The organism is Terrisporobacter mayombei (assembly GCF_020748465.1).
GTDB classification, from domain to species: domain Bacteria; phylum Bacillota; class Clostridia; order Peptostreptococcales; family Peptostreptococcaceae; genus Terrisporobacter; species Terrisporobacter mayombei.
In genome coordinates, this window is the sequence record NZ_JAHZMP010000002.1 from 690,668 (window position 1) to 806,010 (window position 115,343).

At 28.8% G+C, this 115,343-nt stretch carries 114 protein-coding genes and 1 other annotated feature (2 of these 115 running past the window's edge); of the genes, 54 read left to right on the forward strand and 60 right to left on the reverse strand.

Annotation, left to right across the window (positions count from 1 at the left end; genetic code table 11):
- From K0039_RS09890 to K0039_RS09995, 22 genes are all read left to right on the forward strand, one after another.
- Positions 1-113: the 3' end of a hypothetical protein gene (locus K0039_RS09890; RefSeq protein WP_228104888.1), read on the forward strand. 133 nt of this gene lie to the left of the window's left edge; 113 of the gene's 246 nt are visible here — the last part of the coding sequence; the start codon falls outside the window, past its left edge; it ends in the stop codon at positions 111-113.
- Between the two features lie 208 nt (positions 114-321).
- Positions 322-987, forward strand: a complete 666-nt coding sequence (locus K0039_RS09895; protein WP_228104889.1) for a phage scaffolding protein — start codon at positions 322-324, stop codon at positions 985-987.
- Between the two features lie 15 nt (positions 988-1,002).
- The gene (locus tag K0039_RS09900; protein ID WP_228104890.1) at positions 1,003-1,404 is read left to right on the forward strand and encodes a hypothetical protein; all 402 of its coding nucleotides are present in this window, start codon (positions 1,003-1,005) and stop codon (positions 1,402-1,404) included.
- A gap of 17 nt (positions 1,405-1,421) precedes the next feature.
- Positions 1,422-2,519: a major capsid protein gene (locus tag K0039_RS09905; protein WP_228104891.1), complete on the forward strand. Its 1,098-nt coding sequence runs from the start codon at positions 1,422-1,424 to the stop codon at positions 2,517-2,519.
- A 78-nt stretch (positions 2,520-2,597) separates the two neighbouring features.
- Positions 2,598-2,897, forward strand: coding sequence for a hypothetical protein (locus K0039_RS09910; RefSeq protein WP_228104892.1), 300 nt, complete (start codon positions 2,598-2,600; stop codon positions 2,895-2,897).
- Positions 2,887-3,276, forward strand: a complete 390-nt coding sequence (locus K0039_RS09915; RefSeq protein ID WP_228104893.1) for a hypothetical protein — start codon at positions 2,887-2,889, stop codon at positions 3,274-3,276. The genes K0039_RS09910 and K0039_RS09915 overlap by 11 nt, the downstream gene beginning before the upstream one ends.
- Positions 3,269-3,619, forward strand: coding sequence for a hypothetical protein (locus K0039_RS09920; protein ID WP_228104894.1), 351 nt, complete (start codon positions 3,269-3,271; stop codon positions 3,617-3,619). Before K0039_RS09915 ends, K0039_RS09920 begins: the two co-directional genes overlap by 8 nt.
- Before the next feature lie 12 nt (positions 3,620-3,631).
- A complete protein-coding gene (locus tag K0039_RS09925) occupies positions 3,632-3,976 on the forward strand; it encodes a hypothetical protein (RefSeq protein WP_228104895.1) in 345 nt (114 codons plus the stop codon).
- A gap of 15 nt (positions 3,977-3,991) precedes the next feature.
- Positions 3,992-4,567, forward strand: coding sequence for a hypothetical protein (locus tag K0039_RS09930; protein ID WP_228104896.1), 576 nt, complete (start codon positions 3,992-3,994; stop codon positions 4,565-4,567).
- 16 nt (positions 4,568-4,583) lie between these two features.
- Positions 4,584-4,985 (forward strand): hypothetical protein, encoded by a 402-nt coding sequence (locus tag K0039_RS09935; RefSeq protein ID WP_228104897.1) that lies wholly within the window; start codon positions 4,584-4,586, stop codon positions 4,983-4,985.
- 287 nt (positions 4,986-5,272) lie between these two features.
- Positions 5,273-7,852 carry a phage tail tape measure protein gene (locus K0039_RS09940; RefSeq protein WP_228104898.1) on the forward strand — a complete coding sequence of 860 codons (2,580 nt, stop codon included), beginning with the start codon at positions 5,273-5,275 and terminating at the stop codon, positions 7,850-7,852.
- Positions 7,852-9,987: a distal tail protein Dit gene (locus tag K0039_RS09945; protein ID WP_228104899.1), complete on the forward strand. Its 2,136-nt coding sequence runs from the start codon at positions 7,852-7,854 to the stop codon at positions 9,985-9,987. Before K0039_RS09940 ends, K0039_RS09945 begins: the two co-directional genes overlap by 1 nt.
- Positions 9,987-14,330 (forward strand): phage tail spike protein, encoded by a 4,344-nt coding sequence (locus tag K0039_RS09950; RefSeq protein WP_228104900.1) that lies wholly within the window; start codon positions 9,987-9,989, stop codon positions 14,328-14,330. The genes K0039_RS09945 and K0039_RS09950 overlap by 1 nt, the downstream gene beginning before the upstream one ends.
- A 15-nt stretch (positions 14,331-14,345) precedes the next feature.
- Positions 14,346-18,632: a hypothetical protein gene (locus K0039_RS09955; RefSeq protein ID WP_228104901.1), complete on the forward strand. Its 4,287-nt coding sequence runs from the start codon at positions 14,346-14,348 to the stop codon at positions 18,630-18,632.
- Between the two features lie 105 nt (positions 18,633-18,737).
- A complete protein-coding gene (locus tag K0039_RS09960) occupies positions 18,738-18,971 on the forward strand; it encodes a hypothetical protein (protein WP_228104902.1) in 234 nt (77 codons plus the stop codon).
- On the forward strand, positions 18,956-19,297 hold the full coding sequence (locus K0039_RS09965) for a hypothetical protein (protein ID WP_228104903.1): 342 nt from the start codon (positions 18,956-18,958) through the stop codon (positions 19,295-19,297). The genes K0039_RS09960 and K0039_RS09965 overlap by 16 nt, the downstream gene beginning before the upstream one ends.
- Positions 19,298-19,343: 46 nt before the next feature.
- Positions 19,344-19,475 (forward strand): CD1375 family protein, encoded by a 132-nt coding sequence (locus tag K0039_RS09970; protein ID WP_306665646.1) that lies wholly within the window; start codon positions 19,344-19,346, stop codon positions 19,473-19,475.
- A gap of 87 nt (positions 19,476-19,562) precedes the next feature.
- On the forward strand, positions 19,563-19,994 hold the full coding sequence (locus K0039_RS09975) for a DUF4829 domain-containing protein (RefSeq protein WP_228104905.1): 432 nt from the start codon (positions 19,563-19,565) through the stop codon (positions 19,992-19,994).
- A gap of 270 nt (positions 19,995-20,264) precedes the next feature.
- Complete coding sequence (locus tag K0039_RS09980; RefSeq protein WP_228104906.1) at positions 20,265-20,471, forward strand: hypothetical protein; 207 nt, start codon at positions 20,265-20,267, stop codon at positions 20,469-20,471.
- Between the two features lie 61 nt (positions 20,472-20,532).
- A complete protein-coding gene (locus tag K0039_RS09985) occupies positions 20,533-20,763 on the forward strand; it encodes a hypothetical protein (RefSeq protein WP_228104907.1) in 231 nt (76 codons plus the stop codon).
- Positions 20,764-20,774: 11 nt separating this feature from the next.
- Positions 20,775-21,038, forward strand: a complete 264-nt coding sequence (locus K0039_RS09990) for a phage holin family protein (protein WP_228104908.1) — start codon at positions 20,775-20,777, stop codon at positions 21,036-21,038.
- A 2-nt stretch (positions 21,039-21,040) separates the two neighbouring features.
- A complete protein-coding gene (locus K0039_RS09995) occupies positions 21,041-21,964 on the forward strand; it encodes a GH25 family lysozyme (protein ID WP_228104909.1) in 924 nt (307 codons plus the stop codon).
- 175 nt (positions 21,965-22,139) lie between these two features.
- Here the strand turns inward: K0039_RS09995 and K0039_RS10000 are convergent, their stop codons facing one another.
- Complete coding sequence (locus tag K0039_RS10000) at positions 22,140-22,739, reverse strand: hypothetical protein (protein WP_228104910.1); 600 nt, start codon at positions 22,737-22,739, stop codon at positions 22,140-22,142.
- 165 nt (positions 22,740-22,904) lie between these two features.
- Between K0039_RS10000 and K0039_RS10005 the strand changes: the two genes are divergently transcribed.
- On the forward strand, positions 22,905-23,093 hold the full coding sequence (locus tag K0039_RS10005; protein ID WP_228104911.1) for a hypothetical protein: 189 nt from the start codon (positions 22,905-22,907) through the stop codon (positions 23,091-23,093).
- 490 nt (positions 23,094-23,583) lie between these two features.
- Here the strand turns inward: K0039_RS10005 and K0039_RS10010 are convergent, their stop codons facing one another.
- Entirely contained in the window at positions 23,584-24,435 is an 852-nt protein-coding gene (locus K0039_RS10010; RefSeq protein ID WP_228104912.1) for a hypothetical protein, read from the reverse strand.
- 345 nt (positions 24,436-24,780) lie between these two features.
- On the opposite strand from K0039_RS10010, the gene K0039_RS10015 reads away from it, so the two are divergent.
- From K0039_RS10015 to K0039_RS22230, 5 genes are all read left to right on the forward strand, one after another.
- Positions 24,781-24,948, forward strand: coding sequence for a hypothetical protein (locus K0039_RS10015; RefSeq protein WP_228104913.1), 168 nt, complete (start codon positions 24,781-24,783; stop codon positions 24,946-24,948).
- Positions 24,949-25,180: 232 nt separating this feature from the next.
- Entirely contained in the window at positions 25,181-25,576 is a 396-nt protein-coding gene (locus K0039_RS10020) for a hypothetical protein (RefSeq protein WP_228104914.1), read from the forward strand.
- 12 nt (positions 25,577-25,588) lie between these two features.
- Positions 25,589-25,762 (forward strand): hypothetical protein, encoded by a 174-nt coding sequence (locus tag K0039_RS10025; protein WP_228104915.1) that lies wholly within the window; start codon positions 25,589-25,591, stop codon positions 25,760-25,762.
- Positions 25,759-28,062 carry a hypothetical protein gene (locus tag K0039_RS10030; RefSeq protein ID WP_228104916.1) on the forward strand — a complete coding sequence of 768 codons (2,304 nt, stop codon included), beginning with the start codon at positions 25,759-25,761 and terminating at the stop codon, positions 28,060-28,062. The genes K0039_RS10025 and K0039_RS10030 overlap by 4 nt, the downstream gene beginning before the upstream one ends.
- Positions 28,063-28,396: 334 nt before the next feature.
- Positions 28,397-29,623: an RES domain-containing protein gene (locus tag K0039_RS22230; protein WP_228104917.1), complete on the forward strand. Its 1,227-nt coding sequence runs from the start codon at positions 28,397-28,399 to the stop codon at positions 29,621-29,623.
- Positions 29,624-29,964: 341 nt separating this feature from the next.
- Here the strand turns inward: K0039_RS22230 and K0039_RS10040 are convergent, their stop codons facing one another.
- From K0039_RS10040 to K0039_RS10050, 3 genes are all read right to left on the reverse strand, one after another.
- A complete protein-coding gene (locus tag K0039_RS10040) occupies positions 29,965-30,513 on the reverse strand; it encodes an ABC transporter substrate-binding protein (protein WP_331476738.1) in 549 nt (182 codons plus the stop codon).
- Positions 30,514-30,613: 100 nt separating this feature from the next.
- Complete coding sequence (locus tag K0039_RS10045; RefSeq protein ID WP_228104918.1) at positions 30,614-31,591, reverse strand: LCP family protein; 978 nt, start codon at positions 31,589-31,591, stop codon at positions 30,614-30,616.
- Between the two features lie 53 nt (positions 31,592-31,644).
- The gene (locus K0039_RS10050) at positions 31,645-32,652 is read right to left on the reverse strand and encodes an LCP family protein (RefSeq protein ID WP_228104919.1); all 1,008 of its coding nucleotides are present in this window, start codon (positions 32,650-32,652) and stop codon (positions 31,645-31,647) included.
- A gap of 235 nt (positions 32,653-32,887) precedes the next feature.
- Here K0039_RS10050 and K0039_RS10055 point away from each other — a divergent pair, with 235 nt between their 5' ends.
- From K0039_RS10055 to K0039_RS10070, 4 genes are all read left to right on the forward strand, one after another.
- Positions 32,888-33,967, forward strand: coding sequence for a BMP family lipoprotein (locus tag K0039_RS10055; RefSeq protein WP_228104920.1), 1,080 nt, complete (start codon positions 32,888-32,890; stop codon positions 33,965-33,967).
- A gap of 132 nt (positions 33,968-34,099) precedes the next feature.
- The gene (locus K0039_RS10060) at positions 34,100-35,644 is read left to right on the forward strand and encodes an ABC transporter ATP-binding protein (protein ID WP_228104921.1); all 1,545 of its coding nucleotides are present in this window, start codon (positions 34,100-34,102) and stop codon (positions 35,642-35,644) included.
- Positions 35,637-36,785, forward strand: a complete 1,149-nt coding sequence (locus tag K0039_RS10065) for an ABC transporter permease (RefSeq protein WP_228104922.1) — start codon at positions 35,637-35,639, stop codon at positions 36,783-36,785. The genes K0039_RS10060 and K0039_RS10065 overlap by 8 nt, the downstream gene beginning before the upstream one ends.
- Positions 36,785-37,744, forward strand: a complete 960-nt coding sequence (locus tag K0039_RS10070) for an ABC transporter permease (protein ID WP_228104923.1) — start codon at positions 36,785-36,787, stop codon at positions 37,742-37,744. The genes K0039_RS10065 and K0039_RS10070 overlap by 1 nt, the downstream gene beginning before the upstream one ends.
- Positions 37,745-37,782: 38 nt before the next feature.
- Here the strand turns inward: K0039_RS10070 and K0039_RS10075 are convergent, their stop codons facing one another.
- From K0039_RS10075 to K0039_RS10085, 3 genes are all read right to left on the reverse strand, one after another.
- Positions 37,783-38,601 (reverse strand): ABC transporter permease, encoded by an 819-nt coding sequence (locus K0039_RS10075; protein ID WP_228104924.1) that lies wholly within the window; start codon positions 38,599-38,601, stop codon positions 37,783-37,785.
- The gene (locus K0039_RS10080; RefSeq protein WP_228104925.1) at positions 38,591-39,340 is read right to left on the reverse strand and encodes an ABC transporter ATP-binding protein; all 750 of its coding nucleotides are present in this window, start codon (positions 39,338-39,340) and stop codon (positions 38,591-38,593) included. Before K0039_RS10080 ends, K0039_RS10075 begins: the two co-directional genes overlap by 11 nt.
- A gap of 346 nt (positions 39,341-39,686) precedes the next feature.
- Positions 39,687-39,980 (reverse strand): DUF1540 domain-containing protein, encoded by a 294-nt coding sequence (locus K0039_RS10085; protein WP_228104926.1) that lies wholly within the window; start codon positions 39,978-39,980, stop codon positions 39,687-39,689.
- 197 nt (positions 39,981-40,177) lie between these two features.
- On the opposite strand from K0039_RS10085, the gene K0039_RS10090 reads away from it, so the two are divergent.
- Together K0039_RS10090 and K0039_RS10095 are read left to right on the forward strand one after the other, a co-directional pair.
- A complete protein-coding gene (locus K0039_RS10090; RefSeq protein ID WP_228104927.1) occupies positions 40,178-40,480 on the forward strand; it encodes a phage holin family protein in 303 nt (100 codons plus the stop codon).
- A 141-nt stretch (positions 40,481-40,621) separates the two neighbouring features.
- The gene (locus tag K0039_RS10095; protein ID WP_228104928.1) at positions 40,622-41,527 is read left to right on the forward strand and encodes an alpha/beta hydrolase; all 906 of its coding nucleotides are present in this window, start codon (positions 40,622-40,624) and stop codon (positions 41,525-41,527) included.
- Positions 41,528-41,592: 65 nt separating this feature from the next.
- On the opposite strand, the gene K0039_RS10100 is transcribed toward K0039_RS10095, so the two are convergent.
- A complete protein-coding gene (locus K0039_RS10100) occupies positions 41,593-42,546 on the reverse strand; it encodes a glycosyltransferase family 2 protein (protein WP_228104929.1) in 954 nt (317 codons plus the stop codon).
- A 149-nt stretch (positions 42,547-42,695) separates the two neighbouring features.
- On the opposite strand from K0039_RS10100, the gene K0039_RS10105 reads away from it, so the two are divergent.
- Both K0039_RS10105 and deoD read left to right on the forward strand, forming a co-directional pair.
- Positions 42,696-43,328, forward strand: coding sequence for a hypothetical protein (locus K0039_RS10105; protein ID WP_228104930.1), 633 nt, complete (start codon positions 42,696-42,698; stop codon positions 43,326-43,328).
- A 151-nt stretch (positions 43,329-43,479) separates the two neighbouring features.
- Positions 43,480-44,199 (forward strand): purine-nucleoside phosphorylase, encoded by a 720-nt coding sequence (gene deoD, locus K0039_RS10110; protein ID WP_228104931.1) that lies wholly within the window; start codon positions 43,480-43,482, stop codon positions 44,197-44,199.
- A 38-nt stretch (positions 44,200-44,237) separates the two neighbouring features.
- Here deoD and lexA read toward each other — a convergent pair whose 3' ends face one another.
- The 3 genes from lexA to K0039_RS10125 all read right to left on the reverse strand — a co-directional run bounded on the left by lexA (position 44,238) and on the right by K0039_RS10125 (position 46,870).
- Positions 44,238-44,870: a transcriptional repressor LexA gene (gene lexA / locus K0039_RS10115; protein ID WP_228105058.1), complete on the reverse strand. Its 633-nt coding sequence runs from the start codon at positions 44,868-44,870 to the stop codon at positions 44,238-44,240.
- A gap of 111 nt (positions 44,871-44,981) precedes the next feature.
- Positions 44,982-46,145 (reverse strand): tyrosine-type recombinase/integrase, encoded by a 1,164-nt coding sequence (locus tag K0039_RS10120; protein ID WP_228104932.1) that lies wholly within the window; start codon positions 46,143-46,145, stop codon positions 44,982-44,984.
- 464 nt (positions 46,146-46,609) lie between these two features.
- On the reverse strand, positions 46,610-46,870 hold the full coding sequence (locus K0039_RS10125; protein ID WP_148488892.1) for a stage V sporulation protein S: 261 nt from the start codon (positions 46,868-46,870) through the stop codon (positions 46,610-46,612).
- Positions 46,871-47,130: 260 nt separating this feature from the next.
- On the opposite strand from K0039_RS10125, the gene K0039_RS10130 reads away from it, so the two are divergent.
- Positions 47,131-47,487: a PH domain-containing protein gene (locus K0039_RS10130; RefSeq protein ID WP_228104933.1), complete on the forward strand. Its 357-nt coding sequence runs from the start codon at positions 47,131-47,133 to the stop codon at positions 47,485-47,487.
- A gap of 60 nt (positions 47,488-47,547) precedes the next feature.
- On the opposite strand, the gene K0039_RS10135 is transcribed toward K0039_RS10130, so the two are convergent.
- Positions 47,548-48,144: a hypothetical protein gene (locus K0039_RS10135; protein ID WP_228104934.1), complete on the reverse strand. Its 597-nt coding sequence runs from the start codon at positions 48,142-48,144 to the stop codon at positions 47,548-47,550.
- Positions 48,145-48,352: 208 nt separating this feature from the next.
- On the opposite strand from K0039_RS10135, the gene K0039_RS10140 reads away from it, so the two are divergent.
- Positions 48,353-48,619 carry a hypothetical protein gene (locus tag K0039_RS10140; protein ID WP_228104935.1) on the forward strand — a complete coding sequence of 89 codons (267 nt, stop codon included), beginning with the start codon at positions 48,353-48,355 and terminating at the stop codon, positions 48,617-48,619.
- A 22-nt stretch (positions 48,620-48,641) separates the two neighbouring features.
- Here K0039_RS10140 and K0039_RS10145 read toward each other — a convergent pair whose 3' ends face one another.
- The 3 genes from K0039_RS10145 to K0039_RS10155 form a co-directional block, all read right to left on the reverse strand.
- Entirely contained in the window at positions 48,642-49,379 is a 738-nt protein-coding gene (locus K0039_RS10145) for a cadherin repeat domain-containing protein (protein ID WP_228104936.1), read from the reverse strand.
- A gap of 133 nt (positions 49,380-49,512) precedes the next feature.
- Positions 49,513-50,169 (reverse strand): tRNA (guanosine(46)-N7)-methyltransferase TrmB, encoded by a 657-nt coding sequence (trmB, locus tag K0039_RS10150; RefSeq protein WP_228104937.1) that lies wholly within the window; start codon positions 50,167-50,169, stop codon positions 49,513-49,515.
- Between the two features lie 67 nt (positions 50,170-50,236).
- Entirely contained in the window at positions 50,237-50,569 is a 333-nt protein-coding gene (locus K0039_RS10155; protein ID WP_228104938.1) for a Fe-S cluster assembly protein HesB, read from the reverse strand.
- A 584-nt stretch (positions 50,570-51,153) separates the two neighbouring features.
- Between K0039_RS10155 and K0039_RS10160 the strand changes: the two genes are divergently transcribed.
- Positions 51,154-52,278: a tyrosine-type recombinase/integrase gene (locus K0039_RS10160; protein WP_228104939.1), complete on the forward strand. Its 1,125-nt coding sequence runs from the start codon at positions 51,154-51,156 to the stop codon at positions 52,276-52,278.
- Between the two features lie 564 nt (positions 52,279-52,842).
- Here K0039_RS10160 and K0039_RS10165 read toward each other — a convergent pair.
- Positions 52,843-53,811: a magnesium transporter CorA family protein gene (locus K0039_RS10165; RefSeq protein WP_228104940.1), complete on the reverse strand. Its 969-nt coding sequence runs from the start codon at positions 53,809-53,811 to the stop codon at positions 52,843-52,845.
- A gap of 293 nt (positions 53,812-54,104) precedes the next feature.
- Here K0039_RS10165 and K0039_RS10170 point away from each other — a divergent pair, with 293 nt between their 5' ends.
- Positions 54,105-55,481, forward strand: coding sequence for a peptide MFS transporter (locus K0039_RS10170; protein WP_331476740.1), 1,377 nt, complete (start codon positions 54,105-54,107; stop codon positions 55,479-55,481).
- Positions 55,482-55,608: 127 nt separating this feature from the next.
- On the opposite strand, the gene K0039_RS10175 is transcribed toward K0039_RS10170, so the two are convergent.
- Positions 55,609-56,157 carry an N-acetyltransferase gene (locus tag K0039_RS10175; RefSeq protein ID WP_228104941.1) on the reverse strand — a complete coding sequence of 183 codons (549 nt, stop codon included), beginning with the start codon at positions 56,155-56,157 and terminating at the stop codon, positions 55,609-55,611.
- Between the two features lie 260 nt (positions 56,158-56,417).
- Here K0039_RS10175 and K0039_RS10180 point away from each other — a divergent pair, with 260 nt between their 5' ends.
- Both K0039_RS10180 and K0039_RS10185 read left to right on the forward strand, forming a co-directional pair.
- Positions 56,418-57,020 carry a chromate transporter gene (locus tag K0039_RS10180; RefSeq protein WP_228104942.1) on the forward strand — a complete coding sequence of 201 codons (603 nt, stop codon included), beginning with the start codon at positions 56,418-56,420 and terminating at the stop codon, positions 57,018-57,020.
- Positions 57,011-57,586 carry a chromate transporter gene (locus K0039_RS10185; protein ID WP_228104943.1) on the forward strand — a complete coding sequence of 192 codons (576 nt, stop codon included), beginning with the start codon at positions 57,011-57,013 and terminating at the stop codon, positions 57,584-57,586. The genes K0039_RS10180 and K0039_RS10185 overlap by 10 nt, the downstream gene beginning before the upstream one ends.
- Before the next feature lie 26 nt (positions 57,587-57,612).
- On the opposite strand, the gene K0039_RS10190 is transcribed toward K0039_RS10185, so the two are convergent.
- Positions 57,613-58,491, reverse strand: a complete 879-nt coding sequence (locus tag K0039_RS10190) for a LysR family transcriptional regulator (protein WP_228104944.1) — start codon at positions 58,489-58,491, stop codon at positions 57,613-57,615.
- A 175-nt stretch (positions 58,492-58,666) separates the two neighbouring features.
- Between K0039_RS10190 and K0039_RS10195 the strand changes: the two genes are divergently transcribed.
- Positions 58,667-59,548, forward strand: coding sequence for a collagen-like domain-containing protein (locus K0039_RS10195; RefSeq protein ID WP_228104945.1), 882 nt, complete (start codon positions 58,667-58,669; stop codon positions 59,546-59,548).
- A 159-nt stretch (positions 59,549-59,707) separates the two neighbouring features.
- Here the strand turns inward: K0039_RS10195 and K0039_RS10200 are convergent, their stop codons facing one another.
- Entirely contained in the window at positions 59,708-60,676 is a 969-nt protein-coding gene (locus tag K0039_RS10200) for an alpha/beta hydrolase (protein ID WP_228104946.1), read from the reverse strand.
- Positions 60,677-60,844: 168 nt separating this feature from the next.
- Positions 60,845-61,510, reverse strand: coding sequence for a YkgJ family cysteine cluster protein (locus tag K0039_RS10205; protein ID WP_228104947.1), 666 nt, complete (start codon positions 61,508-61,510; stop codon positions 60,845-60,847).
- 197 nt (positions 61,511-61,707) lie between these two features.
- On the opposite strand from K0039_RS10205, the gene K0039_RS10210 reads away from it, so the two are divergent.
- On the forward strand, positions 61,708-62,370 hold the full coding sequence (locus K0039_RS10210; protein WP_228104948.1) for a chloramphenicol acetyltransferase: 663 nt from the start codon (positions 61,708-61,710) through the stop codon (positions 62,368-62,370).
- 135 nt (positions 62,371-62,505) lie between these two features.
- Here the strand turns inward: K0039_RS10210 and K0039_RS10215 are convergent, their stop codons facing one another.
- From K0039_RS10215 to K0039_RS10250, 8 genes are all read right to left on the reverse strand, one after another.
- Positions 62,506-62,847 (reverse strand): DUF6054 family protein, encoded by a 342-nt coding sequence (locus tag K0039_RS10215; protein ID WP_228104949.1) that lies wholly within the window; start codon positions 62,845-62,847, stop codon positions 62,506-62,508.
- 83 nt (positions 62,848-62,930) lie between these two features.
- Positions 62,931-63,953 carry a DmpA family aminopeptidase gene (locus tag K0039_RS10220; protein WP_228104950.1) on the reverse strand — a complete coding sequence of 341 codons (1,023 nt, stop codon included), beginning with the start codon at positions 63,951-63,953 and terminating at the stop codon, positions 62,931-62,933.
- Positions 63,954-63,974: 21 nt separating this feature from the next.
- Entirely contained in the window at positions 63,975-64,688 is a 714-nt protein-coding gene (locus K0039_RS10225; RefSeq protein WP_228104951.1) for a DUF5131 family protein, read from the reverse strand.
- A gap of 95 nt (positions 64,689-64,783) precedes the next feature.
- Complete coding sequence (locus K0039_RS10230; protein WP_228104952.1) at positions 64,784-65,626, reverse strand: 4-hydroxy-3-methylbut-2-enyl diphosphate reductase; 843 nt, start codon at positions 65,624-65,626, stop codon at positions 64,784-64,786.
- Positions 65,627-65,636: 10 nt separating this feature from the next.
- A complete protein-coding gene (locus tag K0039_RS10235; RefSeq protein ID WP_331476741.1) occupies positions 65,637-66,227 on the reverse strand; it encodes a lysophospholipid acyltransferase family protein in 591 nt (196 codons plus the stop codon).
- 13 nt (positions 66,228-66,240) lie between these two features.
- Complete coding sequence (gene cmk, locus K0039_RS10240) at positions 66,241-66,888, reverse strand: (d)CMP kinase (RefSeq protein WP_228104954.1); 648 nt, start codon at positions 66,886-66,888, stop codon at positions 66,241-66,243.
- A gap of 45 nt (positions 66,889-66,933) precedes the next feature.
- Positions 66,934-68,151 carry a BaiN/RdsA family NAD(P)/FAD-dependent oxidoreductase gene (locus K0039_RS10245; protein WP_228104955.1) on the reverse strand — a complete coding sequence of 406 codons (1,218 nt, stop codon included), beginning with the start codon at positions 68,149-68,151 and terminating at the stop codon, positions 66,934-66,936.
- A 9-nt stretch (positions 68,152-68,160) separates the two neighbouring features.
- Positions 68,161-68,802 carry a histidine phosphatase family protein gene (locus K0039_RS10250; protein WP_228104956.1) on the reverse strand — a complete coding sequence of 214 codons (642 nt, stop codon included), beginning with the start codon at positions 68,800-68,802 and terminating at the stop codon, positions 68,161-68,163.
- 619 nt (positions 68,803-69,421) lie between these two features.
- On the opposite strand from K0039_RS10250, the gene helD reads away from it, so the two are divergent.
- The gene (helD, locus tag K0039_RS10255; protein WP_228104957.1) at positions 69,422-71,659 is read left to right on the forward strand and encodes an RNA polymerase recycling motor HelD; all 2,238 of its coding nucleotides are present in this window, start codon (positions 69,422-69,424) and stop codon (positions 71,657-71,659) included.
- 61 nt (positions 71,660-71,720) lie between these two features.
- Here the strand turns inward: helD and clpB are convergent, their stop codons facing one another.
- The 6 genes from clpB to K0039_RS10285 all read right to left on the reverse strand — a co-directional run bounded on the left by clpB (position 71,721) and on the right by K0039_RS10285 (position 78,897).
- Positions 71,721-74,315, reverse strand: a complete 2,595-nt coding sequence (gene clpB / locus K0039_RS10260; protein WP_228104958.1) for an ATP-dependent chaperone ClpB — start codon at positions 74,313-74,315, stop codon at positions 71,721-71,723.
- A gap of 219 nt (positions 74,316-74,534) precedes the next feature.
- Entirely contained in the window at positions 74,535-74,729 is a 195-nt protein-coding gene (locus tag K0039_RS10265) for a hypothetical protein (RefSeq protein ID WP_228104959.1), read from the reverse strand.
- Between the two features lie 236 nt (positions 74,730-74,965).
- On the reverse strand, positions 74,966-75,886 hold the full coding sequence (locus tag K0039_RS10270; RefSeq protein WP_228104960.1) for a SufB/SufD family protein: 921 nt from the start codon (positions 75,884-75,886) through the stop codon (positions 74,966-74,968).
- Positions 75,867-76,625 (reverse strand): ABC transporter ATP-binding protein, encoded by a 759-nt coding sequence (locus K0039_RS10275; protein WP_228104961.1) that lies wholly within the window; start codon positions 76,623-76,625, stop codon positions 75,867-75,869. The genes K0039_RS10270 and K0039_RS10275 overlap by 20 nt, the downstream gene beginning before the upstream one ends.
- 27 nt (positions 76,626-76,652) lie before the next feature.
- Positions 76,653-77,675 (reverse strand): threonine aldolase family protein, encoded by a 1,023-nt coding sequence (locus K0039_RS10280; protein ID WP_228104962.1) that lies wholly within the window; start codon positions 77,673-77,675, stop codon positions 76,653-76,655.
- A gap of 172 nt (positions 77,676-77,847) precedes the next feature.
- The gene (locus K0039_RS10285; protein WP_228104963.1) at positions 77,848-78,897 is read right to left on the reverse strand and encodes a BMP family lipoprotein; all 1,050 of its coding nucleotides are present in this window, start codon (positions 78,895-78,897) and stop codon (positions 77,848-77,850) included.
- 353 nt (positions 78,898-79,250) lie between these two features.
- Here K0039_RS10285 and K0039_RS10290 point away from each other — a divergent pair, with 353 nt between their 5' ends.
- Complete coding sequence (locus K0039_RS10290; protein ID WP_228104964.1) at positions 79,251-80,468, forward strand: cation:proton antiporter; 1,218 nt, start codon at positions 79,251-79,253, stop codon at positions 80,466-80,468.
- Positions 80,469-80,540: 72 nt separating this feature from the next.
- On the opposite strand, the gene K0039_RS10295 is transcribed toward K0039_RS10290, so the two are convergent.
- From K0039_RS10295 to K0039_RS10310, 4 genes are all read right to left on the reverse strand, one after another.
- A complete protein-coding gene (locus tag K0039_RS10295) occupies positions 80,541-81,746 on the reverse strand; it encodes an argininosuccinate synthase (RefSeq protein WP_228104965.1) in 1,206 nt (401 codons plus the stop codon).
- Between the two features lie 67 nt (positions 81,747-81,813).
- Positions 81,814-82,098, reverse strand: a binding site (T-box leader).
- A gap of 52 nt (positions 82,099-82,150) precedes the next feature.
- Positions 82,151-82,579 (reverse strand): GNAT family N-acetyltransferase, encoded by a 429-nt coding sequence (locus K0039_RS10300; protein WP_228104966.1) that lies wholly within the window; start codon positions 82,577-82,579, stop codon positions 82,151-82,153.
- Between the two features lie 18 nt (positions 82,580-82,597).
- Positions 82,598-83,335, reverse strand: coding sequence for a tRNA pseudouridine(38-40) synthase TruA (gene truA, locus K0039_RS10305; RefSeq protein ID WP_228104967.1), 738 nt, complete (start codon positions 83,333-83,335; stop codon positions 82,598-82,600).
- Between the two features lie 47 nt (positions 83,336-83,382).
- Positions 83,383-86,547: a DEAD/DEAH box helicase gene (locus K0039_RS10310; protein WP_228104968.1), complete on the reverse strand. Its 3,165-nt coding sequence runs from the start codon at positions 86,545-86,547 to the stop codon at positions 83,383-83,385.
- A gap of 170 nt (positions 86,548-86,717) precedes the next feature.
- On the opposite strand from K0039_RS10310, the gene K0039_RS10315 reads away from it, so the two are divergent.
- Positions 86,718-87,152 carry a DUF2383 domain-containing protein gene (locus K0039_RS10315; protein WP_228104969.1) on the forward strand — a complete coding sequence of 145 codons (435 nt, stop codon included), beginning with the start codon at positions 86,718-86,720 and terminating at the stop codon, positions 87,150-87,152.
- Between the two features lie 277 nt (positions 87,153-87,429).
- Positions 87,430-88,074: an undecaprenyl diphosphate synthase family protein gene (locus tag K0039_RS10320; protein ID WP_228104970.1), complete on the forward strand. Its 645-nt coding sequence runs from the start codon at positions 87,430-87,432 to the stop codon at positions 88,072-88,074.
- Positions 88,075-88,118: 44 nt separating this feature from the next.
- Here K0039_RS10320 and K0039_RS10325 read toward each other — a convergent pair whose 3' ends face one another.
- From K0039_RS10325 to K0039_RS10360, 8 genes are all read right to left on the reverse strand, one after another.
- Positions 88,119-89,693 carry a nitrite/sulfite reductase gene (locus K0039_RS10325; RefSeq protein WP_228104971.1) on the reverse strand — a complete coding sequence of 525 codons (1,575 nt, stop codon included), beginning with the start codon at positions 89,691-89,693 and terminating at the stop codon, positions 88,119-88,121.
- A 65-nt stretch (positions 89,694-89,758) separates the two neighbouring features.
- Positions 89,759-90,595 carry a sulfurtransferase gene (locus K0039_RS10330; RefSeq protein ID WP_228104972.1) on the reverse strand — a complete coding sequence of 279 codons (837 nt, stop codon included), beginning with the start codon at positions 90,593-90,595 and terminating at the stop codon, positions 89,759-89,761.
- Positions 90,596-90,709: 114 nt separating this feature from the next.
- Positions 90,710-90,916 carry an alpha/beta-type small acid-soluble spore protein gene (locus K0039_RS10335; RefSeq protein WP_018590862.1) on the reverse strand — a complete coding sequence of 69 codons (207 nt, stop codon included), beginning with the start codon at positions 90,914-90,916 and terminating at the stop codon, positions 90,710-90,712.
- A 26-nt stretch (positions 90,917-90,942) separates the two neighbouring features.
- Positions 90,943-91,152: a zinc ribbon domain-containing protein gene (locus K0039_RS10340; RefSeq protein ID WP_228104973.1), complete on the reverse strand. Its 210-nt coding sequence runs from the start codon at positions 91,150-91,152 to the stop codon at positions 90,943-90,945.
- A 46-nt stretch (positions 91,153-91,198) separates the two neighbouring features.
- Positions 91,199-92,554: an MATE family efflux transporter gene (locus K0039_RS10345; protein ID WP_228104974.1), complete on the reverse strand. Its 1,356-nt coding sequence runs from the start codon at positions 92,552-92,554 to the stop codon at positions 91,199-91,201.
- Between the two features lie 191 nt (positions 92,555-92,745).
- Positions 92,746-93,048 (reverse strand): hypothetical protein, encoded by a 303-nt coding sequence (locus tag K0039_RS10350; RefSeq protein WP_228104975.1) that lies wholly within the window; start codon positions 93,046-93,048, stop codon positions 92,746-92,748.
- Between the two features lie 51 nt (positions 93,049-93,099).
- On the reverse strand, positions 93,100-95,496 hold the full coding sequence (locus K0039_RS10355) for an ATP-binding protein (RefSeq protein WP_228104976.1): 2,397 nt from the start codon (positions 95,494-95,496) through the stop codon (positions 93,100-93,102).
- Between the two features lie 308 nt (positions 95,497-95,804).
- Complete coding sequence (locus K0039_RS10360) at positions 95,805-96,782, reverse strand: GH25 family lysozyme (protein ID WP_228104977.1); 978 nt, start codon at positions 96,780-96,782, stop codon at positions 95,805-95,807.
- A 584-nt stretch (positions 96,783-97,366) separates the two neighbouring features.
- Between K0039_RS10360 and K0039_RS10365 the strand changes: the two genes are divergently transcribed.
- The 3 genes from K0039_RS10365 to K0039_RS10375 all read left to right on the forward strand — a co-directional run bounded on the left by K0039_RS10365 (position 97,367) and on the right by K0039_RS10375 (position 99,625).
- The gene (locus K0039_RS10365) at positions 97,367-97,864 is read left to right on the forward strand and encodes a spore coat protein (RefSeq protein WP_228104978.1); all 498 of its coding nucleotides are present in this window, start codon (positions 97,367-97,369) and stop codon (positions 97,862-97,864) included.
- A 130-nt stretch (positions 97,865-97,994) separates the two neighbouring features.
- Entirely contained in the window at positions 97,995-98,597 is a 603-nt protein-coding gene (locus tag K0039_RS10370) for a GNAT family N-acetyltransferase (RefSeq protein ID WP_228104979.1), read from the forward strand.
- Between the two features lie 68 nt (positions 98,598-98,665).
- Entirely contained in the window at positions 98,666-99,625 is a 960-nt protein-coding gene (locus tag K0039_RS10375) for a DNA-processing protein DprA (RefSeq protein ID WP_228104980.1), read from the forward strand.
- A 138-nt stretch (positions 99,626-99,763) separates the two neighbouring features.
- Here the strand turns inward: K0039_RS10375 and K0039_RS10380 are convergent, their stop codons facing one another.
- Entirely contained in the window at positions 99,764-99,937 is a 174-nt protein-coding gene (locus K0039_RS10380; RefSeq protein ID WP_228104981.1) for a hypothetical protein, read from the reverse strand.
- A gap of 577 nt (positions 99,938-100,514) precedes the next feature.
- Between K0039_RS10380 and K0039_RS10385 the strand changes: the two genes are divergently transcribed.
- From K0039_RS10385 to K0039_RS10395, 3 genes are all read left to right on the forward strand, one after another.
- Complete coding sequence (locus K0039_RS10385; protein WP_228104982.1) at positions 100,515-101,429, forward strand: patatin-like phospholipase family protein; 915 nt, start codon at positions 100,515-100,517, stop codon at positions 101,427-101,429.
- A 61-nt stretch (positions 101,430-101,490) separates the two neighbouring features.
- Positions 101,491-102,015, forward strand: coding sequence for a hypothetical protein (locus K0039_RS10390; RefSeq protein ID WP_228104983.1), 525 nt, complete (start codon positions 101,491-101,493; stop codon positions 102,013-102,015).
- Between the two features lie 157 nt (positions 102,016-102,172).
- Positions 102,173-103,267 carry an acyltransferase family protein gene (locus K0039_RS10395; RefSeq protein WP_228104984.1) on the forward strand — a complete coding sequence of 365 codons (1,095 nt, stop codon included), beginning with the start codon at positions 102,173-102,175 and terminating at the stop codon, positions 103,265-103,267.
- Between the two features lie 31 nt (positions 103,268-103,298).
- Here the strand turns inward: K0039_RS10395 and K0039_RS10400 are convergent, their stop codons facing one another.
- The 12 genes from K0039_RS10400 to K0039_RS10455 form a co-directional block, all read right to left on the reverse strand.
- Positions 103,299-103,838, reverse strand: coding sequence for a hypothetical protein (locus K0039_RS10400; RefSeq protein ID WP_228104985.1), 540 nt, complete (start codon positions 103,836-103,838; stop codon positions 103,299-103,301).
- A gap of 158 nt (positions 103,839-103,996) precedes the next feature.
- The gene (gene ilvA / locus K0039_RS10405) at positions 103,997-105,199 is read right to left on the reverse strand and encodes a threonine ammonia-lyase (protein WP_228104986.1); all 1,203 of its coding nucleotides are present in this window, start codon (positions 105,197-105,199) and stop codon (positions 103,997-103,999) included.
- A 111-nt stretch (positions 105,200-105,310) separates the two neighbouring features.
- A complete protein-coding gene (locus tag K0039_RS10410) occupies positions 105,311-106,057 on the reverse strand; it encodes a TIGR03915 family putative DNA repair protein (RefSeq protein WP_228104987.1) in 747 nt (248 codons plus the stop codon).
- A gap of 9 nt (positions 106,058-106,066) precedes the next feature.
- Complete coding sequence (locus K0039_RS10415) at positions 106,067-107,389, reverse strand: putative DNA modification/repair radical SAM protein (RefSeq protein ID WP_228104988.1); 1,323 nt, start codon at positions 107,387-107,389, stop codon at positions 106,067-106,069.
- Positions 107,390-107,658: 269 nt separating this feature from the next.
- Complete coding sequence (locus tag K0039_RS10420) at positions 107,659-108,030, reverse strand: hypothetical protein (RefSeq protein WP_228104989.1); 372 nt, start codon at positions 108,028-108,030, stop codon at positions 107,659-107,661.
- 80 nt (positions 108,031-108,110) lie between these two features.
- Positions 108,111-108,776, reverse strand: coding sequence for a DUF1847 domain-containing protein (locus K0039_RS10425; protein WP_228104990.1), 666 nt, complete (start codon positions 108,774-108,776; stop codon positions 108,111-108,113).
- A gap of 270 nt (positions 108,777-109,046) precedes the next feature.
- Entirely contained in the window at positions 109,047-110,843 is a 1,797-nt protein-coding gene (locus K0039_RS10430) for an ASKHA domain-containing protein (protein ID WP_228104991.1), read from the reverse strand.
- A 75-nt stretch (positions 110,844-110,918) separates the two neighbouring features.
- Entirely contained in the window at positions 110,919-111,458 is a 540-nt protein-coding gene (locus K0039_RS10435; RefSeq protein ID WP_228104992.1) for a DUF2284 domain-containing protein, read from the reverse strand.
- Between the two features lie 5 nt (positions 111,459-111,463).
- On the reverse strand, positions 111,464-112,114 hold the full coding sequence (locus K0039_RS10440) for a corrinoid protein (protein WP_228104993.1): 651 nt from the start codon (positions 112,112-112,114) through the stop codon (positions 111,464-111,466).
- 57 nt (positions 112,115-112,171) lie between these two features.
- Positions 112,172-112,975: a methyltetrahydrofolate cobalamin methyltransferase gene (locus tag K0039_RS10445; RefSeq protein ID WP_228104994.1), complete on the reverse strand. Its 804-nt coding sequence runs from the start codon at positions 112,973-112,975 to the stop codon at positions 112,172-112,174.
- Positions 112,976-112,996: 21 nt separating this feature from the next.
- Entirely contained in the window at positions 112,997-114,076 is a 1,080-nt protein-coding gene (locus tag K0039_RS10450) for a uroporphyrinogen decarboxylase family protein (protein ID WP_228104995.1), read from the reverse strand.
- Between the two features lie 25 nt (positions 114,077-114,101).
- On the reverse strand, positions 114,102-115,343 hold the 3' portion of the coding sequence (locus tag K0039_RS10455) for an MFS transporter (RefSeq protein ID WP_228104996.1). Its footprint extends 126 nt past the window's final position; only the last 1,242 of its 1,368 coding nucleotides appear in the window; its start codon lies beyond the right edge, outside the window; the stop codon is at positions 114,102-114,104.

A 115,343-nucleotide genomic window follows, 5' to 3' on the forward strand; every position in this document is an offset into this window, starting at 1 on the left:
GCACGTTTGATTGTTCACCACGAAAATACGCTTGCAAAGTTTTGAACAAGTTAGAAGATTATAGACAAAGTGGAGAAGAATATCCTGAAAAGGGTATGATAGCTTGGGGATAAAAAGCATTTACTAAATGAACATAGTAGGTGCTTTTTTTATGCTTAAAAATGATTTAGAATAAATATTTAAATAAGTCCTAGAAATAGGGCTTATTTTTATGCAATAAATCATCTTTCTTTCTATATCACAGATGTAAAAGAATGAATTAGATAACTATATTCAAGAAGTAAACTTGTAAAAAACGTAAATGTAGGAGGATTAAAATATATGAAATTAATAGACATACTAAAAGCTCAAGGATTAACTGACGAGCAGATAAACAAAATAACGGCTTCTATGAAAGAGAATAAGGTATATGAAACATCTTTAGAAAATGCTGATGAAAGATATTCTAAGATGAAGGGTAAAAAAGAGGATTTTGAAGGACAACTCAAAACTGCAAATGACACTATAGCAGATTTGAAGAAAAACAATACTAATAACGAAACACTTCAAAATACTATTAAAGACCATGAAGCTACCATAGAAAATCTTAAAAAAGACGCTGAAACAAAAGACTTCAATTATGCTTTAGATACTGCATTAAAAGAATCTAAATGCAAAAATACAAAAGCTTTAAAAGCACTTCTTAATATGGAAGTCATAAAAGTTAACGGAGATAAAGTTGAAGGATTAGAAGATCAATTAAAAACTTTAAAAGAAAGTGATAGCTACTTATTTGATGTTGTGGAAGAACAAAATAATGGTAATCAAGGAGGATTAGCAGGATTATTTACAGGAAACCCAGGAAAGCCTTCTAATCTTAATTTATTTGGTTCTAAAACAACACACGAAGGCGATTTCGGAAAAGCATTAGCACAACAAGGTCAGCCACAAGCAAGCGATGGACAAGAGGTAATAGACAGTGATTACTTCTTTAAAAATAATAAATAGGAGAGTGAATTAATAATGCCAAAAATAAAAACTAAGAAAATATTAGCACCTAAAAAAACTTTTTTAGCTATACCAGATCACTATGTAAATTTAACTGGGTTATTAGCTTTTGCAGAGTTAGCAAAGTTGAAAACTACAGATGATGCAGGAAATAATGTAATAGAAGCTGGCACTGTAGTAAATATGACTGCTGATGGAACAGTTACAAAACCAACTTACGTTGCATCAACTAATGAAAGCGGAACTAAAGGTAATGCAATCATATTCAACGAAATAAATGTTGATGATTATGCATCTGGAATTGATGATAAAATAACTGCAACTGTCATGGTCCACGGATATGTAAGAGCTGATAGATTAGCTGGATATGAAGCTGATACTTTTACAAATCAAAATATATATGTTTTAAGTAAATAATAAAGGAGATGATATAAATGGCAAATATAAATTTATTTGATTATATAAATGCAAAAGAAATAGGAGCTTATGTAACAGATAAGCCAGAAAATAAAATACCGTATTTCGGTGAAACATTGTTCCCTGCTGAAAAGCAATTGGGTATAGACGCATCGTGGTTAAAGGGTTCTAACGGCTTACCAATAGCAATACAACCTTCCAATTATGATGCAAAGGCAAGATTAAGAGAAAAAGAAGGATTTGACAGTGTATCAATTGAAATGGCATTCTTTAGAGAAGCTATAAGAATAGGTGAGAAAGATAGACAACAAATGAACTTACTATTATCTAGTCCTCAATCAGCTGTAGCACTACCTCTAATAAGAAAAATATTCGATGAAGCAGGTAGATTAGTAGAAGGTGTAAGAGTTCAAGCGGAAATAATGAGAATGCAATTACTTACTGCAGGTAAAATAAATGTTACATCAGCAGATGGTAGAGCAAAATACATATATGATTACAACCAAGTAAATAAGTTTAAATGTAGAAAAGGAACTGCAGCTTGGGGAGAAGATACTTCGGATCCAGTCAAAGATATAATTGCATGGTGTGATGCAATGGAATCTTCAACAGGTACTAGACCTTCAAGAGTAGTGTTGAACAGAAATACATTCTTAAAAATGTATGGTTCAAAATTATTACACTTAATGATGTATCCAAATGATTCTAAATTAAATTACTTTGTATCAGAAGAACAAGTTAAATCTTTTGTAGAGTCAGTAACAGGTTGTACAATATTTGTATACTCTAAAAAAGTTGCTAACTTAGATCATGCAACTGGACTTGCAAATACAACTCCAGTTTCATTAATACCAGATAACACAGTATGTTTAATGCCTGGTGGTGCTTTAGGAAAAACTAGATTTGGTACAACTCCAGAAGAATCTGACCTTATGACTGGTTCAGATGCTCAAGTATCAATAGTTAATACTGGTACTGCCATAATGACTTACAAAGAAAAACATCCTGTACAAGTTAACACTATAGTATCATCTGTTATGATACCTTCTTTTGAAGCCATAGATGATTGTGCAATATGTGATGTTTCTTCTGTATCATCAAGTGATATAAAATAAGCTCATTTATATTCCTTTATATAGTCCCTAGATTTGAATATTTCATTTCTAGGGATATTTTAATGCAAGGAGGAATTTATGTTAGATGTTGAAAAAGTAAAAGTATTATTACTAGAAGAAAAGTATCCGTATTTTTCAGATGAACAGCTAGAATCACTATGTGATATGTACGACGATATGAATGAATTATGTTTCATAGCGTGTAAAATGAAAGCAGATGGTCAAGATGTAACAATAGGGCCAATAACAATAAAGAATAACTCTAATATGTGGAATAATCTAGCTGATGCTTTTTATAAAAAGTGGGTAACAAGTTCATCTTCAAAAGTATCTAAATCTTTAACAGGGAAATGTGCAGGTAGATCAGATGAGTATTAATGTAAGTTTAATGAAGATGCAAGTTGATAATGCTATAAAAAATTATGGAACTGATATAAAGATACTTAGAGATATATATGAAGAAGATGAAAATGAATGTGAAGTTTTAAAAGAAAGTATGAAATATATAAGTACCATAAAAGGTATTATAGATAATTCTAGTAATAATAAAGATAACAAAATAAATGATAGGCAAGGGGTTATAAAACTTGATATTAAGCCATCATTGTATATACCATATGAAAGTAATTCAATTTTGCAAGAAAATGATTATATAGAAATAGATGGAGTTTATTATAGAGTTGAAATCTTAAAAGATTTAGTTCACTATAACTTACTTTATGAAATACCTTTAGAAAGGGTTGAATTGAATGAGTGATTTTACTTTAGATGGAAGTGAATTAATTAATAATCTGAAAAATATGAATCAAAGAGTTCAAACTGGATTAAATGTAATTGGTGATACTACAGCGCAAAAAATGAAAACTTACGCTCAAACTAATCATCCATGGACTGATAGAAGTCATAGTGCAACAGATGAAATTACAACAGAAGTAAAATGGGAAGGTACTGCTTTAGATATAAGTATAACTCACGGTGTTGATTATGGTATATGGTTGGAGACTCGAGAAGCTTTTGATGGTAAATATCAAATATTAGAAGAAGCTAGAGATAGCCAAATAGAAGAATTTAAAAATATGATTAAAGCATTGAAATTATAGGACGGTGATAAAGTGAGCCGTATTAAAATAAAAAGAATACTTGAAACCGTGTGTAAAACCGATGTAACACAAAAATTAAAAAGTAAAATTAATCAAGACACGTTATCTATCCAGAAAAGAGGCAATTTATCTAGTTTAGACAATAGTTTAGCCGGTTGGGATAACTGGGTTATATATGTATATTCACCTAATGGGCCAACAAAACTTGATGAATTAGTTAAAAGGATTAGGGAAGTGTTACTAAAGAATGATATAGAGGTTACGCATGAACTAGGTCAAGAACACTATGATGAAACTTTATGTTGTTATTCTACAACTATTTCATGTAGAACACCTAGTATTTACGATTATTATTAAAAAGGAGATGATACTGTGGCTATTTTAAATAGGATAAAAAGAGTTGATATAACTGAATTAGATCCGACAACAGGTGAAATTAAAGCTGAAAGTCCAATAAAGAAAACTATAAAAACTGCAGAAGAAGCAGAATTAAAAGCACTTATATCTGAGGGTGAAGAAGAAATATTAAGAAGTGATGAAATGATTTTGGCCGTTATAAGAACACCGGATTTAATTTATGGGTACGATATAACATTTAAGGACAATGTATTTGATGAAACAGTAGCAGGCTTAGTGGCAGGATATAAAGTTACTAAAACAGGCTCAAGTGGTTCTGAAAAAACAACATTATCTACGCCGATGATGTCAGAAGGAAATATAGGTAAACCATTTAAAATGGATTTATATGTAGCTAATTATTCTGGAGATTCAATAGTTAACTATGTAAAAATAACATTAAATAAATGTGAAGGAAAGTTCCCGGATATGAAAATAGGTAAAGAATTTTTTGCTCCTGAATTCAATATAAAAGCTAGGGAAAATACAAAAGCTAATTTACCTATACAATCAATTGATTATGTTGATGTATTGCCAGAAGTATTAGCTTAAATTAGGAGGAATATAAATGAGTGTAATAAACGCAGAACAATTTAAAAGCAAAGCTACTAGGATAGTTGAAATAAGTGGTTTTAAAGAAAATGAAAAAATAGAAGTAAGAATTAAATCAATAAGTTTGCTTACTATGATGAATAATGGGAAAATACCGAATGAACTTTTAGGAGTTGTTCAAAAATTATTTAATGAAGGAGCGAATTCTAAGAAAAAGAAAATATCTGAAAAAGATATAATATTTCAAAGCGATGATATTAAAAGTTTAACTATGCTTATGGATGTAGCTTGTAAGGAAGTTTTAGTAGAACCGAAATTTGAAGAAATAGAAGACTACTTGACGGATGTTCAAAAATCAGAAATATTTAATCAAGCGCAAGGACCAGTAAAACAAGTTATACCCTCTGTTCCAAAGTAGAGAAATATTAGATATTATTTCTACTGCTAAATTATGCAATTGTAGACCGAGTGATTTACTTGGGATAGATCAAGAAGAAACTTATGTAAGATATTGTATAGATGAAGCTTGCACATATATTTACAATATGATGCAACCAGATAAGGATGGAAAATGTAAAGAACCTAGATTTGAAGAGGATGAAAATGTATCTGATAATCCAGGATTAGATATGATTTTAGGTTTTGTATAAGGTTATAGATTAACGTCTATAGCCTTTTTATTTTGTAAAGAAAGGAGGAACATATATGGCAGCAGATATAGGAAGCATTGTAGCTCACTTGAGGTTGGAAATGGGAGAGTTTACTAATAACTTAAATGTAGCACAACAACAAGTGGCAAGTACTGCTGATAGCTTTAATGGTATAACATCGGCTGGGAAGGCGTTGCAAGGTGTAGGTGCTGGGTTAACAGCAGGTATTACAGTTCCAGTTATGGCACTTGGAAAACAAGCTATTGAACTTGGTTCCAATTTTTCATCTGCAATGTCAAAAGTTAAAGGATTAAGTGGGGCTACAGAGGAAGAATTTAAACAACTTTCGGAAACGGCAAGAGAGATGGGAGCATCTACTATATACTCTGCAACAGATGCAGCAGATGCTCTTGGATATATGGCTCTCGCAGGATGGGATGCTAAGCAAAGTATGGATGCAATTCCAGGAGTTCTAAATTTAGCTGCATCGTCTGGTATGGATTTAGCAATGGCATCTGATATGGTTACAGATTACTTAAGTGCATTTGGAGAAGGAGCAGACCAAGCTGGAAGAATGGCAGATGTTTTGGCCTATGCTCAAGCAAACTCAAATACAACTACTGAACAGCTAGGTGATGCATTTAAAAACTGTGCTGCTAATGCTAACGCCTTTGGATTAGATATAGAACAAACAGCTGCATTATTAGGAAAACTTTCAGACCAAGGACTTAAAGGGAGTTTAGCAGGTACCGCATTAACTGCTACATTTAGAGATATTACTCAAAAAATGGAAAAGGGAGCCATAACGATAGGTAAAACTAAAATAAGTGTACAAGATGCTAATGGTAACTTTAGAAGTATGACTGACATATTAACTGATGTAGCTAGTGCAACAGATGGTATGGGAAATGCTCAAAAGAGTGCAGCACTTATGGGTACATTTACTGCAGATAGTATTAAGGCCTTAAATATTTTATTACAAAGTGGTAGTGGTAATATTAAAGATTTTGAAGCAGCATTAAGAAATGCAGATGGAACAGCGGAAGAGATGGCTGATACAATGAACGACAATTTGAAAGGTGATATGGCAGAATTAGAATCTGCTTTTGAAGAAGCGTGCTTAACAATTTATGATAAATTAGAGCCTGCTTTGAGATTAATAGTTCAAGCGGTTACTAACCTTGTTAACTGGTTCTCGAATTTACCAGCACCGGTTATGGGATTTATAATGGCACTAGCTGGAATACTGGCAGTAGTTGGACCTATTTTATTAATCATAGGTACGTTTATGAGTAAAATAGTAGCGATTAGAGAAGGTATAGCAATGCTAAAGGCGTTAAATATAGTAGGAACTTTAATAGATCCTATTAAAACTGGTTTATTAACACTTAAAACATTGATATTGGATAGTTTGATACCTGCTTTATCTAGTTTATGGGCGTTCTTATTAGCGAATCCTATAGTTTTAGTAGTAGCTGCAATTGCGGCATTAGTTGCAGGTTTCATATATTTATGGAATAACTGTGAAGGTTTTAGGGAATTTTGGATTAACTTATGGGATACTATATGTCAATGGGCTCAAGATAAATGGAATGAATTAGTTAATTTCTTTATGGTAACTATGCCAGAATGGTTTAATAGTGTAATTCAATGGTTCCAGCAACTTCCTGGTCAAATATGGTACTGGTTAATGTTTGCTATAAACTATGTACTATTATGGATAGAACAAATGGGACAGAATGCATGGAAAGCTGGTTGTGATTTTGTTCAAAATTTAATTCAATGGTTTCAAACATTACCAGAGAGATTATGGCGATGGTTCTTAATGACTGTTAACAATGCCATACAATGGAAGAATAACATGGTAGCCAAGGCGCAAGAAACAGGGAAAGCTTTTTTAGATAAATTTATAAACTGGATAAAAGGATTACCGGGAAGAATATGGGATTGGTTAGTTAAAACATTTAATAAAGTTGTTAAATGGGCTCAAGACATGGATAAAAAAGCGGATAAGACAGCTAAGGACTTTTGTAAGGGTATTATAGATGGTATAAAGAACCTACCAAATGAAATGTTAGAAATGGGTAAAAACATTTGCCAGGGCTTAGCAGACGGTATAAAGGGTGGTATAAAATGGGTGACAGACGCAGCCAAATCTATTGCAAAAAAGGCAGCAGATGATGCTAGAGCAGCTTTAGGAATTCGTTCACCTTCAAGAGTATTTAGAGATGAAATAGGTAAATTCATTCCAGAAGGTATGGCTATAGGTATAGAATCAAATGCAGATAGTGTATATAAGACATTAAGAAACTTATCAGATAACTTAGCAAGCAATATAAATGTAAGTGGGTTAATGGATTCTATAAATATAAGAACGAGCGATATTAATGTTAATAGTAAAAATTCAAATGCAGGATTGATAGCTGAAATAAAAGGATTAATTGAAGCGGTTAATTCTAACTCCGCAATAGACTATGGCGAGATGGAAAGGGCATTTATGAGAGGTGCAGAAAGAGTTGATTCTACAATTTATATGGATAAAACAATAATAGGTCAGAAAACTGCTGAGCCTGTCCGCCAAACAAATGACGCCGTTAGAAAAAGATTAAATAGATTAGAAGGAGTGTTAGAGTAATGAGTTACTATTTAAAATACAATGAGACTGTTTTAAGTGATGAATACATAGTTACTAAGATTACTAAAAATACGCTCCCAAAAAAAGTTGTTGACACTATTGATATTGCTTCACGTGATGGGAAGCTATTCAATGGTTGTAAGTACGATTCATTAGAGTATAAAGTTGAATTGCTAATAAAAGGTGTTGACGAATACGATTATGCAGTATTGAAAAAAGACCTTAAAGATGTATTATTAGTTAGATATGAAGTTCCAATATCATTAAATAAAGATAAAACCGGGTTCGGTTTGTGTACTAGCGAAGTTACTATCGAAGATAAAAGCGATAATATAGGGGTAGCTAATTTTAATATATTATGTTTTGAACCATATTTCTATAACAATGAAGAATCGTTATTTGAAAATAAAGAAGGAGAAAAAGAAATAACAGTTACTAATTATGGAGGTGAACCTGTTAAACCTTTTGTGAGTGTAGGATTCACAAAAGGAGCCCATTTCTTACAACTTGAAAATACTAGAACGCAGGAACAGATGTTAATTGGCAAATATCCAAACATAGAATTATCTGCTGCTGCTAAAGTTCATTATGTAATGAAAGATAATTGTATGGATTTAACACCGTGGGTACCTAGTTTAGCAACATTAGCACCGGGACGTGGTACAGGTGGAACACTAGCATTATCTAGTATATCTGGTGGTAGTTTTATATTAGGTACATTTCCAAATGATACAACCAATAAGTGGAAGGGTTCAGCATATAGAAGAAATCTAAATGATGGTGTAAACGATGTAGCTGTTGATAATTTCGAAGCCAATTTAGGATTTACATTTAAATCTACTGGTAAAAACGGAGACCCATCCAATTATAAGTACAGAGATGAAGAACAAACAATAATATCTGGTGAGGCTCACGACGGTTATAGAAGTACAATATCATCATTAAACGTAAGAACTGGGGCGGGTACTAAATATAAAAAATTAGGTACAGTCAAGAAAAATTATGAAATAAAGGAAGGTTGGACGTTGGTAAATGGATGGGTTAAGTTTAAGGATGAGAAAAATTTTAAGGGTAAAACATGTTATGTGTCAACTAAATACCTTAAAAAATTTAGTTGGACTACCGAAGTAAAAACAATTGTACGAAACTATGTTACAATACGACCAACTCCGATTCGAGATAAACCTAAAATGACTGGTAAGAAACTAGCCAGTATACCGGCTTATACATGCATACGATGCGATACTAAAATATATTCAAATACAGACTCAGACAATGTAGTAAGATGGTGGATGAAATTATACAATAAATACAATGGCGTTATGGGATATATATGTTTTGGTAACGTAGGTGAAGCGGAAAAAGTTAACTTTGTGCAGGAGGTTGAATTTGAAAGTGCTGATGATTTAACCGGAATGTGTGAATTTTATGGAATGAGTGCTAACGGTGCTCAACTATTTAGAGTGGAAGTTTACGACAGTACGGAATGGTACGAAGCGAATCGACCTATGGTTCTAGTTGGTGGTAGGGAAATAAGTGATTGGACTCCAACACCAGCACCTAAAAAGAAGGTTACTAATACAGCAACTGCTGACAGTAACAAGAATAGTTTTGAGGTAGGTTACTATCGTGGAGGTGAATACGGTACATGGAACGACCTAGATGGTGAATGGTATATAAAGCGTGTTAAAAACGAAAATGGTTCTTATACATGGAAATTCCAATTGCGTCGTATTAAAAATGGTGTTGTAACACAGTCGAAGACGTTTAATTATACTAGTAAAGATTATGGAGCTGATAAATTAGCTTACATTGTTATTTATATAGGTGGATTATCTACAGACATAAAAAAATTGTGTTCAATGAGTATAAACGATATAAAAATTAAAACAACTGATTCACTTACAGACCCAAGTAATGAAAATATAGAATATTTTGACGAGGGGGATATATTGGATATAGATTTCAGTAATAGAAAAGTTTATCTTAATCAAAGTCCTGCAAATGACCTATTAGATATAGGAAGTAGATTTTTTGATATAGATACAGGAGACACAGAAGTTAAATTTGTGTCTGACGATACTAATATAGTTATAGGAACAACAATAAGAGAGAAATGGGTAGGAGATGAATAATGGAATTACTCGTTCTAGATAGTTCATTTAAAATCATAAATACAATATATGTCGACGGTGGAAAGTCTCCAATCTTCGATGACCATTTCAAAATGTTTTTAAATAATGGGTCAAGTATATATGATTTTAAACAGATACTAGATGACGATTTATCAAATGATTTAGAGGAAGGACATTATATATTATTTAAATATAATGGCAAAAATCAATTATTACAAATAAAAAAATGTAAAGACATAGAAGGTATTGATAACATAACACGTGAATGTGAATGTGAATCTATGTCTTTAGAACTTTATAATTCACATGTCCGTCCAACTACAATAGAAGGTACGGTTAAACAAGCAGTAACCTATACTTTACGTGAAACAATTTGGAAATTAGGTTATGTTTCCGAAACATTATCAGCAAGGGTTGGAGCATTACAAGTTGATAAAGTAACACCTGTATATAGTGTTCTTCAACAACTTATACCGGAGTATGGGAACATAGAGTATGAGTTTAGAGTTGAGGTAGTAAATAGTATCACAGGTAAGTACAATCTATTCGTAGACGTGTATGCAGACGGAGAACGTGGACAAAAAACATATAAAAGATTTGAGTATGATTGGAATATTGAAGGATGTTCAAGAACGGGAGATATAACTGATTATGTAACTGGCATGATAGGAGAAGGTGCTAATGGTTTAACAATGGCTAACACTAGATGGTCAAAATCGTTAGGAGACCCATGCGATAAACCAACTGGTCAAGATTTCTTAGTAGATCCAGAAGCACAGGCATTATTACCGACAGATAGACCAATACTTGGAGTATATACAAGTACAACAACATCTATTGAACAATTAATGCTAGAAACATGGAGAGCACTACAAGAAAGAAAATTAAAGAAATTTAGTTACGAGATTCCTATAAAAATGACATCGGATGAATACAACGAGATTGGAATTGGGGATACGGTTCATGTAGTTAATCCTAAATTCAATCCACCAATTCAATTAGAAGCCCGTATAGGAGAATTGGAAGTCTCATTCAGCGACCCTACGGATAATAAAGCGTTGTTTACAAATTATAAAGGGGTTAAAAGTAAAATTAGGTCAGTTGATTCAAACACATTCGTACAAGATGCAATTGACGCCATAACTGGTCACATAGGTAAATTAACACAAGCAGACGTTGCTCGTATACAGGAATATTTATCAAACTTAGGTATGACCGATGCTGAAATAACTAAATTACTTAAAAAGTATAAAGATAAATTACCTACTAAAGTTGAAGACAACCCAGACCTAGTTGGCGACGAAGTAAAAGACCAAGAGAATTATAGGGCAATAAATATAGGTGGTAAAATAGATAATGGTTTATGGTTAGGTGATGATAGATTACAGAAAGTTAAAGAGAGTAAAAGTCATATTATAGAGTCAATCAAAACAAGTACTCCAAATAACCCCACATCATCAGCAAGTGCTACTGAATACAAAAATGCATTAGCATATTATGAAAAATTTAGAATAGGTAAATATGGTGCTGGCACTAGTATGACGAACTTAAAAAGTAAGAGTAACCCATATAAATATTATGTATTAGTTCCATACTGGGCTAAAAAGTTTGGACTTGACCCCGAGTTAGTGTATGCTATGATTTACGCAGAATCTAGTGGGCATCCATATTGTTCAGTTGGTAGTTCAGCAGGATATGGATGTATGCAGTGTGAACGTTCCGTTTATTTTGGTAAGAAAGCTACAATAACTTATTATGATGGTTCTAAGACTACATTTACACCATCGAATTCAACAATGAACCCATCTAATGGAGCTAAAACAACTATTAGTGGCGTATCTGTTAACAAGAACATAAGTAATCAAATAATGTTCGGGTGTCATGAAATGAGAAAATCACTAAAATATTTTAAATGGAATATATTCGCATCTCTATGCGGTTACAATTTTGGGTTATACGGTACAGATTGGACTATATGTAAATATGTAGCTGATAAGAACAAATTAGCATTTAAGAATTCAAATGGGTATACAGTTCAAAGTACCAAAGTACAATCTCTATATTTCAAAGAACTTGAAGGATTGAAATGTAATTGGTCAACGTATCGTAAAATATATAAACAACAAAAAGGTGGAGGAACTCCGGATAATATAGAAAGATATTTACAATATTATAAGGTTGTTAATGGTCAACTACCATATGTTTTAGTGGATGGTAAGAAAAAAGGATACGGTGCTAATAAACCTAGTAATGTTACTATAGAAGAAAATGTAACAATTAAAACGGGTATAGCATCATCAGCAAGAAATAAAATAGTGAGTAAAGCTAGGGAAATAGTTGATTTACATGTTAAATATAAAAAAGCAACATATCACCAAAAACCAAGAACTATTGATGATACAAAGAGAATTAAATGGAATGGTAGACTAAATGGTTTAATGAACCCAGCTGTATATGATTGCTCAAGTTTAGTTTCATGTTCATATAAACATGCTGGTTTAACTAGTACCTATAATAAATCTTGTTATGCTGGTAATCTGGTATCTAGCACAACTTCTAAATCTGGATTTAAGGTGTGGAAATGTACTAAGACAAATTTAGATAATCATGCAATAGCTGGCGATATAATAGTAGCATCAAATACGTCTGTGCCATCAATTGTTGATATAGATAAATATAAAGGAGTAAAGAAAACGCACCACACATTAATATATTGTGGCAAAGTAAATGGAAAACACATGGTAGCACATGCTAGAGGTAATAAACCACATCCAGATGCTATAATGTATATGTCTGTTTATGATGACCTGTATACTTATGGTATGATAATAAGACCGTGGGACTTAGCTAAATTAGATGCAGAAGCAGGAATTAAAAAAGACCCTATTACACAGAAAGTTGAAACAAACGAGATAACATTAAAAAGTTCTTATAATACTAATCCACAAGAATTTTATGACGATAGGAATTTACTAAAAGACATTTTCGGTAATACGGAAGATATAAAAGATAGTACACCATATCCTAGTACGGTATCTCACGTATTTTTAGATTTCTGCAATATGACCGATTTTATGGAGTCTGATGTTGATGTTGATACATATAAAGGATTAATAAAATTATTGCTTACTAAGTACCCTAAGAAACCTATATTCTTTACTAAGATACCTCATGTAAATAATCAAATGTCAAACTATGTTCAAGTAAATGCTAAGATTGATGAATTTAATTCTCAAATGTGGGAATATTCAGCTGTTACACAATATGTAATACAGACCGGAATACCTAGTGGAATATATGATAGTGTTAATAAATGGATTAGTACATCGTTGACAACGTGTGGATGGAAATTAAAAGATAAGGCTTCCGCAGACTTATATTATAAGGCTTATAAAAATCACTTAATATGGTTAGGTGGCGGTGGTGAATATGTTAGAGAATTTACAAAAGCTAGTGTTATTCTTCATACAAACTTCAACCACTTGTATACGAAACCAATGGCTGAACTTAAATGGACAATGCCGAGTAAACCGGATATTTCTTACTATTCTAAGTTAACATTTACAACACGAAAAAGTTCGGAACCAACTAAAATGACACAACCAACTAATATTTGGTTAGATGGTAAGGACTGTAAAAAAGGTAAGTTAATATTAAAACCAGATACAACATATACAATAGTTGTTTACTACAATACAGATAAGGAAATTGCTAATACAACATACTTAGGTTCCGTAAGTGGAGTAGCTAAAGGTGGTAAGTATGCTGCATTTGATAAATTTAAAGATAGAGCCGTTATAGTTAATAATGCTTTAAGTTTCTTTAATAATAAAAGTAAGTTAGTATATAACAACACAACTCCAGCAGATTATGCAAAACCACAAGATAATAAATCTAGTTGGATTACAGGTGGTAAAATGCACGTAGACGATTCAAGCTTATTGAATTATGTGTTAATGGGTTGGAAATATGAAAAGACACCATATGGGGACGCAAATAAAAATGATAATAAAAAGAACTCTGCATATAGTTGGGCATTACCAAGTACAAGGCATGAAGCAAACATCGCTAAATATTTTGTTGAACAAGGTTGGGTATTTGATGAAGCCGACTTAACAACATACACTAATTTATCCGAAGGAGACATAATATTCATGGATGCTGATTCATCTAATAACGGTATGTTTATGGGGTGTTCTCATACGGCCATTGTAATTGGAAAGGATTCAGCCGGTGATTGGGAAGCAGTAGACAGTAATCCAACCGATGTTATATATAAAACAAAAGTTAAGAATTTAAGTAAGAAAAATATACTATTTATAGGTAGAATTAGAAAAGATTAAAAGGTGGTGGTATGAATGATAGAGGAAGGACAAGAGTATACTACACCTATCTACGATGAAGATGGTAATTTAATAGAAGTAATTGAAGATTACGATGTGTTCCTTGAAGATGAAACATCAGAAGAAGAACACGACGATGCTTATTATCTAGGTGAAGAAGGTGACTTAGCCGAAGAAGATTATGCTGAGGAAGACAACGTAGACCCTGTAGAATCAAGAATACTTACAGCTAGTGAGAGATACACAATAGCACGTGATTCGGTAATAGAAAGATTAACACAAATACTAGAAAACGGTGAAATAACTATTGAAGATAATGCTGATCTAAACGAAGCTATGTTTGAATACACGGAAAGTGTAACTGACATGAAAGATAAGTTAAATGAAGTTGAGCATGGTAATAATGACACTAATGGAATTAATCAAGGAACTGTTACAACTGTCCTACCCGAGGAACTTCAACATCTTATAGATTTAATGAACAACGGAGGTCGTAATGACCTCCTTTTTGTAGATGAAGAAGGTCGTGTGTTGGTAGAGGGTGAACAGGTTCCGAAGTTAAAGCTCGTGGAGTTAGAAGTTGATAAACTGGTAGCTAATTATGCTGAAATAAATGAACTGGTAGCAAAAAAAGCAAGTATAGAAGATTTAACTGCGGTTAAGGCTCAAATAGGTACATTAGAAGCAGACGAAATAATAGCCGATATTATTCATTCAAATATTGGTGAAATTAAAGAGTTAACGACTAGTATAGGTCGTATTGATACCTTAATTGGTGGCAATTTAACTATGGAGAATATTCAATCGTTGATATTAACATCTAAGAAAGTAACTGTAGAGGATGCTTTTATAAAAGATGCAATGATAGATACTGTAAATGCTAATAAAATTAATGCTGGAGCAATAAATACTAATTTAGTTAATATAGAATCAGCGGATGGAAGTTTAGCACTAAATGGTACATTACAACAATTCAAAGATGAAAATGGAAAAGTTAGAATACAAATGGGTAAAGATACTCAAGGCAATTTCACATTTGGGTTATTCGATGAAACCGGGATAGGTACTTTGATAAATAGTTCTGGTATTACAGAAAAAGCCATCGGTGATGGGTTAATAGTAGATAAAATGGTTGGTGATGATGCCAATATTTCTGGTAGTAAATTAGACATAAATTCAGTAGTAACAGAAATAAACGACGGAACAACAACTATAAAAGGAAGTAAAGTAAAACTGGATACTCAAAACCAAACATTAGATGTGGCTTTTAATACTATGAATAATACAGTTACAGAGCAAGGAAAAACAGTAAGTAATCACACAACTAGTATATCGACTATGAATGGTAAAATAGAAACTCTAATTAGTGATACGGAAATAATAGAAGAGGGTGAAAAAGTAACAGTAAAAGACGCATACAGTCAAATGAACCAGAAAGTTGGTGAATTTGGGGTATCACTAGGAAATATGGAGTCTAACTTTGATGGGTTAGAAACTAGAGTAGAAGAAGCAGAAACTAAGTTAACCATAGAAGGACTAAAAACAATCATCGGAAGTACTTATACAACTTCGGAAGATGTAGAAGGTCAAATAACAGGAAAAGGATATGCCACTACTTCGGATGTAACTCAATCAGTAAATAATTTCAAACTACAATTTAAAGAGTCTGGTGGATATAATGAGTTATACAATGGTGATTTTAGAAGAGGTTTAGATTTTTGGAGTCCGAGTGCAGGTATAGTGGTTGTTCCAGATACAGTTTGCACAGAAAATCCAATAGCAGTTAAAATGAATGGAGCGCTGACAACAAATAGACAAATATCACAACAATTATATTCATCAACAAAACCTATGAATTACACAGGTAACTTAATTATATCTCTATGGGGTTATTTATCTGGTAGTGGTTCATCTGGAACCACAAATAAATATACAGGATTTCAAGTAACTGTTTATTACACAGATGGTTCAGTAACATACCCGGGAACACAACTTAAAGATGACTACGACAAATGGATAAAATATTCATTAGTATTAAACCCATCATCTGGTAAAAAAATTAGTCATATGGTTGTAAGTGCAATTTGTAGGGATACTACAAAAGTTATGTATGTTACAAATATAATGTTGACTAAGGGTGAACTTGAAGTACCATATGCACCAAATTCAAATGAAATATTTGACGGTATTACAACTATAAATAAAGACGGAATTAAGGTCGAACAATCCAACTACAATGGTTATACCCAAATTAAAGCAGACGGCTTTTACTTGAATAATGGTACAGAGGATGTTATAAAATGTACATCTAGTGGATTAGTTGTAAAAGGAGTTGTTAATGTAACTGGTGGGTCAATTTCAGAATCAGCATTAGCAGGTACTATGATAGATGGTAAATACGTTAAACCGGGTACTATATTAGCAAATAGTATAAATATAGGTGACTTTACAAACTATTGTACCACACCTACAAATTATACAACTGGAGCAGGTAATCCAGCCTATAGTTTAAGTCCATCATACAACCATGTATTTATATCTAATAACTTGACCCAACTAAGGGGCGGTGAACAATTTCTTGTTACAGGGTATGTATATGCCCCACCATCAAATACTAGTGATACTAACTATAATTTACAATTTTGTTGGAGGGATTCAGCAGGAACAGCTATATTATCTTCAAGTGTAGTAAAACCTGTTAGTCCAAATGCACAGATTGGACTTAATGATGTATTAACAATACCACCAAGACCAGCAAATGCTGTTTATGGTAACTTTAAAGCATATGTAGGTAATTCAGCATTTGCATTAACATACTCACTTCCATGTATACGTCTTATGACATCTGGCAGTTTAATAGTAGACGGAGCAATAGACGGTAAAACAATACACGGAAGTGAAATAATAGGGGGAGAGTTTAGAAGTGAAACAGTAAATGACGATAATAGCCCTATTTTTAAAGTTACAGAATTTGGTCAAATAGTTGGGGCTACAATAGATTGTATTGGATTGTCAGTATCCGGAGACTTAACAGCTAATACGTTATCAGTTAAATCAATTGATAACTCTAGGTATCAAGAAGTTTTCGATGGTGACTATATTATTAATATTAAATCCGGTGCAACTGATTCAGAAATATTTGAAGATGGTGCAACATTTAGTTCGTTTGAGTCAGCCGAAGCCATAATACCTTCTAACTTAAATGGATACGAATTAACTTTTAATATGCAGAGTAATATAACTGAAAACGTAGTACTAGATAGTTACAATAGTGGCGTAATAAATGTTAACTTCAATGGTTATACATTAAAGGGTTATTTTTTCGGTAGCAGGAACTCAATTAGAATGAATGTGTATGGCAATAAATCTGGGTCAACTGGTGGTACTGTTAGGGGAAAAGTTATGCCAAATATAGGTAGATATTACTCTAGTTATAGGTACGCAATGACATTTGATAGTTGCAGTTTCTTTGTATATGACATGGATGTATATAAAGGTAATTCAACAGACTATAAAGATTGTGGTATAGTAGCCATAACTGGGTCAAAGGGGTATATAGCGGATGTTAAGTTTGTAAATAAACCTTATTATGGACTTAGATGCCATGGAACGGCTCACGTATATTCTTCCTCATCTAGTGGGACAACAGAACATTATTCTTTCGCTAGTGTGTCTGGTAGTTTGATTATGTTAAATAACACAACGCAAGCTGGACGCAGTGGTCAAACCACACACCTATTCAAAGCTAACAATGGCCAAATATTTGCGGACGGTGTTACATTTGATGGAGCTGACGCAGGTGGAACAAATGACAATAACACAACAACTGAAGTAACTAAAACTGTAACAGTTAAAGCCAACTATGGGGACACCTATAGAAAAACAGTTTACAACAGTTGGAAACAAGATGGTTCTGTAAGACAAGGTAATTATGGTTATGGTCAATGTGTTGGAGCATGGTTCTTTGGAACTACATTACAAAATTATTTAAAGAAAAATGTAACTAAAGTTGTTATATCAATAAACCGTAATAGTGGCGGAACTAATGCGTCTGTTACTCATACACTTAAGACACATAATTATTCAAGTAGACCTAGTGGGTCACCTACATATAATGGTTTTAGTAGAAACTTTAGTGTAGCCGTAGGTGGAACAGCAACAATAACTCTAACATCAGCTGAAATAGCATCTCTTAAATCAGATAATGCAAAGGGATTTGGAATAATACCGCCTAGTCAAACAAGTGCGTACTATTCAGTTTGTTCTGGAAGTATATCAGTTAAAGTTACTTATAAAGAATAAAAATAATGCCGATGTTAACGTAAATATTGTTAACGTCGGTTAATAATTATACACAGTTCTATATAATAGATAATAGAAAAAATACAAATAATGGAGGTTTTGGGAATGGATGCAACATCAATAATAAATTCAATTTACAAGCAAGAGGTAGCAAATGCGGTTGAGCAAAAGGTTTTATATATGGCTCAATTAGAGTTAGCTAAAGAACAATTAAAAGAGAAAGATAAAATAGTAAATAAGTTACAATCTGAAAATATAGAACTAGAAAATATAATACATGAGTTGCAAGAAAAAATTGAACCGAATAAGGAGGAAGTTATTGAATGTATGGAAAATTAATAAATGGTGAGTTAACATATGCTCCCAAAGATTTAATAGAGGATGAAAAAGTAATATTAGACTTTGATACTAATATAGAAGCTATGAAACAACATGGTTATAAATTAGTCGTGAGAATATTACCAGAACATAATTCAGACACTCAATATCTAGCACTAGGTGGATATTCGGAAGATTCTACTCAAATAACTATTAATTATATGGTTATGAATAAGGTGGATGACCCGGAGAAGTTGTTGAGAGAAACAATAAAAGATTTACAGGATGAAAGTAAATTTTTAAAGGATTGCTTACTTGAAATGAGTGAAGTTGTGTATGGTGGTTAAGAAACTATTATATAGATTAATATTTGGAAAAAGAGGGGGTGAAGTCATGATGGCTATGTTATGGGCACAAGAAATAATGTGCGGAAATAAAACTTACGCACAGGTACCCAAGTTATTGAAGGAACCAGTAAAAACTGTATTAATAAATTCTGGATGTGAAGAACTAATTGTAGAATAGTTCTTTTTTTATTCTCAATAGATAAGTAATGCAAAATGGAAATGTTTTTGATACCATGTATATAGATAGGTGTTTTGGGAGGAAAATATGAGTAAAAAAAGTAAATTAATATGTTTAATTTTTGCAGTATGTATAATTGGTATAGTATTATACTTCCTAAGATTCTACATGCATTGGGATGTAGATAATGTGAATCAATCTATTTCACATTCCGAGGTTTATAGTAATCAAGATATTGACACTGCAATGAATATTGTTAAGAGAGAATTTAGAGATGAATTTAAGGGATGTGTATTAACTGATTTATGGTATAACGAAGATATTAGTATTTCTTCATCAGATGAATGGGCAAAACAATATAATTCAGATGAGGCAATAATTTTACTATCAAACTTTGATGTAGATTCTTCTGGTGGGGATGGTAGTCTAGATCCAAATTCTACATATACTGATTGGCAATGGATTCTAGTGCGTGATAGAGAAAATAGTAAATGGACACTTAAAACATGGGGATACTAATTAATTTCAATTTATCGAATAGTTACAGTGAACAATATCAATATATTACGAACTAAGTTTATATCACCTCGATAGTGTTAATACTTTTACTTGAGGTGATTAAATGAATATTTTATTGTACGGGGCTTTAATTTTATGCCTTATAGGTGTATCGGTTGGCATTCTATCTTTCGTAGGGATAGTTATACTTTATAAGTCAATATAGAAGGATATTTCTCATAATGTGTAGAATTATATTAGAAATATATTTATGCTATGGGGATGTTATTTATGTATAGATTAGAGCCAGTAAGAAAAGGGTATTGTTGTTTATGTGAACATGTGACTAGCTTAGAATATGCAGAAATTTGTTTATGTGGAGACGCAAGCTTAGTTAATGGAAAAATTGAAGATGTACAAGCTGAAGTTACTTGGACATGTGAAAAGTGTGGAAATAAAGTTAAATATATTGATAGAGTGAAAGTAGTTGCTGAATAATTATGCAAAAGGATCTAATTAATTTTAGGTCCTTTTTTAATGTCGAGAAAGTGAGGTATATATGAGCAATGAAATAATAATTGCAATTTTAGCATTCGTGGGAACCTTAGCTGGTTCCTATTTTAGTAATAACAAAAATACTGCGGTAATGCAGGAACAAATAAAAGATGTAAAGGGAGATATAACTACTCTTAGCAACAGAGTAGATAAACATAACAATCTAATTGAGAGAATGGCAGTAGTAGAGCAGAGCTGTAAATCTGCTCACCATAGATTAGATAATATAAATTAGGAGGTATGGTTATGGATTTAACTTTTTTAAATGATTATGTTGTTTTAGTGATAGTAGGTATATGTGTATGTGTTGGGTATGTATTAAAGAATAGTTTTCCTTCACTAGATAATAAGTACATACCACTTATAATGGCAGTGCTTGGTGTTGTTCTTAATGTATGGTTAGTTAAGGTTATTAGTCCAGATGTAATTCTTGGGGGTATGTTTAGCGGCCTTGCAAGTACAGGGCTACATCAATTATTCGTTACATTAATTAATAAGGAGGTAAAATAGTTATGACTACTAAAATATGGGGAATAGATGTAAGTAAATATAATTATCCAATTGATTGGAATAAAGTTAAAAATGCAGGAGTTGAGTTTGCGATACTTAGGGTTGGATTTGCTTCTACTAGCAACAGAAATAATTTATATATAGATCCATACTTTGAAAAATTCTATAAAGATGCAAAATCTGTTGGTATGCCAGTAGGTGGTTATTTCTATAGTAGATGTAATAGTGTTGAAACTGCTAAATCAGAAGCAAAATTTATAATAAATACATTAAAAAATAAAAAGTTAGAATATCCAGTATGGCTAGATGTAGAAGATGCAAAAACATTAAAAACTACTTCAAAATCTAATATGACTAAAGCAGTTAAAACTTGTTTAGACGAATTAGAAAAAGCTGGATACTATGTTGGAATTTACAGCGGTAAATACATACTTAGAGATGAATTAAATGATAATGAACTAAAAGACTATGACCATTGGATAGCTCAATACTCTAAAGAATGTACATATTATAGCAAACACACAATGTGGCAGTTTGGTGGAGAAACTAATTTATTAAGAAGTAAAAAAATAAATGGAATAGGAAATGATGTTGCTGACCAAAATTATTGTTATATAGATTATCCAACCATTATTAAAACTAATGGATTAAACGGATATCCTAAACCTACTGTAGGAAAAGAAGATACTTATATTACTAATAAAGTATCATTTTATATTACTAATAAAGTATCATTTTATATTCAGACTAAAGGAAAATTAAATATAAGAGAAAAAGCTAGCATGGAAGGTAAAATATTATATACAGCTCCTAAAGGTGTAAAATATAAGATAACTAAGATGTCATCTAATGGGAAATGGGGGTATGCTCCATATCGTAAAGGTTGGTTATCTTTAAATAAAAATTATGTAGAAATTGTAAAATAAATAAAAAATAAGGTGGCCTTGCGCTAGCCGCCTTTGAATAAAAATAAATATAAGATGTTATTAGTTATTACAATGTATGCATAAAATTACTAGAGTGTGTATATCATATTAATAATCCATGTTATAGTGTAATTTTAAAAGGCTGGTAAGGATCTATTTCCCTACCAGCCTTTTTTTAACCAATTATGTGATTTTTAAATAATTCTTTGAAAGTGTCGCATTCAATATCTTGTTTATATAGAGAATAGATATATTTAACATTAGATATGTTTTTAATCGTATTTTTATAATTTTCAATATTTTCATTAAGCTTAGAGTATGATTTTTGTAATTCATTTAGATCATCACAATTGTTGAATGTATCCTCATAGTTTTCTTTATACAGCTGATTTCCATTCAATGCAATGTTATATTTCCAAGACAACATTGAATCGTATTCTGAAGAGTGTCTAATTTGTACAGTATCAAATATCTGATTTGGTTGTATTTCTATAGGGAACATAATCATTTCGTCTTCTCCATCATAGAAATATTTTATAATAGTATTAAATAATGTAAATACATATTTATTATCATTTGATAAAGTTGTAAAACCAGACTCCTCGAAAAAATTAATGGCATCATTTACACCTTTTTCTCTTAACTTAATCCAGTCATTTTCTTTAAGTTTATGTAGATCTTCACCTATATTTAATAATTCGGTATATGCATTGATGCATTTTTCTTTATACTCCACTAGAGTTTTATTTTTTCTAACTAGTTCTTTTACATCCATAATAAGTTATCTCTCCCATCTGACTTTTTTAAAAAAATACCTTCCAATATAAATGTAATCGAGATTAAAAGATAATACAATATAAAAATATTTATAAAGGACAGGCGATTATGTGTGTAGCACTACATATAAATAAATAAAGCTATATGGAGAGGAGGAAATTTAGTGAATCGTAAGCAGAGCTTAAAGCTTCAACTATCCTTCAAAGAAAGCGTAAGAGATATAGAAATATATACATTTTTAATGGATGAGATAAAAGATACACTAGGAATAAGCGCCTATTTAAAAATGTTAGTTTCTAAGGATGAAAAGTTTATCAATTACAAGAATAGTGCAAAGAATGAAGAAGATTAATAAGTAAAAGAGTTCCAGAACTGCCATCCATAGAGCTCAAACCTCAGCGAATTATCAAAGTATAATTCTATTTTGATTTATTCGATGAATTTATATAAAACCATTCTAAAATCATTCTTGTACATTCTGTATGTAAATTTATGATAATAAAAAACTGCTCCTTTTAATTACTATTCTTTTTCAATTATTATTGAATTACCATCCCCATTATTTCATTTATGATAAACGATTAAATAAAAAAATAAGGTGGCCTTCCGTTAGCCACCTTGAATAAAAATAAGCGAAAGATACTATGGGATATTAGAGTGTATGCATAAAACTGCTAGAGTATGTCTACAATATTAATAACCATTATTTAATATAACTTTAAACTTTAAAAGGCTGGTAGGGAAATAAAATTCCTTACCAGCCTTTTAAATTAGACTTCTGCTACATCCATTGTCATATTCATATTTTCAAGTCGTTCTTTAAAATCTACATCTACATTCATCTATTCTTCGCTCCCACTATTATAATATTTGTCCCAATCTGCATCGTCATCACTAGTTGTTTTCTGTGCATCCCATTGTTTTTTCTCTTCTTCTCTTTGTTTCTCTCTTTCTAGTGCATCCTTTTTATGTTGTTTATTTTCATCTTTTACCTGTTCTCTAATACCACAGTTATGGCAATATAGTGTACCTTTATAAGTCATCATGTAGTTACTTTCTTCACCACATATAACACAACCATTATTCATTTCTCCTAAATGTGTACCATCTTTAACACCCTTATAAAAACCATCTTCATCATAATTAGAATCTTTAGTACTAGTTTTAGTTGATGATTTAGTTGTCTTCTTAACACTCTCACTGCGTTTGTCAGTTGTTTTCTTAGTGTTGTTGTTAGATTGTTCATCTGTATTTTGTAAGTTGTCATATCTGTACTCATATGCACTAATCCAGTTACTATCTGTTAAGTTAAATAATATATTAGTGTCTATTCCTTGTTTAGCACAGTATTCTGTTATCTGTTTTACAAACTCATCACATTCTTTTGTTAATCCAGATTCTTTAGATTGTTGTTTTATTTCGTCTTTAGTTAACCCTTGCAAATCTATTTTGTTGTCTATAATAGCAATTGTTGTAACATATATATCTTTATCTTTTGTTGTACTAACACTAACATCGCCATCAACAAAAGCTTTACTTAATAAATCTTGAACATATTTATCCATTGATTCTAAATCTGTTGTGTTTTCTATTACGTCCTGTTTAGCATCATTTACCGCTTGTTTTGTTGTATTACATCCAACCATTCCTATTACTATAATTAAACTTATCACTAAACTTAATATTTTCTTCATTATATACCCTCCTCATTTAATAATAGTAGCACAAAATACTATAAAAATTAATTTCTGGTCAAAAATATTACATATTATGGTATCTATTTTTTAAAAGTGTAGAAATAATCATTTCTTTCATTATATATACTCCTTAATTTTTACTTGCTTATATATATGCAGTGATTTATATAAAAGTTACATAAATTTATATAAATTTTAAATAAAAATTATGTAACAAGTATTAAAAACTTACATAGAATAAATTAAGAAAAAAGGATTTATACAATATTTATATAATAATATATGTGTAAAATTTATACATTTTATAAATAAAATTTGAATAATAATTAAAGAGGTGATAATGTGGCTAGTAACAAACCTACTATAATTAATATAAGCTTTAAAACATCAACTTTAGATGATCAGATTCTTTTAGATTGGCTAGAGCAGAAATTTTTAGAGTATGGTAAGAGTAATTATATTAAAAACGTGCTAAGAGAAAAGATGCTGGAAGAAATCAATAAAGAATAATAAAAGAGTGCTACTGGCCTGGAAACCTCATAGCACTCTAAAGGGTTAGAACTATATGATATATAATTCTATTTTGATTTATTCTATAAATATAATAGATACCCTTCTTTTTATATTAAATGTCTCAATAATTCGCAAAGTGCAGCTAATCCAAAATAAATACCAGCATTCATTTCTTAACCTCCGATAAAAATATTAAGAATATTATTCACTTCTAAGGGGGATTTTATAGATGGTAAGATATTACACTATTTCAGATTTTTTACATTTAGATGAACAGGAAAAGTTAGATGCAATAGAAAGATTTTTAAATCATGTCAAAAGGAACAAGGTTATATACTCAAGATTAGTGCTACTGATAGCATTAGTAATGAAAAGCAATGGTATTGTTTATGCAGAAAGCTTCGAAACTTCTTTAAATAGTTCAGCTAGACAAATTATAGATATGCTACTTGTATTAGCTAAATATAGTTTCTTAGGTTTAGGATTAAAAGAAATGATGTCTACTATGATAGCTGGGGGAAGTTTTAAGGATGCTACTACAAGTGGAATGCAATACTTATTAACTTATGTATTAATAAGACTATATCCTAGTTTGTTTAATATGTTTTCTAAGATTAATTTTTAGGGGGTATATAATATGAAGGAAAAAGTTATTACTATAGTATTAGCTTGCAGCTATAATGGGTGTTTAATAGTAGGGTTAATAGGAATTATTCTTTATGCTTTTGGATTGCAAAAGTGTAAGAATACAGCTTCTATTTCAATAGGTATATATTTAGTATTATCAATCTTAGGGAAGTGTTTAAAATGATTAGTAATGTAATTTCTGGTAAAGTTAGATCCATAAAAGTATCAGATTACTTCGAATATAGAAAATGCGAATATTGTTTTGCAGAACTAATTGTGACGAAATCAAATAGAAATAATAATACAGAACAAATAGCTACTCTTATCAATTCAATGTTCAAAAAGACAAACAAATTGATTTATCAAGCCAATAAAAAAATAATCTTAGAGGAAATGCCTAAAGCGAGTTTTTATATACACATCGAAAAACACTCAGTGAAGTTCTTTTTTATTATTCCAAAGATACATTTAAATAAATTTAAAGCAAAATTTAAAGATTGTTGGAAGAATATTGAAATAAAAATAGTAGATGAAATGCCTATTGTTGTAAATATTTGTACAAAGTTTGATGTACATTATGAAAAAGAGGATGGATTATCTATTGCAGTTGATAAGAGAAACAATGATTTGTTAAATTCTAATATGTCTATAGTTAATATATTAGAAGAAAACGAAAGTTGTGGTATCTTATACAATTTTATCCCTGTTAGTGAAAAAGAATCTAATTATTTTAGAGCAATCACTTATAAAGAGACATTAAATAAATTTGAAAATGGAGAAAATCTTAAAAAGTCTAAAAAAACTAAAGATTATGTTGTAATTTCATTAAAAATTTTTATTAGGCTTATAAACGATTTAATAGATAGTCTTTTAAGCACTTCACAAAATAACCGTAATACGTTTAATCCTATGAAAATAGAAGCTTCTTATAGCACTAAAAGAAAGGCTCATAAAGAAATATGTAAAAGTCAAATAATATTATTGACCAAAAGTAGTAAAAAAGAGAGAGAAAATGAATTAGGAAGAATTTTAGGTAACACTTTTGAATCTGTAGAAGATAATAACCGATTAATTGTAACTAAAATAACTAAAAATGTAGATTTAAAGAAGACAGTTATAAAAAATGTTAGTATAAATAAAACCACAGTAGAAGAATGTAGCAATTTTATTAACATGCCTTCCACCGATGTAATAAAGCAGTTTAACATGATAGAACATAACAAAGTTTTAGAACTTAAAGCTCCTAAATGTTTAGATAATGGGGAAATAAGGATAGGCAAGGTTAAGAATAAAGAAAATACACAAGAAGTATATTATTCTACAGATGAACAAATGAAAAGGATGAGCAGGGTATTAATGGGGAGCCAAGGAGCTGGAAAAGATTATTATATGGGCAATTTATCAGAAGACATAATTAAAGCTAACAGATCTTTATTTGTAATTGATTATATAGATGAGTGTCAATTAGCGGATGATATAAAGAAAAGAGTACCAAAGGAAAAACTTATTGAAATAAATAGCAATAGAGATGATGAATTACAAGCATTTTTAATTAATGAATTGACATATAAATTAGATGATAGTTTAGATGTTAAAATTGAAGTATCTATGCAAAAAGCGCAACAGTTTGAATTATTACTTGATACTATAAATGATGTCAAAAGTGAATTATCACCTAGAATGTTAAGATACTTGTACTGCGCTGGAACTGTAGCTTTTTATAATAATGTAAATAGCAGCTTTAAAGAAATAATAAATATATTAAAGAATCCAGATTATAGAACCAATATAATTAATAATTTAGATAAAGAAGGAAAGATAGAATTATCAGAAGAGATAGAAGATTTACGAGAATTAGATAAAGCAGATAAAAAAGGTAATGTTGAAAATTACGATAGTAAAATAGATGGAATTTTAGATAGGGTAGCTAAATTAAAAAGCGCTAGTTTTTATACTAAAAAAGCTTTTATGAAAGATGGCTCAAATAATATTGATTTTGTAAAAGCTATGAATGAAAGAAAAGTTATATTAATAAAGATACCTCATAAGTCATTTAAGACTAAAATGTTAAAAGACTTAATGTGCACTTTTTATCTACAAAAGATATGGATTGCTAAACAAGAAGCTGATAAAAATATACAAACTGAAGTGTTTATTAATGAATTGCATCAATGTCCTCATGCACAATTGTTATTAGAAGATATACTAGTAGAGCACAGGAAATATAATTTAACATTTACATTAGCTATGCATTATTTGGATCAACTAACAGCTAAGTGTAAAAAGTCATTATTATCAAGTGGGGCAAGTTTTATACTAATTAGTGGATGTGATCCAGAAGCATATAAAGGTTTATCAGTATATTTTGAAAAGGATGGATATACTGAAACAGATTTAACAGAGCTAGAAAGATATCATGCTTTATGTTTAATTAAAAATGAAGATGATGGATATTCAAGCTTTATATGTAAGCTACCTAGTTAATAGGTAGCTTTTTTAATTACAAGGAAATCATAATACTCCAAAATCTGTGGGAAACCTGTGTATTAAAGTAATATCAAGACATTTTGAAAAGTAAAAGGTGACAAAAACACTCTAAATACAATGTAAGTATTGAGTTAATGTTATAATATTATAAAGGTCGCAATTGTTATATAATGCGAATTAAAGTAATATATTTCATGAGGAGGCAATAAATATAAAAATGATGTCAAATTAAATAGAGTAAAAGAAGTATTGATTATACTTTATAGAGAATTATATTTTGAAAACGAATTACTAAATATGAAACTTTACAGTGATATAAGGAGATTTAGAGGTGGATAAGATTGATATTGATAAAATAAATTTAGTAGATTTTACTATGCCTATTAAATTAGATTATGATAAAGATTATTATTTAAAATTAAAGGAGAGATTAAATAGTTATAAAAATTATATTAAAAATATAAATGATATTTCAGAAAATGCTATTAAGAATGTAGAAGACAATGTTAAATTGATAATTAAAAGTGTGGAAGATTATTATAATGCAGATATAGCAAAGGCTAAAAATAAAATAATTAAGTTATTAAAAAAATATACTTCAAATGATTTTATAATATCTGAGTTAGATAAAAGTTATGCATTTAGAGGTGTAGCACCATTTTCAGATTTACTTGACGAAATAGAAGATAGATGTATAAATGATTATGATATTATGAATAAATATCCATTATCTTTTTTTAAAGCAAGGATAGGTAATTCAACTTTTGAAAAAAAAGATATGTTACATATACCATTTTGTAATCGTGAATTGGTATCTACACAAAGATTTAGTATACCAGGAGTGCCTTGTTTATACTTAGGTACGACATCATATGTATGCTGGCTAGAAATGGATAAGCCTCAGGATAGTGTATTTAATAGTTCATCATTTGAACTACCTAAAGGTTTAAAAATATTAAATTTAGTTATTGACCAGGAATTGATTAATAATCAAGCAAGAAATAGTATGAGATTTAAGGGAGATAAAAGAGATAGTAATATTAAATTATTAGAATACATGATAGAAGTAATACCATTAGTATATGCAACTTCATTTTCTATTAAAAATAAAGAAAGGAAATTTAAATCTGAGTATATAGTTTCACAATTAATAATGCAATGTTTAAGTGAATTAAAAATTGATGGAATAGCTTATGCTTCTAAAAAAGTTAAAAATAGTGTAATTGCATTCCCACAATGTATAAATTTAGCAATTCCAATGAAAATAAATAAAAAATTCGAACTTAAGAGCGAAAGAGATAACTACGCAGATATATGTGAAAATATTTCATTGACAGAGCCTGTCAACTTATCTGAATTTACAAAAATGGGTGGAAAGAATAAATTTTGCATTAGAAAAAGTTACATTAATACATGCTTTAATTTAGATGGCTTTATAGAAGGTTCAATTATTTTAAGTGGTAAATATATAAAATATATATGGACTGAGTTTGCAAATTTTGATAACTATATTTTTAATTTGGAACATGAGAAAGCAGATATTTTTAATATCAGATAGATAATATATTAAAAAGAAGTTCACCATTTTAATATATTACGAACCAAAGAGGTGGGAGCTATGCTCCTACTATTTTTATATAATAATTATATAAATTTAATCAATTATTACATAAAAAGTGAGTATATACAAAAAAGTATACACTCACCCTATAAACCCTAACCGTATTAAACCGTGCACTAACTATCTCCAGCGAGCTGTAGACCACTGCGTTTAGATAATGCACTAATACAGGGTATGATTTTTGATTATAAAAATATTCCTATTTAACTTAATTTTAACATTTAATCTATATTTATATATTTATACTATATAATTCATAACTGTTATGGTCATACTGATTATTGAACATCTGTACGAACATTTACTTGGCCTTTAGATGTATTTTCACCAATAGTTAAACCTTGATTTTTTAATAAGTATTCCAATGTCATTAAAGGAACTCCACCAGCTCTTCCACCTAGAATTTCTTTTCCTTGTAAATTTTTATACGTAAAATTATCATTTTTATCTCTAGATATTATAAAACTTCCGTCCCTCTTTGTTAATTGTGCAAAGTTAATAGCATAATCATCGCTACCTTGTTTATACACGTATATAGAAGCTTCAGGACCCATAAGACCTATATCAGCTTCTCCAGAAATTAAAGCTGCCATAGTCTTATCAGCACCTTGTGCATCTATTAAATCTAATTCAATGCCTTCTTCTTTAAAGAAACCTTGTGTAATTGCTGCGTATTGAGGTGCATAGAAAACAGAGTGTGTTACTTCAGCCACAGTAACCTTATCTAACTCTTTATCCTTTGTAGCCTGGTTATTTGAAGCACAACCAGTAAGACAGCACGCTCCTAGAGAAAGAGCACTTGCAAGAGCAATAATCTTTTTATGCATATATATATCCCCCTATAAATTAACGATAATATATTATATTAAAAGGGGGATATATGTGTTACAAAAAAAGAACATATATTGTATATGTTCTTTAAAATGTTTAATGATTTAGTTCTATCTTATTTGTTTCGTTTAAGTATTTATTATGTTCCATTGGGATATCATCAAAGATAAATTGTTTTAAAACAACTACTGAATTTTTATCATATAACCATACCCAGCCAGCATCTTTATATTTTCCACCCTTGGAGTGTACTTCATCTATTATAGGAAATTGTCCCTGTTTAATAGTACCATCTTTAGATAAAATATTATATGCTGATGTTCCAATATTTAATAATTCAATAGACCCCATATTAGTATTTACACATGGAAGTAAAGATTTTATTAATTTTGGATATTCAGATAAAGAAAGACCTTTTAATTTTGATGCTACACCCATTATTACTTTTCTTTGTCTACCATCTCTATAAATGGCACTGTCTATATCTCTAATCCTACAATAAGATATAGCTTGATAACCTGTTAATGTTTGTACACCAGAACCTGGAATTAACTTCATTTTACCTTTATCAGGATTATTATAAGACTCATATGTGGAAGGTACTAATTTATTCACAGCTTTCATTTCTTTTTCAGTAATATCTACTTCCACTCCTCCAAGTTCTGTTATTGCATCCATTAATCCTTCAAAGTCAATTTGAATAAATTTATCAATATCTATTCCAAATTCATTTTTTATAGTTTTAAATAATAACTGCTCTTTGCCCCAGAAGTATGATGCATTAAGCTTACCCATACCTTCACCTGGTATTTCAACATATGTATCACGTGCTAAAGAAGTTAATTTTACACTTTTGTGTGTATTATCAATAGTAAGTATCATCATGCAGTCAGATCTGTATGCGCTTTCATTTTCTCTACCATCAGTTCCCAGTAATAATATGTTGGTAACTCCCTCGACTTGCTCATTAGTATCTATATTATTTATTTTGTAATAAAGAAACCCGAAAACAGCCATAGGTAATAATAAAAGTACTATAACTAAAGCTATGACAATCTTTTTCCCACGAGACATATTTATACTCCTTTATATATTCAAAGTTTAAAAGAAATTCTAGATAAAGATTTTTAATAGTTTAGAGAGATATTACTATTGTTTTTTAAATATTCATTATCATTCATGTCTATATTTTTGTATATAAAATCTCTTAATACACATGTGGAATTAGTATCATATACCCATACCCAACCTGAATTTCCATATATTCCACCTTTTGAATGTATTTCATCTGTAATAGGGAATTCGCCTTCTTTTAAAGTTGTTTTAAGTGATTTCCCAGCTAAAATATTATGTCCTGTAAATGCAAGACTAGTAATTTCATTAGAAGTTAAATTTGTTGTAACATATGGAATTATGGCATCTATTAACTCTGGATATTTTGTAAAAGACACATCTTGGTATTTTTTCATAATGGCATTAATAACTTTTCTTTGTCTACCATCTCTAAATATAGCACTATCGGCTTTTCTAATACGGCTATAAGATAAAGCTTGATAACCATTTAATGTTTGTTTACCTGGTTCTTTTATTAATTCCATTTCTCCTTTATTAGGATTTTTACAGAACTTATAGCATTCTGGAATAAATTTATTCACTTCCTTTATTTCTGACTCTTTAACATTTATTTCTACGCCATCTAAAGCATAAATAATATCCATTAAAGAAGTGAAGTCTACGATTACATATTTATCTAGACCTATACCAAATTCATTTTCAATTGTTTCAAACAAAAGATTTTCTTTTCCCCAAAAATATGCAGTATTCAATTTACCTTTATCTCTACCTGGTATATTGACATAAGTATCTCTTGCCAAAGAAGTAAGTTTAATATTTTTATTATTATTATCAATAGTAAGAATAATCATAGAATCTGTTCTAAAGGCAGTTTCACCTTTTCTACCATCTGTTCCAAGTAATAAAATATTAGTTATACCATCAACTTCTTTGATTTTAGATTTGTAAGTAGATGATACTGTTACATCTTTCAGTTTGTATTGTAAATATCCATAAATTGACACTGGTATTATGATAATAAGGGATATTATACAAAGTATAATTTTTTTGTAATTTGACATTTTCCATCACCCAATCTGATTTATATTTATAGTAGAAATTATACCAACACAAATATGCTAGGGCAAGGAATTATTGAAATCTTTTCCAATTTGTTACTTATTTTGACATTTGAAATTTTTATTATATTAATTAAAATTATTTAACAAAATATTAGTAACTACTTTTAAAATGGTAAAAAATGGAATATAATTATATTGACTGTAAGTCAAAAAAATAATAGGGGGAAATTAAGGAATGAAAAAGATCTTATCTATTTTACTGTCTTGTGTCCTAGGACTTGGTCTAGTTGCATGTAGTTCTTCATCAGATGAATCTAGTAGTGAGGGTAAAGAAATTGCAATGATAACTGATATAGGAACAATTGATGACAAATCATTTAACCAAGGTACTTGGGAGGGAATAGAAGCTTATGCTAAAGAACACAATATCTCTCATGAGTATTACAAACCAACAGAACAATCCACAGATGCATATTTAGCGGCTATAGAGTTAGCTGTTAAAGGTGGAGCTAAAGTTGTAGTTACTCCAGGATATTTATTTGAAGAGCCTATATACATAGCTCAAGACAAATATCCAGATGTACATTTCATATTAGTAGATGGTAATCCACATGATGCAGATAGCAAAGATTATAAAACAAGTAAAAATGCTGTAGGTATAGTATTTGCAGAAGAGCAATCTGGTTATTTAGCAGGTTATGCAGCTGTTAAAGAAGGATATACAAAACTTGGATTTATGGGTGGAATAGCAGTACCTGCTGTAACTCGTTATGGTTATGGTTTTGTTCAAGGTGCTGACGCTGCAGCAAAAGAGTTAAAATTAGATAAAGTAGATATTAAATATCACTATACTGGTGGATTTGATGCTACGCCAGAAGTACAAACATTAGCTTCATCTTGGTATACTGATGGAACTGAAGTGATATTTGCATGTGGTGGTGCTGTAGGAAACTCTGTAATGTCTGCAGCTAAAGCAATAGATGGCAAAAAAGTTATAGGTGTTGACGTTGACCAAAGCAGTGAGTCTGATACAGTAATAACTTCTGCAATGAAAGGTTTATCATCAGCAGTTCAGCAAACTTTAGATGACTATTATAATGACAAGTTCCCAGGAGGACAATCTTTAGTACTAGGTGCAGAAAAAGATGGTGTTAAGCTTCCTATGGAAAATTCTAAGTTTGAAAAATTCACTAAAGAAGATTACGATAAAGTTTACAAAGATTTAGCAAATGGAAAAATAAAACTTCAAAAAGATGATGTAAAAAAAGCAACAGATTTAAATGTTAGTGTTGTATCTGTAAAAGTAGTAAAATAAATATATTTTATAAAGTAAGTAAAAAGTCAGTTCTTTTGAACTGACTTTTTTATTGAATTATTTCCAAAAATTGTAAAAAAACTTTTTTTCTTGTATAATTATAATAAATAAATAATTAGTAAGGAGATATCTATGGAACATGTAATAGAAATGCTAGATATAACTAAAGAATTTCCTGGAATAATAGCTAATGACAATATTACTTTACAACTAAAAAAAGGAGAAGTACATGCTTTATTGGGTGAAAATGGAGCAGGAAAGTCTACACTAATGAGTGTATTGTTTGGTTTGTACCAACCAGAAAAAGGTGTAATTAAAAAAAATGGAGAGGTAGTAAATATTAAAAATCCAAATGATGCAAATGACTTAGGAATTGGTATGGTTCACCAACACTTTAAGTTAGTTCATAACTTTACAGTACTGCAAAATATAATTTTAGGTGTAGAAACTACTAGTCATGGACTGTTAAAAATGGAGGATGCTAGAAAAAGAGTTATAGATTTGTCTGAAAAATATGGATTAATGGTTGAGCCAGATGCCATTATAGAAGACATAACAGTAGGAATGCAACAACGTGTGGAAATATTAAAAATGCTATATAGAGATAACGACATTTTAATATTTGATGAACCAACAGCAGTACTTACTCCTCAAGAAATAGAAGAATTAATGAAAATAATGAAAAGCTTGGCTAAGGAAGGAAAATCCATTTTATTTATTACTCATAAATTAAATGAGATAAAAGCAGTGTCAGATAGATGTACAGTTCTTAGAAAAGGAAAATATATTGACACTGTTAAGGTTAGTGATGTTACAAAAGAAGAGCTTTCTGAAATGATGGTAGGGCGTAAGGTAAATTTAGAAATAGAAAAAATCATCCCACAAATTGGAGAAACTGTATTGGAAGTAAAAAACTTATCCGTAAATTCAAAAGGCAATAATAAGAAGCTAGTTGATTATGTGTCATTTAATGTTAAAAAGGGAGAGATAGTTTGTATTGCTGGAATCGATGGAAATGGTCAATCAGAATTAGTATATGCTTTAACAGGGCTTGGCTCTATAAGTAGTGGAAGTATTTCTTTAAATGGAAGTGACATTACTAATGAAAGTGTTAGAAAAAGAAATATTAAAGGGATGGCTCATATACCTGAAGATAGACATAAAGATGGACTAGTTTTAGAGTATTCCTTAGGTGAAAATCTTATGTTAAAAAGATATTTTACTAAAGATTATCATAATAAAGGATTTATAAATTTTCGAAGTGTGGATAAATATACTAATAAATTAATAAGCCAATATGATATTAGAAGTGGTAAAGGTACTAAGACTACTGCTAGAAGCATGTCTGGAGGTAATCAGCAAAAGGCTATTATAGCTAGAGAAGTTGATTTAGATCCAGAAATATTAATAGCAGTACAGCCTACTAGAGGACTAGATGTGGGAGCTATAGAGTATATACATAATCAGTTAATAGAAGAAAGAGATAGGGGAAAAGCTATTTTACTTGTGTCACTTGAACTGGATGAGGTTATGAACTTAAGTGATAGAATCTTAGTAATTTATGAAGGAAAAATAGTAGCAGACTTAAAACCTGAAGAAGTAACAGTTCAAGAATTAGGTTTATATATGGCTGGATCTAAAACACAAATTATAAGTGAGGTGAGCGCCCATGAATAAGTTAAATAAGCTAATACGTAGTGATGGCTTTAATAGTGCAATGTCATCCATATTTGCCATATTAATAGGGCTTGCTTTTGGTTTTATTATTTTATTAATAAGTAATCCATCACAAGCTGTAAGAGGATTTGGCATAATTTTAGAAGGAGGATTTAGTACAGGAGCAAAAGGTATTGGACAAGTTCTTTATTTTGCCACACCATTAATACTAACTGGTCTTTCAGTAGGATTTGCATTTAAAACAGGATTATTTAATATAGGTGCTCCAGGACAATTTATAATGGGTGCTTTTGCAGCAGTATTTATAGGAGTTAAGTGTACTTTTTTACCAGCACCATTTCATTGGATAGTAGCACTGCTGGCTGCAGCAATTGTTGGTGGACTTTGGGCATTGATTCCTGGAATATTAAAGGCTTATTATAATGTACATGAAGTTATTTCAACTATTATGATGAATTATATAGGTATGTATTTGTGTAATATGTTAGTTAAATTATACATATATGATTCTAACAAGTCCATATCTCAAAATTGTTTAGTAAGTGCAGATTTACCAAAATGGGGATTGGATAAGGTTTTTGTCAATACTACAGGTACTTACAAAGATATTTCCACAGTAAATGGAGGAATAGTAATTGCTATTATTGTAGCTATTTTAATTTATATTATATTAAATAAGACCATATTTGGATATGAGTTAAAGGCTTGTGGATTTAATTCAAGTGCAAGTAAATATGCTGGAATAAATGAAAAGAGAAATATTATTTTATCTATGGTAATATCTGGTGCTTTATCAGGACTAGGTGGAGGATTACTTTATCTATCAGGAGCAAATGGGAGACATATTAAAGTTGTAGATGTTTTAGCTATAGAAGGATTTAATGGAATACCAGTTGCCCTACTTGCTCTATCAAACCCTCTAGGAATAATATTCTCAGCAATATTTATTTCTTACTTAACTCTAGGTGGAAACTATTTACAAACTCTTAATTTTATGCCAGAGGTAATTGATATAATTATAGCTTGCATTATTTACTTTAGTGCTTTTGCATTATTCTTTAGATCCATATTACCCAAAATACTAAAAAAGAAAGATTCTAAAAAAGAAACTATAGAAGCTACTGAAGGGAGTGAAGAGTAATGGATATACTATTTTTAATAGTACAACAAACAATGTTCTTTTCCATACCTTTGTTAATAGTTGCACTTGGAGGAGTATTTACTGAACGAGGTGGAGTTACAAATATAGCCTTAGATGGAATTATGATTATGGGGGCTTTTACAAGTGTTTTATTTATAAATAAAATGCAAGATAAAATGAGTGGTCAATTACTATTAATAATGGCAATATTTATTGCTATAATAACAGGTATGGCATTTTCATTATTACTTGCATACTCTGCAATAAACATGAAAGCAGACCAAATTATAGGCGGAACAGCTTTAAATATGTTTGCACCAGCTTTTGCTATTTATGCAGCTAGAATGATGCAAACAAACGGAGTACAACAAATTGCATTTAATAATACTTTTAGAATTCCTTCAGTTCCTATATTGGGAGATATACCTATAATAGGAGATTTATTCTTTAAGAATTGCTATATAACTACATACATAGGTTTAGCTATTTTAGTAATATCTATTATAGTATTATATAAAACAAAATTTGGTCTTAGACTTAGAGCTTGTGGGGAACATCCTCAAGCGGCTGATTCAGTAGGAATTAGTGTTTATAAAATGCGTTATTCAGGAGTATTGATTTCTGGTGCCCTTGCAGGACTTGGAGGTTTAGTATTTGTAATACCAACTTCTACCAATTTTAATGCTACAGTTTCTGGATATGGATTCTTAGCACTTGCTGTTATGATTTTTGGTCAATGGAAACCGTTAAGAGTATTATTTGCAGCATTTTTCTTTGGCCTAATGAAGACTATTGCATCAGCATATTCAGTTATACCCTTATTATCAAGTTTAGATATACCTAGCGATGTATATAAAATGATTCCTTTTATGGCAACTTTAATAGTACTAGCATTTACGTCAAAATCATCTCAAGCACCAAGAGCTGTTGGAGAACCTTATGACAAAGGAAGTAGATAGATAAAGAAAAAGTATTGCTTAAAAAGCAATACTTTTTTCTATCCTTTAATTTTTCGTTGTCTGTAATAATAAAACTTTTCTACTATATTAACGACTTCATACATACCCCAAGCACAAACTGCAAGTACAAATACACCCATCATTACAACATCTAGTTTAAATACTTGGCTTCCATAGACAATTAAATAACCTATACCATATCTTGATACTAAAAATTCACCTACTATAACACCTACCCAAGCCATACCTATATTTATTTTAGTCAGATTTATTAAATTTCCTATATTGCCAGGTAAAATAAGCTTAAATAGAATTTGACTCTTTGTAGCTCCGAAACTTTTTAACATTTTAATTTTTTCTTCGTCCATATTTCTAAAATAATTATAAGCAGATAAGATAGTAATAACTATGGAAATAGCAACTGCTGTAACTACTATACCTTCAATACCTGCGCCTACCCATACGATTATAATAGGAGCAAGGGCTGTTTTAGGTAGTGCATTAAGAACTACTAAGAATGGATCTAAAATTTTAGCTAAAGTATCTGACCACCATAACATAATGGCTATAATTATACCTAAGGTACTACCAATGACTAAACCAAGAACTGTTTCATAAACTGATATACCAATATGTTTAATTAATAATCCGTTCGAAACATAAGATATAAATAGTTTATAAATATCAGAAGGTTTACTAAATAAAAAAGTACTAATAATATTATTGTCTGCTAATACTTCCCAAAGAATAAAGAAACCTATTAGTAAAACGATTTGTATTATAAAGACCTTAATTTTTCTCAATTTAACACTTTTTAAATATTTCTCGTATTCAATAGACTTTTCATTAAATCTCATTATTATCTAGCTCCTTCCATAATAAGTCAAAATAAGTTTGAAACTTAGGAACTTTACGACACTCAAATGGTGTTCTAGATTCTCCAAGTCCTAAGTCTATGTCATATTCACTCTTAATAGTAGAAGGACGCTTTGATAGTACTGCTACTTTGTCGCCCATAGCTATAGCTTCACTTATATCATGTGTTACTAATATAGCAGATTTATTCTCATTCTTAATTATTCTATAGACATCATCGCTTACAAGTAATCTTGTTTGATAATCTAGTGCAGAAAAAGGTTCATCAAGCAAAAGAACATCAGGGTCTACCGATAAGGTACGAATAAGTGCCACTCTTTGTCTCATACCTCCTGATAATTCTTTAGGATACATATTTCTAAAATCCCATAAATCATAAGTTTTTAATAATTTTTCAACTCTTTTGATGGCTTTAGGGTCTTTGTTTTTTTGTATTTCAAGACCTATAGTAATGTTGTCCATAATACTTCGCCACTCTAAGAGATGATCCCTTTGGAACATATAACCAATCGTTCCATTAATAATAACATCACCACTTGTTGGCTTTAAAAGCTTAGTAAGTATATTTAATATTGTTGATTTTCCAGAACCAGAGGGCCCCAGTAGTGATAAAATTTCTCCTTGTTGAAGAGAAAAGTTAATATCTTGAAGAACTTGAAGTTCTCCTTCTTTTGAATAAAAATTTTTACAAAGATCAGTAACTTTGATAATCCTCTCCATTTAAGTCACCCCCCATGAAGTTTTAAGACTATATATTATAGTATTAATTGGAGTAAGTATTTGTACCAGTTTTCTTTTGAATAAATAAAATACAACAAATAAGGCGAAAGGTGATAAAAATTATCAGGTATTATGGTAAGCTCATTGTTTTCTTCTGGAAGCTCTTTTATTAAACTGGTAGCAGATCCTGATTATCAATTACCAGCTATAACATAGTGGCTCTTTTTTGTAATGGATTTTAATAAATAATTAATAAAACTAAAAAACATCAGATAGATAAACACTCTACCTGATGTTTTTTAGTAAAGAAATTATTGATATATAAGTATTATGTTTATCTTATATATCAATAAGAAATGAAAGTATCACAATTTGTATTGTTATAGTTAATCTGTACACTAGAAGCTGTACAAGTTTCCATACTATTATATTTACACTTTTTGGCTTTACATTTTATATCAGCAGACGTTGCAAGTGAATTACTTGTGCAGTTCATAAGATCATTTTTGTTTGGATTGAAAGTTCCACACTTAGTTCCTGTTGAAGTAGCTGCTCCAGAACCTAAAATGTCAATATTTCCAGCATAGCATATTCCTGAATTATTATAAATACAATTGTCAGCATAGCAATTTAATGTCATTGTATTTTCCCTCCATTTATCTTTTTATTATTATTCACAAATATTTGATTTTCATTCTATATATGTAAAATATTAGATATTTTGTATATTTAATTCCTGAAATCATAGCACATTTTATTACTTTTTAGAATAATTTATACAAATGATATATTTTAAATTGTTGGAATATATCTATGTACAAGTAAGGAGTGGATATAATGGACTTAAGTTTTTTGGTAAGTTTTGAAGTTCCCGTTATTATTGGAATTTGTCTTTGTGTAGGATATGTAATAAAATCTAGTTTGGATTTTATACCAAACAAATATATACCATTGATTATGGCTGTATTAGGTCTTGTGGTCAATGTATTAATAAATAAGGGTATAGATGCTAATATTGCACTAGCAGGTATGATTAGTGGATTATCAAGTACAGGATTACATCAAGCCTTTAAAAACCTAATACAACGAGACAGTGACACTGAAGAAAATACTACTGTAAAAGATAATAGTGATAAATAGAATAGTTAAGATAACAAATTAGATAATATAAACGAATGTGATATTAAATTGCATTCGTTTATATTCTAATATTAATATGATATAATGCTAGTATATTATTTTGACTCTAGATAAAGAAGAGAAAGGAATTTGTATATAATTATGTTTATATTAGTTTTATTAATAATTGTTGTAGCAATATTAATTTGTATTGCTTATAAATTATATAATTATGCCTTAAATCCAAATAGCTCAAAAAAAGGCATATTTAATAGTAATAATAAAAATGAACTTAGAAAAGAAGATCTTTGGATTAATGATTTTAATGATAAAAGCAGTGTTTACATAAATACATTTGATAACTTAAGACTTCATGCATATGAAATAAAAGAAAATAAAAGTAATAAATGGGCTATTACAGTTCATGGTTATACAACAAATGCAGAGTATATGAGTAGCATAGCCTATAAGTATTACACTTTAGGATATAATGTTATAATGCCAGATTTAAGAGGCCATGGAAAAAGTGAAGGTCATTATATAGGCATGGGTTGGCACGATAGATTAGATATTATAAAGTGGATAGAATACATTTTAAATGAAGATAAAAATGCTCAAATTTTATTACATGGAATTTCTATGGGAGCTGCTACAGTTATGATGGTTAGTGGGGAAGAGTTACCTAAAAACGTAAAGGTAATTATTGAAGACTGTGGATATACAGGTGCTAAAGAACAGCTTGCATATAAGTTAAAAAACATGTTTAAATTGCCATCATTTCCATTGTTAAATATATGTAATATAATAGCAAAAATAAAAGCTAAATATTTTATAAGTGAAGCTTCAGCTATTAATCAAATAAAAAAATCAAACACACCAACGCTGTTTATACATGGAGATAAAGATAAGTTTGTTCCATTTTATATGTTAAACGAATTATACGATGCTTGTAATGCTTATAAAGATAAGTTAATAATCAATAATGCGGGTCATGCAAAGTGTGAGAAAGTTGATAGTGACTTGTATTGGGAAAAGGTAATTAAATTCATAGCTAAATTTATGAAATAAAAAAACTCGCTAATCAATAAGAAAGCACAGAATAGAAATTTACTCTGTGCTTTTTTATTTGTTGTTTAATTTGAAGATTGTAAAACTTCTAAATTCATTATTTGCTCTGTAGAGTAGTTATAACTTGATGAATTAGCACAAGAAATAAAGTTATAAAATGAGGCAAAATTTTCAAAAGTAATTTTTAAACTTTTATATTCACTAATCAAAAATATATTAATGAAAAACATTACTAAGAATACTTTTATAGATAATAAAGTAAATGAAAATTTAAACTTATCATATATATTTTTTTCTTTTAAAAATAATCTTATAAAGCCATACGCTTTAACATAATCATTTTGCGTGCTAATAGAATAACTTCTTACAATACTTGTCTTTCTAATTCTATAGTAGTATAGAGAATCAGAAATTATAGATACTTTTTTTGCCTTATAAAATAAATCACACATTATAGAAATATCTTCATATTTTATGCTTGGAAACTTTATATTATCAAATAGTTCTTTTTTCCATAGTTTATTCCATAAATATGAATGTATAAGGTTATCTGGTATTAAAGATTTCAAAATATCATAGTTAGAGTATATTCCAGAGCTTTTTTTACATACTACTGGTAATTTTAATTTTGAATTATCATAATATCTATAAAAATTGCAAATTACTACATCTGCATTTGTATTACAACTCTCATTATAAAGCCTTTCTAAGTAATTGTATTCAATAAAGTCATCACTATCAATAAATACTATGTAGTCACCACTTACATTTCTTAATCCTTCATTACGAGCACTGGCAACACCTTGATTACTTTGGTGAATTACCTTGCAGTTTGTGATTATCTTTTCGTATTTTTTTAATATTTCGTAAGAATTATCTGAAGAACCATCATCAACACAAATAAGCTCATAGTTTTTAAAACTTTGATTATGTATAGAGTTTAAACATTCTTCAAGATAAGAACTTGTATTATGCACAGGTAGTATAATACTGATAGTTGGTTTAGCTTGCTTGAACATAATTAAATCCACCTTTCGCAAGAATCACTAATTAGAAGTATATCATATAATAATAAGAATAATTAGTTAAAATGTATAAAAAAGCATATATTTTCATAATAATTATAATAGTTTAAATTTATGTTTTTTATACATGAGGAGGTTTTTTAATGTCAAAAGAAGAGAATAGAACTTGTAAGAATGTTCAAGACTGGGAGGAAAAAATTATAAAGATTTTCCCAACGGCTATTCCAAATGAGTGTGCATGGTTCGATGAGATAGATATTTTGAATGTATTGTTTACGCTATCTAGTAACAAGGTGGCAAATATTTTTTACCCAGAAGGTAAAAAACTAGGTATATATGGAGTTGATTTCTCAACTGAAGATAAATGTATAGAGTTAATTACGGAAAATACTATTGATATAGTAAGTCCTCTTAAGCTTTCTTTTCACTATTATGATGAAGCTTTAGAGTGGAGCTATTTTAGATTAGAAACAGGTGATTTAAAACAAATAAGCAAAGCTAAAAATGAATTACATAAAGAAGCATTAATATCTTTTGATGATGGAAATTATATAGATGTGATATCAGGCGTAGAAAAGTATGGAGATAAAGATAAGTTAGAGAGCTTATTAATTGATGATGCAAAACTAGTTAATAGATATATAAAAAAATCATCTTTTTTAATATTTGCTAGAAGCTCATACTTTAAAGAGTTTTATGATAAATCTTTTAATTCATTTTCTGATGAAGAGTTGTCAAATATGATTGAAAGCTTAATTTTAAATGGTAATGTTTAAATAAACTTATGTTTGCTAATATTAGGATAGCAGAGTGTTTGTACGATTGTTAAAATTAATTATATGTTTACTTTAAATTGTGTGTATAATATAATAAAGAAGAATTATTATATACTTATGGAAAGTATGTAACATAATAGGAGGAAACACTATGAGTAAATCACCAGTTCCAACACCTCATATAGGGGCGCAAGTTGGAGATATAGCTGAAACAGTATTATTACCAGGAGATCCGCTAAGAGCTAAATTTATAGCTGAAAACTTCTTAGAAGATGTAACAGAGTACAATACTGTAAGAGGAATGTATGGCTATACAGGATACTATAAAGGAAAAAGAATATCAGTTCAAGGTTCAGGAATGGGGATACCATCAATAGGTATATATTCATTCGAATTAATACATTTTTATGGAGTAAAAAATTTAATAAGAATAGGTTCAGCTGGAGCTATAAGTGATAAGCTAGACCTTTATGACATAGTTATAGGAATGGGAGCTTGTACAGATTCAAACTTTGCTTCACAATATAACTTACCAGGTACATATGCACCTACAGCTAGTTATGAATTACTTTCTAAAGCTGTAGAAGTTGCAAAAGAACAAGGTAAAGATGTTCATGTAGGAAACATTTTATCAAGTGATGTATTCTACGGAGATGAAGGTTTAGAAGGTTTAAGAAAATGGTCTAAAATGGGCGTTATGTGTGTAGAAATGGAAGCTGCAGGACTTTATATGAATGCTGCTAGAGCAGGAGTTAATGCACTTGCTATACTTACTATTTCAGACTGTCCTCTTGAAGGTAGAGCTACTACTTCTCACGAGAGACAAGTAGCATTTACAAAAATGATGGAAATAGCATTAAGCTTAGCATAATATATTATAAAAAGTCTTCTACTTTAGTAGAAGACTTTTTATAATGTCCTAAAAACACCTCTTACGATACCTACAATTTCAATATTTCTTTCATCTAAAATAATTGAATCCATAAATTCATTTTCTGGTTGTAACCTAACTAATCTATCTTCTTTAAAAAATCTCTTTACAGTAGCATACTCGCCATTTATTAAAGCGACTACTATTTGTGAGTTAGAAGCATGATTATTTCTATCAACTATTACATAGTCTTTGTCTAATATACCTGCACCTACCATACTTTCACCTTTAACTTTTAATATAAAGTTATCTTTACCTTGTATTAAGTTTGAAGGTAAGGGAATGTATTCTTCTATGTTTTGTTCTGCTAATATAGGCTCTCCAGCCGTGATTTGACCAACAACGGGTATAGGAATGATTTCTTGATTCATACCTGTAACATCGCCTAAAGAATTACCGTTTAGTATTTCAATTGCTCTTGGCTTTGTAGGGTCTCGTCTTATATAACCTAATTTTTCTAATTTATTAAGGTGTGAATGAACAGTTGATGTAGATTTTAAACCAACTGCACTACAAATTTCTCTTACTGAAGGTGGATAACCTTTAGTTAATTGTTGTTCTTTTATAAATTCAAAGATCATTGCCTGTTTGTTTGTTAAATCCATATACATAAAATCACTCATTTCTTATTAATATGCTAATAATTATCTAAAATAACTATATATTTATATTGTATCATATAGAAGCTTATGACACAAACGTTTGTTCTTGAATTTATTTATTTATAAATCATCATTATTTTCATCAATTTCTTCTAAATCATCATTATTTTCATCTATCCATTCAAAATTATTGACAATATCTCGTTTTATATTCTTTTTATGTGCAGCATATAGTTGTGTCGTAGTGACGTTATCATGATCCAATAATGTTTTTACATCATAAATTGAAAACCCAGACTGAATAAGAGAAGTAGCAGCTGTTGCTCTTAGCTTATGAGGACTATAACCATTTTCCCTACTAGTGTTCATGCATATGGATGTATATTTCTTTACTAATTGTCTAATTGATTTTGGAGTAAGACGCTTTTTCTGTAAAGATAAAAATAGAGCATCCTTTACTTCCTCATTAAGTAACTCGCTATTAGGTCTTTCGTTATAAATATAGTCTTTTACCACATACTCGCAAGTTTTATTTATTGGCATTAGAACTTCTTTTCCTCTTTTTCTATAAATCTTAAACTCACCTCTAGAAAAATTAAATGAAGATATATTTAATTCTCGAAGCTCATTTAATCTTAAACCATACGTAACAAATAAAGCTAATATAGCCTTATCTCTTAGTTTTGTTTTCTCCCAATAAATTAATTCCTTATCTGTTAGCCCTTGACCGCTTTCTACAGAGTCTAACATTCTAGCTACCTCATCTATATCAAGTCTCTTTATGGCGTCTGGTTGAGGCTTAGGAAGCTTTATAGGGTTAAAACCATCTGTAATATTGTTGTCTAGTTGTTCATTTCTATATAGAAATTTAAATAGAGTAGAGATGGATGATTTTTTCCTAGCTAAAGCGCGATTGTTGTTTTCATATATTAATGTAGTATTATTTCTATCTCTATAATATCTAGGGCAATAATCTCCTAAAAATAAGTTAACATCTCTAGCTTTAATGTTGTTAAATTCTTCAAGTGTAATTTCTTCTGTTGATTGAGCGCTTGATATATCCGTTTCATTAATTATGTAGTCACAGAAAAAGCATATATCTTCTAAATAAGCAGATCTTGTAGAAACAGCTACAGAACCTTTTAAGTATATAAAATAGTCCTTCATAAAAGGTGGAAGCTTATTTTCGAAAGAGATGCTTTTTTCTATAAGTTCGTGTTCCTTTAAAACTATGTTATTAGGTTTATCTGATTTATTATTAATTTTTAATGTTTTTTTACTCATATAAAATACCACCTTAAAAACAATTTTCATTAATGAAAATACCACAAATATAGTGTAGTTACAATAAAAAGTAATGAAATAATGATAAAAATTAAAGTAATATGAATTATAAAGAAATATATCAAAAAGGGTACCTCTTAGGCTATATTATATACTACTATTCCCTAAATATACATTTAGAAACTAGTTATCTATATCACTCTTTTTACTTTAATAATGATTTATTAGGCTTATTAAAATTTAAAAATATTTTTAAATTTTATATTTATACAATAACTCTTTCATAGCATCTCGTGATATGGCTATTATATAATGGGACATTATTTTATAGATTCCTTAAAAAACTTATAAATATTATATATTCCCATACAAATCACTTATTTTACCTTTTCGAAAATATTAAAAAAAATGATAAAAAAATAATCATGTAGTTAATCCACATGATTATTTTTTGAAATTCTATACTATCTAGGCTCTATAATTAGCTTTATAGCAGTTTTTTGTTCGCCATCAATCTCTATATCAGTAAATGCAGGAACACAGACTAAATCTAGACCGCTTGGTGCAACAAAACCCCTTGCTATAGCAATTGATTTTATTGCTTGATTTAGCGCTCCTGCACCAATTGCTTGTATTTCTGCACTTCCCTTTTCCCTTAGTACTCCTGCTAGAGCTCCAGCTACAGAATTAGGATTAGACTTTGATGAAACTTTTAATACTTCCATTTCCATATCCTCCTTGATTTGTTTTAAAACAATTTTTAATTTCAATTTTACATAAGTATAATGATTAAAGTAATAATTTAAAGTACTAAAAAATCTAACTTAGTATTTATTTCTATACTTATAATAAAAATACCTTTTTTTATAATAAAATAGTTTTTGTCAATTATGTAGTTAGTTATTGATGCAAGACATCAATATCAAATATAATATATTATAAAGGGGTTATAAAAATATATATTTGGTATTTTGGGAGGAACTAAATGAAGCTTTGTCGTTTTAATTATTTTCTAAAAGAAAATGAAAAATTAACTTTTTTTACTGAATGTAAATTAAAAAGTATTACTGCTTTTGATATACTTGATACAGAGGGTTTATTGTTAGCTTCTGATAGAAGATTGATCTTTTGTAAATTGGTAGGGGACCATCCTCATTTACTACAGTCCTATGAATATAAGTATATAGCATCTTGTCATATTAAAGAAAATGAAGATGGCGCATACTTGTATATGAAATCTAATGGAGACCCTGTTAAGATAATGGGATTAGATAAACCTGTATATGAGGATATCCTTAACTGTATTTCTATAGGTGATAGGGTTAATTACAGTTCTCAATAGGTTATATAAATTAAAAGGATGATTAAAATAGTATGAAAATTATTTTAAGTGATTTTTATACTATTTTTTTGTTAAGTCTACTCTTTTTAGATTTGAGACAAAGTCTTCTGATAAACCTGTTACCTCTGTTATAAAATTGATATTTGCATTTTTATTTAAAAGGTTAATTGCCATTTCCGTCTTTGTAGATAAAAGTTGTTCACTTGCATCACTTAATTCTTGATTATCTTTCTCAATATCATTATTTTTAATTGTTGATGTTTGATTATTGTTAATTTTTGATTTGCAGTATTTAAACGCATACATTAAGTCTTTTATTAGTAGCAACAAGGCTGGAATTATAAAATAAACATTACAACCTAGGATACCAACTAGTGTAGTTAAATAGATTAGAATAGAATTAATTTTTGTTATTTCAACACTCAATATTTTTTTGTTGCTGGTGTTTGGTAATGCCATAACTATTGCCATAATAAATGTTAAAAAACATAATGGGTATAATATGTAGCTTGCTAATATACCGTTAAAACTAATTATATCAAAGTTGCCATTCAAGTTAGAATAGATAAGTAAATCTCCTCTTAAATAGCAATAGATACAAGATATTATTCCTAGAATGCCTCCACAGGCTTGAGAATACCATTGATAAAATTTCATCTAACTATCCCCTTCTTAAAAATTATTAAATTATTATAAATCTGTATATTAATATATTAATTATAAAATTATATGAAAGAAAAATTAAAAATATCTTTATATTTAACGTAAAAAGTTATATAATCTTTATTGCTTGCGTTTTTTTAATAAAGCCAAATACTCACTTGGTTAATATGTTATATTACTGAGTAGAGGGGAGATTAGAAGAATGAATAATATGGAATTTATTTTTAAAGTTTTATTTCTTGTGTTTTCAGTAATGTGGGCAGGTAATATATTATTATTTAGATCTGAAAGACAAATAATAATTAATCCTGTTTTGATTATTATTGCTTCTATTCTAGTAGTCTTACCAGATACTAAAGAGATCTTTAGTATTGATGTTGAAGAAGCTAAAACGACTTTATATATAACTTACTGTCTAGTAGTTGTATGGGGATTAATAATAACTAGAAGAAAAACTGATTTATTCTAAAATAAAAAGGCTTATAGCCTTTTTATTTTACAATAGCTTTAATTATAACTGTAGAGGATGTATATTTATTAGTGTTTAGACTTACAACTATATAATAGATGCCATCCTTAGTAAATGAAATATTACTATCATTAGATATGGATGTTACTGCAGGATTACTTGTTTGTATATATAGCTTACAATCATTTGATACATCTTTTGAAGGCTCCCAATAATTAGCATAGTTATTTATTGACTTATACAATAAGCTTCTTATATTTATTTTTTCGTTTTTATCTAGAGTTATTTTAGTTTTATTGCTACATAACTCATATTGTGACTTTTCAGATTGAATAAAATTTAAATCGTGATCCACATCCACGTTTCTCTTTTCCAACAAATCAATCACTTTATTTTCTGTTAGATAGTTATTCTCCAAATTTATGTGTTTTACATTTTCTAGATTTAAAATTTCACTAGGTAATGTTTTAATGTCATTGTTCCAAAATATAAAAGTATCTATATTTTCTAATATTGATATACCGGTTAAATCTTCTATACCTTCGTTACTGGCATAAAACTCTCCATCTAAAGATTTTAACTTTGATAAAGTTATTTCTTCGTTGGGGAAGTAGTCGTATATTACATCGCGAAAATCACTATCTGGAAATAAATCAGTTAATTCTTGCTTAGTAAGAGGTATGTTTTCGTTTTTTAGTGGAACTAAACCCATAGATAGTGTTAATAATATAAATAATGAACATAATTTTAAAATTTTCATTTAATAAAAAAACCTCCCATAGAATAATAGTATATTACTAAATTTCTATGGAAGGTTTTTATTCCCTTGTATTTCATGTCTACTTTCGTACAATATATTAATGTATTTTTCTACTTGTTTTTATGTTTTAACTTTATTTTAATGCATTTACTACTTTTTGTGCTTCACATCTATATATTTTTAAGCCTTGAGATATAAACTTATCTTCATATTCTGTTGTGATATTGTCTATATCTTCATTATTTGCTAAGTCTAATGAAATATTTTTCAATTTCCATGGATTATTACAAAATTGATTTAGAGTAAATTCGAATAATTTCTCGTTATCAGATTTAAAATGTACTTCTCCATTCTCTTTTAGGATGTGGTAATATTTTTGTAAAAAGTTTGTATGTGTTAGTCTTCTCTTTGCCCATCTCGTCTTTGGCCATGGATCACAGAAATTTATATACACTCTTGATAATTCATTTTTATCAAAGTAATCTTCTATGCTATTAACGTTGCCCCAAATGAAAGTTATATTTGTTAAATTATCATTTGCAGCTTTTTCTACGGCTTTTAATAATACTTCTTCTTTGATTTCCATTGCAATATAATTTATATTGGGATTTAGTTTTGCTAAAGTAGTGATAAATTTACCTCTACCCGTTCCGAATTCTGCATGTATTTCATTGTCATTACCGAATACTTTACTCCACTGTCCTTTTAAGCTTTCTATATCTTCATTTTTTACATATTTCTCATGGCTTAATAATTTTAGGTCTGAACCTTTTTTCTTTCTTCTTCTCACTTGTCTCTACTCCTTTAGTACAAAATAATAGAGTACTAGATAATTTACTAGTACTCTATATAAATAATTAACAGTCGCAACCGCCTGAACAACCAGAGCAACCTCCGCCACCGTTAGAAGGCATATTTTCAACCATAACAACAAATCCTCTGTTTGGCATTTCTTGAATGATTACATTTCCGTATGTTAAGAATTCATCTTGGTTCATTATAAAGTGAATTCCTTCTACGTCGCAAGATACATCTTCGCCTTCTATTTCGTTATCTAGAGCTAAAGCGAAGTTTGGCCCTGAGCAAGCGAAACCTGCAAAGTATACTCTTATATTATTTGGTTTATCTTGGTTATCGGCTATTATTTCTTTTAAAGCATTTATAGCTGATTCTGGTGCTAATACTTTCATATTTAATCCACCTTTCTATTTGTAGTTTGGTTATCTTATATAAGTATACAATAAAATCCAAACTATTTAAATAAGAAGCTTTCAAATATTTAAATATATATGTAAATTTTATGCTATTACTTATAGTGTTTAATTTATATTTTTAACAAAATCTTTTGATAATATAATCTTATATTGTTTTTATTTATAGAATATTTTTGATTTAGTAGGCTATTGTCGTGTGCCCATTTCTTTTTGTTGTATCTCTTATAGCGATATTAATATATGGATAATCTATGATATTGTGTATTGTTTGTAGTAAGTAAATAGTTATTTTGATTATAGAGCATTCTTTATATAGTTATTAATATTATAAGACATGTATCTTTTGAGTTTTTGCTCTTAGGTTTGAATTATTTAAATTCTTAAGACATAAAATATATACTTTTATGCCAAAAATATAATAATATTGAAATTACAACGTTAATATAGGGCTTTGAAACGTATATGTCAGTAGTATACCAGTAAAATATTTACTTTTTTTCTAGGATTTATGGTAAAATATATTTATAAATATTTAGATATTAAAAACAGGGAGATTAATAATGAGTACAGCTTTTATAAGAAAAAGAAGCAAAAACTATATAGTTTATTTAGAGTATTTGGATAAAAAAACTAATAAAAAAAAGCAGAAAAACATGGGCTCTTATCCACTAAAAAGAGATGCAAGTAAGAGATTAAATGAAGTTAAGGAAGAGATATATAATGATGAATTATTAGTCCCAAATGAGATGGTTTTGGAAGATTACATATTGGATTTCTTAGAAAAATATAAGATAAATTTATCTATTACTACCTATAAGGTTTACACAAGGATATGCAAAAAATATATAATTCCTCTACTGGGAGATATAAAATTATGCGAAATTAAACCTATACATGTGCAAGATTATGTGGACGATTTACTTGATTTACTCACACCACAAACTATAAAAGTACACTTAAATGTACTTAATTTATCACTTAAAAGAGCTTATAGATTAAAACTTATTAAAGAAAATCCAGTACAATTTGTAGAGGTACCAAAGAATAGAAAATATAAAAATGAGATTTACAATGCAGAGGATATGCAAAAACTATTAGAAAAATGTTACGGGACTTCTATGGAATTACCCATTGTACTTGCTGGCGGTTTGGGCCTGAGAATATCAGAGATACTAGGACTTACATGGAATAATGTAGACTTTAGCGACTTTACTATTACAATAGATAAAATAACAGTTAGAAATGATGGTGAAGTTATATTGAAAGATCCTAAAACTGAATCATCTATAAGAACTATTTCAGCTCCAAAAGAAGTAATTCTAATGTTAAAACAATTGAAAAAAGATAGATTGGCAGCAAAATTAAGAGGCGAAAAGTCACATAGAGAGCTTATATTCTATGATAAGAACTTAAATCCTGTAGCACCAGATGTTTTAAGCAAGAAATTTAGGTTATTCTTAAAAGATAATAATTTAAAGCATATAAGATTTCATGATTTACGTCACTCTCATGTTACTTTGTTGATTGATGCCAAGGTACCTATAAAAGTTATTTCTGAGAGAGTTGGACATTCGAATATTAATACTACTCTTAATATATATTCTCATGCTCTTAAAGAGATGGATCAAGAAGCTTCAGATAAGATCTCTAGCACTCTATTTAACAAAGATAGAAAAATGAGCTAGTTCATGGAAAGGCAAAATAAATTTCTGTCGCTCAAAAATAGATAAGAAAACAAACTTTATATAAAGAGTTTTAAGATGGTTATAATATTTATGTAATATCAATTGTTGATTATTGATGTATTTTTTCTCAAATTGCCATTAAATAGCTCGTGTGAGAAATATCATAAATTAAACAATAAATAATTATAAAAAGTTACTATAATAATATTATGGTAACTTTTTGTTTGTTTTAGAAATTTAAAAAACTAAAAATAAGGTTTATTAAGATTGATGAAAAAGTTTTAATAAATATTTTTATGTAGACTTTCATTTGTAAAATTTATATTTACATAATTATATTATGTAAACTATTTTAAAATCACATTAAATTATAAAAAATCTAACCTTTTCAAAACGCATTTAAGGTACTTATAAAATGATTTCAAGGCAATTATATGAATAAGGATTTCGATGTCTTAAAATCAGTTTTAAGGTTTTGTGTGATGTTTTTGTTAAAAAATGAAAAATAATGTTTGATTAACAAGAAAAAAAGTTACCATAATAATATTATGGTAACTTTTGCTGTCATAGAAATTTTTTTCTTTTAAAAATAATAAAACTAGTAACTATTATTAATAGAATAACAAAGATTGTAATTTTATAACCATGTACATAAGTTAACGCTGGCATGTATTTAAAGTTCATACCATATATTCCTGTAATTATACTTATAGGTACAGCCGTTCCTGTAAATATAGTAAGCTTAGTTATTAGACTATTCGTTTTCTCTGAAACTTTAGAAGAATATATTTCTAAAAGTTTATCTGCTAGTTCTCTAGTGTTTAATGAAAAATTATAAAGCTTGTCTATGGACAGATCTAATCCTTGTAGAAGCTTCTCATATTCTTTTTCTAAGTATAAATTATCAGGATTATCATCAGAGAAAAATTCCATACCATCCTTTAGTAAAGTGTCTATTATATAAGTTAAAGGCCTAATGTTTTTTACACAGTTTCTACATATACCTCTTATATGGCTTATTTTACTAGATACATTCTCCCCTACTTCATTGATAATATCATCTTCCAACTCTAAAATAATTTCTTCTATTTTTTCTAAATTTTCAAATTGGTTAGAAATTATAATTCTAAGAATACTAGAGTATATTATAAATAATGATAAAGTAAGATTAGATTTATAATAGAAGGTCTCACACATTAGTTGCTTTACTTCCTTATATATATCATTTTTCCTTCTAAGAACTATCAGTATGAATTTCTCAGATAAGAATATATTTATTTCCTCTAATAGAAGATCATCTTCGCATATTTGAAAATTAGCAAGAGTGAAGAATATATATTCATCAAAGATATTAACTCTTACCTTATCATCAAAAGAAAGACAATCTTTATAAACTTCATTATTTAGTCTTAAAGCGCCTTTGAAAAATTTTAACTCCCAAGGATTACATACAATAAAATGGTAGTCTTTATTAAAATTGATTTCATCTATGTTTTTAGTTACTTGCTTTGTATTTAAGTTTAATATATGCATTTATATATTTCTCTCCTTAGTAAAAATCTAAATTGTATCTATTGGTAAATTGTATTGATTATTGTTTGCTCAATTGACTTTCCTTGATAAAAAGTTTCCATAATATTATTATGTTAACTGATTTGGTGGGAATCAATATGAAAATTTCAATAACATATACTACTTATTATAGTGCTCTTTTGAGTTTAAATATACACTATAACTAGTTCATTTTATTGGAAAGCAAACAATTATATTGTATAATATAACCATATTTCACAAACTTTGTGAAAAATAATAAAAAAGGAGGAAATATGCAAATATCAATGAAATCAAAAGATAAATATCCTATGGGCTTTTATGTATGTACTTCAGCATATGCATTAGAACGTATGGCATTTTATTCAGCTAAATGGCTAATCGCTATATTTATTGTGGCTGAAGTCATAAAAGGAGGTCTAGGACTAACACCTGCTGATGGCGCAAAAATGACTGCAAATTTAGTAGCTTTTACTTATCTAACTCCTATTTTAGGTGGCTACATTGCAGATAGGTGGATAAATCCTAGACTATGCGTTATTCTTGGAGCCTTAATTATGGGTGCTGGTTACGTGCTTGGATACCAAGCATCTGTATTGTCATCACCAGAACTTTTAAGTGGTATGATCCTTCTTGTATCCATTGGTACTGGTTTATATAAAGGAAATATTGCTGGAATAAGTGGCAGATTATTTAAAGATAAAAGTCAACTTGACTCTGCCTTTAGTATTCAATACTCTATAGCTAATATGGGTTCATTTCTAGGAACACTTATTGTATCTTTTATAGCTTATAAAATAGGTTTTGGTAAAACATTCTTAGTATGTGCTCTGCTCTTATTACTTTCTGCTGTATGGTTTTATTTTGGAGGTAAGGCCACATTTGGAGAAATAGGTGAAAAGCCATTTGAAGCAAACGAAAACAAAATTTATACTAAGAAGGTATCAAAAGATTATAGAACTCCTCTTACATTAGAAGATAAGAAAAAAATTGGAGCTATAGTTCTTTTTAGTGTATTCTCTGTAGTATTTTGGATTGTTTGGTATTTAACTTATATGCCAGTTCTATATCACTGGGGGCCTGATTTTGATTATGCTAATAAAGTTAATTGGGTAATAGGAAACTTTAGAGTCCCTTCTTCTTGGTTTGATTCGTTAAATTCGCTTTGTTGTATAATTTTAGGACCAGTATTAGCAGCAGTTTGGTCTAGAAATGCTAAGTCATCAAAAGGTGATATGAGTATATTTAAAAAGACTGCTATTGGAATGATGTTACTAGGATTAGCATTTATTCTTATGTGTACAGCTGAAATAGTAAGGGGTGATGGACAGGCTAGCTTAATGTGGATAATAGCAGTAGGAATATTAATTTCTATTGGAGAGATGGTATTTGCTCCACTTGGAAAGTCCTTTATAAGTAAATTTTCACCTCCTAGATTGTTAGGTCTAATGATGGGTGTATGGCCGTTGGCAAGATTTATAGCAGGAAAGACATACGGATATTTATATGAAATGTTATCTGGGTATTCATTTGTTTATGCTTATGGTATTGTTGCTATAATAGTAATTTTATGTGGTTCAGTTATATGGGTACTAGATAAAAAAATATCTTTATTAGAAGATTTCAAGGATGAAGCTAAGGAAATGGTATAAATTTATAGTATTATTTTTAAAAAAGTAAATAAAAGTGACTATTTTTACCTTAAAGAACAAATGTTCGAAAAAGTAAAAATAGGCACTTTTTTACATTTTAAATCCTATTGTTTAAGATAAAATGATATTAAAACTTGTAAACTAATCTTTTACAAGCAGTATTTTTTACCCTTATATCAAGTTCCATATAATAATCTTCTTCAACGAATTTATTTGTAGACCAAAAATTTTTAGCAGTATTATTTTTAGGAGAAAGTAAGATAAATTCGATATTTTCTATGCTTTTTAATATTTCAATAAAATGAATTATTAATCTGCTACCTATACCCTTACTAGTTGGATTTACAGAAAACCACTCTATTTTAGCATAAAGTAACTTACTATCATTATATTTATTTTGAATATATTCATTAAGATCTTTACTTTTTAAATACTTAGCTTCTGTATCATAATAGAAGGATTCTTTATCCGGGTAATACAATCTGAAATTTAAGCTTAAATCCATGCTCTTACCATAGTTATTCTTATTATAAATACTGTAATAGCCCTTCTCTTTTGAGCCTATATATACAAAGCTTGGATCTAAACGTACTATTTTTTTTACGAGTATATTTAGTTTTTCACAAATTTCTTTTATTATTTTTTCGTCCTCATTAACTTTAGTTTTACATGGCATATAATCACCTCAAATAATTTATATTATTTTAAGTACAAAGATGAAATCATAATGTCTGTATCTAAATATATATACTTCTACATAAAACCCTTTATTCCTATATTTATTTTAATTATGCTACTCTTTTCATATAAGATTTAAACAGTTTATGATAGTGATAAGTATTTAGTTATCGGTTTTATAATTAATATGTATTTTACTCATCATTATTAGTTTTATATAATTAAGTTAATAGTAAATATGGAAAGAAGGTAAATATTATGAGTGAAAAACAATCGAAATCAGAAAGGCTTTGGATTTTATTTAAATCAATGTTTGTACTTAGTGCATGCACATTCGGCGGAGGATTTGTAATAGTATCTCTTATGAAGAAAAAGTTTGTAGAAGAGTTACAATGGCTTGAGGAAGATGAAATGCTAGATATAACAGCTATTACACAATCATCACCTGGTCCACTTCCAGTAAATGCATCAGTTATTATAGGTTATCGTATGAACGGAGTTGTAGGTTCATTAGTTGCAATTATTGGAACAATTATTCCTCCGATGGTAATCATATCTCTTATTTCATTATTTTATACACAGTTCAGAACTAATACATACATAGCAATTATGCTTCAAGTAATGAGGGCAGGTGTTGCGGCAGTTATATTTGATGTTGTTATAAATCTAGCTCAAAACGTATGTAAAACAAAGAGAATTATGTATATAGTTATGATGATTATATCATTTATTGCAACTTACTTCTTTGGTGTAAGCGCAATGCTTATTATATTAACATGTTTAGCTATAGGTATAATTGATTTAATAGTTAATTTGAAAAAAGAAAAAAGGCATAATGGAGGACAAAAACAATGTTGTTAATGAAATTATTTTTTAGTTTTTTACAAGTAGGATTATTCAGTGTTGGTGGTGGTTATGCAGCTATTCCACTTATTCAAGATCAAATTGTTAATGTCCATGGTCTTATGACTCTTGCTGAATTTACGGATTTGATAACTATTGCAGAAATGACACCTGGGCCAATTTCAATTAACTCTTCCACATTTGTTGGAACTAGACTTGCAGGTCCTTTTGGCGCAACTATTTGTACTCTTGGTTGTATAATACCATCATTTATAATTTGCTTAACCCTTGCACATTTTTATTATAAATATCGTAATTTTACTGGTGTTCAAACAGTGCTGTCATCACTTAGACCTGCTGTTGTAGCTTTAATAGGATCTGCTGGTGCATCTATATTATTACTAGCATTATTTAATTCAGATATAATAAGCTTAAATTTAGGCGATTTTAGAATAATTGAATTCGGACTATTTGTTGGGTGTTTATATCTGCTTAGAAAACATAAAACTAATGCTATTTCTATAATATTTGGAAGTGGTGTTGTTGGAACTGTAATGTATTTAATTCAAGGAGCAATTATATAAAAGTTAAAATAGGTATACCTAATTTTTTAGGTATACCTATTTGTGCATATATCAATAAACTTCTTCATTTGAGGTGATATATATTTATTTTTATGATAAATTAATTTGTTTTCACGGAAAACTTTAAGATTGTCCACATTTAAAACTCTAAGCTTGCCATCTTCTATTTCTTTTTCTATTAATAGTTTTGATATTATAGCTATTCCCTTTCCATTTTTAACTAAATTTTTTATAGCTTCTGTATTTGTACATCTCCATTTTTTATTTATTTTAATTTTATTTTCTATAAGTAATTGCTCAAATTGATTTCTATTTGTACTTCCTTCTTCTCTTGATATTACATCTTGATTGTGTAGTTCTGAGATTGATATACTCTGTCTATCCCAAAATAAATGATTTTTTCCAACTACCATTACTAACTCATCATTATGCACTGGTATTTGTATTATTTCATCACTTTGAAGGCAACCTTCTACTATAGCTAAATCAAGCTCACTAAGACAAACTTTATTTTCAATAGTAGAGGTGTTATCTACTGTTACTCTTACATCTATACCTGAAATCTCTTCTTCTAATTTTTCAACAATGTCTATTAACATAGTAGTTCCTATAGAAACACTTCCTCCAACTTTAATTGTCATTCTGGATGATACATCAAACATAGCACTTTCCATATCTTCAAAGGAACTTACAATATGCCTAGCATATGATAATAGAGTTTTTCCTGCTTCTGTTATATAAAGTCTTTGAGACAATCGTTCAAATAATTTTACACCATAATATTTTTCTAATTCTGATACTGCCTGGCTTACTGCTGGCTGAGATATATAAAGTTTTTCTGCTGCTTTTCTCATAGTTTTACATTCAACTATGGTTATAAATATTCTTAAATGCCTAATTGTCATAATATACTCCTCAATTTTTGTTGTTTTATTATAAGTATACTATAATTATTTACTAATAAAAAAGATATATGAATTACTTTATCTAGGTATTTATAATAAACATTTTATGCTTTTTATCATATAAATATAGTACGTAGAAATTCTACTAAATATTATCAACATGGAGTGTACTATTATGGACAAAAATTGTGTAAATAAGTGTAATTCTTGCAACATGTCTTCATGTCAGGAGCTAAAAGCAGATAAAACTTGTAAAAATAAAAAAGTTTACTGCTCTGGTAAAATGGATTCTTCATCTTGCCCTATGTTTGTTGTTCCTGTAAATTGTGGAGATTTTCAAATTTTTAATATTTTAAAATGTTCTATTGGTAAAATGGTGGGGTTAAAGTTAGAAGGTAGTGACTGTATATTAAGATTAAAAGTTTGCCAAGTTAATCAATGTGCTGTTATGGGCAAAACATGTTCTGGAAAAGGTCCTATCTATATTAAATTAAGTGCTATTCAATATGTAGATTTAGGTAAGGAAGTTTATGTTAACCCATTATGTGGTGTTGGAGCTCAAGGTCCAGCCGGTCCAGTAGGTCCAATGGGACCAAAAGGATCAAAAGGAGAAATGGGTCCAATGGGTCCTCATGGACCAAAAGGTAATATGGGACCACAAGGTCCAGCAGGTCCAAAGGGACCAATGGGTCCAGCCGGTACTCCTGGAGCATCAAGTAAGGGGGCAAAAGGTGAAGCAGGTCCAATGGGTCCAGCAGGTCCAATGGGTCCAATGGGACCAAAAGGAGAAATGGGACCAATGGGTCCAGCAGGTGCTCCTGGAGCATCAGGTAAGGGAACAAAAGGTGAAACAGGACCAATGGGTCCAGCGGGTCCAGCAGGTTCAATGGGAGCAATGGGTCCAGCAGGTCCAGCAGGTCCAGCGGGTCCAACAGGTCCAATGGGTCCAAAAGGAGGAATAGGACCACAAGGTCCAGCAGGTACTCCTGGAACTGTAGTTCCTACTCCAATACCTGAATATGAATATAAGAAGAAAAAATACCAAAATAAAAATTAGTATATAATATATTAATTTTTATTCTTAAAAAGATTAACAGACACCAAATACAATAATTATTTGGTGTCTGTTATATTAAATATTAAACCATCTGTTTTGTTTATAATGCATTAACACTGATTATAAGAATTTTGTTTGTTAGAAACTTAGTGTAATAATTTAACTGTCTTGTTTCGCAAAATAATTTTTAGTTGCATATTCAAAAACTCTAAGCATATCATTCATTGCTGACTTTCCTTTGTTAGATTTAGGACAAACTGTATCAAATCCATGATAACAACCTTTGTACACAGAAAAATACGTTTTTACTCCTGCTTGTCGAAGATTTTTAATGTATTGTACAGTTTCATCATGAAAAGGTTCTATTTCTCCAACAAAAGAAAAAGTAGGAGGAAGATTAGAATAATCAACTTCTCTAGCTGGAGCTGCATACTTTGGTACGTTGTTACTTTCAAATAAATCATCTAGATACAATCTCCATGCCAAATCGTTATTTATAGAATCCCATACAGGAGAATTATTATTTATAGCTGAGTATGTATTCATTTTGTCATCTAACATTGGATATAGTGGCATTTGGAAGGCAATATTCACCTCTTTAGTATCTCTTGCATAAAGACTTATTGCGGCAGTCATTCCACCTCCACAACTTTCTCCTCCAATAAACAGTTGATCATCTCTAATTCCTAACTTATTTGCATTGGCTTTCATCCAACAAAGAATATCATAACAGTCAGTAAAGGCTGCTGGATATGGTCTTACTATTGAATGAGTATAATCAGGAGCAACTATTACACAATTTGCAACAGAAGTAAAGTTTTCAAAATAATACATATTTTGTTCTGGAATACTCATGGCGTATCCTCCACCATGTATCCACAAAAGACCTGTAGCATTTGGCTTAAAATCAATTGGTTTGTATATACACACCCTAATTATCTCACCATCTCTCTTAGTAATATACCTTTCCTCACAAATCATTTTTTTACTATCCTTGCCTTTATATAATTTTTCCACTATTTTATTATTATTTCTAAAATCTTTAGGGCTATTATAACGAACAAATTTACTCATGAGTTTACCTTTTAAACGAAGCTGTTTATCTATCATATCTGGTGTCACTCTCATTATGAACTCCTCCTTCATGAATAATAAAAACTTTTCTAAATCTATTTTAATATTTATTTGGTTTTATCTATTGTATGGTAAAATATGATTTATCATACTGTTTGCATAGTAAAAAGCAATTTTAAGGGCGTATCTTTTTTGATACGCCCTTTTTATCTTCTTATTTTACTAAATAATCCCCAATCTATTTTTTATTTCAGGTAAATATTTTAGAAATTCAAAATAAAAATCTTCTTCATTTATCTTAATACCATAACAGCTATCTAATAAAATTTGGTTAAATTCTTCAACTTCCTTTTCATCTCTCACAAATTTCAAACGGAAAGTTAGTGCTTTAATAAATTTATACCACTCTAAGGTAAACTGTTTATTTTTATCATAATTTTCGATTCCAACCCAATTTCTTACCTTAACACCTTTCAAATCTTTTTTAGGACAATTTCCTACTTGTAAAAAGTACTTAAAGTCATTATTTTTATACACTCTTCCAAGGGGGAATAAACGACAAATATTTGGTCGTTTAGAATGAATCATACATCTACCTTCTTGGTCTAAAAAACTACAATTCTTATTTTCATCCTGCATTTTTAAATATGGTAGTAAAATTTTATTATTTTGACGAAGTTCAATTTTATCTCCCAATAATTCATTAAATTCAATACCTAAATAGTTAACCATTTCATGTACATCAAAAGGTGTAAGCACTACTAAATCTCCAACATCTTTGCAACAATCACTACATCCATTACAACCATATGTATCTGCTTTTACCATATCTTCTATATCATATAGTTTTCCATCTGAAATTTCTTCTAATATATTTATAGATCTCATGTATTTTAATTTTCACTCCTTGTTATATCTTTAATTCTATTTTATTATACTAAAAATATTATTACAATTTAACATATTTATATATAGAAACAAAATCTACTTTTAATAGAGTTAGACTCTACGGAGCATAGATTACAAAGTGAAAAATTTTATCATATACTTGTTTTATAAGGCAGATTAAGAAATAAGGGATACAAATGTCGAATGAGAATTTTCATAAAATAGATTTAAAGAAGTGGGATAGATCTCAATATTTTTATTATTTTACAAAATTGTTGCCAACAGGATACAGTATTAGTGTAAATATTGATATTACTAATGCCTATAATATGGTAAAAACTAAACAGAGAAAATTTTTCCCAGCTTATTTATATGTTGCTTCAAGGGTAGTAAGTGAAATGAAGGAATTTAGAGTTGCTTCTTTAGATGGTGAACTAGGTTACTATGAAGTTTTACATCCGTCTTATGCTATTTTGCATAAAGATGATAATACTATGTCAAATATGTGGACAGAATATGATGATGATTTTGATATCTTCTATAAAAATTATATGGATGATCAAAATAAATATGGTGATAATCATGAACCTATGGCTAAAACTGAAATGGCTCCACAAAATAGCTTTATGATAGGCATGTTACCATGGATAGAATTTTCTAGCTATACTCCTGTTCCATTTTCACCTTTGACTACCTATTATCCTATTCTACAAGGAGGAAAGTTTTTTGAAAAAGATAAAAGAAAAATGATGCCTTTTTCTATTACAGTTCATCATGCTGTGGCAGATGGATACCATGTTGGGTTATTTTTAGAGAAATTCCAAGAATATATGAATTCACCGGAAAGTTGGATGGAATAACAAGCAGGCGAGGCAATTGTTATTTACTTATGAAATGAGTATAGATAAATTCATATCTATACTCATTTCATAAAAAAGTTAAAGTTATCTTTATTTATTATTTCAGTTGTTACATCTCTATCAGCATTTCTGTACTTATACAATATACTTACTAAGAATCTCTCTTGGTAAAGATGTAAAGCTTTCACTAGCACCCAAATCAAATTTGAAAAACATACCTTGTGCAGCTCCTCCTCCAATGGAATGGACTTCTGTTGGTCCATTTATATTATCTAAAACAATTGTCAGTGTTATCCTATTTCCTACTCTCTGGAAGTATTTTTCATATACTAATAATATAGCACCATTATCTTCATTACCTGCTATTATATGATAATCTATTTTTTCTCCAGTTACACTTTCTTTAACTATGCCAAAATCTAGTTTAGATAGCGTATCCCTAAGAGATAAATTAACTTTGAAATTATCTGAGTTCAATTTACTCTCCCCCTTACTTGTAAACTTTTTATTATTGTAATTATGAATTAATTATTAATACTTGCATATAAATTAAAATATATTTATAAGCACTCATTTATACTTTTTCTAGTATGACAATCTCTACCTACAACTGTAGTTGCATGTAACATAGAACTTATAATGGATTCCTCTACCGATTCAACAACTGCCCTAAATACTTTATCTATTTCATCATCATGGATCATACTTAAAGAGATAATATCATTATTTTTATAATGAGGTACTTTATTAGCAGTAGTAAAAGCAAGAACAATATCTCCACTACCATTGCCTAAATATGACCCAGTTCTAGCAAGAGACACACTTGCTCTTTTAGCTACTCTTTTTAACTGTCTTTCACTAAGAGGAATATCTGTAGCTAGGATAATTATTATAGAGCCATTTTCTTTTTCATAATTGTCCATAGTATTTATATTTTTACCTATATTCTTATTATCCAAAATTAAATCACCTTTTAGACCTAAATTTGTAAGAACTAAGCTGCCTACTGTGAATTCTTTATGATCTAGGTAAACAACTCTTGAAGATGATCCTATTCCCCCTTTTAATTCATAGCAACTCATACCCATGCCAGCTCCAACACATCCTTCTTTAAAATCTACAGATGTATTTTCTATAGCTTCTTTTACATGTTCTTCTTTAATATGCAAGCCTCTAATATCATTTAAATATCCATCATTACACTCCATGACAACAGGATTTACTGTTCCTGTAGTTACACCAATATCCTCATTGTTTTCTAACATATATTTAATCAGTGTTGTAGTGCATGTTCCCACACTTAGTGTGTTTGTAAGTATTATTGGTGTCTCTAAAGTTCCCAGTTCGTCTATTTGAATAAGTCCTACACTTTTGCCAAATCCATTTATAACATAACTTGCTGCCATTACTTTTTCTTTAAATATATTATTTTCATGTGGCAATATGGCAGTGACACCTGTTTTTATATTTTTAGAATTTAATGTTACATGTCCTACCTTAATACCTTTTACATCTGTAATTAGATTCTTATTACCTTTTTTAATTTTTCCTATTTTTATACTGCTATTTTTATCAATCCCCATGAAATTCCTCCTTTAACCCCTTTATTTCTTTGTATAATTTATGTTTGCTAATTTTGCTTGTTTACATAAATCTTTAACTTGAAGTTTGTACATCTTCTTATCTTTTATAAAGTATGTTCCACATTGTCTAAACTCAAAGTTAACATTTGCTTTTATACATTGGTTTCTAATATCAAGTACCCAGTCATAATCTAAAGGTCTTGCATTATAGTCGGATTCTCCACCTGCTACAACAAGTTCAATATCATTCAAATATTTTTCTATATTTATTTTTTCTATTAGAGGTTGAGCTGTAATACATTTATGTTTTATAGGTAAATCTTTAAAAATAGATAATTTATAATCAGCATTTTTCTGATTTTCTATGGTACAACATACAATTACATTATCATAACCGTCATTCCAGTCTTTTGGAACACAATTTTCAAATCTATCTATTCTCTTAGTTAAAAACAAGAATTTTAAATCACTTCTTTCTTTTATCATTTTCCAACATTCATCTCTCCAGGAATCTGCTTCTTCAATTAAAAAATCAGAAGAGAAGCATAAATATACAGTACCTGATTTTATTTTATAATTCCCATTTTTAAATTTTTCTATAGGTTTGTAAAAATCATTAGTTTTGATTATTTCGTTAGTATTTATATTTCTTTTATAATCTCCTTTATGAATATAACAATATTTACAACCATCGCTGCACTTTTTACAACCACGCCAAGGATCCCACATAGCCATATAAATTTCCTCCATAAAAATACTTATTTATCTTCATTATAATATGAAAAATCCACTAATTTATTAAAACTAATAAATTAGTGGATTTATTTATACTATATTTCTTTTAAGTATTCTATTACCTCATCTATTATCCAATCAGGTGTGGAAGCTCCTGCAGTTACACCTGCAACTTTAAATTTTTCTAACTTACTTTTTTCCAATTCTTCTTTAGTTTCAATGGAAAAAGTAGGTACTATATTCTTACATATATTTACAAGTTTTTGAGTATTAGAACTATGTTTTCCTCCAATTACTACCATACAATCAACTTCTTTTGCTAACTCTGTAGCTGACAGTTGTCTTTCTTTTGTAGCAGAGCAGATTGTATTATTAACAGTTAAGTCTTGTATTTTACTTTTTAACTTAGAAACAATTTTATCAAAAGATTCTAAGTTAGCAGTTGTTTGGCTAACAACACAGTATTTATCATTACTATTAAATGTTATATTATCAACTTCTTCTTCACTATTTATTATTATAGCATCATTGTCACACCATCCATTAATCCCTACTATTTCTGGATGAGTAGCATTACCAACGATTATAATTTTACAACCTTTATTAGAAAACTCTCTAACTATGTCGTGTATTTTTTTTACAAATGGACAAGTTGTATCTACTATATCCATATTTTTTGATTTAGACTCAGTGTATATTTTTTTACTAATACCATGAGATCTGATTATAAGCTTACTATCATTAGGGATTTTATCTAATGAATCCATCTCCATTAATCCTTTTTCTTTATATCGATCTACGGCTTGCTTATTATGAATAAGAGGACCTAGGGAATATACACTATCACTAGTCTTGTTTTCTAGCTCATCCCAAGCCATGTTCATAGCTCTTTTAACACCAAAACAAAATCCTGCATTTTCTGCTATTCTAACCTTCATAACAAATCTCCTATTTTTTATAATAATTATCTTTAATTACTTCAAGCACATCTCCAGATAATCTTTCATAATCATCTGCACTTAGCTTTTGCTTATAATATTCTTCAAATGAAATTGGTTTATCGATGTAGATTGTAACCTTATTGAATAAGCTATAACCTGATATTATAGATATAGGAATAACATTAGCTTTTCCTTTAATAGCAAATAAAGCTAAACCAGCTTTGGCATCACCAAATGCATTTCCTTTTACTCTAGTTCCTTCTGGAAATATACCAATAGCATAGCCTTCTTTTAATTTTTTTAGAATAGTTTTTATAGTAGATATTGATGGGTTATCTCTATCTATTGGTATAACACATAATTTATCTAAAATTTTTGCTAATATTTTGTTATTAAATAATTCCTTTTTTCCTATAGTAGCAACTTTTCTATTTTTTACAGCTGATGCCACAAAAATAGGATCTAAGTTAGATTTATGATTGGCTGCCAATATTATATTTCCTTCATCAGGAATATTTTCTGCCCCAATTACTTCGTATTTGTAAAATACTTTACTATATAATCTAAATACACTTAAAACAAATTTATAAAAACTCAAATGCATCTCTCCCTTATTTAATTTTATTTAAAACTGATTCAACCACATCATCTATACTCTTACCAGTAGTATCGATTTCTATGGCATCTTCTGCTTTAACTAGAGGAGCAAACTCTCTAGAAGAATCTATCTCGTCTCTTTTAATTATATCATCTATTACATCTTGAAGTTTAACTTCAACACCTTTTGCTATTAATTCTTTATATCTTCTAGCGCCTCTTTCTTCAGGTGTAGCTATAAGGAAGAATTTATAATCAGCATTTGGGAAAACATATGAACCTATATCTCTTCCATCAAGTATAACAGAGTTTCTTGTACCTATTTCTCTTTGTACGTCTACCATTAAGCATCTAACTTCTTTTATTTTTGCAACATTAGATACATTATTAGTTACTTCTATTGTTCTTATTTCTTCATTTACTACTTTTCCATCTAAGTAGATATTGTTGTCTTTGAAGTCTATTTCTGTTTTCTTTGTCAATTCTATTACTTCATCTTCATTTTCTATATTTACTTTATTTTGTAAACATTTTAAAGTTACAGCTCTATACATAGCTCCTGTATCTATATAGTTTATGTTTAATTTGTCTGCTATTATTTTTGCTATTGTACTTTTTCCAGCTCCTGCTGGTCCATCTATTGCTATCACTAAATTATTCATATTATTTCTCCTATTTTGTTCTTATTTAAAGTATTTTAGCTTAAGCTATAAACTTATACCTGCTAAATAACCTGTTGAGAAAGCTATTTGAAGATTATATCCTCCAGTTTCTGCATCTACATCTATTACTTCTCCTGTAAAATATAAGTCTTCTATTATTTTAGACTCCATTGAAGAAGCATTAATTTCTTTAACAGATACACCACCACTTGTTACCATTGAAACTTGTATTCCTAAAGTTGAATTTGTAGTTAGCTTCATATTTTTTATATAATCAATAATTTTAATTTCATTTTCTTTAGTTAATTCATTAGGTTTTGTTTCACTAAGATTTAATAAATCTAAAATTTCTTTTAAAAAGTTAAGTGGTAATATGGATTTTAAGTTATTTGCAATGTTTTTATTAGGATTTTCTCTCATAATCTTACTTATTTCTTCTCTTGTTACATCTGGTAAAACGTCAACATTTAGTTCTACAGATTCATTTTCTAAGTTTTTGTTAATATAAGATGATATGATAAGTACTACTGGTCCTGTTATCCCAAAATGAGCAAAGAGCATGTCTCCTCTTTTGCATATTTTTTTCTTTTTAATTTTGCATGATATTTCTATATCTTTTAAAGATATACCCTGTAATCTTCTTGTCCAATCTTCTTTAATTTTTAAAGGTGATAAAGCAGGATAAGTATTAGTTACAGTATGACCATGTTTTGATAATATTTTATGCATTGTGCCATCAGATCCAGTTTTAGAATGACTTTTTCCACCTGTTGATATTATTACTTTGTCTCCAAGAACTTTAGTATTATTATCTAAAACAATACCTTCTATTTTATTGTTTTCATTTATAATTAAATCTACTACCTTGCTATTATAAAGTACTTTTATATTATTTTCTATTAGTAAGTCTTTAAATTTATTGATAAGCTCAGTTGCCTTATCACTTCTTGTATAAACCTTATAATCATTATGTTCTTCTACTTTGTATTCAAGGTTGCTTTCGTCTAAGAAGCTTAATAAGTCTTCATTGGTAAATGAATAAAGGGCGCTGTATAAGAACTTTTTATTTGTCACAACTTTATCGAAAAAGTCTTCAATGTATCTTTTATTTGTAATATTACATCTTCCACCACCAGTAAGCTTAAGCTTCTTTCCTAGTTCCTCATTTCTCTCTATTAAGGTAACTTCATGAGAGTTTTTAGAAGCTACAAGTGCTGCCATCATTCCTGATGGACCTCCACCTACTACTATTACTTTTGACATTATATTCTCCTATTCTAATGCGCTATTTTCTAGTTTATGATTAGTTTTAATATGGCTTGTATCGTTCATTTTTATTACAACTGGGCCATAATCTCTAAATTCAATAACATTTAGTGCAGTATTTCCTTGATTAATTCTATAGATATTTTCCATACCTGAATTTAAAACAGAAAGTAGTATTACTCTTGCTGTTACAGAGTGAGTTACAAGTACAATATGTTTTCCATCATATTTTTCATTTAACTCATCTAAAAATTTATCTGTTCTTTCTTTTATAATTTGAAGGGTTTCTCCACCAGGTATCTCTGCAAGGTGAGGCTCATTTCTCCAAGTATGATATATGTCTTTATAATTTTCTTGAATTTCTTTTATTAAAAGACCTTCCCATGCTCCAAAGCCCATTTCTCTAAGACCTGAAGTTTTTATTACATCTAAATCAAATTTATCACTTATTAATTCTGCAGTTTCTACTGCTCTACCAAGATCACTTGAATATATGTAGTCAATAGGATATTTAACCATGCTATCAGCTAGTTCTTTAGCTTGATTAACACCTTTTTCAGTTAATTTTGAATTACCATGACCTTGAGTTTTCCCTTTTATATTCCATTCTGTTTGGCCATGTCTAACTAAATATATAGTATTCGTCATATTGTCCTCCTGTAGTTATTTTATCCTTATGTATTTGCTCATAAAGTGCTTCGCCAACACGTTGCTCAGACACAGCAAATTTTAAGTAACGGATATACCTGCAGCGCTAGCAAAGGTATATCATTGACGTCATGAGCTCAGCGAATTTTTTCATCTCTAAATTTTAATTATATCATAAATACACGAAAAAGGTTAAAACACTTTTAGTAGTATTTTAACCTTTTTATATACAATTAAATTATATTATTGTAATTCAGTCCTATTTAGAAATGACCTCATTTTCTTCTTTGTCTACTGAACCATCATCTTTTTTGATAAATGAAAGAATTGAAATTGTAATAATTATACATAATACACCAACCCATTCTATTAAATTAAAAATTAAATTCAAGAATAAAGACAATTATTAACTATATTCAGAATCATTACATGGAAAAAATTAATTTAAAAGATATATTTTCATCTGCATTTTATAGTCAAAAAGTATATTATTTACTCTCCCACTGTAATTATATCGTAAATATAGATACTTTTTTAGACTATGAATATATCTCATTTTGTATATAATTGATATAGAAGATTAAAATAAGTTGATTTGTATAATCAAGGAGGACGTAGAGTGAGTATTAATAATTATGAATGGAATCTAGAAAATGAATGGTTGGAAAAAGTTCTTAAAGAGACTACAAAACAACTTGATGAAAAACGTGAAGCCAAAGATAGGTTACAAAAAGAAGCAAAAGAAACACAAAGGGAATTATGGAATGACTTAGGATCTGTTTCCATAACAAATGGATTAGATCAAATTTCAGAGTTCGTATCAGCTATGGATACTATGAAAAATCAAAAAAGAAGTCATGAGTTCAACAAAAAACTTGAAGAAAAGTATGAAAAAATGCTTTTATCTCCTTATTTCGGTCGAATTGACTTTCTTGAAAAAAATGAACTAGATGCTGAAAAGTGTTATATTGGATTATCAAATCTTACAGATGAAGATTTCGATTTTCTTGTGTATGACTGGAGAGCGCCTATTTCAAGTATGTTTTATGACTATGAAATTGGACAGGCAGGCTATGAATGCCCACAAGGTGTAATCTCTGGAGAAATAACCAGTAAGCGACAATATAAAATCAATAATGGAATAATTGAGTATATGTTTGATAGTAATTTAAGTATAGATGATGAAATGTTACAAGAACTGTTGAGTAAAAGCTCTGATGATAAAATGAAAGGTATCGTTACTACTATTCAAAAAGAGCAAAACCAAGTAATTCGTAATGAGGATTATAAAAATTTAATTGTTCAAGGAGCTGCAGGAAGCGGAAAAACTTCTGTAGCACTTCATAGAATTGCATATTTATTATATAAACATAGAGATAGAATAACATCTCAAAATATAATAATATTTTCGCCAAATAATATTTTTAATGACTATATTTCAAATGTATTACCTCAACTTGGTGAAGAAAATATGTATCAAACTACATTTAAAGATTATATGCACAAGAAAATAGGTAATGGGTTTAGAAAAGAAACACCTTCAGAGATGATGGAGTATATACTTGATTCTAATGAAACATTAACTTACAAAGATAGAATTAAGAATATAAATTTTAAAACATCAGTAGAGTTTATGAATATTTTAAAAGAATATATAAATCACTTAGAAACAAAAGAGAGAAAATTTGAAGATATTATTGTAAGAGATAAATTAATAATTTCATCACAAGAGATACAAAAACTATTTTTAAATGATTTTGCAGACAGACCAATAAAAAAAAGATTAGAAAAGATAAAATCAAGAATATTATTTCTTATTGAGCCATATGAAGAAGCTTGGATTAAGGAAATATATGAAGAACTTGATTCATCTGGATATTATATAGACAGACAAGAAATGAAAGAAGAAAGCACCTTAACTGTAAAGAAACAGTTAAAAGATGTTTATGATAAGATTTCAAGAATGACAGAGTTTAACGTGGTAAACATTTACAGAAATCTATTTAAGTATTCAAATAAATTTTTAAATAGATTAGCGACTTCTTATGATAAGAATTTTATAAATCATATAAAGACTTACACAATGGAAAATTTAAATACAAGAAATCTTTATTATGAAGATCAAGTTGCACTTTTATACTTAAAAGTTGCACTTGGTGATGCTCCTGCTACATCACAAATTAAATATGTAATTATAGACGAGGCACAAGACTATACTCCACTACAATATGAAATATTTTATCAACTTTTTAAATCTGCAAAGATGACAATACTTGGAGATATAAATCAATCAATCAATCCATTTATGAATGTTGGAAATTATAATAATATTTATAATATATCAAAGGATGATACTTGTATAATAAACTTAACAAAAAGTTATCGTTCAACAATGGAAATTACTAAATTTTCGAGAAAGCTCCTTATAGAAAATATAAATGATGAATATGTTGAAAGACATGGTGAAGAGCCTAATGTTATTGGTTTTTCTCATGAAAGTCATATGAATAAAAAACTTATTGAAGAGATAAATAATTATAAAGAAAAAAATTATAAATCTATTGGTATCATTACAAAAACAGCACGTGAAACAAGAGATTTATATAACTTGTTAAAAGCAAATAATATAGACGTAGTTTCTATAGAAAAAGATGATGATTCGTATACAAACGGTGTATTAGTAATACCTTCATATCTAGCTAAAGGCCTTGAGTTTGATGTGGTATTTATACATGATGTAAGTAATAAAAATTATAACAGTGAAGATGAAAGGTTACTTCTTTACACTTGTTGTACAAGAGCTCTTCATGTGTTAAATATATATTACTTAGGAGAAATTACTTCTTTATTAAAATAATAACTTTATAAATTACAAAAAACTCTATCACAGTTGTCAGATAACTATGATAGAGTTTTTTTTATTTAACTTTTATAGTTATATTGTCATTATCACCATCAACTAATATGGTACATCCATTATAAATTTCACCAGCAATCATTCTTCTTGCTATCATAGTTTCTAAAGTGTTTCCAATGTATCTTTTTAGTGGTCTTGCACCATAAATTGGATCATAGCCTTCTTTAACCATAATATTTTTAGCTTCATCTGTTATTTCTATTGTAATGTCTTTATCTTTTAATCTGTTTGCTAAGGCTTTTACAAAGATATCTATAATATTTTTAATTTCTTCTTTATCTAAGGCTTTAAACATTATAATGTCATCTACTCTGTTTAAGAATTCTGGTTTAAATCTTCTTTTCATTTCGCCCATAACAAGATCTTTTGTTTTTTCTGTAATATTTCCTTCATCTTGTAATAAGTAGCTACTTCCTATATTTGATGTCATTATAATAATTGTGTTTTTAAAGTCTACAGTTTTACCTTTGTTATCAGTAAGTCTACCATCATCTAAGATTTGTAAGAACATGTTGAAAACATCTTCGTGAGCTTTTTCTATTTCGTCAAATAGAATTACTGAATAAGGCGCACGTCTAACAGCTTCTGTTAATTGGCCACCTTCTTCGTAGCCTACGTATCCTGGAGGAGGTCCAACAAGTCTAGACACTGAATGTTTTTCCATATATTCAGACATATCTATTCTTATTATATTTTCTGCACTATCAAATAAAGTTTTAGCTAGTGTTTTTGCAAGTTCTGTTTTACCCACACCAGTAGGTCCAAGGAATATAAATGAACCAATTGGTTTGTTTTCATCTTTTAATCCTGCTCTTGCTCTTATTACTGCATTGGCTACGGCAGTTACAGCTTCATTTTGTCCTATTACTCTTTCATGAAGCTCATCTTCTAGCTTAAGAAGTTTTTCTCTTTCTCCTTCAACTAGTTTTGTAACAGGTATACCTGTCCATTTAGAAACTATTTCTGAAATTTCGTTTTCTGTTACTTCTTCTTTTAGTAGAGCATTATCATATCCTGATTTCATTTTTTCTTCTACTTCTTTTATTTGTTGTTCTAAATCAGGAATAACACCGTATTTTATTTCAGCAACTTTATTAAAGTCGTATTCTCTTTCGTATTTTTCCACATCGCCTTTAGCTGCATCTAATTTTGATTTTAAATTTTTAATTTCTGTAATTAAGCCTTTTTCTTTTTCATACTTAGCTGTCATTTCATCATCTTTAGATTTAAGCTCTGCAATTTCTTTTTGAAGCTCTGCTAGTCTTAGCTTACTTTTTTCATCTTTTTCTTTTAATAATGCTTCTCTTTCAGTTTCCAAAGTAAATAATCTTCTTCTTACCATATCTAATTCCGTAGGAAGAGAATCTATTTCACTTCTTATCATGGCACCAGCTTCGTCTATTAGGTCTATGGCTTTGTCTGGTAAAAATCTATCTTGTATATATCTATTTGAAAGTTTTGCAGCAGCAACTATAGCACTATCATGAATTCTTACACCATGATGTATTTCAAATCTTTCTTTTAACCCTCTTAGGATAGAGATTGTATCTTCAACCGTAGGTTCCTCAGCTATTACTGGTTGGAAACGTCTTTCAAGTGCTTTATCTTTTTCGATATATTTTCTGTATTCATCAAAAGTAGTAGCACCTATACAATTAAGTTCTCCACGGGCAAGCATTGGTTTTATTAAGTTACCTGCATCCATAGAACCTTCTGTTTTACCAGCACCAACTATTGTGTGTATCTCATCTATAAATAATATTATTTTTCCTTCTGCATTTTGTACTTCTTTAAGTACTGCTTTTAGTCTTTCTTCAAATTCACCTCTATATTTGGCACCAGCAATTAGTGAACCCATATCTAGTGAGAAAATTATTTTATCTTTTAATCCTTCTGGAACGTCTCCTCTAACTATTCTTTCAGCCAAGCCTTCTACTATGGCAGTTTTACCAACACCAGGTTCACCTATAAGCACTGGATTGTTTTTAGTACGTCTAGATAAAATTCTTATAACTCTTCTTATTTCTTCGTTTCTACCTATAACTGGATCTAGTTTATGTTTTTTAGCCAGTTCTACTAAATTTGTACCAAATTTAGCTAAAGCATCGTAAGTTCCTTCAGGATCTTGGCTTTCTACTCTTTGACTACCTCTTACTGCAGATAATACTTGAAGAAAATCATTTTTATTTATATTGTACATGTTTAATATTTTTTTTACGTTTGAGATAGAAGTCATTTCCATAATAGCAAGCATTACATGTTCCACACTTATGTAGGAATCTTTAAAGTCTTTTGAAATGTCTTCCGCTTTTATTAATACTTCTTCAATGTTTCTAGATGCAGTTACACCTTGTGAATTAATTCCTTCTCCATAAATTTGAGGAAGCTTGTCTAATTCTTCGTTGATGCTACTTCTAAGAGCAGCAACAGATATATTCATTTTTTCTAAAATATTAGGAATTAAACCGTCTTCTTGATTTACTAAAGCTGAAAATAAGTGAATTACATCAACCATTTGGTTGTGATGCTTAACAGCCTCATTGTAAGCTTCATTTAAACTTTTTTGAACTCTAACAGTCATTCTTTCAATATCCATTAAAATCCCTCCTTTAATATTGCATGATTTAAATTTAAGCAAAGCAAATTTTTTTGTAAAGCTAACCTCAAAAAATATTATAGAACTCTTACAGAAAAATTTCCATTAAATTTAAGAATTTTTAGTATACATTTTTGTAAACATTTATAATTAAAATATGACAAATCAGTTAAAAAAGAAAGAAGCTTTCACTTCTTTCTTAGATAAGGTAATATTTTCTTATTTATCTTGATGTTTTTTGTGAGTGCTAATAGGTCTTGCTGTGTTTTGAGCTACAGATCCTGTTTTTGAAGGTCTAAGTCTAGGTTCTAAATTTAGCTCTTCACCAAGTTCTAATTTGAAGTGTGGATTTTTCTTATCATTTCCATTATATCTAGTTTTGTCATCTTCTCTTTTATGTTTATCTTTAGCCATTTTGTCCTCCTTATAATCCATACTATATTAATAATTTATCCTAAAATATAATTAGTATTCTTCATTTAAAAAGGCAACTTAATTAAAATAATATTATTAAAGTGCTATTTTTTAAGCATAAGAACGTTTGTTCTCTTTATGAAATTTAGCACTTTATAGTCATTTAATATAAATTAGACTAATATTTATATCTTAATATTAAAAAGAGAAGTAAACTAGTTACTTCTCTTTATATACTAACTTAGAAATGCGTTTACTATTACTTCTTCAGCTTCTTCTTCGCTTAAGCCGAAGGTTTCAAGTTTTAGCAATTGTTCATTATTAATCCTACCTATGGCAGCTTCATGAACTATTTGTGCATCAGTATGATTTGCCTGAATTTCTGGAATAGAGCTTACTTTAGCTTTATCCATAATTATAGAATCACATTGTACGTGAGCTTTGCAGTTGTCATTTCCTATGGCTATTGGATGAAATACTTGAACAGATTCATCTTTGGCAACAGAACGAGATATAATTTGTAATATGGAATCTTCTCCATTTAGATTGCATCTTACATTTGAATGAGCAATTTGATCGTCATGAGTCATTAATTTTTCATTTATTATTAATTTTGCGCCCTTTCCTAAAAATGCCTCTGTTTCTCTTTTAGTTGAATCAACTCCTTCTATTTGAGTCATATTCATCTCGCAATAAGAATCTTCATCCATATGTACTATTGTTGTTGGGTTTAATATTCTTTTGCTCTCAGAGCTTCCCTCACCGTAATGTTTTTCTCCATATTTAATTTTAGCATTTTTTCCTATGTGGAAAGTATGTATACCATCGTGCTCACTAGTACCGCATCCATCGTTGTGAATACCACATCCAGCTACAATAGTTACATCTGCATTTTCTCCAATATAAAAATCGTTATATACTAAATCATTAACATTATCTTCTGTTATTACTACGGGTATATGTACAGTTTCGTTTTTAGTGTTAGGTTTAACTGTTATGTCAATTCCCGGTTTATCTTCCTTAGGAGTTATTATAATATTTTCACTAGATCTTCTCTCCACACCGCATCCATTGCTTCTTAGATTGAATGCGCCATCAACTTCTCCAGTAATATCTGCTATAGTTTTTAATAGGTTTTTAATCATTAACTCGCTCATGAGTAAGTGCTACCTCCTTCATTTGACATAGACAATTTTTCATATCACCTTGTAGTAAAGGTAAAACTTTAGCTTTTGTGCCTATATTTTGAATTTTTCCATCAGAAATTATTATTAATTCATCAGCTAAGTCTATAATTCTTTCTTGATGAGATATTATGATAACACTTTGGTCACTGCTTTTTTTGAAGTTTGTAAAAGTATCTACAAGCATGGAGAAGCTCCATAAATCAATTCCTGCCTCTGGTTCATCGTATATTGATATTATAGAATCTCTTGCCATTAATGAGGCTATCTCTATTCTTTTTAATTCTCCACCAGATAAAGAGTTGTCTACATCTCTTTTTAAGTATTCTTTAGAGCAAAGGCCTACTTTAGATAAATATTCGCAACATAACTCTTCTGATAGATTTTTACCAGAAGCTAATTGTAACATTTTCTCTACAGTTACACCTTTGAATCTAGGTGGTTGTTGGAAAGCATAACCTATACCTAATTTTGCTCTTTCTGTAATATTTAAATTTGTTATATCAATACCGTCAAATAAAATTTGTCCACTACTTGGTTTCTCTATTCCCATTATGATTTTTGCCAATGTGGACTTTCCTCCACCATTTGGACCTGTTATAACTAACATCTTTCCAGAATCAATTTTAAAGCTTACATTATCTAAAATCGTAATTTCTTCATTACTATCTAAAGCTTTAACTTTAAAAGATATATTCTTTAGTTCAAGCATTGTAAACATTCCTTTCTAAGATTATTATTATAAGTTTTTTAAATCTTTTATAAAATCTAATACTTTATCTTTTTCTGTTGCCCATGAAGTAACAAGTCTGATAATTGTATGATTTTCATCGTATTCTTCCCATGTATTAAATGAATACTTTTCTCTTAATTTTTCTATAGATGAATTAGGTAGTATAGGGAATATTTGATTAGTAGGTGATTTAATTAATAATTTATAGTTTTCTTCAATTAAAGCATCTTGAATTAAAGCAGCCATTTCATTGGCATGTTTTGCTAAATTGAAGAATAAATCATCTTTAAATAATTCCATAAACTGAATTCCAAGAAGTCTTCCTTTTGCAAGTAAAGCACCTTTTTGTTTTATATTATATCTAAAATCTTCTTTTAGTGAGTCATTACAAATAACAAGAGCTTCACCAAATAATGCTCCATTTTTAGTTCCACCTATGTAAAATGCATCACAAAGATTAACTAAATCGCAAAGTTCTAAATCGTTTTCTATGCTTGTTATTGCTGAGCCCATTCTAGCTCCATCTATAAAGAATAACAAATTCTTTTCTCTACAATATGTATATAAATCTATTAATTCTTGTTTTTTGTATATTGTACCAATCTCTGTTGCATTAGATATATATACTAGTTTTGGCTTAACCATATGCTCATCAGTATGTATCTTTAATATTTTTTCTATTTTATCTACTGTTAATTTTCCGTCATTACTATTTGCTGTAATAACCTTGTGACCACAAGCTTCGATTGCTCCAGTTTCGTGTACTGCAATATGTCCAGTATCTGCAGCAATGGCAGCTTCATATTGTTTTAAGAAAGAAGATATACATATTAAGTTAACTTGAGTGCCACCTGGTATAAAGTGAATATCTATTTTCTCATTTTTAAGTACATTTTTTAGTATATCCTTTGCTTTTTCACTATATTCATCAAGTCCATATCCTGAACTTTGTTTTAGGTTACTATCTAAAAGTGCTTTTAGTATATTTTCGTGTGCACCTTCACTATAATCATTTGTAAAACTGTACATAAATACCTCCAAAATTAATATATTACTTATAATTAATATTATACAAAATTTGTTATTGTATCTACATATATTTTAATTGATATATATATTTCTTGTTATAAATAGATTTTAAGAAGCTTTAAATAAAAAAGGAGTAGATTTCTCTACTCTTTTTATTAAGAAAACTCAGTATTTATTTTAAAGTATTAAGATATCTATTATATTCAGTTTCATCTTTAGGAGCTACAATATCTCCACTTTCTAGTTTTTTAATTTCTTCTTTAACATAGTCTAAAACATCTTTAGGAACTAATTTAGATGTTGAATCAGGTATACCAACAGCACCTTCTTTAAGTCCATAAGTTGTTTCTTTTCCACCTTCAAATTTATTTTCTATAAATCTTTTTGCTGTTTCATATACACCAATATCTACTCTTTTTATAGCAGAAGTTAAAACATTATCTGGAGCTAAGTCACTTTGGTCTCTATCCACACCAATAGCATATTTATTTGATTCTTTAATAGCTTCTATGGCACCAGTTCCTACATCACCACCAGCTATAAATATTACATCAGCACTATTGGACATCATTTGATTTGATATTGCTTTTCCTTTTGCTTGATCAGAAAATGAGTTTGCATATTGACTTTGTAATTTACATTTTGTATTTGCTGCTTTTACACCAGCCATATAACCGTATTTAAATGTATTTATAACAGACATATCCATACCGCCAATAAATCCAACATTATTTGTTTTTGTCATTTTTCCAGCGATTAAACCAACTAAGTATGCTGATTGTTCAGCTCTAAATAAAATTGACTCTACGTTAGAAGGAATTTTTTTATATGTTTCATCTACAAGTACAAATTTTTGATCAGGATAATCCTTAGCTGCTTGTTCAATTGTTGGAGCTAATTTTGATCCAACACCAACTATTAAATCAGTCCCGTCGTCTACAAGAGTTTCCACATTAGTAGAGTAATCTGCATCTTGTTTTGATTCTAAATATTTAACTTTAACACCTAAATCTTTTTCTGCTTTTTTCAATCCTTCCCAGGCACTTTGGTTAAAGGAGTGGTCGTTAACACCAGCAACATCTGTAATCATTGAAATAGTATACTCTTTTTTATTCGACTCATTATTGCCAGTGGGATTGTTTTTCTTAGTGGTACATCCTGTCATACAAGTAGTTAACATTGATGTAACCATAGTTATCGCAATGAATTTTTTTAATGTCATAAAACTACCTCCGCTATGTTTAATTATATTAAATATAGATTTTATATAAATTTCTTCATCTATAAATAATGTAAGTACTTATTAAAATTCTAAAGTTATTATTTCCTAAATGCAAAAAAAAATCCTTTAATCCTCTGCTTATCATAATAGAATTATTAACAAAATAAAACTTAACTTACTTTAATTTTATAAAATAAAAGCTTAAATTATAAAAATTCAGTTTATTTTTTAAAATAATTACTATAAATTAGTTAAAAATTTATTAATGTTGATATATTACCTTTTATGTACTAAGATGGTGATATTGAGGGATACTTAATATTTAATTATTATTTTAGAAAAGGGGACGTATTATGGAATCATATAGTTACATATTAGATATTGCTTTAATTCTAATTTCTACAAAATTATTTGGCTTAATTTCTAGGAGGTGTCAAATGCCTCAAGTAGTTGGAGCCTTATTTGCTGGTTTAATTTTAGGGCCAGCAGTTTTAAACATTGTTCATGAAACAGAATTTTTAACTCAGTTAGCTGAGATAGGGGTAATACTGTTAATGTTTTTCGCAGGATTGGAAACAGATATAAGTGAGTTGAAACAGTCTGGAAAAGCTTCTTTAGTAACAGCTATTTTAGGAATTATAGTTCCACTTGCAGGTGGATTTTTTGTTGCAATGTATTTCAATCGTCATGGATTAATACCATTTGAAGCTAAGGCAAATGCATTTCTTCAAAATATATTTATAGGGACTATTCTTACAGCTACTTCAGTTAGTATTACTGTTGAGACTCTTAAGGAAATGGGAAAATTAAATTCAAAAGTAGGAAATACCATATTAGGTGCTGCAATTATTGATGATATCCTTGGAATTATTGCACTTACAATAGTTATTAGTTTTGCAAATCCTGATGTACATATTTTTGAAGTTTTATTAAAAATATTTTGCTTTTTTATATTTGCTGCAATTGCCAGTGGTATATTTTATTTTATATTCAAAAATTGGCTTGATAAAGATTCAAAACATAAAAGACGTTATGTAATAGCAGCATTTGCTTTTTGTTTGCTTTTATCGTATATATCAGAAACATATTTTGGTGTGGCAGATATAACAGGTGCATTTATAGCAGGGCTTACTTTATCACCTATAAGTAAGAAGTATTATATTGGTGATAAATTAGATACAGTATCCTATGCACTTTTATCACCCATATTTTTTGCAAGTATAGGTTTAAAACTAGTATTACCTAAAATGACTCCAATGATAATATTATTTGCCATTATTCTTACTATTGTTGCTGTTTTATCAAAAGTAGTAGGTTGTAGTTTAGGCTGCAAATTGTTTAATTACTCTAATAGTGAATCATTGCAAGTGGGTATTGGCATGGTATCTAGAGGTGAGGTGGCTTTAATTGTTGCTAATAAAGGTTTTAGCGCAGGACTAATTAACACCACTGTTTTAGCTCCAATTCTAATCGTGGTTATAGCTACAACCATATTGTCGCCAATATTATTAAAGATGTCATACAATTATGAAATTAAGAAAAATAAAGAAAAGTTAGATGCAATATCTTAGCTATAAATAAAATTAATAAAACAAAAACTCTACTTATTGATTAGTAAGTAGAGTTTTTGTTTAAAGTATTTCTTACTTATTATTTTTCTTGTCTTTCATGGCATTAATTTTAAGTGGAAGAGTAAATAAGTTTATAAATCCTTCAGCATCTTTGTGATCGTATAACTCACTGTCACCAAATGAAGATATACTTTCATCATATAATGCATTTTCAGTAAATATTCCAGCAGGTTTTATATTTCCCTTGTATAATTTAAGTTTTACTGATCCTGTTACGTTTTCTTGAGTTTCGTCCATGAATGCTGTTATTGCACTACAAGCCTTTGAATACCATTTACCATTGTATATCAAATCAGCATATTCTAATGATAATCTTTGTTTTAAATGAAGAGAATCTTTATCTAGAGTGGCACTTTCTAGGTAGTTATGAGCAGTATATAAAAGTTCTCCTCCTGGAGTTTCATATATTCCTCTAGATTTCATTCCAACTAATCTATTTTCTAATATTTCTACTATGCCTATACCATGTTTACATCCTAATTTGTCTAAAGCTTCTAATAATTCAATTGGAGATAATTCTTTATTATTAACTTTCTTAGGTACACCTTTATCAAAATATATCTCTACATATTCAGCTACATCACAAGCAGCTTCTGGCGATTGAGTTTTTTTGTATATGTCCTCCTTATGCTCATTTTGTAAGCACTCTATATCTCCACCTTCTGTTGATACATGGAATAAGTTATCATCAACAGAATAAATTTTTTCTTTCGTAGCTACTACTTGTATATTATGTGACTGAGCATAATCTATAGCATCTTCTCTAGATTTTATATCCCACATTCTCCAAGGTGCTATAACTTTTATTGATGGGTCAAGTGCTGCTATAGTACCTTCAAAACGAACTTGGTCATTTCCTTTTCCTGTACATCCGTGGCAAATATACTTAGCACCTTCTTTATGAGCTATTTCAACTAATTTTTTTGCTATTATTGGTCTTGCTAAAGCAGTTCCAAGTAAATATCTTCCTTCATATTTTGTTTCTGCTTTAATAGCAGCATAAATTGTTGTAGTTATAAACTCTTCTTTTAAATCTTCACAATAAGCTTTTATTGCACCGCTAGCTATAGCCTTATCATGTATTTTATCCATATCATCCTCTTGGCCTACGTTGGCACAAACAGCAATTACATCAATATCATAGTTTTCTTTAAGCCATGGTATTATTATAGATGTATCTAATCCACCTGAGTATGCTAGTACTACTTTTTCTTTCATAGTTATTATCCCCCTTCTTATTCCCATTGTTTAATTTTTACAATAAAAAAAGTCCCTTGGATTTAATCCAAGAGACGAATTTACCGCGTTACCACTCTAATTAATAAAATTCACTGTGTTCATATCGCCAACGATATATCTTCGTTATCACTTCAGATAAATCCGTTGCTCAAAAATTCGCTAGAATCTTATTCACTCTTCCTTTTAAGGCAAGGCCACCTATTATCATACTATTATTTCAGATAATCTTCTCCAAAGCTCTATTCACTTAAAGTATATTATTAGGCTTCCACCATTCCCAATTCTCTGTAAATACAATCTTTAAGTTACTTCTCTTTTTCACTGAATTTTGTGTATTCAATTTAATATGTTTAAATAATAGTTGAATTTCTAATCGTTGTCAACTATTCTAAAGATTTTTTTAAAAAGTATCTTTTGTGGTTTTTAGGACATTCATCTAAAACACCAAATATTTCATAGCCATTTTTTATATAAAAATCCTTAGCTTGAAAATCAAAAGTATCTAAATGAATTAAATTACATTTTTCTTCTTTTCCTAGTTTTTCTATTTCAAGTAGTAATTTTTCTCCAAGACCACAACTTCTGTAGTTTTCATCAATCCAAAGTGCATCAATGTAAATTACATTCCAACAATACATTTTGGCAAGAATTCCCCCAACTATTTCTTTATTATCATTTTCTATTATTTTGTTTAGCCACACATAAGCTACTTCTTGTGTTTGTGGCACTTTTGATAAATTATATTCTACTAGTTTTTCAATTATATAATCAGAGTCTTTATCACTCCCATTTTTTATAATTAAATTATTCAAATACATCCCCCCACAGAATTAATATTGAACTTTAAATAAATATAGACCTTTTGCTGGTGCTGTTTCTGGAGCTACTTTTCTGCCTTTAGCTTCTAAGATTTCTTTTATATCCGTAGGATTTAATTTGCGATGTCCTGCATCTATTAAAGTTCCAACAATTATTCTCACCATGTTATATAAGAATCCATCACCTTTTACATAGATTTCAATCATGTTATCTTTTTCTACTATATCAATAGATTCAATGCTTCTAATATTACTTTTCTTTTTTGATTTTGAAGAAGCGAAGCTGGAAAAATCATGTTCTCCAATTAAATAAGTGCTCGCTTCTTTCATAAGATCTAAATTTAATTTTTTATTTATATGAGCTGAGTACTTTCTAAAAAATGGATTATGGAACTTATTGTTATCTATTTTGTATAAATAAACTTTAGATTTAGCATTGTATCTAGAGTGAAATCTATCTTCAACTTCTTCAATACTTTTTATAACTATAGATTCAGGTAAATATTTATATAAATATTTTTGTATTTTTTCAACTGACTCATTGCAATTAGTTTTAAAGTTTACAACTTGACCCATGGCATGAACACCCATATCTGTTCTTCCAGAACCTATTATTTCAACATTTTCATCTGTAAGTTTACAAAGAACATCTTCTATTTTCCCTTGTACAGTATTATCATTGTCTTTTAATCTTTGGAAGCCTTTAAAGTTACTTCCATCGTATTGTACTATCATTTTTATATTTCTCATTATTATTTTTCCTTTTGAATAAAATTTGTTATTTCATTATACTTAATTTATCTTATTAAATCAATTAATTCTTCTTCTGACAAACTACTTAGTATATTAGTGTTGTTTAAGTTTCCGTCAATCATATCATGAATTAATTCTGATTTTTTTTGCTGTAATTCCATTATTTTTTCTTCTATTGTTCCTTTTGCAATTAACTTTATAACTTCCACTACTTGTTTTTGACCAATTCTATGGGCTCTATCACTTGCTTGATTTTGTACAGATGGATTCCACCATGGATCAAAGTGTATTACTGTATTGGCAGATGTTAAATTCAAACCAGTTCCTCCAGCTTTAAGTGATATTAAAAATACTCTTATTTCTTCATTATTGTTGAAGCTATCCACTAAAGTTATTCTATCCTTAGCAGGAGTACTTCCATCTAAATAATAAAAGCTGATTTTATTTTTGTTTAGTTTTTTGCCTATGTTTTTTAAGACAGAGGTAAATTGAGAGAAAACTAAAATTTTGTTGTCTTTTTCAATATAATCTTTTATTATTTCTAAACAAGTATCAGTCTTTGCGCTTTTTCCCTTGTATCCTTCCACAATTATGCTTGGATCTAAGCACAGTTGTCTAAGTTTTGTAAGATAAGAAAATATGGTAATCTTATTTTTTACATCTCTTTTTTCTTCTAACCTTCTTTTTATTTCTTCCACATATATACCGTAGGTATTTCTTTGTGTTTTGCCCATTTCTACATAAAACTCTTTTTCTATTTTAGGCGGAAGCTCTTTAATAACTTGTTCCTTTGTTCTACGAAGTATAAATGGTTTTATCATTCTTTTTAAATTTTCTACTTGGTTAACATCTTTTATAAATATGGCATTAAATTTAGTTAAACTATATAAATACCCTGGCATAATAAAATCAAATATAGACCAAAGCTCCATCAAGTTATTTTCTATAGGAGTTCCAGTTAAAGCAAATTTATTACTTGCTCTTATGGCTTTTACAGCATCAGTAGAAGAAGCTAGAGGGTTTTTTATATTTTGAGCTTCGTCTATAATACAATAATCAAATTGAAGCTTTTCATATTCTTCTAAATCATTTCTAAGAGAACCATAAGTTGTTAGTATAACATTAAAGTCATTAGTGTTTTTAATTATATTTAATCTGTCTTTTTTCAATCCATGACTAATTCCCACTGATAAAGATGGTGCAAATTTTTCGAATTCACTTTTCCAATTGTGAATTAGTGATGTAGGTGTTACTATTAAAGTTTTTTTATCTTTTTTGTTTAATAAAAAGGCAATTGTTTGTATTGTTTTACCTAGCCCCATTTCATCAGCTAAAATTCCACCAAAACCTAAATAATTTAAAGTTTCAAACCAGCTAAGAGAATCAACTTGGTAATCTCGTAGGGTTGCATGAAGGTCTTTTGGAATCTTGATTTCTTTTTTTTCCATACTTCTGAATTTCTCAATAATATTATTAGTATTTTCAATTCCAGAAATATAGGGTAGTTTTTTCTCCGTAAGGAGATGATTAATAAACATTGCTTTACTTGAGTGTATTTTCATGTTTTTTATATTATCAGTAAAACCTAAACTCTCCATTAATTTAAACATTTCTTTAGTTTGGTTGTCTTCTAAATTTATAAAGTCTCCATCACCTAATTTATAAAATCTTTTTTGATTTTTAAATGCTTTTATAATGTTTTTATATTCTTTTGAATCCACTCCCTCTATTTCAAAATTAAAATCTAGGTAATGATTAATTTCTTCTCCAAGACCAACTCTAAAAGCTGAAGAATTGTGAATTTTTCTTTCTTTAAGTTTATCTGAATAATACACTTCTCCAATATTTTTAAGACTATTAATGTCTCTATTTAAAAAGTCATATAGTTGATTATCGTTTCCTTTAAATACATATTTATCTTTATCTTTTTCAAAAAAGTTGGAATATAATCTATAAATGCCTTCCTTTTCTTTTTCAAAGTCTTTTATAATAAATTTATTATTGTCTTCATCGTAAGAGAAGACTATTTTGCAAGTTACATTGCTATCTTCCAAATCAAAAAAGTATTTTATCTTTAATTCTTTGGAAACATTATCTTTTATCCTATCATCTACAATCACTCTATCACAGATATTTTCTATTTTAGGTATCATGTCACTTAAGACTTGACTAACATTTTCTAATGGGAAGCTTACTTCTTTAAATTCATTTAGTACAGAGTGAAGCTTTTTATAATATATACCATTTTCGCTATTTAACAAGTATATATCTCCTTTGTAAAATACCACATCACCTTTTAATGATAGAGGAAAAGGAAGATTATCTTCACATTTTAGTATGGCTTCATTGTTATTCAATTCAAAACTTATATCTACTGGAATATTACTTTCAATAACACTTGGGCTATAGTGCATATTTCTAAATTTAAAGTCAAATGTTCTATAAGAAAGTGCTTCAAATAATCTTCTAACATTGGAGCCTTTAACAGTTAAATATTTAAAATTTTTCTGTGGTGAGTTATATGATAAATCCATTCCGTACTCTTCTATAATTTGAACTATTTTTTCATCTTCATATTCAAAATAATTATTTACTGGATTGTATAAAAAATCAATACCAAATATTAAATCCTTTGATTCAATTCTAGAGTAAGCAAATTCCTTTAAATCTTTCATAACGTACATCTTATCTATACCTAGTTTAAAGTCGCAAGATATACCATTATCACCAACATACTCTACCCTAACATCTAATTTAACTTTTTCTCTTTCATTACTTTTGAAGTAGTCTAATAATTCTTTATTAATATAATTTTTATTTCTTTTTATTTTATTATCATTTTTTAATACAATAGTTGTCTGTTTTAAATTGCTAATTACATCTGATTTTAATAAATTAATTACATATAAAGATGAAGCTACAATATGTTTACATATAACATTATTGCTATCGGAACCTCTTTTTTTATAGTCTTCACAAGTACAAATTGTATTTAATATTTCTTTATTATTTAGATCTATTGTAATTTCCGGATAATACAAGATATTGTAATTAGCGGAAGCTACTTTTCCATCAATATTTAAAATTTTATCTTCATTATTATATTTAATTTCTTGTACATATCCATCTTTGTAATACTCTTGTCCCCTACTTAACCTTAGTTTGTCAGTATTATTAATCAATATATCATTTACTATTTTAAAGTCCATTTTCTCACCTGTTTCTAAGTATTATAAACTTTATTATATTACGGTTATAAATCTACTTCAATGACATAAGAAAAATAAAGCTAGCTAAATCATTGAAATATCAATAGTTTATGCTTATAAAAAAAATTTATAGGCATAATAAAAATATAATTTTATAAGGAGTGATTTTTATGCCAAATGAAGATACTATAAAACTATTAAAAGAGTGTTATGCTGGAGCTAAGATGGGCATTGATGGAATAAGTAGAGTTATAAATAAAACTGAAAATAAAAAACTAAAGTCTTTACTGCAAAAATATTTAAAAGATCATGAAAGATTGGAAGAAAAAATACAAGCAGAATTGAAAAAGTTTAAAGATGAAGAGAAGGACCCTAATCCTTTGGCGAAAGCCATGTCATGGGTCAAAATTAATGTGAAGCTTATTAAAGGTGAACATGACAAAGTAATTGCTGATTTAATGACTGAAGGATGTAGTATGGGTATTAAATCTATTTGTAAATATTTAAATGAATATAGTGGTGCAATGGAAGGCATTAAAGTGTTGTGTTATGACTTAGTTGAAATAGAAGAAAATTTTTCAAAAGACCTTCGCAAGTTTTTATAAATATTTATAAAAGATGTAGTAATTTTTATTAATACACAATAATATATAAGTATAGAAACACTAAATAGTAACTTATCTAATTGATCGGAAAGATAAATTACTATTAAATATGTTTTCTCCGTTTTATATAATAAACGGTGTGGTGACTCATGGAGAATCATTAAAACATATATACACAGAAAAATCCCCATTTTTATGGGGATTTTTCTGCCTTAAGTTTAAGTTATTACTATTTTGGGAAGAATAAATAAATAACTTAAATACATATGGAGGCCTTATGAGAGTACCAAAACATATAGGAATTATACCAGATGGAAATAGACGCTGGGCAGTTAGTAATAATTTATCAAAAGAAAAAGGATATGATCATGGAGTTAATCCAGGTTTACAACTTTTTAAATTATGCCAAAAGGAAAATGTGAAAGAAGTTACTTTCTATGGCTATACTGTGGACAATACAAAGCGACCTACTATTCAAAAACAAGCTTTCATAAAAGCTTGCGTTGAATCAGTTATGATTTTGACAAAAGAAGATTGTGAAATTCTAGTTGTAGGAGATACATTTAGTGATACTTTTCCTTCACAGCTTTTACCCTTTACAAAAGAAAGAATAAAATTTGGCGAAGGTGGAATAAAGGTAAACTTCTTGATTCACTATGGTTGGAGTTGGGACCTAAACTATAAGAAAGAATTCTGTCCTCTTGGAAAACATGTAGAAAATAATCTTAAATCAAGAGAAATTTCACGTATTGATCTAATTATTCGCTGGGGCGGAAGAAGAAGATTAAGTGGATTTTTACCAATCCAATCTGTATATGCAGATTTTTATGTATTAGATGATATGTGGCCAGATTTTAAAGAGCAAGATTTTTATGATGCTTTAAAATGGTATGATAAACAAGATATTACCCTTGGAGGATAAAAAATAAGTGTTTTGCTATTTTGCAAAACACTTATTTTTCTGTTTTATATATTATATTTAGAAGTTATTTCTTCTATTTCATTTTCATTGGCTGCGTAGTATGTGTAAAAATCCATTTCGCTATTTGCTACTTTTTCTCCGATTTCAAATAACATTTTTGGTATTTCATCTGCTTTAAAATCACCTAATGATTTACCAAGTCTTGTCTTTTTATATTCAAAATCACCATCTACAAATATTTCAAAGGCATCACACATTTGTCCATAAGCTTTTTTCTTTTTACCAGTAAGCCCTATGGCACCTATTTGGTGTACACCACAAGAGTTCATACATCCAGATATATATATTCTTGGCATAGCATTAAGTATGGTATTATCACCGTTGGAATTTTCTTTAAAGTAGTCAATAATTTCATGTAACATTTTTTGACTGTTTTGAATTCCCATTTGACATCTTGGAACACCAATACATGAAATACTTTTTTCTATACTAGTACATCCACTAAATTTTTTACTAATTTGTAGTAAATTCTCTGCTTCTTTTCCATCAAGATTTATAATAAATATTCCTTCTGTCATAGCCAGTCTAATTGATGCATGTTTACAACTATCTAAAGTATTTAATAATTTATTTAAATCATCAAGTTTTAATTGTCCTCCTATTGGATGGATGTAGACACTATAGTATCCATTTTGTTTTTGTTGGAATAATCTACAGTCCTTAACATTTATTTCAACTCCACCGTCAGTAGGATATTCTATGTTTTCTAATTGAATATCAAGGTTGTTGCTTTCTTTTTCTTTTGCTGTATACTCTTTAAATTTTTTAATAAATTCTTCTTCTCCAAGTTTATAAACCATGTATCTGACTCTTGCCTTATGCTTATTTGAGTAATCTCCTTCGTCCATAAACAACTTAGTTAAACCTTCAACATAATATAACACATCTTTTGGTTCAACTAGTTCGTCTAATTCTAGACCAATATTTGGATTTTTTCCAAGGCCTCCACCAACAAAAACTTTAAAATATGGTCTATTATCTTTCATTACAGCTAAAAATCCTAAATCTTGTACTGTAGTATGTGCAGCATCCAAAGGACAAGATGAATAAGAAACTTTAAGCTTTCTTGGTAAATTATAAGTAGTAATTTTACTCATGAAGTGATTATCTGTTGCTACTGCATAAGGTGTAACGTCAAAGGCTTCGTCTGGGTCCACACCAGAAAGTGGTGATAATCCAACGTTTCTTGGGAAGTTTCCTCCACCACCACGAGTAAATATATTATTTTTTATGGCTTCTTCCATTATGTTGCAAATTCCATCCACATCTAAGTCATGTAGTTGAACTGCTTGTCGAGTTGTAAAGTGTATCCCATCAAGATTATATTGTTTTGCAAATTTATATACCTTATGTAATTGAGATATGGTTACAACTCCACTTGAAAACCTAAGTCTTATCATAAAGGATTTTTGATCTCTTTGAGCATATACACCATATCCACCTGATATGCCTTTATAATCCATCTTAGTAAGGTCACCATTTAAAAGTTTTAAACATTGCTCTTTGAAACTAGGTATCTCACTAAGAAATATTTCTTTAGTTTTTTCTAAATTATGCATAGTTATCACCTCTGTAAAAATATATTTCTATTATATTGTTTACAAAAGTGATGAATCTATTTATTTTATATAGTATCTACTTTATTTTCTTCGTAGCTTACCCAGTCGCTAAAACTTCCTGAATATAATTTATGATCAATATCAGCTTCAGTGAGAGCTAAACTAACAGGGCTTGCAGTTATACCGGATCCACAGTAAATTATTACTTCATCATAATTGTTTAACTTATTGAAAAGTTCTTTTAATTCTTCTTTGCTTTTCATAGTTAATGCATCATCTTGATTATTTAAAATATTCATCCAAAAATAATTATGGGCACTTGGAATATGACCAGCTCTTTTATCTACTGGTTCAAATTCACCATTGTATCTTCCGTTTTCTCTACAATCTACTATAACTATATTATCTTTGTGTAGTCTTTCTCTTACATACTCCATATTAACTCTCATATTTTCATTTACATTTATGTCAAAGTTACCTTTTTTAACTGAAGTATGTTCACTTGTTACTTCCCCGCCAATTTCTTCAAATGCTTTTATTCCACCGTTTAATACGTAAACTTCATTATGACCTAAGTATTTTAGTATCCACCAAAGTCTTGCAGGTCCTGCTAAGTCACCTTCATCATAAGCTACTATTATTGAATCATTATTTATTCCTATATTTTCAAAAGTAGTTTTTAACTCTTCAACACTTGGAAGTGGATGTCTTCCACCATGTTCTTTTACACGTGCAGATAATTCAGTTTCAATGTCTACTCTTACAGCATCTTTAATATGAGATTCATCATAACTTCTTTTTCCATATTCTTTATCCATTAGTGAAAATCTACAGTCTACTATAACTAATTTGTCATTGTTTAAATTTTCTTTTAACCATTTTGCATTTATCATATTTGACATTTTACTCTCTCCTAAAATATATTTCTTTTATAATTTTTAACTATAAAATATTATACTACAATATAATATTTTATTACAACATAAGGAAAAAGACTGCTTTTTAGCAGTCTTTTCTTATTTATTATATCTTTTTAATAATTCTCTTTCACCCATTTCAACTAGCTTCTTGCTCATTTGACCTCCTACGCGACCACTTAAGCCTATGCTATCAATTGGATTAGAATCATTTTTTATATTAGAATCATTTAATAATTCTTGAGAAATCTCCATTTTCATTTGATTTAATGCTAATTTGGCATTTGGATCAACTGGTTTAGACATAAAAACCTCCTAAAGTTTTTATTATATTATCCCATTAAAAAGTCTAATATATTCCAACCATCAGAAGTTGTTCCTTTATAAAGCTCTGTAAATCCGCATTTTTTACAACTTATAGTTACAAATTTTTTATTTTGCACATCGAATATTTTGGCAAAATTTCCTCCTGTAGCTTGAAACTGATCAGATTCAAAAGTTTGATTTCCACATTTAGGGCATACATATTGTTTTTTGTCCATAATTTTCCTCCAATATTATTCATAAAAGTAAAATTATTATAACATATTATTCAGCTCTATTATTATTATTTAAATTTTTAAAAAATTTATATATAAAAGGAATACTTACAATAAAAGTAAGTACATCTGATATGGGTTGTGTAATTTCTACTCCTTTTAGATAGAATATTTTAGGTAAAATTATAATTAGTGGAAGAAAGAATATTCCTTGACGACAAGAAGTTAAAAAAGTAGCATGTAAAGATTTACCCACTGCTTGAAATGTCATATTTGAAATAACACCTAAGGTCATAAGTGGCATTACTAAGCATTGATATCGTAAGGCTCTTGTTCCTATTTCAATAACAGATAAATCTGAGATAAACCATGACATTATTTGTGGAGATAATATATATCCCATTAGTGCTAATACTGTCATTATTGTTGTTCCTATTTTTAAAGTAAACAAGAAAGACTCTTTAACTCTAGTGAAGTTTTTAGCGCCATAATTATATCCAACTACAGGTTGGTAACCTTGACCATAACCTACTATAACGCAAAAAATTAACATAAATACTCTTCCAACAATTGACATGGCAGCTACAGCTGAATCTCCATAATTAGCTGCATTAAAATTTAATGCTACAGTGGCAACACTTGCTAAGCCCTGTCTAAAGAAACTAGGCATTCCATTTTTAAATATAATTAAGTATGTATTTATTTCTTTCGATATTTTATTTATGGAAAACCTGACTATTGTTTTTCCTTTTAGGTAATATAAAAACAATACAATAAAACTTAAAAATTGGCTTATAGCTGTGGCTATGGCAGCACCACTAATACCTAAATTAAAGTGAAATATAAATATAGGATCTAAAATTATATTTATAATACCTCCAATTCCTATACCTACCATTGCAAAATTAGCTTTTCCTTCAGCTCTTAACATATTATTCAAAGCAAAAGATGCGGTCATAAAAGGAGCAGCAAATAATATGTATTTTGCATAGTTTACAGCATATGGAAGAATTGTTTCTGTTGAGCCTAATAAAATCATTAGTGGTTTTATAAATATATTCCCAAATATTAATAAAGCAGATCCAAATATTAATGCGGTAACAAAACCTGAAGAACCTAAAATATCAGCATCTTCCTTGTTTTGTTGCCCAAGTTTTCTAGAAATTGTACTTCCAGAGCCTATGCCTATGGCAAAAGCAACAGCTTGTATAATGGCCATTAGAGAAAATACAATACCTGTAGCTGCCGAAGCACTTGTACCAAGTTGAGAAACAAAATATGTATCCGCCATATTATATAGGGATGTTATTAGCATACTAATAATAGTAGGAACGGCTAAAGAAGACACCAATTGGGGTATGGGCGTTTTAGTCATTTTTTCAAATTGCGTATCTTTTGAATCCATAAACACTCTCCTGTTAGTAATTTGTTTTTTAATTTTGTCTTATTTAAAACTATATTAATATTATAGCTTACTTAGGAAAAACTTTGTGAATTATAATATTAGGCTATTATTAATTGCCTGTGACTAAAATTTTATAAATAAAAAAGTATAAAAACCTAAGGAATTATCCTTAAATTTTTATACTTTTCAACTTAATAATAAAAATTGAAATCTGCATCAACACAGAAACTTCCACGACTTAGAAGTCCACCAAAGGAAATTGTAATATAATTTATTTGTGAATCAAGTACTTTATTTATAATTATTTTATATCCATCCACATCATATAAATTATCATCATCATTTGGGTTATCAAGTTCTAAATCTACTTTCGCATCACTAGTCATTGTTATACATCTAGTAAGAATTCTTACGCAAGTTTTATCACTATTAGCTAAAAGTTTGTCCAATTCTCTTTTAGCTTCATTTGTTATAAGTATATTCATTTCTTCCATGTTGTCTCTCCTTAAAAGCATTTTCTTTATTTTAACATATTATTATAATTATCAGCAATTATACTCATAAATATCTGAAAATTCCATAGCACATTTTTCAATTTTATTTTTACAATCGCATATTTTTTCCACTTTTACACTTTCTTCGTTGACTAAACTAATAGGTAAGGTAATTATAAAATTGGAGCCTTTTCCTAATTCACTTTCAACTTCTATTTCCCCTTCATGTAAATTTACTAAGGATTTAACTATGGCAAGGCCTATGCCACTTCCTTCATTATGCCTTGTCAAATTATTGTCTACTCTAGTTAGTTTATCAAAAACTCTATCTAAATAATCTTTTGGAATACCGATACCATGATCTTTCACAGATATTTTCACATTGCTTTTATTTGACTTTAGGCTAACTATAATTGGATCAGTTGTAAAACTATATTTTATTGCATTAGATAGAAGATTTAAAAGTATTCTTTCAATTTCATCTGCATCACAAGCCATATTTATTTCTTCACAGTCTGTATCAAAAATAATATTAATATCATTGTTTTCTTCGTTAGAAACTATTGCATTACAAACATTTTCAACTAACTCAACTATATTGTAGTTTTGTAGATTTAATTCATGATACCCATTTTTTATATATGTAATGTCTATTAAGTTATTAACTAATCTAAGTAATCTATTTGAGTTTCTTTTTAAATATTTTATATGTTCATGCAAGTTATCTAGTTTATAGGTGTTGTTTTCCAAGCTTGTACTAATTAGCTGAATAGTTGACATGATAATATTTATTGGTGTTCTAAACTCGTGAGTTATATTTGATAAAAATTCATCTTTTATTTCTTCTATACATTTAGCTTTTTCAAGTAATAATTTTCTCTTTTCATTGGCGATTCTTTCACTTACATCTCTACCTGTTGAAAAAAACATATTTTCTTCTTTTAAAATTTTAAAACTCCAGTCAATCCATTTATATGTATTGTCACTACATCTAAATCTACTTGTGACAGAGCCAAAGTCATGATCTTCATTAAACATTAAATTAAAGACTTGTTCTCTATCATCATGATGTAATATGTCAAAAAAGTTTATATTTTTTACACTTTCATAACCTAAAATATTAAAAACTTGAAAATTATTGTAAATAGGATTTCCATTTAAATTCCATGTTGCAATCATATCTTCAGATACGTCTATAAATTGCATTAAAGAATTGTTTATTTTTTCTACTTTTATTCTCTCAGCCTTAATATCTTTACATCTTTTCCAGTTACTTATATTTGTTGAGATATATGAACATATGGTTTTAAAATAATTAATGGGAATACATCTGTCTTCATGTCCTTTTTTATATGTTAACATGATGAAACCAGAATAGTCTTTATCGAGAGTCATATTATAAATACCTATTGCTGAGAATTTATCTGGTATATAAGTTTCATTTATTAAGTCTAAGTCTTTATTATTTCTTAGTTGCTCTAATTGTATCGTTCCTTCACCATACTTATATATAAGTTCATATAGTTCTTTTCCAAAATCTTCGTCTTTAAATGCTTCAATCACTTCTCCACTTTGTGCAATTACTTTTAAATTAGAAGATTTTTTATCAAAATATATTACTGAAATACCATCAGATTTTGAGAACCTCATTAGTTTTTCTATAGTATATTGAATTAATGATCTATACTCTTTATCCATATCAAAGATACTTATATCACTACTAATTTGAGTTATTTGATTAAGAGCAATTTGGAGTGTATCATTTAGAAATTTTGTAAGTGTTATATCTAGTTTGCAACTTGCAATATATTTTACATTATCATTATCATCAAATATAGGTCCTAAGGTATTGCTATACCACTTTTTTTCATTTGTATTAAAATACACATTTTCGTTATTAATTACTTTTTTATTATCTATTACCATTTTCTCCTTTTTTTCCATATAAGCCCAATCTTCTTTACAAAAAAAATCTCGACTTGTTTTTCCTATAATTTCACTTTTCTCACAGCCTAGATTATTAGCAAATTGTTGATTTACATATATATACTCTCCATTAGTATTTTTAATACAACACTCTGTTTGTACAACATCCAGTAAATCTTCTAGATCTTTTTTATGATATTGTTTTTCATATTGTTTTTTTCCTACTATAAAATAAGCATCTTCTCCTTTAAAATCATCTTCAATAATTTTACCCCATAATGACTGAAGATAATTTTTTTTAGTTTTTATGCAAAAGTGAAACCTATTATTTTGCTCAAGAGTATCTATAATATCATCAATAGGCTGACTACTGATAGAAATTATTTGGAACACGTTTTTACCAACTACATCTTCTTCATCAACACCTAATAAGTCTAAAAGAAACTTATTTACAAATAGGATTTGTTTTTCTTTGTTTATTGCAATAATAGCATAACGTAAAGAATTTAAAATTTTAACCATATCTTTCCCCTTTTCCTTTACCCATAAAAAGAACAATTTTTTTCTTTTTTCATTTGTATATAAATATTTTATAATAGAACTTGTTTGAATTCAAAGTTTTTTGTAAGTTAAAAAATACTATTTTTAGATATATAATCCCATTTTATGTTTTATTGTTCTAAAATGTAAAATAGTATTATAATATGCATTATCATAAATCTTGTATGAATGAGTTATTTATTAATGAATACTTCTATGTTAGGGTGAGGAAACTTTAATTTTTTAATTTACATATTAAAAAAAGTACCAGACACCCTGGTACTTTAAAACTAAATGTAGGAAATTATAGATTCATGCGTTTTAATTCCTGCTATTCCATCAACATTAAGATTTTTCTTTTTTTGATATTTTTCTACGGTTGCTTGTGTATCCTTTCCAAAATATCCATCTATTGCGATATCATATCCTAATTCTTTTAAGGCTTTTTGTAGCCATTTAGTATGTTCTAATTTTTTATCTTTATTTTTTATGCCTAATGAATGTTTTTCTACAGCTGCTTTTGTTTTAGGCCCAAAGATTCCATCTTCAGCTAAATTAAAATTATAAGATTCATTTAAAGCATTTTGTAATGATTTAATTAAAACTTTAGATATACTATCTTCCTTATTATTATCTTTATTTGTATTTTTATCACTTGTACTTGAATATTTTTTATAACAATAGTCTAGATCCACATCTCCGTTAATTCCAGATACTCTTCCACTTTCGCTATATTGCCACATTACATGAGGCTCACTATAGGAGCATCTTGAAGTATACTGAGCTATCCATAGATCATAATCTCTTTGAAGGCTTTTAAAGAAATAGTTGTTGGAGAAATCTATATTTGTATAAAGGCCAGGAATATATCCTCCCTTTTCAATTTCCTTTAAAAAAGCATACGCAAATGCTGTTGCCTTTGTTTTATTTATGCTTACTCCCTGCTTCTTTGCATAACTTACACTATCATATTCAAAATCATAAAAAACGGGATAAGTTATTTTATCTTTGTATGGCTTAATTACTTCCATACATTTTACAGCTTCTATTCGAGCTTTTTCCTCACTTATGGCATAGCTAAACCAATATATTCCTACATCAATATTTTCTTCAATAGCACCTTTAATATATTCTTCAAATTTTTCGTCTACAGTAGATGATCCATATCCTGCTCTAATAATAACAAAGTTTATACCGTCATCTTTTACTTTCTTCCAATTAATATTTCCGTTATGTTTTGACACATCAATACCTTTAATAGTTGCCATTTAATCACTTCCTTATTATATATATGGAAAAGAATCCACTTTTTAGTAGATTCTTTTCTTTTAATGGCCTGTTTATTATATGAACTATCATCTGAAGTTGTATAGAATTGTAATTTTGAAATTCCTAGCTTCAATAAATGGTTATTTTAGTATCCAGTTTATTATACTTTTATACTCTTTTAAATTTTACTGGAATTAATAAGAGTTTTATAATTTAGTTTTGATTTTTATAACCACTTATAGTCTATATTATTAAGTACAATAAGTTTTTGTTACTATAAACGACAGAATTTTTATTTCATTCTAGAAAAATTTTGTTACTGTATAAAAATCTAATACTTCTTAGCACGAAAAAAGACTAAGTAATATTTTTACTTAGTCTTTTATGCATTATTTTAATTAAGAAACCGAGAATATAAATAAAATCAAGAATAAAAAATAAAGGTTTTACATTTTTCATTATAGCCTTATATATTTATATTATACTCTTAAATAAAAACTTTTAAATTTTTTATATATTATAAGATAAGTAGAATAAATTTTGATCAATTATACAAACTAAAACTAAAAGTGGAGGTGTTATTATGGTAAATTTAACAACAAAAGAAAGACTTTTACTTGAAGATGAAAAAAGCCATGAAACTTTATGTGTCTCAAAGTATAATGATTATTCAAAAAGAGCTAAGTGCCAAGAGCTAAAACAATTATTTTCTTCTTTGGCTCAAAAAGAACAACAACATTTAGATTCTATTAATCAAATATTAAATGGTACAGTACCAAATGTTAATGCTGGTAACCAAAGCAGTCAAAATCAACAAATGCAGCAAGTGCAGCAAGATAGCACAGTTACAATGCCTAATATGGCAAATAGTGTATCTAGTGGTACATATGATGAAAATGATAAAATGTTATGTCAAGATACTTTATCTACTGAAAAATATATTTCTGCTACATATAACACAACTATATTTGAAGTTAAAGATAAAAATATCAGACAAGTTTTAAATCATATTCAAAAAGAAGAACAAGAACATGGAGAAAAAATTTACAATTATATGAATCAACATAACATGTATAATTAGACAATTATTTATAAAATCCCGTAATAAAGCTATTTTTATTACGGGATTTTTTTATTTTCTTCTATTCTTATTGCTTATTCTATTATTTTTCATTACACTTTTATTAAATAATATATAAGAAGGTGTATATATGAATGAGCTTGTTATAAGGTTTGCCGAGAAGAATGATGCTGAAGCAATTTTAAAAATTTACGCACCTTATGTAATTAGCACATCAATAACATTTGAGTATGCTGTACCTACCATTGATGAAATTAGTAGTAGAATTGAAAAAACGAAAGAAAATTATCCATATATAGTGTGTGAATTAAATAATCAAGTTATAGGGTATGCATATGCTGATAGATATATGGAGCGAGATGCTTATAATTGGAATGTGGAGCTTTCTATTTATGTTGACAAGAGATACACTCATAGAGGTGTAGGGAGAGGGTTATATACTTGTATTTTGCAAATTCTAGCTCACCAAAATGTAAAAAATGTATATTCTACAATAACTAGTCCAAATGATAGTAGCATTAAACTTCATGAATTCTTTGGTTTTAAAAAACTAGGATCATATCCAAATTGTGGTTATAAATTAGGAACTTGGCATGAGGTTATCATTATGGGAAAAAATTTAGGAAAATATAAACAGCCTCCAAAACCATTTATTAAAATAAATGATGTATCAAATGACATTTTGACAGGGATATTAAGTATAGTATCATCAATAATTAATAATAGAACTTAATGTAAATGAAATTATTTCCTATTAAAAATTATGTTAATTTGAAAAACTAATTTAATAGGAGTGTTGTTATGTTAAAAACAGAATTAATTTTAACTTTACTTAATATAAATAGAATTGGTAAAAAAACAATTAATAAATTAATACTTAACCCTTTGCCAGAAACTATTGATGCTATTTCCATTTTAAATTTTATTATTGAAAATCTTCCAAATTATAAATTGAATTTAAACATACAAGATGTAATAATGGCAAAAAATAAAAGTTTAAATATAATTAATTACTGCAAAAAAAATAATATAAGAATAATGACTATTTTGGACGAAGATTTTCCTATAAAACTTAAAATTATCCCCAATAATCCTGTAATTATATTTTATAAAGGAAATAAGTCGTGTATTATTGAAAATAAATCCGTAGCAATTATAGGAACTCGCTACCCTACCTTAGAAAGCGAAAAAATAACCAGAAATCTTGCTAAATTATTTTCAAATAGAAATTATATAATTGTCAGTGGTTTGGCTCATGGGATAGATTATAATGCCCATTTTTCTACAGTAAAAAATCATAATAAAACACTAGCAGTTTTACCTAGTGGAATTTCAAATATTTATCCAGCAGATCATAAACTTTTATGCGATGAAATACTTTACAATAATGGATGTATTATTAGTGAATATTTTCCACTTGAAGCACCTTACAAAAATTATTTCGTCGAAAGAGATCGTTTACAAAGTGCTCTATCATTAGGTGTGATAGTTGTAGAGTGTGGCGTAAAGAGTGGAACTATGTATACTGTCAATTTTGCAGAAGAACAAAATAAAATAATCTGCTGTTATAAACATGATAAGATGAATTATAGCTGTAGAGGCGGTAATACGAAATTATTAAAAGATAAAAATGTGCTAATAATTGATAACAATTATAATATAAACGTAGTAGAAAATTTATTTGAAAATAAGTTACATGAGATAAACACTTGGATTCATGACCTTACATCATCAAATGAGCAAATACTTTTTGACTTTTAAAAATTAATTTTATTGTGAATTGTTTAAAATTAGACTACAATTATTAATAAGTAATTTATTAATGGTGCCTGATATAATATTTACTATTTTTAAATTATTTCTCCTTGTATTATTATATTTCAAAAATAGGCTCATAAACTATGAGCCTATTTTTGTTTTTCTTGTTTCCATATCTTTTTCTATTAGATTTTTCACATAAGAACTTATTCCATATTGATTTTTTATATCTTCCAAAAGATAATTGTATAAAGTTAAATCTCGATAGTTTTCCTTAAAACTAATTGTTACTTTTATACTTTGACTTTTGCTCAAACTTTCACCTTCTTATATAAAATTTATATAATAATTCTTAAAAATAATTATATATTACTATTTATTCAAATTTTTTTAAAAAATAACTTAAAAAAACCCATTTAGGGCCTTTTTTATTAACAAAGATTATTAATAAATTAATAATCTTTGTTAAAAAAATATAGAAAAAAACACCATATGCCATATGCAGACGGTGCTAAATTACCATAATAATATTAGAATGTGGGGGACTTACACATTTTAATATCTGTTCAATAATTAAAATAACTAGGTTTATATATAATATTCTGTTTCTAACAAATAATTCCTTTTTTATTTTATAATTTGTTAACTAATTAACTAAAGTATACAGGATTCTTGTCAAAGTTATTAAAAAAAAATGAATATAAAAATAAAATCTGTTTTACTTATGTTATTAATTATATATTATATCCTACTAGGAAATATCATACTTAATTAATATAAACATAAATTTTTACTGCTTTCATTATAATATTTATCATCTTTTTATTAATTTACATATTATGTAGTGTACCAAATTATATAGGTACTAGATTAATATTGGTGGTGAATAATAATGTACGCAGATTTAGTGTGCAAAGGTGGAGGTGTTAAAGGAATAGCCCTTGTAGGTGCCCTTTCTTTCTTTGAAGAGGAGGGTTATGTATGGCAAAGAGCAGCTGGAACATCTGTTGGTGCAATTGTTGCTTCATTGGTAGCTGTTGGGTACAGTGCCAGTGAAATAAGAAATATTATGTTTGACTTGGATTACAATAAATTTGTAGATAAAAATAAATTGCAATCTATTCCTTTATTTGGACCTCTTACTTCTCTCTATGTTTCAAAGGGACTACATTCAGGAGATTATGTGGAAAATTTTCTAAGAGATAAATTTGAAAGAAAAGGAAAAAAATATTTCAAGGATATTTATGTTGATGGTGAAAGTAGGTTGAAAGTTGTTGCAACAGATGTTACTCGTCATAAATTAATTATCTTACCTGATGACTTAGTTGAATACAATATAAATCCACTTGATTTTGAAATAGCAAAAGCTGTTAGAATGAGCCTTAGTATACCTTTTTTCTTTGAGCCAGTAATTTTGTATGCAGGAAAAACTCCTTGTTATATTGTTGATGGTGGACTTTTAAGTAACTTCCCTATTTGGATTTTTGACGTGGAAGATAATCCAAGATGGCCTACATTTGGTTTAAATTTATATAATAATGTTCAAAAACCTAGTAACAATAAAAATGGGTTTATTCCTTATTTAATAGATGTAATAGAAACAAGTCTTGAAACAAGTGAGGAAATCTATTTTAAAGATTGTGATGCAGTTAGAATTGTGAACATCCCAACCTTGGGCATAAATACTTTAGATTTTGATATATCTAATGAACAGATGAAAGCTTTATATAAATCTGGATACTTCTCAGCTAAATCCTTCTTAGAAAATTGGGATTTTAATGCTTATCTTAAACATTATCGTGCATAAATACTATTTTGTAACTCTTTTGCAGAACTCATCATAAAATATATTAGGGGGTGAATCGTATATGAAAGAAGAATTTAGTGATTGTAACAAAAATTATAATCACTTATTAAAAAGCCTCTGTAATATATTAAAAGAATGCAGTAATAAAGAAAGTTCTTATGCTACTTTTCTACAAACAGAATTAGTAAATGTGGGTATGAACGAGTATTTTCCATTTAATATGACAGAAATATTTAATGAAGATATAGTTCTTGTTAACCCTACAACTATAAAAGTTAATAAATCTGGTGTATATCATATAATATATAAGATTCCAGTTAATATAGAGAATAAAAAAGATCATATTGAACAAAGTATAGGCTTATATGTTAATAATATTCTGCAAAAGAACATCCAAAGAACTTTTGGAGTAGTAGATCCTAATAATAAAAATTGCATGTCTATTATTGGTGATGATATAGTATATATTACTGAAAACACTATTCTTCAATTGAAAAATAACAATTTCTCCACTAATGGTAAAACTATTGCTAGTTGTAGTAATGAAGGATGCTATGCAAGTTTAAATATTATAAAAATTGGATAATAAAATTTTATAAATAAAATAGCTGGAAGAATTATCTTTCAGCTTTAATTTTTTCTAATTTATTTTTTTCATTTATAAATACATATAACTAAATTTATGGTAAAGTAAAATAAATAGCAAGAATATTTTGTAACTTATTATAAATTGGGAGGGTTGGATGAGAAGATATGAGATAGACTGGATTAGAAATATAAGCATATTAATGCTTTTTGTTTATCATACTTGCGCTATATTTTGTCAGTTTGGGGATTTTTATATTATTTCAGAAGAAAAGAACCTTTTTGCAGACATAATAATTTTATTATTATTTACATGGTACATGCCTATGCTGTTTTTCCTTGCAGGAGCTTCCACATTTTTTTCCTTTGAGCGTAGAAATATGAAGGAATATATAGTAGAAAGAGTTAAAAAGCTTCTTGTGCCACTTTTATTTGGACTTATATTTTTAGTACCACCACAAACTTATTTAGCAAGAGTTTGGCGTGGTGAGGGAAACTTGAACTATTTTAGTCATTTAGGTTTCTTTTTTTCAAATGTAACGGATTTTACAGGATTTGATGGAGCGTTCACTCCTGCTCACTTATGGTTTATACTTTATTTATTTATCGTTTCCATTTTGGGAGGAATTATTTTATCTCTAGTTTTTAAGCAGGAAAAAGGCATAAAGATAGTTCATTTATTTAAAAAAGCTTTTGTAAATAAATTTAGTTTTCTATTTTTATTGTTTCTTGGAATATGTAGTGACTTGTTTCCAAGTATAATGGGGAAAAGCTTAATAGGGTGTTTATTAATTTTCTTATTAGGTTATATTGTTTATGAAGATGATACGCTTTTAGAAAAATTAATAAGTCATCGTTTTAAATATTTAATTACCCTTGTTTTTTTTGCAATTTGTGGTGTGATTTACACATTATTGCTTAGACCAGAAGAGGGTAATACAACAGTGTGGATTATTGATAGTATTTTAAAAAACGGTGTTTTAATATCCGCAATTTGCACAGTTATTGGTTTTGGTAGTGTTCATTTAAATAAAAACAATAAACTTTTAAAGTTCTTAAATAAACGTACTTTTCCAATTTATATTATCCATCAACCGATTTTATTAGTTCTTGCAATTTTAATTGTACCTACAGTTAAATCTACTGCTTTATCCATAGGATTGATAATAATTTTTTCGGCTATTTTAACATTTATAGTTTATGAAATTTTATACAGAGTAAAGATCTTTAACTTTGTTTTAGGAATGAAATAAGTAAAGGACAGCTATATAGCTGTCCTTTAAATTATTGAATTAAGAATTCATCTAAAATTTTCACTATTTTATCTTCCATGTCTCCGCAGTAATCAACTTTTCTTATTCTAGGATTTGATATTTCTCCTCCATGCTCAAAATCCACTGGATATACTACTACTTCATTTTCTTCTAAATCAAATAATAAGCCTACTAGATTGTCCACATTTAAGCTTAAATCCCCTATATCTTTTATAGTGTTATCGTCTTCGTAAATATCGTCCGTATAATGATTTAATATGTATTTTTCACCATGAAGAAGTTCTACCTTTTCTGCGCCTTCATAAGTTTTTCCAATAACAAAATGAAGTGCGTATTCTCCATCATGTAGTAAATCTACATAATCTTTTGTATTATTTATATCCTCATAGTCTTCGTCAAAAACAATTACGTCCATATAATCTCTATCCACTAAACAAACCCTTGATATATAATGAGGATAATTAAAAAGTAATTCTTCTATATTTTCATTATAATAATGTATAAAACTCTCCATATTAAATTCATTTTTTTTAAATCTTAGTATTTCCATGGTATTTCCTTCCTTAACAATTTCAACTTATTTTAAACAATAAGTTATAATATACCACAAAGATTGTATTTTTACCATGAATACTCATAGTTTTTGTCATTTATTAAAACAAAAAATTAAAAAGGAACAATGTTTATAACATTATTCCTTTTTATAATCTATTTTATTTTAAAACCACCTTCGCTTATGGCTTTTTTAATTTCTTCTATATGATCATGATCAAATGTTTCTAAAATCATATGAGCATTTAATTTACCAATTTCATTTATTGAAGATAGGTTTGCTGCTATTATATTTGCATCAAATCTACTTAATATTGAAGTAAGTTCAGAAAGTCCTCCTGGTTTGTCCTTTATATCCGTATTAAATGAAAAACGTCTACCACTTTTATTTAAACCTATTGCTATTATTCTATTTAAAGTATTAACATCTATATTACCACCTGAAATTATACAAACAACATCTTCATCTGCTTTTGGTTTGTATTTTCCACTTAGTATTGCTGCTGTTGTAACTGCTCCTGATCCTTCTGCCACAACTTTTTGGTTTTCCATTAAAAATAAAAGTCCTTCTGCTATTTCGCCTTCTTCCACAAGAACTACTTCGTCTACTAATTCTTTTGCTATGTCAAAGGTTATGTCTCCTACAGTTTTAACTGATATACCATCTGCCACAGAAGTTGCTTTAAATGCTGTTGTTACCTTACCTTCTTTTATAGATTCGTACATAGATGGAATATTTGCTGTTTGTACACCAATTATTTTAACATTAGGATTTAGAGCTTTTGCTGCCACTGCCACACCAGAGATTATTCCTCCTCCACCTATTGGACAAAGTATGGTATCTACTTTATTGTTCATTTGTTCAAAAATTTCTAGAGCTATTGTTCCTTGACCTGCTATAACGTATTTATCGTTAAATGGATGAAGGAATGTTGCCCCACTTTCTTTTTGTAGTTCTACTGCTTTTGCATAGGCATCATCATAAACAATTCCTTCTAGTACCACATTTGCTCCATAAGATTTTGTTGCCGTGACTTTAGCAAGTGGTGCAGTTGATGGCATTACTATGGTTGCCTCAATGTTGTTCATTTTTGCACTTAGTGCCACACCTTGGGCATGATTTCCTGCACTTGATGCTATTACACCTTTGGATTTTTCTTCCTCTGTAAGATTTGCTATTTTATTACAAGCTCCTCTCACTTTAAAAGAACCAGTCTTTTGAAGGTTTTCGCATTTATAATAAACATTTGCTCCAGTCATTGTACTAAGTTTAGTACTTTCAAGTATATCTGTCTTTTTTACTATATCCTTTATTGTTTCTTGTGCTTTTTGTATATCTTCTAAGGTTACTTTTGTCATTTTGATTCACTCCCAGCTGTATAAATAATTAATAAAATATGATAATTCTAATCATACATATTTATTTTTGCTCTATTTTTAAATTAATATACTTGTCAGAAAATCTATTAATTACTTATTATTAACTTCAACAATATTATTCCAATATCTAGTTGGCATCATCTTCTTTTGAAGTCTAGGATTTCTACGTTCTTCTATATTTATAGACTTAAAATATTGTTTCCATAAATTTTCATACTCACCTTTATCATCACTATTCATTAAAATATTTTTTTGAGTTTTTGATAAATTAGTTAAATAATAATCTTCTTTATCATAAATAAAAGCAGTATCTCTTTTTATATCGTGAATTATAAAATTTTCATTTGATAGTCTTTTTTTAAAATGATTTCCAAGTATGGGAAGTATATTGTAGTCTGGGTTTATGGAAGCATATAAAATATTATTGATTTCTTTAAATCTAATAAAACCTGTAAGCCTATGACATTCGTATGCAACCTTATTACTTACTTTGTCCATATTTAAAACTATATCATTATTTATATATAGTTCAACATCTTTTCCAAACTTAAATCCCATACGTAAGTATTTATAAATTAAGTTGGAGCTTTCTTTAGTTTCTGATAAAAACACATAATATATTTTATTTAAAGCTTCTCTTGATATTTTATTTACTATGGCATTATAAACTTTTTCAAATTTAATATTATCGCTTTTTATTGTAATAACTTCATCAATTAAATTTTGTTCATATACTATTTTACTACATATAAAATCTGGTTTAGTGCTTAAGTAATAAGCATCATAAATGGCAGATAACAAACCTTCAAAAGTTTGTTCATGTAAAAATACTCTCATAAATTCCTCCTATAGTTCTCCTATTACAGAAGAAAATATATCATCCACCTTTAATATGGCGGGTGAATAAGAAAATCCAGGCATATTAAAGAAGTTTAGTTGTTCTCCTTTGCTTTCTAATATATTTAAGTCTTCCTTAGGAGTTAATCTATTTCTTATAAGTGGTTCATCAAAGGATACATCCCCGTAGTATTTTCCACTACAAGTTATGAAATACTGTGCTCTTTTTAGAACTACACCTATTTTTTTTAAATCTTCAAAAGAAATATTTGAAACTCTGCGTATGGCCATTATTCTATTAACGGATCTTTCACCTATACCTGGAATTCTAAGTAGCATTTCTTTAGGTGCTTTGTTTATTTCCAGTGGAAATATATGAATATTTTGCAAAGCCCAATTAGTTTTAGGATCAAAATTTATATCAAGGTTTGGATTTTCTTCACTTAGCAATTCCTTAGCATTAAATCCATAAAATCTAAGAAGCCAGTCTGCTTGGTAAAGCCTATGCTCTCTCAGTGTTGGTGGATTTTTAATTTCTGGCAGTCTTTTGTCATTTGTTACTGGTACAAAAGCTGAGTAATAAACTCTCTTCAAGTTCATTTTTTTGTATAAGCTCTCACTTAAAGTTAGTATTTTTAAATCACTTTCTGGCGATGCTCCAACTATTAATTGTGTACTTTGCCCTCCAGGCACAAAACTTGGAGCATTTTTAAAGTTTTTTCTTTCACTATTATTTTGAATGATATTATTACTAATATGTTTCATTGGTAATAATATTTTATTTTTATCTTTGTCTGGAGCTAATATTTTTAGACTTTCTGATGATGGAAGCTCTATATTTACACTCATTCTATCGACTAAAAGACCTGCTTTATTTATTATATCTTGATCAGCACCAGGTATGGCCTTTAAATGTATATATCCATTAAAATTATGCTCATTTCTAAGTTTATAAACTGTTTCGTACAATTTTTCCATGGTGAAGTTGGCATTTTTTACTATGGCTGAACTTAGAAATAAGCCTTCAATATAATTTCTTTTATAAAAATTTATAGTTATATCACATATTTCATCTGGAGTAAATGTAGCTCTTGGAAAGTCGTTGGAAGTTCTACTTACACAATAACTACAATCGTAAATACAAACATTACTCATGAGAATTTTAAGAAGAGATACGCATCTTCCATCTGGTGTAAATGAGTGACAAATACCACTTATGGAAGCATTTCCTATACCTCCTTTTTTATTTTTTCTATTACTTCCACTTGAAGAACAAGATACATCGTATTTTGCAGCAGATGATAATATTTCAAGCTTTCTTTGTAAATCCAAAACTTCACCTCCTTTAAAAATATTTATGTTAAATTAATAAGTATATATTATTAATTGTAAAACTTCCTCTAAAGGAACATATGTTCCCATATTATAATTATAAGATTCTTTTATTATTTTTTCAATAGTAATATGTGATAATTCCATAAAAAAAGCAATTACTTTAGAAAGAAGTTTTCTAAAGTAATTGCTTTTTAATTCTTAATATATGTAAATTACACATCCTATTAAATTATAAATTCAATTTAAAATGAATTTATAAATAGTTACTAGTCTGTAAAACTTTCAATAGTTATATACATAAATCCTATTTTGTGGTAATGAATGTAGGCAGACTTATCTACCAACCATCCATCATTACCTTCTTCCCCATCTCCTGCATTCCAATCATTGTATGCCAGTTTTTTAGGCTTAACATCATAACGTGTTTCTACAAAAGTTCCTTCATCAGTATTAAATATTTTTGATGAGTTTATCTTATAATCACTTAATGAGCCTTGCTTATCTAAATAATTGCTACTTATTTTGTTTGAAATATCTTTTTCAGAAAAAATAAATGCTGGTCTAAATATTAAATATAATATCATAAAAATAAAGACTAATATTATTAATATGATTTTATAGTTATTTTGCATTTTCATTCAAATATTCCCCCTTTTAATATCAATAAGTTCCCCCCTTAAATAAATTTAACTATTTTATTTTCAATAGAAAGATAAATTTATTTATCATCATTCTCTACAAAAGAATTATCTTCAAAAACACGATGATAATAAGAATTTGATGTATAAAGTGCAGCAGCGGGATTGTGACCTAAAACCCTATCTTTTGTTACAAGAGTAGTTACTAATGCATTTGAATATTTGTAAAATAAACTATCATGACCTACGCAAAGTCCCATTACAATATTTAGTTGTGTATCTTCTGAATTTAACTTCTTAGCTTGGTAAATTGGATTACACATATTTGCTCCAACTTTTTTGCAAGATTCATTAATTCCCACGAGGTCTTTTTCCACAGCACCTGCCTTACATGCTATACCAAATACCTCAAATCCTTTTTTTCTCAAAATTGATGCAAGTATGCGAGATTCACTTATAAGTCCTACACAGGTTGCTATACCAACTTTTTCAAAATCCATTCGTTTTGCAAATTCAACAGTTTCCTCAACTCTAGTCATAATTCCATAATATTCGCTTTCAATATTAGCAGCATTTATCATTACATCATAGTTTTCTTTTTCTTCGTATAACTTCAATGCCTCTTTTAATATATTTTCATTTAAGTTATCTGTAGTTAAACAAAATTTAGGATATGATTTATTTTGCACATTGCAATTTAATACACCACAATCAATACAACTTCTTACAATTTCCTTTTCTTTCATCAAAATATACTCCTTTATTTATATTCCTATTTTTAAGTTTTTCAAATACTTGAATTTCATTATTTTTATACATAAAAATTCAATATTTGTTAAGTTACCACTATAGAATTATAGCATAATTTTCCATTTATTCTAATTAATAATTTAAAATATATAACTTTATATTTATAATTAATGAAAATAAAGGATATGAATAATATTATTTATAAAACATTGTTCATATCCTTGCTATCATTTTTCTTATCTTGTTTGATTTAATTCTACGCAACCTTACTCAAAAGTAATAGAATCAATATAAAACTCTTGAAAATCTTTACTTTGTGATAACTCTATATACTTACATTTATTTGTAATATTAATAATCTCTTCTCGTTTCTTTTCGTTTATTAAATAATTTATTGCACCTTTTCCTGCGCAGTTTCCAATGGATTTAATTTTATTTTTAAATCCCTTTGGTATCATCCCAATATTTACTGCACTTTCCACATCCATAAAATTTCCAAAGCCTCCACCAATATATACATGTTCTATATCATCATAGGTTAAGTTGCTTTTTTTTAGTAAAACTTTAATTCCTGCATTAATTGCCGCCTTTGCCAGCTGTACTTCCCTTATATCTTTTTGTGTAAAACTTATTTTCTTACTTTCATCTTCAAAAATCACAAATTCTTTCATATTGTTTTCTTCTTTTAATCTTTTACTTAAATTTTCATTTTTTATTTCATCCAAATCACAGATTCTTCCACTTTCATCTATTATCTCGTATTGTAATAATTGGCTACTTATATCTAAAACTCCTGAACCACAAATTCCACAAGGTGTTTTATTATTGATAGTTTTATAAATTGTATTCTTATTAAGATCAATACTACTTATTGCTCCATCTATGCCTCCTACTCCATATTTAATATTTGCTCCTTCAAAGGCAGGTCCTGCTGCTGTAGAACAAGTAAACACTGTTTCCTTGTTTCCCAGAGCCATTTCTCCATTTGTACCTATATCCAACAGTAGAGAATATTTTTCTTTTTCACAAATATTTGAAGATAAAATTCCTGCACTTATGTCACTACCCACATAAGCTGAGATACCTGGAGGGAAACTTACTATGCCATTTATGTTTATATCTAAATCAGAAGATAAACATTCATAAGTTTCAGTTAAAGTAGGTATAAAAGGGGCAAGAGCTATGTTTTTACAATTAAGCTTCATAAATAAATGAATCATTGTTGTATTCCCCACTACTACTAAATTGTAAATTTCTTCTTTATTTATTTTATTATCTTCACTAATTTTATCTATCATTTCATTTATTTCATCTATTATACATTTGTTCAACTCATTAATTCCATTTTTATTTTCAATGGTGTAGTTAATTCTAGAAATCACATCACCACCATAGGCTCTTTGATTGTTAACTTTAGATAGGACTGATATAATGTCTCCATTATTTAAATCAATTAAATAAAGTGCTATGGTTGTAGTTCCTAAATCTATGGCAACTCCATATTTATATTTTCTTCTATCATTACCTTGAATATGAAGTAACTTATTTTTGTAAGTAGCAAGGGTTATTTTATAGTCATTTTCTTCTAAAATTTCACTTATATTTTGTAAATCTTTTATGTTTATTTCCAAATCTATATTCAAACTTTCTTTTAATCTTTTTATATCATCTCTTTGATCTTTCAATGTTGGTTTTTTTAACTCAATATAATGTTTTTTTATATTTGTATCAAGATTATCAAAATTATCATAGACATCTGTTAAAACATAAATATTATCTTTATTATTTATTATTTCAATTTCCATGTCATCTTCCAAATTTATCATGCAAGCCAATCTTATTTTTTCTTTCAATTCTTCTTTACTTAAATATTTTTCATCGCTTTTAGTAGTTTTCAAATAATTATATTTTAAAACCTTTACTTTGCATTTACCGCATTTTCCTTTTGCTCCACAGTTATTATTTACTTCTATATTATTTTCTCTTAAGACTTTTAGTAGATTATCATTTTTATTAACATAAATTGTTTTAGTGATTTCTTTATTTTTAATGCTTATTTTCATAAAATTTCCTCCCCATTATTTACTTTTATTTTAAAAATCCCCCCTCACTTAAAAATGAGGAAGGATTTGTGGGAGCTATTTAATTACAAAACAAGATGTATATGCAATTTTATTTGGCCCATAGTAGTATTTAATATTATTAGATTTGCAAATATCACTAACTAACATCCCATAAGCTTCCATTGAAGATACACATTTTTGAGGAAACCTGCATGGCTCATTAGGATATGTACATTTTGAACAAATGGTACAACATCCAGTTCCAAAAGCCATAGAATTTTCATATTTTTCTTTAATTATTTCATAAAGTTCATATAAATTTTTTTTATGTTTCTCTTCAATTTCCATCATAGTTTCAAAATCAAGAGAGTCTTCAATTTCTCCTATTGTTTGAACTATTATTCCCTTTGAATAATTAGCTAATTTTTTTCGCCCTTCTTCCAAAGCGATACAACCTGGTGGACAAGACCAATTAGTATTATATTTATTACATTTGTTATCTTCACACATATCTCTTACTTCATACATCAATTTAATAGTAGAAACATCTAAATATGCTACTTCATTAAATCCATAAATTTTTGCCTTTTTAATTATTTCATTTATATATTTCATATAATTTATGCACTTGCATTTTCTAATACAAACTTTTTAGCCATTTGAGCTGCAGAAGCTGCATCTTCTGTATAAGCATCTGCACCAATTTCAGTAGCAAATTCTTGTGTTATTGGGGCTCCACCAACCATTACTTTAATATTATTTCTTAAGTTGCATCCATTTAATGCTTGAACCGTTTCTTTTAAAGCTGGCATTGTTGTAGTTAATAGAGCTGATGCTGCTACTATTTTTGTATCTGGATTTTCTTCTAAAGTAGATATAAACTTATCAGGTGACACATCAACACCTAAATCTATGACTTCAAATCCTGAACTTTCCAACATCATTATAACAAGATTCTTGCCTATATCATGTAAATCACCTGCTACTGTTCCCATTATTACTTTACCTATAGAAATGGAATTGTCTCCTCCTAAATGTGGTTTTAATACTTCAACTCCCTTTTTCATAGCACGAGCAGCTACTAACATTTCAGGTACAAATATTTCATTTTTAGTGAATTTATCTCCAACTATACTCATAGCCTCTATCATACCCTTGTTTAATATTTCATTAGGTTCACAACCTGCTTGTAAAGCTTGTTCAACTAATTCTCCTATTTTTTTAGATTTTCCTCCTTGTACTGCTTTTGAAATAGCTTCTATATTTGACATAATAATATCCCCTTTCAACCATTGTAAATTTCAAAATATCATATTTAATTTGTGTTTTTATTTTTTATTACCTATTAACCCTTCTCTATAAGCTCCTATATATTCTAAACAAAATTCATCTTCCTCTAACAAGGCTTCTGTTGCATATATAAGTCCTAACATATCTCTATTTGTAGGATCTACTATAGCTGAGTCCATACCTGCATTTCTTGCTAGAACCATAAATGCTTGGTTTATTAATTTTCTTGCAGGCAAACCAAAAGATATGTTACTTAACCCACTAGTTATATGAATTGTTGGATATTCTTTTTTAATTCTTCTACAGCACTCTGCAAAAGTAGTTAAAGCTGTTTCGTCTGTCCCTAGTGTTACTACCAAAGGATCTATATGAAGTCTAGATGGATCTATATTATATTCCTTGGCCTTGGCCATTATATTTTCAAATACTTCCATTCTTCTTTCCACTGAATTTGGAATTCCTTTGTCATCACAAAGTAGTGCTACACATTCCCACTTAGTATTAGCTATTACAGGAAAGATTACATCTATCTTCTCTCCTTCTAAAGATACAGAATTTATAATTCCTTCTCTTTTACAAAATGGGATAGCTTTTACACAAGAATGTGGACTTGGAGAATCTATACAAATAGGTACATCTGTTACTTCTTGAACTAATTCTATCATCCATTTTAAAGTTTCAACTTCCATATCTTCTGGCACAGATGCACATACATCTATGTATGTAGCATTGGCCTCTGCCTGAATTTTTGCCCTATGTTTTATAAATTCATTATCTTTATTAATAATAGCTTCTCCAACTACTGGGATTGAGCCATTTAACTTTTCACCTATTATAATCATTTTTATTCCTCCAATTAAAGATTATTCTCCACAGTAGAATTTACGAGATTCTCTGTATATGATTTCTTGACCTTTTGAGTATCTTTCTTGGTTTGGCTCACGATACCACATTACATATCTTCCATCTTTTCCAAACTCTTTAATCCTATCTATTAAAGCTTTTTCATACTCTTCATCAGATAATTGACCCTCTGGGTCTGGTGAAAATGCACTGACTTGTGGTAACTTATCGCCATATTTTTCAAGTAAAGCTATTTTATCGTTACAGCAGTCTTGGCCTTCCCAGAAATCAAATCCTACTTTAATAAAGTTTTCTATTTGATTTTCTACAGAGCCACAAGAATGGAAACTAACTAATAATCCCATTTCATGGGCTGCATCAACAATTTTCTTATAAGGAGGTAGCATTACTTCTTCAAAAGTTGATGGTGAGAAGAATGAACTTCTTTGAGTACCCATATCGTCATGGAATATGATTATATCTGCATGATATACCTCCTTTGCTATTTTAAACAAGTCAATTAACCAGTCTGCTAGTTTATCATAAAACTCTCCTAATGCTTCTTCCTCTTCTAATAAATAACAAAATGTATCTTCAAAACTAGTTAAGTCAGCAGTTCTTTCAAATAATCCATTTACTATAGCAAACATTGTAGCTCTAGTAGGGTCTAGTGCATCCTTGTAATTTTCTTCATAATCTTTTTGCCAATCTATATCATTTAAATCTGGAAATACTAATTCTTCTTTCCATTTAGTTATATCGCTAAGTCTTCTTGTTCCTGGTTTAACCATAGCTGCATTTGTAAGAGGTTCATATTCCCACTCTATTCCAAACCAGTCTTTACCACCTTTCCATCTTGCAAGAGCATCTGGCATAACTAATGGCTGGATAAAGTTTATATCTCCTCCCATTACAGGTAACCAAAGCGGCATTTCATTATTTGCTATTCTAAGAAGATTTTCCTTTTCACTAATAGGAGTATCAAACTTATATGTTTGTATTTTTACACCTCCGTAAGGTGGTGGTACTATATTATTTAATTTTTTATTTTCAACTTCCTTTTCATTAAATTCATACTTACTTACTGCTTTTGAACTCATACTATTTCCCCCTTATTTTTATAAATCAAATATTTTTTCCTCTTTCTTGTAATGCTTTTTCCATCATTGTTACATCGCTATCTTTTATTTTATAAGCAAGCAATGGCAATATAGATACTACTAGGAATACAATAGGTACAAGCAAGAATAACATTTTTATACCATTTTCTATTGGTGCTGTAATTACTCCGTCTGGGTTATATGCTATGGCTGCTAACACAGCAGGTATTACTGCACCTCTTACGGCTATGGATATTTTTATTGCTAAAGAACTAAATGACATGATTATTGCTTTTGTATTTTTACCCGTTTTGTATTCACTATAAGTACCACAGTTTGAGTAAAGACTTGTTGTATTTCCATAAGCTATACCAAAGAATATTTGACCTATTCCAAGAAGTATAGTAACCATAAATTTGTTGGCTGGTAAGAAGTATATTAATACTAAAGCTGCTGCAAAACCCGCAACACCGATTAAATTTGTGTATTTACTTCCTATTTTAGAAACAACATTTTTAGAGCAAAGAGAACCTATTAAAGCTCCTACATTAAATACTACTAAAATTAAAGATACAGAACCTGGATCTTTTAATACTACTTTTGCATAATAAGCAACGGAAGCCATTAAAGTGTAATAACCTATTAATTTTAGAAAATCATACATTAATACAAATAATAACTGAGGATTTGTAGATATTCCTTTTGCCATATCTTTAAATGTGACTCTTTTTGCGCTTGAAGTAGCTTCCCCTTCTTCAAGTTGTAAGTCATAACCTTTTGTAATTACATAATGTATGAAGTAACAAATAGTAAATCCTATAGATGCTACTAAAGCTGTTAAAGTATATCCTATGACTCCTGTTGATGATGAAAATATACCTAAGAAGAAAATATTTAGAACTGGTACAAAGTAAGAAGCAATTATTTTACCTGCTGAAGAACCAGCTGAAATTCTTCCTGATAAAAATGCTCTTTCATCTGCATCATCTGATAATATACCAACCATTGTTCTATTTGCTGTCCAACATATATTCCATATGGCATGACTTAAAATATAACCGGCTCCACATAGAAGTGCTGCTGTAGTATCACTACCTATCTTTGTAAACATAAGTACAAATAATGCTACTATAAATGGTGGACAATAAATAAGCCAAGGTCTATATTTACCACTTTTGAAATGAACTTTATCGATTATGACTCCTGCAAGCATGGCTGTAACTGCATCTGTAATTCCCGCTATAGATGTTATGGCTGCAGTAAGTAC

Bases quoted from the DNA above. Each gene is read 5' to 3' on its own strand.
- K0039_RS09895 (WP_228104889.1), top strand. From the start codon at position 322: ATGAAATTAATAGACATACTAAAAGCTCAAGGATTAACTGACGAGCAG.
- K0039_RS09900 (WP_228104890.1), top strand. From the start codon at position 1,003: ATGCCAAAAATAAAAACTAAGAAAATATTAGCACCTAAAAAAACTTTT.
- K0039_RS09905 (WP_228104891.1), top strand. From the start codon at position 1,422: ATGGCAAATATAAATTTATTTGATTATATAAATGCAAAAGAAATAGGA.
- K0039_RS09910 (WP_228104892.1), top strand. From the start codon at position 2,598: ATGTTAGATGTTGAAAAAGTAAAAGTATTATTACTAGAAGAAAAGTAT.
- K0039_RS09915 (WP_228104893.1), top strand. From the start codon at position 2,887: ATGAGTATTAATGTAAGTTTAATGAAGATGCAAGTTGATAATGCTATA.
- K0039_RS09920 (WP_228104894.1), top strand. From the start codon at position 3,269: ATGAGTGATTTTACTTTAGATGGAAGTGAATTAATTAATAATCTGAAA.
- K0039_RS09935 (WP_228104897.1), top strand. From the start codon at position 4,584: ATGAGTGTAATAAACGCAGAACAATTTAAAAGCAAAGCTACTAGGATA.
- K0039_RS09940 (WP_228104898.1), top strand. From the start codon at position 5,273: ATGGCAGCAGATATAGGAAGCATTGTAGCTCACTTGAGGTTGGAAATG.
- K0039_RS09945 (WP_228104899.1), top strand. From the start codon at position 7,852: ATGAGTTACTATTTAAAATACAATGAGACTGTTTTAAGTGATGAATAC.
- K0039_RS09950 (WP_228104900.1), top strand. From the start codon at position 9,987: ATGGAATTACTCGTTCTAGATAGTTCATTTAAAATCATAAATACAATA.
- K0039_RS09955 (WP_228104901.1), top strand. From the start codon at position 14,346: ATGATAGAGGAAGGACAAGAGTATACTACACCTATCTACGATGAAGAT.
- K0039_RS09960 (WP_228104902.1), top strand. From the start codon at position 18,738: ATGGATGCAACATCAATAATAAATTCAATTTACAAGCAAGAGGTAGCA.
- K0039_RS09965 (WP_228104903.1), top strand. From the start codon at position 18,956: ATGTATGGAAAATTAATAAATGGTGAGTTAACATATGCTCCCAAAGAT.
- K0039_RS09970 (WP_306665646.1), top strand. From the start codon at position 19,344: ATGATGGCTATGTTATGGGCACAAGAAATAATGTGCGGAAATAAAACT.
- K0039_RS09975 (WP_228104905.1), top strand. From the start codon at position 19,563: ATGAGTAAAAAAAGTAAATTAATATGTTTAATTTTTGCAGTATGTATA.
- K0039_RS09980 (WP_228104906.1), top strand. From the start codon at position 20,265: ATGTATAGATTAGAGCCAGTAAGAAAAGGGTATTGTTGTTTATGTGAA.
- K0039_RS09985 (WP_228104907.1), top strand. From the start codon at position 20,533: ATGAGCAATGAAATAATAATTGCAATTTTAGCATTCGTGGGAACCTTA.
- K0039_RS09990 (WP_228104908.1), top strand. From the start codon at position 20,775: ATGGATTTAACTTTTTTAAATGATTATGTTGTTTTAGTGATAGTAGGT.
- K0039_RS09995 (WP_228104909.1), top strand. From the start codon at position 21,041: ATGACTACTAAAATATGGGGAATAGATGTAAGTAAATATAATTATCCA.
- K0039_RS10000 (WP_228104910.1), bottom strand. From the start codon at position 22,739: ATGGATGTAAAAGAACTAGTTAGAAAAAATAAAACTCTAGTGGAGTAT.
- K0039_RS10010 (WP_228104912.1), bottom strand. From the start codon at position 24,435: ATGAAGAAAATATTAAGTTTAGTGATAAGTTTAATTATAGTAATAGGA.
- K0039_RS10020 (WP_228104914.1), top strand. From the start codon at position 25,181: ATGGTAAGATATTACACTATTTCAGATTTTTTACATTTAGATGAACAG.
- K0039_RS10025 (WP_228104915.1), top strand. From the start codon at position 25,589: ATGAAGGAAAAAGTTATTACTATAGTATTAGCTTGCAGCTATAATGGG.
- K0039_RS10030 (WP_228104916.1), top strand. From the start codon at position 25,759: ATGATTAGTAATGTAATTTCTGGTAAAGTTAGATCCATAAAAGTATCA.
- K0039_RS10040 (WP_331476738.1), bottom strand. From the start codon at position 30,513: ATGCATAAAAAGATTATTGCTCTTGCAAGTGCTCTTTCTCTAGGAGCG.
- K0039_RS10045 (WP_228104918.1), bottom strand. From the start codon at position 31,591: ATGTCTCGTGGGAAAAAGATTGTCATAGCTTTAGTTATAGTACTTTTA.
- K0039_RS10050 (WP_228104919.1), bottom strand. From the start codon at position 32,652: ATGTCAAATTACAAAAAAATTATACTTTGTATAATATCCCTTATTATC.
- K0039_RS10055 (WP_228104920.1), top strand. From the start codon at position 32,888: ATGAAAAAGATCTTATCTATTTTACTGTCTTGTGTCCTAGGACTTGGT.
- K0039_RS10060 (WP_228104921.1), top strand. From the start codon at position 34,100: ATGGAACATGTAATAGAAATGCTAGATATAACTAAAGAATTTCCTGGA.
- K0039_RS10065 (WP_228104922.1), top strand. From the start codon at position 35,637: ATGAATAAGTTAAATAAGCTAATACGTAGTGATGGCTTTAATAGTGCA.
- K0039_RS10070 (WP_228104923.1), top strand. From the start codon at position 36,785: ATGGATATACTATTTTTAATAGTACAACAAACAATGTTCTTTTCCATA.
- K0039_RS10075 (WP_228104924.1), bottom strand. From the start codon at position 38,601: ATGAGATTTAATGAAAAGTCTATTGAATACGAGAAATATTTAAAAAGT.
- K0039_RS10080 (WP_228104925.1), bottom strand. From the start codon at position 39,340: ATGGAGAGGATTATCAAAGTTACTGATCTTTGTAAAAATTTTTATTCA.
- K0039_RS10085 (WP_228104926.1), bottom strand. From the start codon at position 39,980: ATGACATTAAATTGCTATGCTGACAATTGTATTTATAATAATTCAGGA.
- K0039_RS10090 (WP_228104927.1), top strand. From the start codon at position 40,178: ATGGACTTAAGTTTTTTGGTAAGTTTTGAAGTTCCCGTTATTATTGGA.
- K0039_RS10095 (WP_228104928.1), top strand. From the start codon at position 40,622: ATGTTTATATTAGTTTTATTAATAATTGTTGTAGCAATATTAATTTGT.
- K0039_RS10100 (WP_228104929.1), bottom strand. From the start codon at position 42,546: ATGTTCAAGCAAGCTAAACCAACTATCAGTATTATACTACCTGTGCAT.
- K0039_RS10105 (WP_228104930.1), top strand. From the start codon at position 42,696: ATGTCAAAAGAAGAGAATAGAACTTGTAAGAATGTTCAAGACTGGGAG.
- deoD (WP_228104931.1), top strand. From the start codon at position 43,480: ATGAGTAAATCACCAGTTCCAACACCTCATATAGGGGCGCAAGTTGGA.
- lexA (WP_228105058.1), bottom strand. From the start codon at position 44,870: ATGTATATGGATTTAACAAACAAACAGGCAATGATCTTTGAATTTATA.
- K0039_RS10120 (WP_228104932.1), bottom strand. From the start codon at position 46,145: ATGAGTAAAAAAACATTAAAAATTAATAATAAATCAGATAAACCTAAT.
- K0039_RS10125 (WP_148488892.1), bottom strand. From the start codon at position 46,870: ATGGAAGTATTAAAAGTTTCATCAAAGTCTAATCCTAATTCTGTAGCT.
- K0039_RS10130 (WP_228104933.1), top strand. From the start codon at position 47,131: ATGAAGCTTTGTCGTTTTAATTATTTTCTAAAAGAAAATGAAAAATTA.
- K0039_RS10135 (WP_228104934.1), bottom strand. From the start codon at position 48,144: ATGAAATTTTATCAATGGTATTCTCAAGCCTGTGGAGGCATTCTAGGA.
- K0039_RS10140 (WP_228104935.1), top strand. From the start codon at position 48,353: ATGAATAATATGGAATTTATTTTTAAAGTTTTATTTCTTGTGTTTTCA.
- K0039_RS10145 (WP_228104936.1), bottom strand. From the start codon at position 49,379: ATGAAAATTTTAAAATTATGTTCATTATTTATATTATTAACACTATCT.
- K0039_RS10155 (WP_228104938.1), bottom strand. From the start codon at position 50,569: ATGAAAGTATTAGCACCAGAATCAGCTATAAATGCTTTAAAAGAAATA.
- K0039_RS10160 (WP_228104939.1), top strand. From the start codon at position 51,154: ATGAGTACAGCTTTTATAAGAAAAAGAAGCAAAAACTATATAGTTTAT.
- K0039_RS10165 (WP_228104940.1), bottom strand. From the start codon at position 53,811: ATGCATATATTAAACTTAAATACAAAGCAAGTAACTAAAAACATAGAT.
- K0039_RS10170 (WP_331476740.1), top strand. From the start codon at position 54,105: ATGCAAATATCAATGAAATCAAAAGATAAATATCCTATGGGCTTTTAT.
- K0039_RS10175 (WP_228104941.1), bottom strand. From the start codon at position 56,157: ATGCCATGTAAAACTAAAGTTAATGAGGACGAAAAAATAATAAAAGAA.
- K0039_RS10180 (WP_228104942.1), top strand. From the start codon at position 56,418: ATGAGTGAAAAACAATCGAAATCAGAAAGGCTTTGGATTTTATTTAAA.
- K0039_RS10185 (WP_228104943.1), top strand. From the start codon at position 57,011: ATGTTGTTAATGAAATTATTTTTTAGTTTTTTACAAGTAGGATTATTC.
- K0039_RS10190 (WP_228104944.1), bottom strand. From the start codon at position 58,491: ATGACAATTAGGCATTTAAGAATATTTATAACCATAGTTGAATGTAAA.
- K0039_RS10195 (WP_228104945.1), top strand. From the start codon at position 58,667: ATGGACAAAAATTGTGTAAATAAGTGTAATTCTTGCAACATGTCTTCA.
- K0039_RS10200 (WP_228104946.1), bottom strand. From the start codon at position 60,676: ATGAGAGTGACACCAGATATGATAGATAAACAGCTTCGTTTAAAAGGT.
- K0039_RS10205 (WP_228104947.1), bottom strand. From the start codon at position 61,510: ATGAGATCTATAAATATATTAGAAGAAATTTCAGATGGAAAACTATAT.
- K0039_RS10210 (WP_228104948.1), top strand. From the start codon at position 61,708: ATGTCGAATGAGAATTTTCATAAAATAGATTTAAAGAAGTGGGATAGA.
- K0039_RS10220 (WP_228104950.1), bottom strand. From the start codon at position 63,953: ATGGGGATTGATAAAAATAGCAGTATAAAAATAGGAAAAATTAAAAAA.
- K0039_RS10225 (WP_228104951.1), bottom strand. From the start codon at position 64,688: ATGGCTATGTGGGATCCTTGGCGTGGTTGTAAAAAGTGCAGCGATGGT.
- K0039_RS10230 (WP_228104952.1), bottom strand. From the start codon at position 65,626: ATGAAGGTTAGAATAGCAGAAAATGCAGGATTTTGTTTTGGTGTTAAA.
- cmk (WP_228104954.1), bottom strand. From the start codon at position 66,888: ATGAATAATTTAGTGATAGCAATAGATGGACCAGCAGGAGCTGGAAAA.
- K0039_RS10245 (WP_228104955.1), bottom strand. From the start codon at position 68,151: ATGTCAAAAGTAATAGTAGTAGGTGGAGGTCCATCAGGAATGATGGCA.
- K0039_RS10250 (WP_228104956.1), bottom strand. From the start codon at position 68,802: ATGACGAATACTATATATTTAGTTAGACATGGCCAAACAGAATGGAAT.
- clpB (WP_228104958.1), bottom strand. From the start codon at position 74,315: ATGGATATTGAAAGAATGACTGTTAGAGTTCAAAAAAGTTTAAATGAA.
- K0039_RS10265 (WP_228104959.1), bottom strand. From the start codon at position 74,729: ATGGCTAAAGATAAACATAAAAGAGAAGATGACAAAACTAGATATAAT.
- K0039_RS10270 (WP_228104960.1), bottom strand. From the start codon at position 75,886: ATGAGCGAGTTAATGATTAAAAACCTATTAAAAACTATAGCAGATATT.
- K0039_RS10275 (WP_228104961.1), bottom strand. From the start codon at position 76,625: ATGCTTGAACTAAAGAATATATCTTTTAAAGTTAAAGCTTTAGATAGT.
- K0039_RS10280 (WP_228104962.1), bottom strand. From the start codon at position 77,675: ATGTACAGTTTTACAAATGATTATAGTGAAGGTGCACACGAAAATATA.
- K0039_RS10285 (WP_228104963.1), bottom strand. From the start codon at position 78,897: ATGACATTAAAAAAATTCATTGCGATAACTATGGTTACATCAATGTTA.
- K0039_RS10290 (WP_228104964.1), top strand. From the start codon at position 79,251: ATGGAATCATATAGTTACATATTAGATATTGCTTTAATTCTAATTTCT.
- K0039_RS10295 (WP_228104965.1), bottom strand. From the start codon at position 81,746: ATGAAAGAAAAAGTAGTACTAGCATACTCAGGTGGATTAGATACATCT.
- truA (WP_228104967.1), bottom strand. From the start codon at position 83,335: ATGAGAAATATAAAAATGATAGTACAATACGATGGAAGTAACTTTAAA.
- K0039_RS10310 (WP_228104968.1), bottom strand. From the start codon at position 86,547: ATGGACTTTAAAATAGTAAATGATATATTGATTAATAATACTGACAAA.
- K0039_RS10315 (WP_228104969.1), top strand. From the start codon at position 86,718: ATGCCAAATGAAGATACTATAAAACTATTAAAAGAGTGTTATGCTGGA.
- K0039_RS10320 (WP_228104970.1), top strand. From the start codon at position 87,430: ATGAGAGTACCAAAACATATAGGAATTATACCAGATGGAAATAGACGC.
- K0039_RS10325 (WP_228104971.1), bottom strand. From the start codon at position 89,693: ATGCATAATTTAGAAAAAACTAAAGAAATATTTCTTAGTGAGATACCT.
- K0039_RS10330 (WP_228104972.1), bottom strand. From the start codon at position 90,595: ATGTCAAATATGATAAATGCAAAATGGTTAAAAGAAAATTTAAACAAT.
- K0039_RS10335 (WP_018590862.1), bottom strand. From the start codon at position 90,916: ATGTCTAAACCAGTTGATCCAAATGCCAAATTAGCATTAAATCAAATG.
- K0039_RS10340 (WP_228104973.1), bottom strand. From the start codon at position 91,152: ATGGACAAAAAACAATATGTATGCCCTAAATGTGGAAATCAAACTTTT.
- K0039_RS10345 (WP_228104974.1), bottom strand. From the start codon at position 92,554: ATGGATTCAAAAGATACGCAATTTGAAAAAATGACTAAAACGCCCATA.
- K0039_RS10350 (WP_228104975.1), bottom strand. From the start codon at position 93,048: ATGGAAGAAATGAATATACTTATAACAAATGAAGCTAAAAGAGAATTG.
- K0039_RS10355 (WP_228104976.1), bottom strand. From the start codon at position 95,496: ATGGTTAAAATTTTAAATTCTTTACGTTATGCTATTATTGCAATAAAC.
- K0039_RS10360 (WP_228104977.1), bottom strand. From the start codon at position 96,782: ATGGCAACTATTAAAGGTATTGATGTGTCAAAACATAACGGAAATATT.
- K0039_RS10365 (WP_228104978.1), top strand. From the start codon at position 97,367: ATGGTAAATTTAACAACAAAAGAAAGACTTTTACTTGAAGATGAAAAA.
- K0039_RS10370 (WP_228104979.1), top strand. From the start codon at position 97,995: ATGAATGAGCTTGTTATAAGGTTTGCCGAGAAGAATGATGCTGAAGCA.
- K0039_RS10375 (WP_228104980.1), top strand. From the start codon at position 98,666: ATGTTAAAAACAGAATTAATTTTAACTTTACTTAATATAAATAGAATT.
- K0039_RS10385 (WP_228104982.1), top strand. From the start codon at position 100,515: ATGTACGCAGATTTAGTGTGCAAAGGTGGAGGTGTTAAAGGAATAGCC.
- K0039_RS10390 (WP_228104983.1), top strand. From the start codon at position 101,491: ATGAAAGAAGAATTTAGTGATTGTAACAAAAATTATAATCACTTATTA.
- K0039_RS10395 (WP_228104984.1), top strand. From the start codon at position 102,173: ATGAGAAGATATGAGATAGACTGGATTAGAAATATAAGCATATTAATG.
- K0039_RS10400 (WP_228104985.1), bottom strand. From the start codon at position 103,838: ATGGAAATACTAAGATTTAAAAAAAATGAATTTAATATGGAGAGTTTT.
- ilvA (WP_228104986.1), bottom strand. From the start codon at position 105,199: ATGACAAAAGTAACCTTAGAAGATATACAAAAAGCACAAGAAACAATA.
- K0039_RS10410 (WP_228104987.1), bottom strand. From the start codon at position 106,057: ATGAGAGTATTTTTACATGAACAAACTTTTGAAGGTTTGTTATCTGCC.
- K0039_RS10420 (WP_228104989.1), bottom strand. From the start codon at position 108,030: ATGAAAATGCAAAATAACTATAAAATCATATTAATAATATTAGTCTTT.
- K0039_RS10425 (WP_228104990.1), bottom strand. From the start codon at position 108,776: ATGAAAGAAAAGGAAATTGTAAGAAGTTGTATTGATTGTGGTGTATTA.
- K0039_RS10430 (WP_228104991.1), bottom strand. From the start codon at position 110,843: ATGAAAATAAGCATTAAAAATAAAGAAATCACTAAAACAATTTATGTT.
- K0039_RS10435 (WP_228104992.1), bottom strand. From the start codon at position 111,458: ATGAAATATATAAATGAAATAATTAAAAAGGCAAAAATTTATGGATTT.
- K0039_RS10440 (WP_228104993.1), bottom strand. From the start codon at position 112,114: ATGTCAAATATAGAAGCTATTTCAAAAGCAGTACAAGGAGGAAAATCT.
- K0039_RS10445 (WP_228104994.1), bottom strand. From the start codon at position 112,975: ATGATTATAATAGGTGAAAAGTTAAATGGCTCAATCCCAGTAGTTGGA.
- K0039_RS10450 (WP_228104995.1), bottom strand. From the start codon at position 114,076: ATGAGTTCAAAAGCAGTAAGTAAGTATGAATTTAATGAAAAGGAAGTT.